This is a genomic window from Bradyrhizobium sp. GW821-FHT12B03 (assembly GCF_058807535.1).
Window position 1 is genome coordinate 1 of record NZ_JBXAQU010000006.1, and the last position, 110150, is coordinate 110150.

General features: G+C 64.9%; 111 protein-coding genes (1 of these 111 running past the window's edge). 46 read left to right on the forward strand and 65 right to left on the reverse strand.

Translation table 11 applies throughout. The annotated features are described in order from the left end of the window. Positions 1-348: 348 nt before the first annotated feature. Both AC1RUR_RS13390 and AC1RUR_RS13395 read left to right on the forward strand, forming a co-directional pair. Entirely contained in the window at positions 349-1353 is a 1005-nt protein-coding gene (locus AC1RUR_RS13390; RefSeq protein ID WP_492844649.1) for a hypothetical protein, read from the forward strand. Between the two features lie 254 nt (positions 1354-1607). Then, positions 1608-3149, forward strand: coding sequence for a serine hydrolase domain-containing protein (locus AC1RUR_RS13395; protein WP_492844652.1), 1542 nt, complete (start codon positions 1608-1610; stop codon positions 3147-3149). 172 nt (positions 3150-3321) lie between these two features. On the opposite strand, the gene AC1RUR_RS13400 is transcribed toward AC1RUR_RS13395, so the two are convergent. Next, positions 3322-4017 (reverse strand): tetratricopeptide repeat protein, encoded by a 696-nt coding sequence (locus AC1RUR_RS13400; protein WP_492844653.1) that lies wholly within the window; start codon positions 4015-4017, stop codon positions 3322-3324. 239 nt (positions 4018-4256) lie between these two features. Here AC1RUR_RS13400 and AC1RUR_RS13405 point away from each other — a divergent pair, with 239 nt between their 5' ends. Both AC1RUR_RS13405 and AC1RUR_RS13410 read left to right on the forward strand, forming a co-directional pair. After that, the gene (locus AC1RUR_RS13405; protein ID WP_492844655.1) at positions 4257-5192 is read left to right on the forward strand and encodes a DMT family transporter; all 936 of its coding nucleotides are present in this window, start codon (positions 4257-4259) and stop codon (positions 5190-5192) included. Positions 5193-5296: 104 nt separating this feature from the next. Then, entirely contained in the window at positions 5297-6274 is a 978-nt protein-coding gene (locus AC1RUR_RS13410; RefSeq protein ID WP_492844656.1) for a Bug family tripartite tricarboxylate transporter substrate binding protein, read from the forward strand. A 145-nt stretch (positions 6275-6419) separates the two neighbouring features. Here AC1RUR_RS13410 and AC1RUR_RS13415 read toward each other — a convergent pair whose 3' ends face one another. Beyond that, complete coding sequence (locus AC1RUR_RS13415; protein WP_492844658.1) at positions 6420-8105, reverse strand: methyl-accepting chemotaxis protein; 1686 nt, start codon at positions 8103-8105, stop codon at positions 6420-6422. A 253-nt stretch (positions 8106-8358) separates the two neighbouring features. On the opposite strand from AC1RUR_RS13415, the gene AC1RUR_RS13420 reads away from it, so the two are divergent. From AC1RUR_RS13420 to AC1RUR_RS13440, 5 genes are all read left to right on the forward strand, one after another. Beyond that, positions 8359-9402 carry a C-terminal binding protein gene (locus AC1RUR_RS13420; RefSeq protein WP_492844660.1) on the forward strand — a complete coding sequence of 348 codons (1044 nt, stop codon included), beginning with the start codon at positions 8359-8361 and terminating at the stop codon, positions 9400-9402. Between the two features lie 85 nt (positions 9403-9487). Continuing rightward, positions 9488-10834 carry an ABC transporter substrate-binding protein gene (locus AC1RUR_RS13425; protein ID WP_492844661.1) on the forward strand — a complete coding sequence of 449 codons (1347 nt, stop codon included), beginning with the start codon at positions 9488-9490 and terminating at the stop codon, positions 10832-10834. Positions 10835-10993: 159 nt separating this feature from the next. After that, positions 10994-11950, forward strand: coding sequence for a carbohydrate ABC transporter permease (locus tag AC1RUR_RS13430; RefSeq protein ID WP_492844664.1), 957 nt, complete (start codon positions 10994-10996; stop codon positions 11948-11950). Continuing rightward, positions 11943-12839, forward strand: a complete 897-nt coding sequence (locus tag AC1RUR_RS13435) for a carbohydrate ABC transporter permease (RefSeq protein ID WP_492844666.1) — start codon at positions 11943-11945, stop codon at positions 12837-12839. The genes AC1RUR_RS13430 and AC1RUR_RS13435 overlap by 8 nt, the downstream gene beginning before the upstream one ends. Before the next feature lie 85 nt (positions 12840-12924). After that, entirely contained in the window at positions 12925-14280 is a 1356-nt protein-coding gene (locus AC1RUR_RS13440; RefSeq protein ID WP_492844668.1) for an esterase-like activity of phytase family protein, read from the forward strand. A 129-nt stretch (positions 14281-14409) separates the two neighbouring features. Here the strand turns inward: AC1RUR_RS13440 and AC1RUR_RS13445 are convergent, their stop codons facing one another. From AC1RUR_RS13445 to AC1RUR_RS13475, 7 genes are all read right to left on the reverse strand, one after another. Continuing rightward, positions 14410-15243: a TonB family protein gene (locus AC1RUR_RS13445; protein WP_492844670.1), complete on the reverse strand. Its 834-nt coding sequence runs from the start codon at positions 15241-15243 to the stop codon at positions 14410-14412. After that, positions 15243-15689 (reverse strand): TonB system transport protein ExbD, encoded by a 447-nt coding sequence (gene exbD, locus AC1RUR_RS13450; RefSeq protein ID WP_492844672.1) that lies wholly within the window; start codon positions 15687-15689, stop codon positions 15243-15245. Before exbD ends, AC1RUR_RS13445 begins: the two co-directional genes overlap by 1 nt. Before the next feature lie 3 nt (positions 15690-15692). Further along, positions 15693-16469: a tonB-system energizer ExbB gene (gene exbB, locus AC1RUR_RS13455; protein ID WP_492844674.1), complete on the reverse strand. Its 777-nt coding sequence runs from the start codon at positions 16467-16469 to the stop codon at positions 15693-15695. A 27-nt stretch (positions 16470-16496) separates the two neighbouring features. Further along, positions 16497-17012, reverse strand: a complete 516-nt coding sequence (hutX, locus tag AC1RUR_RS13460; RefSeq protein WP_492844676.1) for a heme utilization cystosolic carrier protein HutX — start codon at positions 17010-17012, stop codon at positions 16497-16499. A gap of 31 nt (positions 17013-17043) precedes the next feature. After that, positions 17044-17379 carry a heme-degrading protein HmuQ gene (gene hmuQ, locus AC1RUR_RS13465; protein ID WP_492844679.1) on the reverse strand — a complete coding sequence of 112 codons (336 nt, stop codon included), beginning with the start codon at positions 17377-17379 and terminating at the stop codon, positions 17044-17046. A 96-nt stretch (positions 17380-17475) separates the two neighbouring features. Further along, entirely contained in the window at positions 17476-19827 is a 2352-nt protein-coding gene (locus AC1RUR_RS13470) for a TonB-dependent hemoglobin/transferrin/lactoferrin family receptor (protein ID WP_492844681.1), read from the reverse strand. Positions 19828-19846: 19 nt separating this feature from the next. Continuing rightward, positions 19847-20179 carry a hypothetical protein gene (locus AC1RUR_RS13475; RefSeq protein ID WP_492845296.1) on the reverse strand — a complete coding sequence of 111 codons (333 nt, stop codon included), beginning with the start codon at positions 20177-20179 and terminating at the stop codon, positions 19847-19849. On the opposite strand from AC1RUR_RS13475, the gene AC1RUR_RS13480 reads away from it, so the two are divergent. Genes AC1RUR_RS13480 through AC1RUR_RS13495 form a run of 4 tightly spaced genes read left to right on the forward strand, consistent with a single transcriptional unit; the run spans position 20097 to position 23214 of the window. Next, positions 20097-20303: a hemin uptake protein HemP gene (locus AC1RUR_RS13480; protein ID WP_492844683.1), complete on the forward strand. Its 207-nt coding sequence runs from the start codon at positions 20097-20099 to the stop codon at positions 20301-20303. The genes AC1RUR_RS13475 and AC1RUR_RS13480 overlap by 83 nt on opposite strands. A 6-nt stretch (positions 20304-20309) precedes the next feature. Then, positions 20310-21260 (forward strand): heme/hemin ABC transporter substrate-binding protein, encoded by a 951-nt coding sequence (locus AC1RUR_RS13485; protein WP_492844685.1) that lies wholly within the window; start codon positions 20310-20312, stop codon positions 21258-21260. Further along, positions 21257-22351, forward strand: a complete 1095-nt coding sequence (locus AC1RUR_RS13490) for a FecCD family ABC transporter permease (RefSeq protein WP_492844687.1) — start codon at positions 21257-21259, stop codon at positions 22349-22351. The genes AC1RUR_RS13485 and AC1RUR_RS13490 overlap by 4 nt, the downstream gene beginning before the upstream one ends. Beyond that, the gene (locus tag AC1RUR_RS13495; RefSeq protein WP_492844689.1) at positions 22348-23214 is read left to right on the forward strand and encodes a heme ABC transporter ATP-binding protein; all 867 of its coding nucleotides are present in this window, start codon (positions 22348-22350) and stop codon (positions 23212-23214) included. The genes AC1RUR_RS13490 and AC1RUR_RS13495 overlap by 4 nt, the downstream gene beginning before the upstream one ends. A gap of 73 nt (positions 23215-23287) precedes the next feature. Here the strand turns inward: AC1RUR_RS13495 and AC1RUR_RS13500 are convergent, their stop codons facing one another. Continuing rightward, entirely contained in the window at positions 23288-24964 is a 1677-nt protein-coding gene (locus AC1RUR_RS13500; protein ID WP_492844691.1) for a mucoidy inhibitor MuiA family protein, read from the reverse strand. 171 nt (positions 24965-25135) lie between these two features. Then, positions 25136-25756, reverse strand: coding sequence for a response regulator transcription factor (locus AC1RUR_RS13505; RefSeq protein ID WP_492844692.1), 621 nt, complete (start codon positions 25754-25756; stop codon positions 25136-25138). A 213-nt stretch (positions 25757-25969) separates the two neighbouring features. On the opposite strand from AC1RUR_RS13505, the gene AC1RUR_RS13510 reads away from it, so the two are divergent. Beyond that, entirely contained in the window at positions 25970-27007 is a 1038-nt protein-coding gene (locus AC1RUR_RS13510; RefSeq protein WP_492844693.1) for an AraC family transcriptional regulator, read from the forward strand. A 2-nt stretch (positions 27008-27009) separates the two neighbouring features. Here AC1RUR_RS13510 and AC1RUR_RS13515 read toward each other — a convergent pair whose 3' ends face one another. Further along, positions 27010-28221 (reverse strand): NnrS family protein, encoded by a 1212-nt coding sequence (locus AC1RUR_RS13515; protein WP_492844694.1) that lies wholly within the window; start codon positions 28219-28221, stop codon positions 27010-27012. A 131-nt stretch (positions 28222-28352) separates the two neighbouring features. On the opposite strand from AC1RUR_RS13515, the gene AC1RUR_RS13520 reads away from it, so the two are divergent. Further along, positions 28353-29063 carry a Crp/Fnr family transcriptional regulator gene (locus AC1RUR_RS13520; RefSeq protein WP_492844695.1) on the forward strand — a complete coding sequence of 237 codons (711 nt, stop codon included), beginning with the start codon at positions 28353-28355 and terminating at the stop codon, positions 29061-29063. A 120-nt stretch (positions 29064-29183) separates the two neighbouring features. On the opposite strand, the gene AC1RUR_RS13525 is transcribed toward AC1RUR_RS13520, so the two are convergent. Both AC1RUR_RS13525 and hemN read right to left on the reverse strand, forming a co-directional pair. Further along, positions 29184-29381, reverse strand: coding sequence for a DUF1858 domain-containing protein (locus tag AC1RUR_RS13525; protein WP_492844696.1), 198 nt, complete (start codon positions 29379-29381; stop codon positions 29184-29186). Positions 29382-29630: 249 nt separating this feature from the next. Beyond that, the gene (gene hemN / locus AC1RUR_RS13530; protein WP_492844697.1) at positions 29631-30983 is read right to left on the reverse strand and encodes an oxygen-independent coproporphyrinogen III oxidase; all 1353 of its coding nucleotides are present in this window, start codon (positions 30981-30983) and stop codon (positions 29631-29633) included. 204 nt (positions 30984-31187) lie between these two features. Here hemN and AC1RUR_RS13535 point away from each other — a divergent pair, with 204 nt between their 5' ends. From AC1RUR_RS13535 to AC1RUR_RS13550, 4 genes are all read left to right on the forward strand, one after another. Further along, the gene (locus AC1RUR_RS13535; RefSeq protein ID WP_492844698.1) at positions 31188-31388 is read left to right on the forward strand and encodes a hypothetical protein; all 201 of its coding nucleotides are present in this window, start codon (positions 31188-31190) and stop codon (positions 31386-31388) included. A gap of 25 nt (positions 31389-31413) precedes the next feature. After that, complete coding sequence (locus AC1RUR_RS13540) at positions 31414-32286, forward strand: copper chaperone PCu(A)C domain-containing protein (RefSeq protein ID WP_492844699.1); 873 nt, start codon at positions 31414-31416, stop codon at positions 32284-32286. A gap of 125 nt (positions 32287-32411) precedes the next feature. Next, the gene (gene nirK, locus AC1RUR_RS13545; RefSeq protein WP_492844700.1) at positions 32412-33506 is read left to right on the forward strand and encodes a copper-containing nitrite reductase; all 1095 of its coding nucleotides are present in this window, start codon (positions 32412-32414) and stop codon (positions 33504-33506) included. 52 nt (positions 33507-33558) lie between these two features. Next, positions 33559-34437, forward strand: a complete 879-nt coding sequence (locus tag AC1RUR_RS13550) for an SUMF1/EgtB/PvdO family nonheme iron enzyme (RefSeq protein ID WP_492844701.1) — start codon at positions 33559-33561, stop codon at positions 34435-34437. 283 nt (positions 34438-34720) lie between these two features. Here AC1RUR_RS13550 and AC1RUR_RS13555 read toward each other — a convergent pair whose 3' ends face one another. After that, positions 34721-35371, reverse strand: a complete 651-nt coding sequence (locus AC1RUR_RS13555) for a CoA transferase subunit B (RefSeq protein WP_128927797.1) — start codon at positions 35369-35371, stop codon at positions 34721-34723. Positions 35372-35389: 18 nt separating this feature from the next. Beyond that, positions 35390-36097 (reverse strand): CoA transferase subunit A, encoded by a 708-nt coding sequence (locus tag AC1RUR_RS13560; protein WP_492844702.1) that lies wholly within the window; start codon positions 36095-36097, stop codon positions 35390-35392. 304 nt (positions 36098-36401) lie between these two features. Between AC1RUR_RS13560 and AC1RUR_RS13565 the strand changes: the two genes are divergently transcribed. From AC1RUR_RS13565 to AC1RUR_RS13580, 4 genes are all read left to right on the forward strand, one after another. Then, positions 36402-38342, forward strand: a complete 1941-nt coding sequence (locus AC1RUR_RS13565; RefSeq protein ID WP_492845278.1) for an AsmA family protein — start codon at positions 36402-36404, stop codon at positions 38340-38342. A 219-nt stretch (positions 38343-38561) separates the two neighbouring features. Continuing rightward, complete coding sequence (locus tag AC1RUR_RS13570; RefSeq protein WP_492844703.1) at positions 38562-39947, forward strand: ABC transporter substrate-binding protein; 1386 nt, start codon at positions 38562-38564, stop codon at positions 39945-39947. 95 nt (positions 39948-40042) lie between these two features. Beyond that, positions 40043-40915: a carbohydrate ABC transporter permease gene (locus AC1RUR_RS13575; protein WP_492844704.1), complete on the forward strand. Its 873-nt coding sequence runs from the start codon at positions 40043-40045 to the stop codon at positions 40913-40915. Continuing rightward, positions 40912-41778 (forward strand): carbohydrate ABC transporter permease, encoded by an 867-nt coding sequence (locus AC1RUR_RS13580; protein ID WP_492844705.1) that lies wholly within the window; start codon positions 40912-40914, stop codon positions 41776-41778. The genes AC1RUR_RS13575 and AC1RUR_RS13580 overlap by 4 nt, the downstream gene beginning before the upstream one ends. 49 nt (positions 41779-41827) lie before the next feature. Here the strand turns inward: AC1RUR_RS13580 and AC1RUR_RS13585 are convergent, their stop codons facing one another. From AC1RUR_RS13585 to AC1RUR_RS13595, 3 genes are read right to left on the reverse strand one after another with little or no spacing between them, the layout of a single operon-like run. Then, a complete protein-coding gene (locus AC1RUR_RS13585; RefSeq protein ID WP_492844706.1) occupies positions 41828-42640 on the reverse strand; it encodes an ABC transporter permease in 813 nt (270 codons plus the stop codon). 4 nt (positions 42641-42644) lie between these two features. Beyond that, complete coding sequence (locus AC1RUR_RS13590; protein WP_492844707.1) at positions 42645-43559, reverse strand: ABC transporter permease; 915 nt, start codon at positions 43557-43559, stop codon at positions 42645-42647. Further along, positions 43556-44728: an ABC transporter ATP-binding protein gene (locus AC1RUR_RS13595; RefSeq protein ID WP_492844708.1), complete on the reverse strand. Its 1173-nt coding sequence runs from the start codon at positions 44726-44728 to the stop codon at positions 43556-43558. Before AC1RUR_RS13595 ends, AC1RUR_RS13590 begins: the two co-directional genes overlap by 4 nt. 123 nt (positions 44729-44851) lie before the next feature. On the opposite strand from AC1RUR_RS13595, the gene AC1RUR_RS13600 reads away from it, so the two are divergent. Further along, positions 44852-45079 (forward strand): hypothetical protein, encoded by a 228-nt coding sequence (locus AC1RUR_RS13600; RefSeq protein ID WP_492844709.1) that lies wholly within the window; start codon positions 44852-44854, stop codon positions 45077-45079. A gap of 87 nt (positions 45080-45166) precedes the next feature. Here the strand turns inward: AC1RUR_RS13600 and AC1RUR_RS13605 are convergent, their stop codons facing one another. Further along, positions 45167-46618, reverse strand: a complete 1452-nt coding sequence (locus AC1RUR_RS13605; protein WP_492844710.1) for a glycerol-3-phosphate dehydrogenase — start codon at positions 46616-46618, stop codon at positions 45167-45169. Positions 46619-46652: 34 nt separating this feature from the next. Further along, positions 46653-49340 (reverse strand): sensor domain-containing protein, encoded by a 2688-nt coding sequence (locus tag AC1RUR_RS13610; RefSeq protein ID WP_492844711.1) that lies wholly within the window; start codon positions 49338-49340, stop codon positions 46653-46655. 202 nt (positions 49341-49542) lie between these two features. On the opposite strand from AC1RUR_RS13610, the gene AC1RUR_RS13615 reads away from it, so the two are divergent. Next, on the forward strand, positions 49543-50646 hold the full coding sequence (locus tag AC1RUR_RS13615; RefSeq protein ID WP_492844712.1) for an NAD(P)/FAD-dependent oxidoreductase: 1104 nt from the start codon (positions 49543-49545) through the stop codon (positions 50644-50646). Between the two features lie 112 nt (positions 50647-50758). Here the strand turns inward: AC1RUR_RS13615 and AC1RUR_RS13620 are convergent, their stop codons facing one another. Then, positions 50759-50941 (reverse strand): YdcH family protein, encoded by a 183-nt coding sequence (locus tag AC1RUR_RS13620; RefSeq protein ID WP_008131172.1) that lies wholly within the window; start codon positions 50939-50941, stop codon positions 50759-50761. A gap of 329 nt (positions 50942-51270) precedes the next feature. Between AC1RUR_RS13620 and AC1RUR_RS13625 the strand changes: the two genes are divergently transcribed. The 3 genes from AC1RUR_RS13625 to AC1RUR_RS13635 all read left to right on the forward strand — a co-directional run bounded on the left by AC1RUR_RS13625 (position 51271) and on the right by AC1RUR_RS13635 (position 52107). Beyond that, positions 51271-51477 (forward strand): YdcH family protein, encoded by a 207-nt coding sequence (locus AC1RUR_RS13625; protein WP_027545541.1) that lies wholly within the window; start codon positions 51271-51273, stop codon positions 51475-51477. A 143-nt stretch (positions 51478-51620) separates the two neighbouring features. Continuing rightward, positions 51621-51833 (forward strand): hypothetical protein, encoded by a 213-nt coding sequence (locus AC1RUR_RS13630; RefSeq protein WP_027545542.1) that lies wholly within the window; start codon positions 51621-51623, stop codon positions 51831-51833. A 22-nt stretch (positions 51834-51855) separates the two neighbouring features. Further along, positions 51856-52107: a hypothetical protein gene (locus AC1RUR_RS13635; RefSeq protein ID WP_492844713.1), complete on the forward strand. Its 252-nt coding sequence runs from the start codon at positions 51856-51858 to the stop codon at positions 52105-52107. Between the two features lie 19 nt (positions 52108-52126). Here AC1RUR_RS13635 and AC1RUR_RS13640 read toward each other — a convergent pair whose 3' ends face one another. Continuing rightward, positions 52127-52849, reverse strand: coding sequence for a GGDEF domain-containing protein (locus tag AC1RUR_RS13640; protein WP_492844715.1), 723 nt, complete (start codon positions 52847-52849; stop codon positions 52127-52129). 142 nt (positions 52850-52991) lie between these two features. Between AC1RUR_RS13640 and purE the strand changes: the two genes are divergently transcribed. Then, positions 52992-53480, forward strand: a complete 489-nt coding sequence (gene purE / locus AC1RUR_RS13645) for a 5-(carboxyamino)imidazole ribonucleotide mutase (RefSeq protein ID WP_492844717.1) — start codon at positions 52992-52994, stop codon at positions 53478-53480. Further along, positions 53477-54583, forward strand: a complete 1107-nt coding sequence (locus AC1RUR_RS13650) for a 5-(carboxyamino)imidazole ribonucleotide synthase (protein ID WP_492844719.1) — start codon at positions 53477-53479, stop codon at positions 54581-54583. Before purE ends, AC1RUR_RS13650 begins: the two co-directional genes overlap by 4 nt. A gap of 36 nt (positions 54584-54619) precedes the next feature. Here the strand turns inward: AC1RUR_RS13650 and aqpZ are convergent, their stop codons facing one another. Continuing rightward, on the reverse strand, positions 54620-55342 hold the full coding sequence (aqpZ, locus tag AC1RUR_RS13655; protein ID WP_492844721.1) for an aquaporin Z: 723 nt from the start codon (positions 55340-55342) through the stop codon (positions 54620-54622). A 261-nt stretch (positions 55343-55603) separates the two neighbouring features. Here aqpZ and rpsU point away from each other — a divergent pair, with 261 nt between their 5' ends. Then, a complete protein-coding gene (gene rpsU / locus AC1RUR_RS13660) occupies positions 55604-55900 on the forward strand; it encodes a 30S ribosomal protein S21 (RefSeq protein ID WP_092291984.1) in 297 nt (98 codons plus the stop codon). A gap of 138 nt (positions 55901-56038) precedes the next feature. Continuing rightward, positions 56039-56686, forward strand: a complete 648-nt coding sequence (locus tag AC1RUR_RS13665) for a tetratricopeptide repeat protein (RefSeq protein WP_492844723.1) — start codon at positions 56039-56041, stop codon at positions 56684-56686. Positions 56687-56707: 21 nt separating this feature from the next. On the opposite strand, the gene AC1RUR_RS13670 is transcribed toward AC1RUR_RS13665, so the two are convergent. From AC1RUR_RS13670 to AC1RUR_RS13730, 13 genes are all read right to left on the reverse strand, one after another. Then, positions 56708-57622 (reverse strand): hypothetical protein, encoded by a 915-nt coding sequence (locus AC1RUR_RS13670; RefSeq protein WP_492844725.1) that lies wholly within the window; start codon positions 57620-57622, stop codon positions 56708-56710. Positions 57623-57716: 94 nt separating this feature from the next. After that, complete coding sequence (locus AC1RUR_RS13675) at positions 57717-58001, reverse strand: cupin domain-containing protein (RefSeq protein WP_271552407.1); 285 nt, start codon at positions 57999-58001, stop codon at positions 57717-57719. A 12-nt stretch (positions 58002-58013) separates the two neighbouring features. Further along, positions 58014-59111: a calcium:cation antiporter gene (locus AC1RUR_RS13680; protein WP_492844727.1), complete on the reverse strand. Its 1098-nt coding sequence runs from the start codon at positions 59109-59111 to the stop codon at positions 58014-58016. Positions 59112-59160: 49 nt separating this feature from the next. Continuing rightward, a complete protein-coding gene (locus AC1RUR_RS13685) occupies positions 59161-60582 on the reverse strand; it encodes a sodium:proton antiporter (RefSeq protein WP_492844729.1) in 1422 nt (473 codons plus the stop codon). 10 nt (positions 60583-60592) lie between these two features. Continuing rightward, on the reverse strand, positions 60593-61390 hold the full coding sequence (locus AC1RUR_RS13690) for an alpha/beta hydrolase (protein WP_492844731.1): 798 nt from the start codon (positions 61388-61390) through the stop codon (positions 60593-60595). Positions 61391-61412: 22 nt separating this feature from the next. Continuing rightward, positions 61413-61583: a hypothetical protein gene (locus AC1RUR_RS13695; protein ID WP_492844733.1), complete on the reverse strand. Its 171-nt coding sequence runs from the start codon at positions 61581-61583 to the stop codon at positions 61413-61415. A gap of 19 nt (positions 61584-61602) precedes the next feature. After that, a complete protein-coding gene (locus AC1RUR_RS13700; protein ID WP_492844735.1) occupies positions 61603-63000 on the reverse strand; it encodes an NAD(P)(+) transhydrogenase (Re/Si-specific) subunit beta in 1398 nt (465 codons plus the stop codon). Positions 63001-63039: 39 nt separating this feature from the next. Beyond that, positions 63040-63357 (reverse strand): proton-translocating transhydrogenase family protein, encoded by a 318-nt coding sequence (locus AC1RUR_RS13705; RefSeq protein ID WP_129275219.1) that lies wholly within the window; start codon positions 63355-63357, stop codon positions 63040-63042. Positions 63358-63369: 12 nt separating this feature from the next. After that, positions 63370-64497: a Re/Si-specific NAD(P)(+) transhydrogenase subunit alpha gene (locus AC1RUR_RS13710; protein ID WP_492844737.1), complete on the reverse strand. Its 1128-nt coding sequence runs from the start codon at positions 64495-64497 to the stop codon at positions 63370-63372. Positions 64498-64634: 137 nt separating this feature from the next. Next, the gene (locus AC1RUR_RS13715) at positions 64635-64787 is read right to left on the reverse strand and encodes an aa3-type cytochrome c oxidase subunit IV (protein ID WP_492844739.1); all 153 of its coding nucleotides are present in this window, start codon (positions 64785-64787) and stop codon (positions 64635-64637) included. Positions 64788-64884: 97 nt separating this feature from the next. Then, complete coding sequence (locus AC1RUR_RS13720) at positions 64885-65271, reverse strand: type II toxin-antitoxin system death-on-curing family toxin (RefSeq protein WP_492844741.1); 387 nt, start codon at positions 65269-65271, stop codon at positions 64885-64887. Further along, a complete protein-coding gene (locus AC1RUR_RS13725) occupies positions 65268-65534 on the reverse strand; it encodes an AbrB/MazE/SpoVT family DNA-binding domain-containing protein (RefSeq protein WP_492844743.1) in 267 nt (88 codons plus the stop codon). The genes AC1RUR_RS13720 and AC1RUR_RS13725 overlap by 4 nt, the downstream gene beginning before the upstream one ends. A gap of 69 nt (positions 65535-65603) precedes the next feature. Then, a complete protein-coding gene (locus AC1RUR_RS13730; RefSeq protein WP_492844745.1) occupies positions 65604-67496 on the reverse strand; it encodes a M3 family oligoendopeptidase in 1893 nt (630 codons plus the stop codon). Positions 67497-67623: 127 nt separating this feature from the next. Here AC1RUR_RS13730 and AC1RUR_RS13735 point away from each other — a divergent pair, with 127 nt between their 5' ends. From AC1RUR_RS13735 to AC1RUR_RS13745, 3 genes are all read left to right on the forward strand, one after another. Continuing rightward, on the forward strand, positions 67624-69123 hold the full coding sequence (locus AC1RUR_RS13735; protein ID WP_492844747.1) for a sigma-54-dependent transcriptional regulator: 1500 nt from the start codon (positions 67624-67626) through the stop codon (positions 69121-69123). A 346-nt stretch (positions 69124-69469) separates the two neighbouring features. Continuing rightward, positions 69470-71671, forward strand: coding sequence for a L,D-transpeptidase family protein (locus AC1RUR_RS13740; RefSeq protein ID WP_492844749.1), 2202 nt, complete (start codon positions 69470-69472; stop codon positions 71669-71671). A 274-nt stretch (positions 71672-71945) separates the two neighbouring features. After that, positions 71946-73550 carry a peptidoglycan L,D-endopeptidase MepK gene (locus tag AC1RUR_RS13745; protein WP_492844751.1) on the forward strand — a complete coding sequence of 535 codons (1605 nt, stop codon included), beginning with the start codon at positions 71946-71948 and terminating at the stop codon, positions 73548-73550. A gap of 97 nt (positions 73551-73647) precedes the next feature. On the opposite strand, the gene AC1RUR_RS13750 is transcribed toward AC1RUR_RS13745, so the two are convergent. The 3 genes from AC1RUR_RS13750 to AC1RUR_RS13760 all read right to left on the reverse strand — a co-directional run bounded on the left by AC1RUR_RS13750 (position 73648) and on the right by AC1RUR_RS13760 (position 74993). Next, the gene (locus tag AC1RUR_RS13750; protein WP_492844753.1) at positions 73648-74094 is read right to left on the reverse strand and encodes a DUF1801 domain-containing protein; all 447 of its coding nucleotides are present in this window, start codon (positions 74092-74094) and stop codon (positions 73648-73650) included. A 123-nt stretch (positions 74095-74217) separates the two neighbouring features. Then, positions 74218-74490 carry a DUF2312 domain-containing protein gene (locus tag AC1RUR_RS13755; protein ID WP_142250883.1) on the reverse strand — a complete coding sequence of 91 codons (273 nt, stop codon included), beginning with the start codon at positions 74488-74490 and terminating at the stop codon, positions 74218-74220. Positions 74491-74687: 197 nt separating this feature from the next. Then, a complete protein-coding gene (locus AC1RUR_RS13760; protein WP_492844755.1) occupies positions 74688-74993 on the reverse strand; it encodes a DUF1244 domain-containing protein in 306 nt (101 codons plus the stop codon). Between the two features lie 180 nt (positions 74994-75173). On the opposite strand from AC1RUR_RS13760, the gene AC1RUR_RS13765 reads away from it, so the two are divergent. Together AC1RUR_RS13765 and pyk are read left to right on the forward strand one after the other, a co-directional pair. Then, positions 75174-75758, forward strand: a complete 585-nt coding sequence (locus AC1RUR_RS13765) for a DUF1036 domain-containing protein (RefSeq protein WP_492844757.1) — start codon at positions 75174-75176, stop codon at positions 75756-75758. Then, the gene (pyk, locus tag AC1RUR_RS13770) at positions 75755-77191 is read left to right on the forward strand and encodes a pyruvate kinase (protein ID WP_492844759.1); all 1437 of its coding nucleotides are present in this window, start codon (positions 75755-75757) and stop codon (positions 77189-77191) included. Before AC1RUR_RS13765 ends, pyk begins: the two co-directional genes overlap by 4 nt. A 153-nt stretch (positions 77192-77344) precedes the next feature. On the opposite strand, the gene AC1RUR_RS13775 is transcribed toward pyk, so the two are convergent. Then, positions 77345-78025, reverse strand: coding sequence for a TetR/AcrR family transcriptional regulator (locus AC1RUR_RS13775; protein ID WP_026311776.1), 681 nt, complete (start codon positions 78023-78025; stop codon positions 77345-77347). 722 nt (positions 78026-78747) lie between these two features. Here AC1RUR_RS13775 and AC1RUR_RS13780 point away from each other — a divergent pair. Beyond that, entirely contained in the window at positions 78748-79731 is a 984-nt protein-coding gene (locus AC1RUR_RS13780; protein WP_492844761.1) for a phosphatase PAP2 family protein, read from the forward strand. 519 nt (positions 79732-80250) lie between these two features. On the opposite strand, the gene AC1RUR_RS13785 is transcribed toward AC1RUR_RS13780, so the two are convergent. After that, on the reverse strand, positions 80251-80415 hold the full coding sequence (locus tag AC1RUR_RS13785) for a Flp family type IVb pilin (protein ID WP_130363127.1): 165 nt from the start codon (positions 80413-80415) through the stop codon (positions 80251-80253). Positions 80416-80826: 411 nt separating this feature from the next. Here AC1RUR_RS13785 and AC1RUR_RS13790 point away from each other — a divergent pair, with 411 nt between their 5' ends. Then, positions 80827-82314: a hypothetical protein gene (locus tag AC1RUR_RS13790; protein ID WP_492844763.1), complete on the forward strand. Its 1488-nt coding sequence runs from the start codon at positions 80827-80829 to the stop codon at positions 82312-82314. Positions 82315-82466: 152 nt separating this feature from the next. On the opposite strand, the gene AC1RUR_RS13795 is transcribed toward AC1RUR_RS13790, so the two are convergent. The 18 genes from AC1RUR_RS13795 to AC1RUR_RS13880 form a co-directional block, all read right to left on the reverse strand. Continuing rightward, positions 82467-82883, reverse strand: coding sequence for a DUF3052 domain-containing protein (locus AC1RUR_RS13795; RefSeq protein ID WP_492844765.1), 417 nt, complete (start codon positions 82881-82883; stop codon positions 82467-82469). 12 nt (positions 82884-82895) lie between these two features. Next, positions 82896-84818, reverse strand: a complete 1923-nt coding sequence (gene ftsH / locus AC1RUR_RS13800) for an ATP-dependent zinc metalloprotease FtsH (RefSeq protein ID WP_492844767.1) — start codon at positions 84816-84818, stop codon at positions 82896-82898. Between the two features lie 254 nt (positions 84819-85072). After that, positions 85073-86185, reverse strand: a complete 1113-nt coding sequence (gene tilS / locus AC1RUR_RS13805; protein ID WP_492844769.1) for a tRNA lysidine(34) synthetase TilS — start codon at positions 86183-86185, stop codon at positions 85073-85075. Positions 86186-86267: 82 nt separating this feature from the next. Further along, positions 86268-87317: a tol-pal system protein YbgF gene (gene ybgF, locus AC1RUR_RS13810; protein WP_492844771.1), complete on the reverse strand. Its 1050-nt coding sequence runs from the start codon at positions 87315-87317 to the stop codon at positions 86268-86270. A gap of 190 nt (positions 87318-87507) precedes the next feature. Then, entirely contained in the window at positions 87508-87996 is a 489-nt protein-coding gene (pal, locus tag AC1RUR_RS13815; RefSeq protein WP_008136891.1) for a peptidoglycan-associated lipoprotein Pal, read from the reverse strand. Between the two features lie 270 nt (positions 87997-88266). Beyond that, the gene (locus AC1RUR_RS13820; RefSeq protein WP_492844773.1) at positions 88267-88992 is read right to left on the reverse strand and encodes an N-acyl amino acid synthase FeeM domain-containing protein; all 726 of its coding nucleotides are present in this window, start codon (positions 88990-88992) and stop codon (positions 88267-88269) included. A 180-nt stretch (positions 88993-89172) separates the two neighbouring features. Then, positions 89173-91503, reverse strand: a complete 2331-nt coding sequence (locus AC1RUR_RS13825; protein ID WP_492844775.1) for a putative bifunctional diguanylate cyclase/phosphodiesterase — start codon at positions 91501-91503, stop codon at positions 89173-89175. A 253-nt stretch (positions 91504-91756) separates the two neighbouring features. Then, complete coding sequence (gene tolB, locus AC1RUR_RS13830; RefSeq protein WP_492844777.1) at positions 91757-93118, reverse strand: Tol-Pal system beta propeller repeat protein TolB; 1362 nt, start codon at positions 93116-93118, stop codon at positions 91757-91759. A gap of 23 nt (positions 93119-93141) precedes the next feature. Further along, complete coding sequence (locus AC1RUR_RS13835; RefSeq protein WP_492844779.1) at positions 93142-94101, reverse strand: protein TolA; 960 nt, start codon at positions 94099-94101, stop codon at positions 93142-93144. Positions 94102-94105: 4 nt separating this feature from the next. Further along, positions 94106-94558: a protein TolR gene (tolR, locus tag AC1RUR_RS13840; protein ID WP_492844781.1), complete on the reverse strand. Its 453-nt coding sequence runs from the start codon at positions 94556-94558 to the stop codon at positions 94106-94108. A gap of 43 nt (positions 94559-94601) precedes the next feature. After that, a complete protein-coding gene (gene tolQ, locus AC1RUR_RS13845) occupies positions 94602-95318 on the reverse strand; it encodes a protein TolQ (protein WP_106948155.1) in 717 nt (238 codons plus the stop codon). 505 nt (positions 95319-95823) lie between these two features. Next, entirely contained in the window at positions 95824-96591 is a 768-nt protein-coding gene (locus AC1RUR_RS13850) for a serine acetyltransferase domain-containing protein (protein WP_492844783.1), read from the reverse strand. Positions 96592-96752: 161 nt separating this feature from the next. Further along, the gene (locus tag AC1RUR_RS13855) at positions 96753-96920 is read right to left on the reverse strand and encodes a hypothetical protein (protein ID WP_492844784.1); all 168 of its coding nucleotides are present in this window, start codon (positions 96918-96920) and stop codon (positions 96753-96755) included. A 393-nt stretch (positions 96921-97313) separates the two neighbouring features. Next, positions 97314-97799, reverse strand: a complete 486-nt coding sequence (locus AC1RUR_RS13860) for a DUF2852 domain-containing protein (protein WP_492844785.1) — start codon at positions 97797-97799, stop codon at positions 97314-97316. Positions 97800-97919: 120 nt separating this feature from the next. Further along, positions 97920-98660, reverse strand: coding sequence for a TetR/AcrR family transcriptional regulator (locus tag AC1RUR_RS13865; RefSeq protein ID WP_492844787.1), 741 nt, complete (start codon positions 98658-98660; stop codon positions 97920-97922). 127 nt (positions 98661-98787) lie between these two features. After that, positions 98788-99153, reverse strand: a complete 366-nt coding sequence (locus AC1RUR_RS13870; RefSeq protein WP_492844789.1) for a YciI family protein — start codon at positions 99151-99153, stop codon at positions 98788-98790. A gap of 59 nt (positions 99154-99212) precedes the next feature. After that, the gene (locus AC1RUR_RS13875) at positions 99213-99617 is read right to left on the reverse strand and encodes a YciI family protein (protein ID WP_492844791.1); all 405 of its coding nucleotides are present in this window, start codon (positions 99615-99617) and stop codon (positions 99213-99215) included. 161 nt (positions 99618-99778) lie between these two features. Continuing rightward, positions 99779-100144, reverse strand: coding sequence for a nuclear transport factor 2 family protein (locus tag AC1RUR_RS13880; RefSeq protein WP_492844792.1), 366 nt, complete (start codon positions 100142-100144; stop codon positions 99779-99781). 324 nt (positions 100145-100468) lie between these two features. On the opposite strand from AC1RUR_RS13880, the gene AC1RUR_RS13885 reads away from it, so the two are divergent. From AC1RUR_RS13885 to AC1RUR_RS13910, 6 genes are all read left to right on the forward strand, one after another. Next, a complete protein-coding gene (locus AC1RUR_RS13885) occupies positions 100469-102136 on the forward strand; it encodes a methyl-accepting chemotaxis protein (protein ID WP_492844795.1) in 1668 nt (555 codons plus the stop codon). Between the two features lie 236 nt (positions 102137-102372). Then, the gene (locus AC1RUR_RS13890; protein WP_492844796.1) at positions 102373-102810 is read left to right on the forward strand and encodes a DUF2846 domain-containing protein; all 438 of its coding nucleotides are present in this window, start codon (positions 102373-102375) and stop codon (positions 102808-102810) included. Positions 102811-102868: 58 nt separating this feature from the next. Beyond that, a complete protein-coding gene (locus tag AC1RUR_RS13895; RefSeq protein WP_492844798.1) occupies positions 102869-103657 on the forward strand; it encodes an SDR family NAD(P)-dependent oxidoreductase in 789 nt (262 codons plus the stop codon). 121 nt (positions 103658-103778) lie between these two features. Continuing rightward, entirely contained in the window at positions 103779-104216 is a 438-nt protein-coding gene (locus AC1RUR_RS13900; protein WP_492844800.1) for a hypothetical protein, read from the forward strand. A gap of 216 nt (positions 104217-104432) precedes the next feature. After that, positions 104433-104774 (forward strand): hypothetical protein, encoded by a 342-nt coding sequence (locus AC1RUR_RS13905; protein WP_492844802.1) that lies wholly within the window; start codon positions 104433-104435, stop codon positions 104772-104774. A gap of 115 nt (positions 104775-104889) precedes the next feature. After that, positions 104890-105069, forward strand: coding sequence for a hypothetical protein (locus AC1RUR_RS13910; protein ID WP_492844804.1), 180 nt, complete (start codon positions 104890-104892; stop codon positions 105067-105069). Positions 105070-105509: 440 nt separating this feature from the next. Here the strand turns inward: AC1RUR_RS13910 and AC1RUR_RS13915 are convergent, their stop codons facing one another. From AC1RUR_RS13915 to AC1RUR_RS13930, 4 genes are all read right to left on the reverse strand, one after another. Further along, positions 105510-105923 (reverse strand): VOC family protein, encoded by a 414-nt coding sequence (locus tag AC1RUR_RS13915; protein ID WP_492844806.1) that lies wholly within the window; start codon positions 105921-105923, stop codon positions 105510-105512. A gap of 47 nt (positions 105924-105970) precedes the next feature. Then, a complete protein-coding gene (locus AC1RUR_RS13920) occupies positions 105971-106510 on the reverse strand; it encodes an SRPBCC family protein (protein ID WP_492844808.1) in 540 nt (179 codons plus the stop codon). Between the two features lie 193 nt (positions 106511-106703). Continuing rightward, positions 106704-108005, reverse strand: coding sequence for an RNA polymerase sigma factor (locus tag AC1RUR_RS13925; RefSeq protein WP_492844810.1), 1302 nt, complete (start codon positions 108003-108005; stop codon positions 106704-106706). Then, positions 108002-108370, reverse strand: a complete 369-nt coding sequence (locus AC1RUR_RS13930) for a YciI family protein (protein WP_011089906.1) — start codon at positions 108368-108370, stop codon at positions 108002-108004. The genes AC1RUR_RS13925 and AC1RUR_RS13930 overlap by 4 nt, the downstream gene beginning before the upstream one ends. Before the next feature lie 144 nt (positions 108371-108514). Here AC1RUR_RS13930 and AC1RUR_RS13935 point away from each other — a divergent pair, with 144 nt between their 5' ends. Next, entirely contained in the window at positions 108515-109480 is a 966-nt protein-coding gene (locus AC1RUR_RS13935) for a 2-hydroxyacid dehydrogenase (protein ID WP_492844812.1), read from the forward strand. On the opposite strand, the gene AC1RUR_RS13940 is transcribed toward AC1RUR_RS13935, so the two are convergent. After that, a protein-coding gene (locus tag AC1RUR_RS13940) for a methyl-accepting chemotaxis protein (protein WP_492844814.1) crosses the window boundary here: on the reverse strand, positions 109477-110150 show its 3' end. It continues 985 nt past the right edge of the window; 674 of the gene's 1659 nt are visible here — the last part of the coding sequence; its start codon lies beyond the right edge, outside the window; the stop codon is at positions 109477-109479. The two genes, AC1RUR_RS13935 and AC1RUR_RS13940, sit on opposite strands and share 4 nt — an antisense overlap.

The following is a 110150-nucleotide window of genomic DNA, read 5'->3' on the forward strand; positions in this document are numbered from 1 at the left end:
TTCAGTCCTGCCAATTAGACAGACTGAATCACTGATCCCTCTGCGTCGCAACCGCCGCCTTTTTCAACAGAATCGGCCACTTCCAGACATCGCCGATGGGTATAAGATCAGGGCCCACCCGGAGAACGGCGAGTGGCCCGAATAACATCCTTGGTATGCATCCTGACGACTTTCATAATCGTTGTGGTCGCCACTCCACGACGGGCTCTGGCAACACCAGAAGCGTCTGCATGCGGGTACCTCGCTGGTCTAATCGATAAGGCACCGCCAGGGCCGTTGTTCTTGCCCAGCTATCCGACCGTGGACTCGGGGCCTCTCCATGGCGCCGCATACCTTTATGACAATGCGGTGGCCGCCATCGCATTGGTCGGTTGCGGTGAGCAAGACAAAGCACGTCGCATCGGCGCGGCGATTCTCTGGGCCATCGACAATGACCGGACCTGGCATGACGGGCGGCTCCGGAACGCTTACGCCGGGGGTGTGGTGGCGAATGGCCCTGTCAAACTTCCGGGGTGGTGGGACAACACGCAGAACAAGTGGTTAGAGGATCGATATCAGGTGGGCAGCGATAACGGTAACATCGCATGGGCCATGTTGGCGTTGCTGTCGATTGATGATGTGAACACCGGCTCTCGATACCGCGATGGTGCGGCACGGCTTGGCACCTGGGTCGCGCAATGGGCCGACAGGCGCGGGACTGGCGGTTTCACGGGCGGTACGTTTGGGCACGAGCCGACGCCCGAGTTGCGGACATGGAAATCGACTGAACACAATACTGACCTCGCCGCCGCGTTTGGCCTTCTTGCAACCCGCACCGGCGATTCGCGCTGGCGCGACATGGCAACAGCTGCTGAGCGCTTCGTGGATACGATGTGGGATCCGGCATGCGGCTGTTTCGCCGCAGGCACCGCCGAAGACGGCGTCACGCGCAATCCGATTTTGGCCCTTGATGCTCAAGTCTGGCCGTTAACGGCGCTGCCCGGAGCGGCCAGGAAATTTGCATCGGCCATTACGACCGCCGAACGGCGAATGAGAGTCGACGAGGGCTTTTCTTACGGTGAAGACCGAGATGGTGTGTGGACCGAAGGGACAAGCCAAATGGCTCTCTTGCTGAAATTGCTCGGCAGGACTGCGGAGGCAAAATTGTTGGTCGCTGTCATCGAATCCCAGAGGTCGCCAGATGGCGGGTTCTATGCCACAAGTGTCCGAGCGCTACCGACCGGGTTCATGCTGGATACCGATCCGGCCAAGCCACGACTCTATTTCCGATTGCCACATCTTGGCGCTGCTTCGTGGGCTGCTCTTGCAGAGCGGGGGTTCAATCCCTTTACGGCGACAAAAGGACTTCCGTAGTTGAACCGCAGTGGCGCCCGTCCGGGTCCGAATTGGGTCAAAATGCGAAGAACTCAAGCTGAGCAAATCTCGTCCGCTCTGCCCCAACGAGCGGACCTCCGTCAGCCGGCGCGCAACTTCGCTGATGGGCCCACAAGCAGACATCCGAATATCCCAGTCTTGATCCTTGCGGGCTATATTTCTGTGCTTATCCCGTCGATCCTTGTCGGAATTCAATCTAAGATAGCCCCAGCCAAGGCGACCTGGAGAGCTGGATGCGGGTCAAAATACTGATACTTGCGATGCTGGCCGCAAGCCTCGGCGAGTGCATTTCGTTCGCTGCTCTGGCTGACGATCAAAACGTTCAGGACGTGCCATGGCCCACGAAATCCTGGCAGACTTCGAGCCCTGAACAACAGGGGATGGATTCGGCCAGCCTAGCTCGGCTGATAGAGGTTGTCGGCTCCTACAAACAAGACAGCCTGACGATCATTCGTCACGGAAGGATCGTGGCAGACGCCTACTACGCTCCCTACGTTCCCGATGTCAGCCATGATCTGAGGTCCGTCACGAAGAGCGTGGTAAGCACGTTAACGGCCATTCTGCTGAAGAATGGTAGTCTTGATAGCGTCGATCATCCAGTGGTCGATCTGTTTTCGGACAGGCAGATTCAGGATATTGACGCTAAGAAAAAGGCGATGACCGTCCAAAATCTTCTCGACATGAATTCAGGCATCGAATGGGTGGAGAAACTTTACACCCCGGAAGAGACGATCATGAAGATGTACGGGAGCACCAATCGTACAGCTTTCGTGCTGAACCAGCCCATGTCGGATGCTCCTGGCTCTCGCTTCTACTACAATAGCGGGAATCCCTATCTGCTCTCGGCGCTCATCACCAAAATGACCGGACAGAGCGCCTTTGACTATGCAAAGAAGGAATTGTTCGGGCCGCTCGGAATCAAGAGCGCCAAATGGGGAAACGTGGACGCGCAAGGCGTAACGGACGGCGAAGCTGGGCTCTCTTTGTCACCTCATGATATGGCAAGGATCGGCTATCTTTACCTTCACAACGGGCAATGGGAAGGGCGGCAAATCATCCCGTCGTCATGGGTGGAAAGGGCGAAATCTGGACCTGTAGAAGCGACGTTTGGATTCCACTATGGAAATCTGTGGTGGTCGTATCCCGAAAAGGGCGCCTATATGGCACGCGGCCGTCATTCGCAGCTTATCCTCGTCATCCCGAAATTCGATATCGTGGTTGCGATGACCGGCTTTTTGAATGACAACGAATTCTATTCAGCTTCTGGATTGGTCGACGACATTTCTAGCGCAGTCAAATCCGACCGGCCGCTACCCGAAAATCCCTTCGCGCAGGCCTTGTTGGTCAAGGCCATACAGCGAGCCGCGGAGCAAAAGCCTTACGTAGTCACCCAAGCGCCCGAGTTAGCCAAAGCTATTTCCGGCAGGACCTACAGTTTCCTCGACAACAAGCTGCGGGTGAAGAGCTTCACGCTCAACTTTTACGACTCGGACTCCTCATGGGTCATTACGACCTATGCTGACAAGGGGCCCACCTGGTTTACAGGGTTGGTGGGGCTAGATGGCCTTTATCGCAAGAGTTCTCCGGCTCCCTATGGCATCAATGCGGCAAGGGGACGCTGGACCAGCGAGCATACGTTTGTGATGGAGCGCCGGATTTTGGGCCACAGCGAGACCCAGACCTGGGCGCTCACCTTCGACGGTGACAAGGTAACCGTGAACTTCGAAAACACCGACGGCTTCAAGGCAGAGTTACGAGGCGAGCGAAACGAGTGACTTCAGCTCAGTGCTTCGGGTCAATTCCAGACATTGCGGTTCCGAGCGCAAGGTCGGCTAAGGATCAAAGCCGGTATACTCTGATCGATCTGAATATTTCCGCTTAGCCCTCAAGGTCGGACATCTGCGAGTTAACGAGTACACGCCCTAGTTCGACGCGTCCGCGCGAGCGCTACTTGCCGGCGGTTTTCACGAGCTCTTCTGCTGCACTGATACCGCTCTTTGCCTTGAGCGTCAGCGCGGTTGGCTGCGGCCGCCATTCGGAAACCAGCTTTTCCGCTTTCTCGAGTTCCGGCTTGGACAGCATGGACGCCATCTCATTCACGTTCTTCTTGGGTGCCACTGTGGAGAGCTTGAAATACGCATACGACATCGACATGTCTCGCGGCGTTCCTTTTCCTCCAGAATACGCCATGGACAAACTAAAGAGGGCCCTGGGATATCCCTGATCGCCGGCCATCTTCCACCACTTCAGGGCCTCATCCATATTTCCCTGTTTTTCATACAGGTTGGCGACATCCTGCTGGGCCAGCGCATAGCCGGCTTTGGCGGCTACAAGCTTGTATTTCAGGGCTTCATTCGAGTCAGACGCCACAATGCCCGCACCTTGCCCATCATAGTAACAACCGAGCTTATAGGCGCCCAGCGGGTCATTGGATGCAGCAGCCTTTTGAAACCATTCGAATGCCTGCCTCGGATCCTGCTGGGTGCCGATGCCGTTATTATGCATCATGCCGACATGGTATTGCGCCTCGGCATTTCCCTTGTTGGCCAAGGCCACCATCGCATGGAAGGTGTCCGCATCATTCGCGTTGGCGGGCATCGAAAGAAGCAAAAGACATGAGAAGGCAAAGGCAAGGAATTTCATATCAACCCTCAATTGGCACCTTTCGAACCGGCCGTCCGCTTGCCGGTAAACGTCCCGTGCGGAACGATTGCCGTAGCGAGAAAGCGCGCGGGGTTCGCACCCGATCGAGGTGCGCCAGCCCTTAGTCCAACATATTAGCCGCCCAACCCGGCTCTTAGGTTCATGCGCGCATTGTAGCATTGCGGCGGCGAGACTTGTGTCACGGCAGCGATCCGGCGCAAGGTTGTATCCGACCCCAAATGACGATCGCTTCGCCCAAGCCGCCAGCCTCGAATCCGGCCAGTTGGCTCAACAACCAGCCCTATCTGCTGCTCAGCCTGAGCTCGCTGTTCTGGGCCGCAAACATCGTGCTCGCCCGCCATGTCGGCGCGCATGTGCCGCCGCTGACGGTGACCACGATCCGCTGGTTCGGCGTGTTCCTGATCCTGCTGCCGTTCGCCTGGCCGCATCTGAAGCGCGACTGGCCGGCGCTACGCAACAGCCTGCCGCTGATGCTGTTCCTGTCGCTGGTGGGCTTCGCCTTCAACAACGCGGTCTCCTATTGGGCGCTGCAATACACGGAGGCCCTGAACGCGCTGCTGATCCAGTCGGCCGGTCCGCTGTTCGTGGCGCTGTGGTCGCTGGTGCTGTTCGGCGTACGGCTGACGGCGGCACAGCTGGCCGGCATCGCGATCTCGCTGCTCGGCGTGCTGGTCATCATCCTGCGCGGCGATCTCGCGGCGCTGGCCAGCATCAGCTTCAACAGGGGCGACATCATGTTCGCCTCCTCGCTGGTGGCATTCGGACTCTACTCCGCCTTCATCCCGCGCCGGCCGAAGGTCCATCAGCTCTCCTTCCTGTCCTTCACCACCTGCTGTGGCGCGATCATGCTGCTGCCCACCGCCGTCTGGGAGGCCTGGAGTGGCAATGTCATGCAATTCGACGGGGTGACGCTGGCGACGCTCGGCTACATCCTGATCTTCCCCTCGACGCTCGCCTATCTCTTCTTCAACCGCGGCGTGGCACTGATCGGGCCGAACCGGGCCGCGCCGTTCTTCCATCTGGTGCCGGTGTTCGGCTCGGCGATGGCGATCCTGCTGCTCGGCGAAAAGCTCCAGCCGTTCCACCTGATCGGCTACGCCCTGGTGCTCGCCGGCGTGGTGATCGCCTCGCGGCAGGGCGCGGCGGCGAAGTAATTCCGCCAAGTAATTCCGCAGCGCGGACGACAAACTCCCGTCTTCCGATTCCTGCGCAGAGAAGCTAGGTTCCCCGCCAACGAAAAAAGAGGGAACGACCACGCATGCTGTCATCACTGATCCGAGCCCTACGCACCGCCGGCGCGGCCGCACTGTGTCTCGCCGCCGCCTCCACCGCGCAGGCCGACAACTGGCCCAGTCGCAACATCACGCTGGTGCTGCCGTTCGCGGCCGGCAGCGGCACCGACACCACGACGCGGCTGATCTCGCAGCACTTGTCGCAGGCGCTCGGCGTCGGCATCGTGATCGAGAACAAGGCGGGCGCCAACGGCATGATCGCGGCGACCTATGTCGCCCGCGCCGCACCCGACGGCTACACGCTGCTGGTGACGACCAACACCACGCATTCGGCCAATCCCTACCTGCTCAAGAGCCTCACTTACGATCCGGTCAAGGATTTCACCCCGATCGCGCGCACCGGCGACCTGCCATTCATGCTGGTGGTTCACCCCGACGTGCCGGCCAAGACGGTCGGCGAGCTGATCGCCTATGGCAAGGCCAATCCGGGCAAGCTGAGCTACGCCTCCGGCTCGTCCTCGGCGATCGTGTCGGGCGCGACCTTCGCGCACAATGCCGGGCTCGACCTGCTGCACGTGCCCTACAAGAGCTCGCCGCCGGCCCTCAACGACGTCATGGGCGGCCGCGTCTCGATGATGTTCGTCGACATCCTGACCGGCCTGCCGCACGTCAACGGCAACGCGCTGCGCGCGCTCGCCGTCACCACCAAGGACCGCTCGCCGCTGGTGCCGAACCTGCCCTCGATGCAGGAGGCCGGCGTGCCTGATTTCGACATCTCCTCGTGGCAGGGCTATTTCGGGCCGGCCGGCATGCCCAAGGAGATCGTGACGCGGCTCAACGCCGAGATCAGGAAGATCGTCGAGAAGCCGGAGATCAAGGCGCAACTCGCCACCCTCGGCATGGATGCCTTCTCGGGCACGCCGGAACAGCTCGGCACGTTCGTGGGCGAGCAGCTTGTGCTGTGGGAGAAGCTGATCACCAACGCGAAGATCGAGAAGCAGTAGGAGCGGAGCTTCCGCATTCTCCGTCATGGCCGGGCTTGTCCCGGCCATCCACGCATATCCGCACGTGCGGTGCCTAAGAACGTGGATGCCCGGGACAAGCCCGGGCATGACGACGTCGTGGATAGAAGCATGCTCGTGCGACGGCTTACGCCGCGCGCACCTTGGCGAGGAAGCCGTCGACGGCGCTGCGCAGCGCGCCGGACTGGCTGTCCAGCTGGCGGGCGTTGGTCAGCACGTCGGCGGCCGCCGTGCCGGTCGCTTCCGCGGCCGAGGTGACGCTGCCGATATTGGCGTTGATCTCGCTCGAGCCGGCGGCGACCGACTGGATGTTGCGGGCGATCTCGCGGGTCGCCTCGCCCTGCTGCTCGATCGAGGCGGAAATGCCCGCCGTGATCTCGCTCATCTCGGCAATCGTCTGGGTGATGCCGCCGATCGCCGCGACCGCATCGCTGGTCGAGGTCTGCATCGCCGCGACCTGGGCGGAGATTTCCTCGGTGGCCTTGGCGGTCTGGTTGGCGAGCGCCTTGACCTCGGAGGCGACGACGGCGAAGCCGCGGCCGGACTCGCCGGCACGCGCCGCCTCGATGGTGGCGTTGAGCGCGAGCAAATTGGTCTGCGCCGCGATCGAATGAATGAGCTTGACCACCTCGCCGATCTTCTCGGCGCCGGTGGAGAGTTCCTGCACCGTGGCGTTGGTGCGCTCGGCATCGCTGACGGCGCGGCTCGCGACTTCGGTCGAGCGCGTCACCTGGCGGGAGATTTCCGCAACCGAGCTCGACAGCTCTTCGGCGGCCGCGGCAACCGTGCCGACATTGCCGGAGGCCTTCTGCGAGGCCGCGCCGACGGTCGCCGCGCGCGACGAGGCGTCGCTGGCGGTCGCCGTCATCGACTGCGCCGTGGTCTGCATGCCGGCTGCGGCCGAGGAGACCGAGCGGACGATGCCGTTGACGCTGCGTTCGAAATCGTTGGCGATCTCTTCCATCGCGCTGCGACGATCCGCCGCGGCCCGCTCCTTGGCGTCCGCCTCGGTCTTCTCGAGGTCACGAATCCGGACCGCATTGTCCTTGAAGATCTGGACGGTCGAGGCCATCGCACCGACCTCGTCGCCGCGGCCGACGCCGGGAATGTCACCTTCGAGCTTGCCGTCGGCGAGATCCTTCATGCGGGCACCGAGCAGCGCCAGCGGCCGGCTGATGCTGCGGCCGATCAGCCAGGCGACGCTGCCGGCGATGATGACGATGCCGAGCATGGCAAGGCCGAGCAGCCAGTAGACCGGCCCCATCTTCTCGTCGATGTCCTCGAGATAAGCGCCCGTGCCGAGATACATGTCGAAACCGGGGACGGCGACCGCGTAGCCCAGCTTGCGAATCGGCTTCGGCTGGCCGGGCTTCACATACTCGTAGAAGAGCAGGATATCGCCGCTGGCCTTGACGCCGTCCATGATCTCGCGGGAGAGTTTTCGTCCGTTGGTCTCGACGTCCATGCGATTGGTACCGACCTGCTTCGGATCCGGCGCAAGCTGCGTGATGCCGTCATAGGTGGTGCCGAACAGATAGCCGGAGCCCTTGTCGTAGGTCATCGCGTTGCCGTAGCGGCGGAGTTCCGCGAGCGCGGCTTCCTTGGTCATTTCACCGGCATTGACCCGCTTCATCAGGGTGGCGGCGTAGTTGCGGGCCAGCTCCACGATCGCCTTGGTCTGATCGATGCGGGCGCTCACCATCTCCTGCTTCATCAGGTAGCCAGCGAGCAATCCGGCCGCGCAGAGTCCGATCAGGGTGACGCCGACAAGGATGCCCAGCTTGGGGGCGATCTTCAGATTGCTCAACTTCACGATGGGCTCCTTGGTGGCGCGGACTTCGGCGCAGACCTTTTTGATTTGAATCAAGTTTTAGTGTGTGACCCCTTAGCAAGTTACTTACATGCCTCCGTAGAAGCCCGGACGACGCCCGGGAAAACCTGCAATAAATGTCAGACCGGCAACCGGCGATTGTACGCGCACGCCTCGATTTCGCGTAAAAGACGCAAAGGCCCGTCCAGAAGGCCGGGCTGCAACAAGAACCGACAAGCCAAATCGGGAGCAGGACATGCCGAAATACAGGGTGGTGACGCCGAAGGGCGCGAGCTTCACGGTCGCGGGGAGCGATTATTCCTACGAGCGCGAGGCGCTCGATCCGATCGATGCCGAGATCATCGAAGCCCCCGCCAACGAGGCCGAGTTCATCGCCGCGGCGAAAAACGCCGATGCCATCTATGCCAAGGGCATCCCGATCACCAAGTCAATCATCGACGCACTCGAGAGCTGCAAGGTCATCACGCTCGGCTCGGTCGGCGTCGACAGCGTCGACGTGAAGGCCGCCACCGCCCGCGGCATTCCCGTCACCAACATCCCCGACACCTTCATCGAGGAAGTCGCCGACCACGCCATGATGCTGCTGCTCGCCGGGTTCCGCCGCGTGGTCGAGCAGGACAAGATGGTGCGCGACGGCCGCTGGGCCGAGGGCCGGCCGGCACTGCTCAAGATCCCCAGGCTGATGGGCCAGACGCTCGGCTTCATCTCGTTCGGCCGCGTCGCACGCGCAGTTGCCAAGCGCGCCGCGCCGTTCGGCCTGCGCATGATGGCCTACGATCCCTTCATCCAGGAAACGCTGATGTACGACCACGGCGTCATCCCGGCGACGCTGAACGAGGTGCTGGCGCAATCCGACTTCGTCTCGATGCACGCGCCCGCGCGGCCCGAGGTGCATCACATGCTGACCGAGAAGCACTTCCGGCAGATGAAGAAGGGTTCGATCTTCATCAACACCGGGCGCGGCGCCACGGTGGACGAGGAGAGCCTGATCAAGGCGCTGCAGGAGGGCTGGATCGCGCATGCCGCCCTCGACGTGCTGGAGAAGGAACCACCGTCGCACAACAATCCCATCCTCAGCATGGAGAACGTCACCCTGACCGCTCATGTCGCCTCGGCCTCGGCACGGTTCGACGAGGCGCGCAAGCGCCGCGTGGGCTACGAATTGTCACTGGTGCTTCAGGGGATGTGGCCGGTAAGCTGCGTCAATCCGTCGGTGCTGCAAGACACCGCGCTCCGCCGCTGGCAGCCCGTCAGCATGGATCGCGGGCCAAACAGCTAGGCGGTCGGCGCAAAAGGCGCCGGAGACTGCGACGGCCCTTCACCGGCGATCAACGCCGGGAAGGGAGACATCATGGGAGGAACTGATGAGGAACGACATCACACGTCGTGATGCCTTGGCGCTGGGCCTGTCCGCTGCAACGCTCGCGGCCACCGGTGCTGCGGCGCAAACAACATCATCGACGATCAAGGCCGCCGACGTGGCGGCACCCAAGCTCGCGATCGAGAAGGGCGCGAGCCTGCGCATGCTGCGCCCGGTGCGCTTCGTCCAGGCCGACGAGGACGTGTTCCGCGCCAATGCGGCAAAGTTCACCAAGGAGACCGGGGTCGAGGTCAAGGTCGACTTCGTCGGCTGGGAGGACATCAACCAGCAGACCGCGGTGACCTCGAATTCCGGCGCCGGTCCCGACATCATCATCGGCTTCTCGGACGCTCCGCACATCTATGTCGACAAGCTGGTGGAGCTGACCGATGTCGCCGACTATCTCGGCAAGCGCTACGGCGGCTGGCTGCCGCTGGCGCAGAAATACGGCAAGAAGAGCAAGAGCGAGTCCTGGATCGGACTGCCGTTCGGCGCCACCGCAGGTCCCCTGATCTACCGCAAGTCGATCCTGCAATCAGTCGGCTTCGACAAGGTTCCGGAAGATCATGCCGGCGTGCTCGACTTGTGCCGCAAGCTGCACAAGGCCGGCAAGCCGGCCGGCTTCGCGCTCGGCAACGCCAAGGGCGATGGCAACGGTTTCGCCAACTGGGCGCTGTGGTCGCACAACGCTGCCCTGCTCGACGAGGAGGGCAACGTCATCATCAACAGCAAGGAGACGATCGCCGCGCTGAACTGGGTCAAGGAGCTGTACCCGACCTTCATCGCCGGCACGCCGTCATGGAACGACGTCAGCAACAACCGCGCCTATTCCTCGCAGGAGATTTTCCTGACCGCCAACGGCGTCTCGCTGTACTTCTCGCTCAAGAACGACCCGGCGACCAAGGCGATCGCCGAGGATAGCGAGCATCAACTGCTGCCCAAGGGCCTGGCCAAGGTCTCTCCGATGGCGGGCCTGACGCTGAACGCGATGGTGTTCAAGCACAGCCAGTACCCCAACGCCGCAAAGGCCTTCCTGCAATACATGCTTGAAAAGGACCAGTACGAGCCGTGGCTCAATGCCAACTCCGGCTACTGGTCGCAGCCGCTGGCTGCCTATGCCGAGGCCGCCGTATGGTCGCAGGATCCCAAGGTGAAGCTGTTCAAGGACACGATGAACAGCACCTACTATGACGGCTACAAGGGCCCGATTTCGACCGCGACCGGCGCCGTCAGCGCCGATTACGTACTGATTCAGATGTGCGCATCGGTCGCGACCGGCGCGGCCACCCCGGAGGCCGCGGCCGCAGAAGCCGAGCAGCGCTGCAAGCGTTACTTCCGGCGGCAGAAGTAGCGGCCGACGACAACACGGCCGTCATTGCCAGCGAAGCGAAGCAATCCAGTCCGTCTCCGCGACGACAGCCTGGCTTGCTTCGTCGCGACAGCGCGAAATTGCTACGCCGAAATTGCGACGTGACGGCGTGGTGATTTTCACACACAGGACGACGAACCGATGTCCGTGACCACCCTCTCTTCTCCCGCGCTGGCGCACCGGCAGCAATCGTGGCTGGTGCGGCTGTTCGACTACAAGCCGTTCCTGATCGTGATGTGCCTTGCGCCTGCGATCGGGCTGCTCGCCGTCTTCCTCACCTACCCGCTCGGCCTCGGCATCTGGCTCGCCTTCACCGACACCACGATCGGCCGGCGCGGCATCTTCGTCGGCCTCGAGAATTTCCAGTATCTGCTCACCGATCCCTTGTGGTGGAACGCGGTGTTCTACAGCGTGTTCTACACGGCGGTCGCGACCTTCGGGAAGTTCGCGCTCGGCTTCTGGCTGGCGCTGCTGCTCAACAACCATTTCCCGTTCAAGAGCCTTTTGCGCGCGATCGTGCTGCTGCCCTGGATCGTGCCGACGGTGCTCTCGGCGCTGGCGTTCTGGTGGATCTACGATCCGCAATTCTCGATCATCTCCTACCTGCTGGTCGACGTGCTGCATTGGCGCTCGAGCAATGTCGACTTCCTCGGCTCGCCCTGGCCGGCGCGCTTCTCGCTGATCGCCGCCAACATCTGGCGCGGCATTCCCTTCGTCGCGATCTCGCTGCTGGCGGGCCTGCAGACCATCTCACCCTCGCTCTACGAGGCCGCGATGCTCGACGGCGCCAGCGCCTGGCAGCGCTTCCGCTACATCACCTTCCCGATGATGATGCCGATCCTCGCCATCGTCATGACCTTCTCGATCATCTTCACCTTCACCGATTTCCAGCTCGTCTACGCCATCACCCGCGGCGGCCCGGTGAACTCGACCCATTTGCTGGCAACGCTGGCCTTCCAGCGCGGCATCGCCGGCGGCGAGCTCGGCGAAGGCGCCGCGATCGCGGTGTCGATGATCCCGTTCCTGGTGTTCGCGACGCTGTTCTCCTATTTCGGCCTGGCGCGCCGCAAATGGCAGCAGGGAGAGGCCAATGACTGATACCGCCGCGCAACCGACGGCCGTCGCGAAAGCGGCGCCCGACACCATGGCCTGGGATTCCGGGCTGCGACGGCTGATGATGATCTATCTGCCGCTCGGCTGCTTCGTGCTGATCCTCTTGTTTCCGTTCTACTGGATGGCGATCACCTCGTTCAAGCCGAACGCGGAACTGATGAACTACAAGAGCCACAATCCGTTCTGGATCTCCTCGCCGACGCTCGCCCACATCAAGCATCTGCTGTTCGACACCGCCTATCCGCGCTGGCTGAAGACCACCATGCTGGTCGCGATCGGCTCGACCACGCTGTCGCTGATCGCGAGCACGCTGGCCGCCTATGCGATCGAGCGCCTGCGCTTCCGCGGCAGTCCCTATGTCGGCCTCGGCATCTATCTGGCTTATCTGGTGCCGCCGTCGATCCTGTTCATTCCGCTCGCCACCGTCGTGGTGCAGTTCGGCCTGTTCGACTCGCCGCTTGCCCTGATCCTGGTCTATCCCACCTTCCTGGTGCCGTTCTGCACCTGGCTCCTGATCGGCTATTTCAAGTCGATCCCCTACGAGCTCGAGGAATGCGCGCTGGTCGACGGCGCCACGCGGCTCCAGATCCTGCGCCGGATCACGCTGCCGCTCGCGGTGCCCGGCCTGATCTCGGCCGGCATCTTCTCCTTCACGCTGTCCTGGAACGAGTTCATCTACGCGCTCGCCTTCATCCAGAGCGGCGCCAACAAGACCGTGCCGGTCGCGATCCTGACCGAGCTCGTCACCGGCGACGTCTACCAGTGGGGCGCGCTGATGGCCGGCTCGCTGCTCGGCTCGCTGCCGGTTGCGATCTTCTACTCGCTGTTCGTGGATTACTACGTGTCCTCGCTCACCGGCGCGGTAAAGGAGTAGATCGCGACTGCGGCGTTTGGCCCGGTTTCACAAAACTGCAACATGCCATCCGCATAACCCGTGCGTCCGCCAACAGGAGACGCACATGCGCGCGACTTTTCTTTGCACCGTCGCAACGATCATTCTCACCGCGAGCACCGCGCTCGCGCAGAGCGAAGGCGAATTCCCCGCCAGGCTCGCCGGCCACGTGGTGATGCCGGCCGCCACCTTCATCGACGCGCCGGCGGACGCGCCTGCCGATCTCAAGACGTCCGGAAAGTACACCACCGGCAAGCGCGTCGATGCGCTCGGCACCGTGATGGGCAAGTCCTACGAGCGGCCGACCGGCGTGTCGCTGCCGTTCAAGGGCCAGCCGCTGCAGGGCCATTCCGGCATCAAGACCATGCCCGACGGCAGCTTCTGGGTGATCACCGACAACGGCATGGGCGCACGCGCCAACTCGCCGGATTCGATGCTGTATCTCAACCGCTACAAGATGGATTGGGCCAGCGGCAAGATCGAACGGCAGGAGACCATCTTCCTGCACGATCCCGACAAAAAGGTGCCGTTCCGCATCGTCCACGAGGACACGCAGAAGCGCTACCTCACCGGCTCCGATTTCGACACCGAGGGTTTCCAGATCATTGGCGACACCTTCTGGATCGGCGACGAGTTCGGCCCCTACATCCTGAAGGCCGACAAGACCGGAAAGATCCTCGGCGTGTTCGAGACGGTTGCCGACGGCAAGCCGGTGCGCTCCCCCGACAATTGGGCCGTGGCGACGCCGGGCGCCCCGGGCGCGACCTACACCAACGTCAACCTCCGCCGCTCCAAGGGCTATGAGGGCTTTGCCTCGTCGAAGGACGGAAAATTCCTCTACGGCCTGCTCGAGGGACCGCTGTGGGACGCCGACAAGAAGGACTGGGAAAAGGTCGACGGCAAGGAAGCCTCCCGCATCCTCGAATTCGACGTGACCGCCGAGAAGTTCACCGGCCGCTACTGGCAGTATGTGTTCGAGCAGAACGGCAACGCCATCGGCGATTTCAACATGATCGATCAGGCCAGCGGCCTGATCATCGAGCGCGACAACGGCGAAGGCACCGGCGACAAGGCCTGCCCGCAAGGCCAGCGCGGCGAGAACTGTTTCCCCGATCTCGCCAGGTTCAAGCGCGTCTACAAGATCGAGCTCTCGGACGCCAATGTCGGCAAGCCCGTGCGCAAGATCGGCTATATCGACCTGATGAAGATCAGGGATCCCGACAAGAAGGCGCGCAAAGCCCTCAACGACGGCGTCTACACCTTCCCGTTCTTCACCATCGAGAACGTCGACCGGGTCGACGACACCCACATCATCGTCGGCAACGACAACAATCTGCCGTTCTCGTCCAGCCGCGATCCCAACAAGGCCGACGACGACGAGTTCATGCTGCTGGAGGTCGCGGATTTTCTGAAGGCGAAGTAGGGCCCGGCTCTCTCGACACGGTCATCGCCCGGCTTGACCGGGCGATCCAGTACGCCGAGACACCTGTAATTGAACAGCGGCCTCGGCGTACTGGATGCCCCGGTCAAGCCGGGGCATGACAACGGAGGGTTATCTAACAGTAAACTCCACCGGGATCGAAAAGCCCATCGCGCCGTTCTTGATCTCGTCGGGAATCGGTGGAAACGGCGAGGCCTGGCGGATCATCGACATGGCCTGGGCATCGAAGGCGGCCACGCCGGAGGAGCCGCTGATGCGGCTGGACGTGACCTGCCCGCTACGGCTGAGGGTGAAGCTCAGCCTTGCGACGCCACGCTGGCCGCCACCGCCGGATGGATAAGAGTGAAAGCGCATCAGGTGCGCGCGAACGCGTTGATTGTAGGACGCAATCGCGGAGGCCACGGCGCCCGCACTCATGGCAGAGGCCATCGGCGCCTCGCGCTCGGCCCGCGGCGGCGCGCTGGTGCGTGGTGCGGGCGTTGCGTCGGACGGTCTTTTCGCCTCGCGGCGAACCACTTTCGGCTTTTCCTGCACAGGCTTCTCGACCGGTACGATCTTCGCAGGTTCGGGCTTGGCAGGTGTCGGCTCCAGCTTCTGCTCCGGCGGCGCCACCACGTCCGGCTTCTCCTGCGGCGGTGTCGGCGCGATGGTCTCCTCGACGGCTTGCTGCTTGACGGGTTCCGGCGGTGAGGCGTCGGCCTCCTGCATCAGCGGCCCCGGCGCAATGTCGTCCGGCGTCGGCTGCGGCGCCGAGGTCACCGGGGACATGTCGATCATGATCGCGGGCAGGCTGACGCCCTGCTCCGGCTGCGACCTGAGCCAGCTCATCGCCAGCAGCGCGGCGGCGATGTGCAGCGCCACGATCACCGCAGCCGATACGCCCCAGCGCGCGGTCTCGCGCTCGCCAAGCGGCTCGTGCAGGGCAAAGGCGTTCGCGGCGGCCATCAACTGCGTCCGTCGAGGCCGACGAGGGCAACCTTGAGGTAGCCGGCATTGCGCAGCGTGTTCATCACCTCCATCAGGTCGCCATAGGAGACGGCCTTGTCGGCACGCAGATAGATGCGCTCGTCCTTGCGGCCCTTGGTGGCCGCATCGAGCGCAGCAACGAGACCGTCGCGCGCCATCGTGTCCTCGCCGACGGCAATCGTGAGATCCGGCTTCACGGTGACGAAGGTCGGCTTGTCCGGCCGCGGCGCCGGCTCGGCCGCGGTTGCCGGCAGCTCGACGCCGATATCGACGGTGGCAAGCGGGGCGGCCACCATGAAGATGATCAGCAGCACCAGCATCACGTCGATGAACGGCGTGACGTTGATCTCATGGGTAACGTCGAGATCGTCAGGGACACCGCGTCTCAGCGACGATCCCCCGCGTGCGCCGAGCTTCGCAGCCATGGCCTACTCCGCCGCCCGCGCCATGCGGAAGTCCCTGTGGTCGCGCTGGCGGCTCACCAGCAGCATCAGCTGCGCCGAGGCATCCCCCAAAAGAGCGCGATAGTTGGCGATGCCGCGGACGAGTTGATTGTAGATCACCACCGCCGGGATCGCTGCGACGAGGCCGAGCGCGGTCGCAAGCAACGCCTCCGCGATTCCCGGCGCGACCACCGCAAGGCTGGTGGTGTGGCTCTCGGAGATGCCTATGAAGGAATTCATGATGCCCCAGACCGTGCCGAACAGGCCGACGAACGGCGCGGTGGCACCGATGGTCGCGAGCACACCGGTGCCGCGCGCGATCTGCCTGGACATCGCGGCCTCGACCCGCTCGAGCCGCAGCGCGACGCGCTCCTGGAGGCCATCGTCGAGCACGCCGCCGGACAGCTCCGCCTCCCTGGCGCAGGACTGGATCAGCTGAGCGACGGCATCGTGGGCGTCGCCGGCGCGCTGCGCCGCCTCAGCCAGCTTGATGTTGCCCTCGAGCGCGCGCGTCCGCCGCAAGGCAAGCGCGCCCTTGCGGCGCAGCTCGACGGACTTGGCAAGCCACACCGTCCACGTCACCAGCGAGGCGATGGCGAGCCCCACCATCACCGTCTTCACGACGATGTCCGCACCGAGGAACATGCCCCAGGGCGACAGATTGCGCGGCAGCAGTGCCTCGTCGATCGCGAAGGCCGGCGCCGGCGCGAGCGCCAGCGCGATTGTTAGGATCATGTGCCGAAGCCTGGACCTGCCTTGCATCCTGATCTCCCGACAGACAGAAGGAAGCTATGCCGCGCCCTGCGCGGCGATCCGGTCCGCAAGCTGACGGAACCGCACGAGCTGATCCGCCCGCAGCGCCCGGGTCTCGTCGCGGCCAACGAAGACCTTGAACATGATGCCACCGTCGGCATTGACGAAGGCGACGAACGCCGAACTCTTGCCCATGAAGGGACGCTCGACGAAGGCGACACCCGCGCAGCGCGCGTGGCGAAGATGGCCGTGCAATCCCTTCGGCTGCATCAGGTTAAAATAGCCGCGGCCGATCTCGCCCGCGGGAACGCTGCCCGTGAATTCGAAGATCGCGTCATCGGTGTGGACGATCAGCGTGACCTCGCCCCACTCCGCGATGTCCTGCATGGCGGCGGCGAAATGCTCGCCGCCCCCCATGCGCACCATCGATGACGGCAGCGCCTCGATCACCGCGCGTGGGCTGACCTTGCGCTCGCGCGCAACGTCCTCGATCACCGCGCCGGGATTGTCGGCCATGTAGGCCTTGAGATCGGCGAGATCGGTGCTCAGCATGTCCGGCTCCCTTTCGTGATCGGCCGCGATCTCAAGCAGCCGCGTTGGTCTTGCGCTCGGTCAGGATGACCTCGAAGCCTTCGAACTTGGGATGGCCGAGATAAAGGCTCTCGCCGGTCTTGTTGTCGGCGCGCGCATGGGCGCGCCGGAATTCGTCCGATCGCGTCCACGCCTCGAAGGCCGCCTTGTCGACCCACACGGTGTGCGAGGAATACAGCGTGTGGTCCTCGGCGACCGGCCCCTTGAGCAGGTGGAATTCGACGAAGCCGGCCATGCTGCCGAGATAGGATTCGCGGGTGCGCCAGACGGTCTCGAAAGCCGCTTCCGAGCCGAGCTTCACCTGGAAACGATTCATGGCGATGAACATAAGAGTCTCTCCTTCTGATCAAGACGAAAACACGCCGAAGCCGCGCTGGAGCATCAGCGCGGCCCGGCGGGATTGATGGTGTTGCGAACCTGCCGGCTACGCACCTCCAAAGTGAATCTTCAGGCCGGCCTTGTAGACCCTGCCCGGTCCAGGGCTCGACCACAGCACGTCGTTCTGCGTGGTGCCGTCGGTCGAGCTGCCGGGAATGGCGTAAGGCCGGTAGTACTGGTTCAAGAGGTTGTCGATCGAGGCCGAGAACACGATGTCCCTGGTCGCGTTGTAGGTCAGGTACAGGTTGACGAGCTCGTACCCGGTCGCGGGCAGATAGCCGGCCGGCACATCGTTGTTGGGACCGAACGAGGCCCACTGCGCCGTCAGGATCAGGGTGCGATCGAGCAGGCGGACACCGCCGGTCGTGACCACCTTGCGCGGGGTGATGGTCGCGAGCCCGATATTGGTCGCAGCGTTCTTGCCCTGGATGTAGTGACCGGCAACACCGACGAACCAGTTGCCGGCATCGTACATCGTCTCGGCCTCGAAGCCCTGGATGCGGGCCTGCGCGATGTTCTGATACTGGTAGTACTGGCTCGCCATGACGCCGAACGGGGTCATCACCGGCGTCGAGGCAACGAGGTCGATGTAGTCGGAGACGTCGTTGCGGAACAGATTGATCTTGCCGCGGAAGGAGTCGTTGGCGCTGAAGATGTTGTCATATTTCAGGTTGAAGCCGACTTCTTTGTTCTTGCCGACCTCGGGACGCAGGTTCGGGTTGGGCAGGAAGCAGAACAGGCCGCTCGTTCCATCGGGGCAAGGGAAGAAAACCGGTCCGCCGCCAGTTGCATGCGCGCCGGAAATGACGGTCTCCGTGATCGAGGGCGCACGATAGCCTTCGGCGTAGCTGACATAGGGCTGGAAGCCGGCAACCGGCGTCACGCCGAGGGTGATCTTCGGCGAGAAGCGATCGCCGCTGCCGTTGGTCTTGCCCGATTCCAGATCATAGCGGTCGTAGCGGATCGCGCTCACCGCCTCGAACCAGGTGCTGTAATTCTGCTTCAACTGAAGGAAGCCGCCCGACACGGTGCGGATGCCGCTCGGCGTGGTGATGTTGGAGTTGCCGCGGCTGTCGGTCGTGATCACGTCATCCTGGAACGCATCGAAGCCTACGGTCAATGCATTGCGCCAGTCGCCGACGTTGAACCGCGTGGTGTTGTTGGCGTCGATACCGTACGTATTGAGGACATAGCCGCGCTTGTCGCCGACGCAGCCCGAGATGTTGTTGCCGAAATTGCCGGTACCGCACAAGGCCGCGCCCGATGTCGAATAGTGATAGGTCTTGGTCTGGTCTTGGTCGGTGCGGTTGCCGTAGACTGATACGTGCGAGTCGAACAGATTGTCGCTCGGCAAAGAGTAGTTCCAGGTGACAGTGCCGGTGTAGTTCTTGACGTCGGAGGAATAGACCGACGAGCCCTGGTAGAGCGCGCGTTGGGCCGCGGTCGCCACCGGACCGGTGTTCATCTGGCCGATCGTGTATTGATAATCCTGGAAGGTGGCGCCGAACTTGACCTCGTGACCGAGGGCGGGACGCACCGTCAACTTCAACAGCCCGGCCTCGACTTGGTTGTTGGTGTTGCCGATCTCGGTGCCGTTGCCGTCCTTGTAGTTGCTCTGGGTGCGGTAGACCGCGCCGCCGAAGATATCGACATCGGGCGTGGCGCGCACACCGCCGAATACCGAGCCGAGGCCGCGATTGTTGTTGGAGCCGTAGGTGCCGGAGAGATCGACGCCCCAGCGCTCGCCGGGACGCAGCACGTCATTGATGTCCTTGGTGCGGAACGAGACCAGGCCGCCGATCGCGCCGGAGCCGTAGATGTTGGCGGTCGGGCCGCGAACGACGTCAACGCCCCCGATCAGCTCGGGGTCGAGGAAGAAGGAGCCATTGGCGTTGTGGCCGGTGCGCTGGAAGTTCTGCCGTGCGCCGTCGACGACGACCGCGACGCGGCCGAAATCCTGCAAGCCGCGGATGTTGATGACGGTCGCGGGATCGTCGCCGCGCTCCTGGAACGACACGCCGGGCACCGCGTAGAAGATGCCCGACAACCGGTTTGGCTGAAGCCCCTGGATCTGGTCGAGCGAAATGGAGCTGACCGGCGCGAGCGCGTCGATCGCGCGCTCCTTGGTCTTGGTTGCGGCGACGGTGATGGTATCGAGCGCCTGTACAGGCGCCGTGCCGCCGGCCTGGGCACGGGCGTTCATGACATCTGACGTTGCCTGCTGTGCGACCTGCGGCCTGGCCTGCTTGGGTTTGGCCTGCTTTGGCCGTTCCGACGACGCACGCCCAGCCTCCGGCGATGCGGTCTGCGCGAGACTGCTCTCCGTCACCAATGCCGCAATTGAAACCACCGACGCGCCCAAAATCAGGGCGCGCGAATACCTAGCCCCGTCAGCCATATCAGCCCCAGCCTGCACTTCACTTCAGTTTTGTTAGTTTGGTGTCTTTGGCTGGCGTGCGCCGCACGACGCGACGACTGGCTGGCTGATCTTCTCGAGACGCGGGCCTGTTGCCCGCTCTCATGATTGGTAACGTGGCAACACTCTGACGGTCAATGTCACAAGGTTGCAGTTTATATCGATTGTAAATTGCCGCCGTTGGAATGCGCCAGATGCCGCTTATACAAACAAGCAGCATCCGAGATTTTTGAAAGCGCATCACACCAAAAATGTCAGCAACCTCAGGAGACAGCGGCAGCGGCGCGGCAGGGCCGGCGGAAAGTCCTTCGGCAACAATGAGAACCCTCACCATGCGAGGGAGCCGGATCGACAGCCGCGAGCTGTTTGCACATGAGCGCGAGATCATCATCGCACATGGCGAGGATGCCTATCGCCTCCGCCTCACCTCACAGAACAAGCTGATCCTGACGAAGTAACCTGCAATGACATTTTGTCGCACCCTCGCACATCTCCTGATCGCCGGCACGACCGCGCTTGCGTCGACCGCGCACGCGGCCGGTATCACCGTGCACGACGCACGCAATCGCGACGTCACTGTTGCCGACTTTGCCCGCACGGTCTCGATCGGCGGCGCCATCACCGAGATCCTCTATGCGCTGGGACTGGAGAGCCGGTTGGTCGGCGTGGACACCACCAGCCTCTATCCGGCGGCGGCGCTGCACGACAAACCCAATGTCGGCTACATGCGCCAGATCTCGGCCGAGGGCGTGCTCGGCCTCAATCCCACGCTGATCCTGGCGATCCAGGGATCGGGTCCGCGCGAGACCATGGATATCCTGGAGACGGCGAAGGTGCCGCTGGTGCTGGTGCCCGAGACCTTCTCCGAGGACGGCTTGATCGAGAAGATCAGGCTGGTCGGCCATGCCATGGGCGTCGATGCGCGCGCCGAGTGCCTCAGCACCGCCGTCGGCGCCGATCTCGCGCAGCTCCGCGCACTGCGCGCCCAGGTGAAGAAGCCGGTGCGCGTGATGTTCGTGATGTCGCTCCAGAACGGCCGCGCCATGGTCGCGGGCCACAAGACCGCGGCCGACGAGATCATCCAGCTCGCCGGCGCCGCCAACGCGGTCGACGACTACGACGGCTACAAGATCATCGGCGACGAAGCGATCGTGGCGGCCAGGCCCGACGTCGTGCTGTCGATCGAGCGCGGCAAGGACTCGCTCCAGGCCGATGCGGTCTTTGCCCACCCCGGTTTCGCGCTGACGCCGGTCGCGGCCAACAAGAGCTTCATCACCATGGACGGCCTCTATCTGCTCGGCTTCGGGCCGCGCACGGCCGCGGCCGCGCGCGATCTCTCCGTCAAGCTCTATCCGGCACTGGCCGATGGCGGCGCATTCAATTCGGCGCTGTCGGCGGCGAACTGCCGGCAATGAGCGTGGCGGTCGGGATCGACGCGCGGAGCCCGCGACGAGTGGGCGCGGCACGGCGATTTACGTCGATTGCCATTCCGCTGCTCCTCGCTCTGCTCGCAGTCACCGCGATCATCGCGCTGACGGTCGGCGCGGCCGGTATTCCTCTCTCTCGCTTGCCCGCCGCACTCGGCCTTGCGGGCGACACCGCCGCCGACGCGATGACGGCGCGCGACCAGCTCGTGCTGTGGTCGATCCGGATTCCCCGGATCGCGGCGACAGCGATGGTCGGCGGCCTTCTCGCAGCGGCCGGCGCGATCATGCAGGGCCTGTTCCGCAATCCGCTCGCCGATCCCGCGCTGGTGGGCGTCTCCAGCGGTGGCGCGCTGGCGGCCGCAAGCGCGATCGTCTTCACCGATTCGCGCTTCGGCGAGACGCTGCGCTTCCTCCAGACCGAGTTGCTGCCGCTTGCGGCCTTCGCAGGCTCGCTGGCAACGACCGCGATCCTCTATGGCATCTCCAGCCGCGCCGGGCGGACCTCGATCGCGATCTTCCTGCTCGCCGGCGTCGCCATCACTGCCATCACCAATGCCGGCATCGGGCTTCTGGTGTTCATCGCCGACGACCGCCAGCTCCGCGACATCACGTTCTGGATGCTGGGCTCGATGAGCGGCGCGACCTGGACCAAGGCCGCCGTGCTCGCGCCGATCCTCGTCATCGGGCTTGCTGCCTGCGCGTATATCGCGCGCGGCCTCGACCTGCTGGTGCTCGGCGAGGCCGACGCGTTTCACGGCGGCGTCGACGTCGAGCGCCTCAAGCGGATCTCGATCGTCATGGTCTCCGCCATGACCGGCGTCGCGGTGTCGATCAGCGGCGTCATCGGCTTCGTCGGCATCGTCGTGCCGCATCTCCTCCGCCTCGTCATCGGGCCGGCTCATCGTTTGCTGCTGCCGGCTTCCGTGCTGCTCGGCGCCATCCTGATGGTCGGCGCCGACACGCTGGCGCGTACCATCGTGGCACCTGCGGAGATGCCGATCGGCATTCTGACGGCGGCGGTCGGCGCGCCGGTCTTCCTGGGGATCCTGCTGCGGCAGCGCGGGCTCGCCTCGCTATGAGCGCCGTGATCGAAGCACGCGCCTTGAGCAAGCGCGCCGGCCGCGCGACGCTGCTCGCTGGCGTCGGTCTGACCGTTGAAGCCGGCGAGATGGTCGCCATCATCGGCCCGAACGGCGCCGGCAAGTCGACCCTGCTGCGTCTGCTCTCCGGCGATCTCCGCCCGAGCGAAGGCGAGGTACGGCTGAAGCAGCGCGATATAAGGAGCTATACCCCACGCGAGCTTGCCGCGCGCCGCGCGATGCTGTCCCAGCACATCAACGTCACCTTCCCCTTCACGGTCGAGGAGATCGTGCTGATGGGCGCGGGCGAGCGCAGCGCGCACGAGGCGGGCGGGCTCGTGGAGGCCGCGCTGGACGAGGTCGGCCTCGCGCATTTTCGCGACCGGCAATTGCCGACATTGTCCGGCGGCGAGCAGCAGCGCGCCCATTTCGCCCGCGTGCTGGTGCAGCTCGCCTGCGGCGAGGCCGAACATGGACCGGGGCTCCTGCTGCTGGACGAGCCGACCTCGAGCCTCGATCTGCGCCACCAGATCGACCTGGTCGAAGCCGCCCGGCGTCGCGCTGGCGGCGGCACCGCCGTGATCGCGATCCTGCACGACCTCAATCTCGCGATCCGCTTCGCCGACCGGCTGATCGTGCTGAACGGCGGCAGGCTCGTCGCCGACGGCCCGCGCGCGGACATCGTCACGCGCGAGACCATCCGCGACATCTTTGAGATCGACGCCGTGGTCCATCAGGCCGACGGCGTGCCGTATGTGCTGCCGCAATCGATGCGGGCGGTGTCCCTCACCTCTCCCCAGCGGGGAGAGGTCGGATTGCGCAGCAATCCGGGTGAGGGACCGCAGCATTCGGCGAGAGCGTAACCCCTCGCCCGGATCGCATCTTCCGATGCGACCCGACCTCTCCCTACGGGAGAGGTGAGGGCACACCGTGCCTTTACCCCGCCGGCACGATCACCATGCTCTTGTCCTTCGGCCAGCGGATGCGCCAGGCGAAGTTGATGTCCTTGACTTCGCCGGGCTTGGCGTCGAACGACCATTCCAGCACGCCGCGTCTGTCGCGGATGTTGTTCGCGGTCGGCTGAGTGCTCGACGGCAGCATCTCGACCACGATGTCCTCGTTTTCGCTGACCGGCAGCTGGTCCTCGATCGCGATCTTGATCGGGAAGTCGTGACCGTTGCGAACCGTTGTCTTGAACGATCGCTCGTCGGTCTTCGACGTCGTGACGAGAAGGCCGGCCGAACCTTCGTTGCGCTTGAGCACAGAGCGCTCGATCCTGACCTTGTCGTCGGCGCCGAAGCCGAGCCGCACGATGTCGTCCTTGGCCGAGGCCGAAATCTTGCCGCGGCCGACGAAGACGCCGTCGCGATAGATCGCGACCTTGCCCGGCAGCAATGTCGTGTCGTCGGTCTGCTTGAAGCTGGCTTCGAGGAAGGCAGTCGGGTCCATGACCGGCGCGGCGCGGACGGCGAGATCGGCGGGCACGGTCATCGAGGCGATGCGCAAGGCCTTGGCGCCGTCGGCGGCGCCAAGGCTGACGCGGCCGGGAATTTTGAAGGTGGCCTGGAAGTCGCCGATCTCGGCAACCGCCTGCTGTTCGTCGGCACGCTCGCGTGGCTCAGCCGCTTCGGCCATTTTCGAAAGATGGGGTTGCATCTGACGTGCCACCGGGGCGGGCCGTGCCAGATCCGAAGCCGTGCCGAGCGCGAGCGGCTTCGGCACTTGCGGATACTGCGCCACCAGCGAATTGAGCTCCGGCGCGCTGCCACCACGGCCGATGCGAACCGTGGAGACGCCGAGCGTCACGTTCGACCAGTCCTCGCCGGTCGATTGCGTGACCTCGGCGCGGCGGACCAGCTCCAGCTGCGGCTTGCGGTCCTTGGCGCCGGTGTCGAGCCGGGCGTCGTAGAGCGGCAGCCAGCGCGCATTGCGAACAGCGTAAGTCACCCGCAGCGTCGCCTTGGTCGCGGCTGCCGAGGCAACGTCGATCCGTACCTCGAGCTTGCTCGGCGGCTTGGCGGAGCGCTCGGCTTCCAGCTGCGCGATCTGGCGATCGAGCTCGCGCTGCTTCCGCGTGGCGTCGCGGATCGCGGTGTCGGCGGTCGCAATCTCCTCGCCGACCGCGGCAAAGGCTGCGCGCCATTCGGTGATCGGCCGTGCCTCGCCCTTGTCGCCCAGGCCGGCGGGAGAGGCCTCGGCAAAGTGCTGCGCGAATTTGCGCCGGGCTACGGCGGAATCGATCATGCCTTGCAGATCGGCACGCTGATCCTTCAATGCCTCGATGCGCTTGTCGAGCTCAGGCAGGTTGACCGGCGGCGCCGCGCGCGGCGGTCGTGCGTCAATCGTACCGATGGTGAGCTTGGCGCCCGCCTCGCCCTCGACGCGGAGCGAGGACGGATCGAGCGAGAGCGGAAAGTCCCTGGCGACCAGCGTTGAGTCGCCGGAGGCGAGGTCCAGCGCGATGACACGGGTGACCGTCGCGCCGTCGGGATAGACGGTGACGGTGTCGATGGCGGATGTGGCGTCCACGTCGGCCGCCCATGACGGCAGTGCGAATGCCGTGGTCACCAGAACCAGGCTCGTCGTTGCCAAACATCTTGCGGTGATGCGCATCAAAGTCCCTCCTGCCGATATCGCCGCGCCGCCAGCCGGACGCGCGATCAAATGCCTCGCCAACATGGTTGGACGCGGCAGGCAAGGAACTGGTTCGATTGGGGTTTCCGTGGGGCGTCGCTGCGGCGGCACCATGGCCGCGGAACGTGCGATCGTCCCGCGGCGGAGCCTTTAGACCTGAGCGGGCGAACCCTGCCCGAAGATGCGGCGAAGCAGGTCTGTCACGTTCTTGGCGCCGGCCTTCTTCAGGATGCCGGCACGGTAGCCCTCGACCGTGCGCGCGCTCAGATGCATGCGCCGGGCGATCTCCTTGTTGGTGAGGCCGGCCGCAAGATGCTCGAGCACGTCGCCTTCGCGCCCCGTCAGGGCCTCGCAGCCGGGCAACCAGCGCTGCCGGCTCGCGCCGGGCTGCGCAAACTCATCGATGGCGGCATCGATCCGGCCGACGATGTCGTGGGTGCGGAACGGTTTTTCGATGAAGTCGGCCGCGCCGCTCCTGATCGCGTCAACCGCCATGGCGATGCTGCCGTTCGCCGAGGTCACCAGGACCGGCGCCATGCAATTCTCCTCGCGTAGCCGCCTGAGCACGTCGAGGGCGGAGCGATCCGGCGGCATCTCCAGCAGCACGCAGGCCGGCATCCGCGCCCGGGCTTCCGACAACAGCGAGGCGCCGTCGGCGAAGCAGATCACGTCATAGGCGCTCTGTTGGAGCGCGTTGGACAATTGTTCGCGGGAGGCGGCGTCAGCGTCAATGACGAATATCTCACCCTTGGAAAGCATGTTTCCCGGCATAATCCCGTTCCAATAATGTCTTGGTCAAATGGTCCGAGACGGCCGGGGCCCCATCGCGCCCCGCCGTCGTGCGCACGGCATTCGCGCCAGTGCTTCGGTTTCACTTATGTATGTTCCACCCCGTTCCCGGATTTGACGGATCGGGACAGAAACTTTACATTTCGGGACATCTGCGGGAATGGCTGGCAGGAACAGTTAGCGGGAACGGTTGGCATGACCGACCTCATTCGCAGCGCAGGCTTGAGCTATTACCCGGAGGTCGCCCGGTCGGTCGGGCTCGACCCCAAACAGATGATGCGCAAGGTCAAGCTGCCACTGGCCTGCCTCGACAAGCCGGATACGCCCATTGCCGTCACCGGCCTGCGCCGCCTGCTCGAACTCTCGGCACAGACGTCCGGCGCCGAAGATTTCGGCTTGCGGCTCGCCGAGCGCGGCGGCCTGACCAATTTCGGCGCGGTCGGCCTGATCGTGCGCGAACAGGCGACCGTCGGCGAAGCGATCGACGCGTTCTCGCGTTTCATTCATATCCATCATGACGGCATGCGGCTCGACGTTGCACGCGGCAAGCAGACCGTGACCATCACGCTGCATCTGCGCGGCCGGCAACCGACCGCGCCCCGGCAGTCGATCGACATGGCGCTCGGCAGCGTCCACCGCATCATCCAGTCGCTGTTCGGCAGCGATTGGCGGCCGCTGGAGGTGCATCTGCATTATCCGCCGCCGCACGACCGCAAGCGCTACCGCGACTTCTACGGCTGCCGCGTCACGTTCAACGCGGAGGACGATGCGATCCTGCTGTCGGCGCATGACATGGAGCGCCGGATCCCGAGCGCGCATCCGCTGATCGCGAGCTATCTGCGCAAGCGGATCGAGGCGATCGAGACCCGGCCGGCAAGCTGGGAGGGAAAGGTCGACGAGCTCGTGCGGGCCCTGCTCGCCGGCGGCGACTGCACGGTCGAGCGCGTGGCCGAGCATCTCGCCTGCACCCGCCGCACCATCCACCGACATCTGTCCGAAGCGGGAACCAGCTTCTCGGCGATCCTCGACGCGCAACGCGCCGATCTCGTCGTCGAGTTGATCGACGACCCCGGCCGGCCGCTGGCCGATATCGCCGTGCAGCTCGGCTTCTCCGCGCAGAGCGCGATGGCGCGCTGGTTCCGCGGCCGCTTCGGCTGCACCATCACCGCATGGCGCAAGGGCGTGCGGCCGCAGGCCAAGCCGGCCGACGTGCCTTCGGCGACGGCGGCTTAGGCTCAGCGTGCCGGCACCGGCACGCCCATGACGGCCAGCGCGCGCCGATTGCTGCCTGCGAGCAGCGGGCCGAACGCAATCGCAAAACCGAGGAAGGCGACGACCCAGCCGCAAGCGGCAATGTGCAGCAGCGCATCGCCATATGCAGGCCAAGCCACGGCGGCGACACGTGCCAGCGCCGCGGTGACGATCGCGACGTAGATGGCTTGCGTCGCCGGCGAGGCCGTCAGCGCCTGCCCGGTGTGACCGAGGCTCGCGCGCGTCATCACCGCGAGCGTCATGGTCCCGGCCGCGCCCGCCATCCAGGCATGAATCCCCGCGCTCGGCGGCAACGCGCCGAACACGGCCAGGGCATGCAGGAGGAAGCCTGATGGCACGAAGACATAGCCGACATGCAGGATCAGCAGCAGCCGTTCGCGCAAGGTGCGGTCGCCGGCCCAGCGCGCAAGCCGCACCAGATGCAGCACGCCGACGAGCGCCATCGCGGCGCCAGTGAGCACGTTCAGCGGTGCCACGATCCACGCAATCAGCGCGAGCGCACTCAATCCGACCACCATGCCGTCGAAGCGCCCGAACGGCACCGGCAGGCGGCCGGGATTGAACTTGACCAGCCAGTTGCGGGTGAAGCTCGGAATGATGCGGCCGCCGATCAGCGCGATCAGCAGCACGACCGCGCCGATGCCGACGCGGATGCCGACATCGGCCGCGCCCATGTAATGCGCTTCAAGGTGAAAGCCGACATTGCCGGCGAACAGCACGAGCACGAGGGCCACCACGGGCAGATTGCGCCAATTGCCGCCCGCGACGATCTCGCGCGTCGCAGCGGCGACGACCAGCGCCAGAAATGCGGCATCGGCGACGAGCGCGAACGCCCAGCCGAGGTCGGCGGACAACGTCACCGCGGCGCGGCCGGCGAGCCACACCCCCAGCAGCGCACCCAGCGACGTCCCCTGGATCGGCAGCCGCCCGGTCCAGTTCGGGATCGCCGTGAACAGGAACCCGGTGATCACGGCCGGCAGGAATCCATAGAGCATCTCGTGGACATGCCAGTCGCGCGGCGCGAAGGCCGACGTCACCGACAATTCGCCATGGAACATCGGCAGCCAGGCCAGGATCGAGAGCCCTGCCTGGACGGCGGCGAGCAGGAAAAAGGGCCGAAAGCTGTTCGCGAACAGCGGCCAGCCCACAAAATTGCGGGATCGGGCGCCAGCCATGAGGGGCAACTCCTGTCAATTCAGACTGTTGCCTGGAAAAATACTGCCGCCCCGTCCGGCCGGTTTTGCGCTATCGCAAACATCAGGACGATTGCAGGTGCCATCACACTCCCTGATGCCAAGGAGGCAGAATGGCCAAGGTCGACACATCGCTGGTGGCGCATTTGCCGCTGTTTGCCGGGATCACGCCGGAAGCCCTGGACGAAATCCTGCGCGAGGCCCGTTCGGCGCGCTATCCCAAGAACAGCGCCATCTTCGAGCAGGGCGCGGATGCGCAATCCTTCTTCCTGCTGCTGCACGGCCATGTCCGCGCCGCCAAGACCACGCCGGCCGGCGAGCAGATCGTGGTGCGCTATGTCGCGCCCGGCGAGACGTTCGGGCTCGCGATGGCGATCGGAGCCGCGCGCTACCCCGCGACTGCGATGGCTGTCGACGACAGCGTGGTGCTGATCTGGCCGACCTCGGCCTGGCCGCGGCTGGTCGAGCGGTTTCCCTCGCTCGCCGCCAACACGCTCCAGACCGTCGGCACGCGGCTCCAGGAGAGCCACACCCGCATCCTGGAAATGTCGACCCAGCAGGTCGAGCAACGCATCGCGCATGTGCTGCTGCGCCTCGCCAAGCAATCCGGCAAGAAGCTCGACCACGGCATCGAGATCGACTTCCCGATCAGCCGCCAGGACATCGCGCAGATGACCGGCACCACGCTGCACACCGTCAGCCGCATCCTGAGCGGCTGGGAGAGCCGGGGCCTCGTCGAGAGCGGCCGCCAGCGCATCATCCTGCGCGATCCGCATGGGATCGTCGTGCTGGCGGAGCGCAGCCCCGACAGCGGCGCGGCGTGAGGGCAGCGCCGGCAGGTTTACTCTGCTCCCGAAGCTTGGGGTGAGAGCCGCTTTCGCTTACGGCGAAAGCGCTCCCTCACCCGGGAATCCGCACGCGGCCCGCGCGAATTCCAGACCTTCTCACGCCGGCACGCAGTCGCACAGCGCGGCGAGGAATTTTTCGCGGTCGATGCCGTGCTCGCGACAGGCGTCATCCACCGTGTGAAAGGTTGCGATCGGACAGCCGACACAGGCCAGCCTGAAGGCGAGAAACACGCGGATCGTATGCGGCGCCGTACGCATGATGTCATCGACCAGATCGTCGGATCGAAAGGGCATGGACAACTCCGTTCCGAAACGACGATAGCGGAACGGGCAGCGGTTTCTTTGTTGGAGCGCAAGCTGGCGATTGCTTCTCTGGCGGCGAGGCCTGAGCAAGCGCCTCGTCCTTCGAGACGACCGCTCCGCGGTCTCCTCAGGATGAGGCTGACCGGCTACTGTGCCCGTCGCAATTGCGGCTACGCACTCCGTCCTCATCCTGAGGGCCCGCCGAAGGCGGGCGTCTCGAAGGATGCGCCACGGGGTGAACTACACCGCCCGGCTGTGCAGCTGCTTGCCCGGGTCCAGATGCGCGTCGAACGCGGCGGCGACGCTGCGGACCAGGAAGCGCGAATCGTTCGCGACCGCGAGCCGGTCGCCCTCCAGCCTCACGACGCCGTCCGAGATCAGCGGCTTCAGACGCGATGCCGATTGGAGCATCGCTTCGGCCTCCGCGCCATGGCGCGCGCAGATGTCGCCGAGATCGGCGCTGAACTCGCACATGATGCGCTCGATGATGTCGGCCCGCAGCCGGTCGTCGTCGGTGAGCCCATAGCCCTTCGCGGTGGCGAGGCGGCCGGCACTGACGCTCTGCGCATAGGCGCCGATCTGCACCTCGTTCTGGACGTAGCCCTGCGGCAGATGTCCGATGGCGCTCGCGCCGAAACCGAGCAGGACTTCGCCCTTGTCGGTGGTATAGCCCTGGAAATTACGCCGCAGCGTCCGCTCCTTGAAGGCCACGGCCATGGAATCGTCGGGGCGCGCGAAATGATCGAGCCCGATCTGCACGTAACCGGCCTCCTTCAGCGCATTCGCGATCGCGCAGGCCTGGTCGTGACGCGCCAGGCCGTCGGGCAGAGCGCCCTGGCTGATCATGCGCTGGTGCTTCTTGAAATCAGGCACATGAGCGTAGCCGAACACCGAGAAGCGATCGGGCGCCAGCGAGAGGCTGCGCCGCACCGTATCCAGGCACGAAGCCACGGTCTGATGCGGCAGCCCGTAGATCAGGTCGAAATTGATCCCCCTGATGCCCGCGGACCGGAGCATGTCGACGACATCGGCCGTCTGCTCGAAGCTCTGCACGCGGTTGATCGCACGCTGCACGACGGGGTCGAAACTCTGCACCCCCAGGCTGGCGCGATTGACGCCGGAAAGCCGCATGGCCTCGACCATGTCTGACGTCAGCGTGCGGGGATCGATCTCGACCGCGATCTCGGCCGAAGGCAGCACGAAGAACGCCTGGCGCATCGCCGCCATCAACTCGGCAAAGGCCTCCGGCGCCATGATGGTCGGCGTGCCTCCGCCGAAATGGATGTGCTCGACCCTGATGCGGCGTCCGATCGTCTCGGCGACCTGAGCGATCTCGCTGCGCAGCGTCCGCTGGTAGGCCGCGATCAACTCGTCGCGCCGGACGATCTGGGTATGGCAGCCGCAATACCAGCACATCTCGCGGCAGAACGGCACGTGCAGATAGAGCGACGCGCTGGCCTCGGCGGGAAGCTCGGACAGCCACCGGGCGTAGGCGTCGGCGCCGATGACGGGCGAGAAGTGCGGTGCGGTCGGATAGCTCGTGTAGCGCGGCAATCTCTCTTCGCCGTAGCTCGCTGCAAGATCAGCTCTCATAATCTTACCCATTCGTAAATTTCAGCCGCAGACATCACGGCAAATCACGGAATGCATTCAGCTAACCCGGATTTGCGGGGGCGACCTTGCGCTCGCGCAAATTCGGACCGGGGGCGCCGCAAACATTTGCGCTCGCGCAAAGCGCGGCGGCCCGTTCCGAGCCATGATCCCGTGCAATTCGCACGGCCATCCGGAGCGTCTGCCATGAGGCTTTTCGCACTCGAACTGATTCTCTCCCTGCTCGATGTCCGCGGCCATATCCCGCGCTTTGACGACTTCCGGCCCGCCCCGGCGGCACCGGGCCCGGTCGGCGTCGCGCATGTCCTGGTCGCCGCAATCGCTGTCCTCGCCGTGTTGTCGCTGGCGATCTGGGCCGCGGTCTGGGTTGCCATTCGTCTCCTCTAGCCGCGTCCCCGCGAAGGCTTCGACCATGATCTCATCCAGGCGCGCATTTGCCGGCGCGGTCGCTCTGACATGCCTTGTCTGCCCGCCCGCCTTCGCCGCCGACACGGCCAGCGGCGATCTCGTCATCACCAGGGCCTGGAGCCGGGCGACGCCCGGCGGCGCCAAGGTCGCCGGCGGCTATCTGACGATCGAGAACAGGGGCCCTGCGCCGGAGCGGTTGAAGACCGCATCGGCCGCCCATGCGCTTCGCACCGAGATCCACGAGATGACCGTCAACGACGGCGTCATGACCATGCGCCCGCTCGTCGACGGGCTCGTCATCGCGCCGGGACAATCCCTCACGCTCGCGCCGGGCGGCGGACACCTGATGTTCATCGGCCTCGATGCGCCGCTCCATGTCGGCGACCAGGTACCGGTGACGCTGTCGTTCGAGCATGCCGGCGAGGTGAAAGTGACGCTCGACGTGCAGGCCATCGGCGCGCAGGCGCCGGAGAAGGCAGAGCATATGGTGATTGCACAGCCCGCACACCGCCCGGAGCCGGCGGCCGCCCCGGCCGCGGTGACGTCCGAAGCGGACGAGAGCTTCTTCACGCATCTCCATGCCGAAAAGGCCATGGCGAACGTCACGGTCTCGCCCGGGCGCGCCGGTCCGGTCGAGATCGCAATCCAGCTCGAAGATGCGAACGAATTGCCGCTTAGCGCCGATGCCGTTGCGGTCACGCTCGGCAACCCCGAGCACGGTGTGGCGCCGGTAACCGCAAATGCCGAACGCGTCGGCAACGATCAGTGGCGCGTCAGGATGTCCGCACCGCTGTCCGGCCGCTGGTCGCTCGGCCTCGACATCCGCATCACGCCCTCGGACGCAGTTAACGTGGTGTCACCGATCCTGCTCCGTTGAAGAGCACCCAAGTACTGTTGCGGAGGCGAATCCGGCAAAAGCTTGTCGCAGAGCAAACACCGTTGCCGAGATCGGCGCACACTGCATCCCGTCATCAAAACCATTTCAGATGAAGGATGCTTCCGATGTTCACCCGCAGAGCCGCATTGATCAGCGCCGCCGCGACCGCCCTGATGCTGGCGACCCCCGCCCTGGCTGCCGAAGATCTCAAACTGCCGCGTCAAAAGGTCGAGCTGGTCGCTCCGCCGTTCGTGCATGCGCACGAGCAGGCGACCAAGCAGGGCCCCAAGATCGTGGAATTCAAGCTCACGATAGAGGAGAAGAAGGTCGTCATCGACGAGAAGGGCACCACCTTCCAGGCGATGACCTTCAACGGCTCGATGCCGGGCCCGCTGATGGTCGTGCATGAGGGCGACTACGTCGAAACGACGCTGGTCAATCCCGCGACCAACACCATGCCGCACAACATCGACTTCCACTCCGCGACCGGCGCGCTCGGCGGCGGTGCGCTCACTCTGATCAATCCCGGCGAGCAGGTCGTGCTGCGCTGGAAGGCGACCAAGACCGGCGTGTTCGTTTATCACTGCGCGCCGGGCGGTCCGATGATCCCCTGGCACGTCGTCTCCGGCATGAACGGCGCCGTGATGGTGCTGCCGCGCGAGGGACTGAACGACGGCAAGGGCCACGCGCTGAAATACGACAAGGTCTACTACATCGGCGAGCAGGACATGTACGTGCCGCGCGACGAGAAGGGTAACTTCAAGTCCTACGACTCGCCGGGCGAAGCCTTCACCGACACCGAAGAGGTGATGAAGAAGCTCACGCCGACCCATGTCGTGTTCAACGGCAAGGTCGGTGCACTCACCGGCAAGAACGCGCTGACCGCCAATGTCGGCGAGAACGTGCTGATCGTGCACTCGCAAGCCAATCGCGACAGCCGCCCGCATCTGATCGGCGGCCATGGCGACTATGTCTGGGAGACCGGCAAGTTCGGCAATGCACCCGAGGTCGGGCTCGAGACCTGGTTCATCCGCGGCGGCTCGGCCGGAGCGGCACTGTACAAGTTCCTGCAACCGGGCATCTACGCCTATGTCACGCATAATCTGATCGAGGCCGCCGACCTCGGCGCCACCGCGCACTTCAAGGTCGAAGGCAAGTGGAACGACGATCTGATGACCCAGGTGAAGGCGCCAGCGGACATCCCGGCCACCACCAACTAGACGCGAGAAGGGGCCGGCGATCACCGGCCCCTTCTTCCTTCGGGAGACGACCATGCTGGTCGCATTCAAGCTCAAATTGCTGCTCGCCTGCGCCGCCGGCCTCGCGGCACCGATGGCCGTGGCGCCGCTGGTCTCGGACATGACGACGCATGGCACTCCGGCGGAGCCTGCGATCGTCAGACTGGCGCCGGGCGACCTGTCCTATCGCGAGGCCGGCGATTTCACGCGTGGCGGGCGGCAGGCCGAAGCGCCGCTGCGCACGATGCGGTTCGACCGGTCGCTGCACGTCATGCGGCATCAGGTTTCGTCGTCCGACTATCAGCTTTGCGTGCAGGATGGCGCCTGCCGCGCGCTCGATCGCGACGTGGCGATCGCCGCCGATCGCCCTGCAGTGCAGGTGAGCTGGCACGATGCGCAGGCCTATGCGACCTGGCTCTCGCACAAGACCGGCAAGACGTGGCGCCTGCCGAGCGACGCGGAATGGGCGTTTGCGGCGGGCTCGCGATTCAAGGACGATGGCGCGCCGGTGGACGCTGACGATCCTTCGAAGCGCTGGATCAGCCGCTATGAGCGCGAATCCGAACGCGACCTCTCCGACTCGACGGCCTATCCGTTCGGCAGGTTCGGCGCGAACGAGCACGGCATCGAAGATCTCGCCGGCAACGTCTGGGAGTGGACCTCGACCTGCTTCGTGCGCTCGCGGACCGACGAGGCCGGCAACGCCGGCAAACCGACTGTGAACTGCGGCGTCCGTGTCGCCGAAGGCGCGCACCGCGCCTATGTCACCGATTTCATCCGCGATGCCCGCGCCGGCGGCTGCGCGCAAGGCATGCCGCCCGCCAATCTCGGCTTCCGCCTGGTGCGCGAGGAGCCGTCGTGGATTGCGAGCGTGTCGGCGCGGTGGGGCAAGGTGTGGGCGGCGAGGTCGTAGCCGACCGTCATGGCGGCGCGCTCCTGTCTCCCCAACGTCGTCCTGGCGAAAGCCAGGACCCATACCCACCGAACAAAGTTTGGCGAAGACCGGCCGTTCGGGACGATCACCGACCGCGATCGATAGACCTCGCGGTATGGGTCCTGGCCTTCGCCAGGACGACAGCGGGGACTGTGGCGGCGCCCCCGTTCTCCGAGCGCCATCATCTTGGCCCATCCCGCACACTCAAACGAAAATGGCCGGGGCAAACCCCGGCCATTCACGCTCATTCGTTTTCGCTATCTCAGGTATTCTTCAGCGCGACGCGGAATTCGGCTTCGGTCTTGGCCTTGACCTCGTCGAGCGAGACGCCGTCGGCGAGCTCGATCAGCGCCATGCCGCCGTCGCCGTGCTTGTCGATGGTGAAGACGGCAAGATCGGTGACGACCATGTCGACCACGCGCTCGCCGGTCAGCGGGAGATTGCACTTCTTCAGCAGCTTCGAGCCGTCCTTGGCGGAATGCTCCATCACCACGACGACGCGCTTGACGCCGGCGACGAGATCCATCGCGCCGCCCATGCCCTTGACCATCTTGCCGGGGATCATCCAGTTGGCGAGATCGCCGTTCTGGGCCACCTGCATGGCGCCGAGGATCGACAGGTCCATGTGGCCGCCGCGGATCATGCCGAAGGAATCCGCGCTCGAGAAATAGGAGGTCGAGGGCAGCTCGCTCACGGTCTGCTTGCCGGCATTGATCAGATCGGCGTCTTCCTCGCCCTCATAGGGGAACGGGCCCATGCCGAGCATGCCGTTCTCGCTCTGCAGGCTGACGTCGACGCCGTCGGGGATGTAGTTCGAGACCAGCGTCGGGATGCCGATGCCGAGGTTGACGTAATAGCCGTCACGCAGTTCCTTCGCGGCGCGCGCAGCCATCTGTTCACGGGTCCAGGCCATGTGAGTCTCCTGTTGCGCTTAGGCGGCGCTGCGCGGGCGGGTGTTGCGGAATTCGATGCGCTTCTTGGCCGATCCGACCTCGACGATGCGCTTCACGAAAATGCCGGGCGTGTGGATATGGTCGGGATTGAGCTCACCGGCGGGAACCAGATGCTCGACCTCGGCCACCGTGATCTTGGCGGCGGTCGCCATCATCGGGTTAAAATTGCGTGCGGTCTTGCGGTAGATGAGGTTGCCGGCGGTGTCGCCCTTCCAGGCGTGGACGATGGCGAGGTCGGCGAACAGGCCGCGCTCCATCAGGTACTTCTCGCCGTCGAATTCCTTCACTTCCTTGCCTTCGGCGATCAGCGTGCCGACGCCGGTCTTGGTGTAGAAGGCCGGGATGCCGGCGCCGCCGGCGCGGATGCGCTCGGCCAGCGTGCCCTGCGGATTGAATTCGAGTTCCAGCTCGCCGGCGAGGAATTGCTGGGCGAACAGCTTGTTCTCGCCGACATAGGACGAGATCATCTTCTTGATCTGACGGGTTTCCAGGAGGCGGCTGAGCCCGATGCCGTCGACGCCGGCATTGTTGGAGACGACCGTCAACCCCTTGACGCCGGACTCGCGGATCGCGTCCGACAGCTCTTCGGCGATGCCGCAGAGGCCGAAGCCGCCCGACATGATCATCATGTCGTCCTTCAGAATGCCGTCGAGCGCCGACTTGGCGTCGGGATAGACCTTGTTCATGCAAAAAACCTCGACTGAACCTTCGGCTTGCGGGCGTCGCGCCTTATTGGCGGCGATTATTAGGCGAAATCGTCCGAAGCCGTCAATGATACGGGGTTCTCCGCTCCACGGGGTGGTGGTAGAAGCTGCCCACGCCGTGGGCAGGACCGCCCGCGGCCTTGAAAGCGACAAGAAAACCCATCAAGTTGCGGCACTTAACATAACACGACTTGTAACGTAACAAGGCTTGGACGAGGGGCGCGCGGGTTTCCCGGCCCGCCCTTCCGGCTCCAACGACCAACCCGATCAGGACATGCCATTGACCATGGCCCAAGGAATGAAGCGCCTCGGGACGCCGATCGCGGCGCTGCTCGGTGTCGCGCTGATCGCCCTGATCGCGACCTCCTGGCTCATCAACCGCGACGCGCTGCGCAAGGCCGTGGAAGCGCAGATCCGCGACGTCACCGGGCTCGAGCTCAATGTCGCAGGCAACATCGACATTTCGGTGCTGCCGGCGAGCTACATCTCCTTCCATGACGTCGGTCTGAAGGGCGGCGGCACCAGCGATCCCGCACTCCATGTCGACGTGCTCACCGCCAATCTGCGGCTGCTGCCGCTGCTGCTGCAACGCTTCGAGATCGCCGACCTGACGCTGCTGCGGCCGCGCATCCAGGTCAGCCTGAAGCCGGACGGCGAGAGCAACTGGACGCCCTTCATCCAGACCATCGCGCGCACCATGAAGCCCGGCGCCGAGAACCAAGTATCGTTCTCCGAGATCCGGATCCAGGACGGCGTGCTCAATTACGAGGACGCCGCCACGCACGCCACCGAGCAGTTCGACGACATCGATCTGTCGCTGGCCTGGCCCTCGATCTCGCGCTCCTTCGCCGCGACCGGCCAGTTCGACTGGCGCGGCGAACGCGTCGACGGCTCGATCAGCTTCGCCGATTTCGTCGCCGCCCTCTCCGGCGACCGTTCCGGCCTGAAGGCGCGGATCGCCAGCGCGCCGCTCAAGCTCGCCTTCGACGGCAGCGTCGCCAACCGCACCAGCCCGATGATGGAAGGCACGCTCACGATCGACAGCCCGTCCTTGCGCAATGCGCTGCGCTGGACCGGCCAGCCGCAGCCTGCCAGCGGCGGCTTCGGCCGCTTCGCGCTGAAGGCGCGCGCCAATGTCGTCGGCCCCTCGATTGCGCTCACCAACGTCAATGTCGAGCTCGACGGCAACACCGCCGAGGGCGTGATGACCTACGCCAATAACGGCCGGCAGACGCTGCAGGCGACGCTCGCCGCCGACGCGCTCGACTTCACGCCTTATATCTCGACCTTCCGTCTGCTCGCGAGCGGCGCGCGCGACTGGAACAGGCAGCTGTTCGATCTCAACGGATTGTCGACCACCGACCTCGACATGCGCCTGTCGGCGGCCAAGCTGACGGTCGGCCCGACCAAGCTCGGCCGCACCGCGATCGGCGCCAATTTGCGCAACGGCACGCTGGCGCTTTCGGTCGGCGAGGCCCAGGTCTATGGCGGCATCGCCAAGGGCTCGTTCGGCATCGCGCGCTCCGACACCGTCGCCGACATCAAGGCGCAATTCCAGTTCACCGACGTCGACCTCCAGGCCTGCGCCTCCGAATTGTTCGGCCTCAACAAGCTGTCCGGCCGCGGCAACATCAACGTCTCGCTGTTCGCCTCCGGCTCGAGCCCGTTCGGCCTCGTGCAGTCGCTCGACGGCAGCGCCACCATCACCGGGCACGACGGCGCGATCTCGGGCTTCAACGCCGAGCAGCTCCTGAAGCGGCTGGAGCGGCGGCCACTGTCGGGCGGCGGCAATTTCCGCAACGGCTCGACCCCTTACGACCACCTCACCATCGCCGTGAAATTCTCCGACGGGGTCGCCACCGCCGAGGACATCCGCGTCGAAGGACCGGCGGCGAAGATCACGATGACAGGCACCGCCTCGGTGCCGACGCGCGAATACGACATGAAGGGCGTGGCCAGCCTCAACAGCGCCTCGGGCTTCGAATTGCCCTTCGTGGTGCAGGGCCCCTGGGACGATCCGCTGATCTTCCCCGATCCGGAAAGCCTGATCCGCCGCTCGCCCGCCTCCGCGCCCCTGCTCGACATGCTGAAGGACCGCAAGGCCGGAGATGCCGTGCGCTCCGCGATCGAGCGCATCACCGGCACCGGAAAGCGTCCCGCACCGGCAGACTCGCCGACGGCGGAGAACGCCAAGGAAAACGTCAAGGAAAACGCCAAGTCGAATTAGCGCCAAGTCCAATTAAGGACTGGTCGACCGACACCGGCCGGTCGACGCGAATTGATCAGGGCGAATTGATGCGGCGATTGGATCGATGCGCGCATTAAGCATCACCTTCGGCCCGACACCCCACGACCCAGGTCCGACAAGATGCGTTGATTGCGCTACCACCATGCGCTAGTGTTTTTTCCGACCGGTTCAAACACCGGCGGCTTGAGGGAGAAAAACGTGAAATCCAAGGTTATTGGCGCAGTCACACTGGCGGTCGCTGCGGCGGGGCTGTTCGCAGCCGCTGCACCCGCATTTGCGCAACAGAAGACGATTACGGTCTGGTGGGGCAAGGGCTTCTACCGCTCCGAAGACGACGCGCTGATCGAGACGATCAAGAAGTTCGAAGCCAAGACCGGCATCAAGGTCGAATTGTCGCAGTACGCGATCCAGGACATGATTCCGAAGACGGTCGCAGCCCTCGATGCCGGCACCGTGCCCGACGTCGCCTATTCCGACAGCTATGACGTGCAGGCGCAGGGCAAGTGGGCCTATGAGGGCAAGCTCGAGGATCTCACCGACGTCATGGAGCCGATCAAGGGTCGGTTCGTGCAGAACACGCTGGATGCGTCGATCCTCTACAACGACGTCACCAAGAAGAAGGCCTATTACGGCTTCCCGCTGAAGCAGCAGAGCATGCACGTCCAGATCTGGAACGACATGCTGGAGAAGGCCGGCTTCAAGCTCGCCGACATCCCGACCGATTGGGAAGGTTACTGGACGTTCTGGTGCGACAAGGTGCAGCCGGCGATCCGCAAGGCCACCGGCCAGCGCATCTACGCCGTCGGCCAGCCGATGGGCGTGGAATCCACCGACGCCTTCCAGTCGTTCTACACCTTCATGGACGCCTATCACGTCAAGCTGGTCGACGACGACGGCAAGCTGCTGGTCGACGATCCCAAGGTTCGCGAGAACCTGATCAAGGCGATGAAGGACTACACCGACACCTATATCAAGGGCTGCACCCCGCCCTCGTCCACGACCTGGAAGGATCCGGACAACAACGTCGCCTTCCACAACAAGACCATCGTGATGACCCACAACTTCACGATCTCGATCGCGGCGAAGTGGTACGAGGACTCGCAGAACCAGGCGTTGACGCCCGAGCAGCGCGAGGCCGGCAAGAAGGCCTATGAGCAGGACATCGTCACGGCGTCCTTCCCGAAGGCGCCTGATGGGTCGACGATCCGCTACCGCTCCGACGTCAAGACCGGGCTGGTGTTCACCGCGGCCAAGAACAAGGCCGAGGCCAAGCAGTTCATCAGCTTCCTGCTCCAGGAAGAGAACGTCCGCCCCTATATCGAGGGCGCGCTGGGCCGCTGGTTCCCGGTGACCAAGGAAAGCCAGGCGAGCCCGTTCTGGCAGGCCGACAAGCACCGCAAGGCGGTCTACGCCCAGTTCACCGGCGGCACCGCTGCGTTCGACTTCACCAAGAACTGGAAGTTCACGATCCTGAACAACGAGAACGTCTGGGCCAAGGCGATGAACCGGGTCGTCAGCGAGAAGGTCCCGGTCGACAAGGCCGTCGACGAACTGATCGCCCGCATCAAGCAGGTCGCGGGTTAAATCATTCCTCCCCTCTCCCTGCTTTGCAGGGAGAGGTATAAGAACAACACCGGCCGCGTTTAGCGGCCGGCATCTCTTTGAAGAGTCCGAAAAGAATGGCGATCACGCTCTCTGGCGATCAGGCAATCCCCGCGCCGCCCTTGTCGTCGCGGCTGACCCCGGCGCAGGTCTGGGGCATCGCGCTGCTCGCGCCCTATCTGCTGGTCTTCCTCGCCTTCGTCGTCTATCCCGTCTGCTACGGGCTGTGGCTGGCGCGGGCACCGGCGAACTATGTCGCGCTCTACAACGATCCGATCTTCGCGCGCGCCGCGGTCAACACGCTGATCTTCCTGGTCATCGGCATCAACATCAAGATGCTGATCGCGTTGTTCCTGTCCGGCTTCTTCGCCCAGCAGCGCACCTGGATCAAATGGCTCTCGGTGATCTTCATCCTGCCCTGGGCGGTGCCGTCGATCCCGACCATCCTGTCGGTGCGTTTCATGCTCAATCCCGAATGGGGCGTGATCAACCACCTCATCTTCTCCTTCACCGGCGATGACGGCCCGAACTGGCTGAACGACCCGACCGTGGCGCTGACCATGGCGATCGCCGTGCACATCTGGAAGTCGCTGCCGTTCTGGACGCTGATCCTGATCACCGGACGCCTCGCGATCCCGCACGATCTGTTCGAGGCCGCCGAGGTGGACGGCGCGAGCTGGTGGCAGAAATTCCGCTTCATCACCTGGCCGTCGATGCAGACGCTCTACATCACCTGCACGCTGCTCTCGATGATCTGGACGCTCGGCGATTTCAACAGCGTCTACCTCCTCACCGGCGGCGGCCCGGCCGACCTCACGCACGTGCTGGCGACGCTCGGCATCCGCTATCTCCGGCTCGACCAGCTCTCGCTGGCGATGGCATCGATCGTCTGCGCAATGCCGTTCGTCCTGCCGCTCGTGTACTTCATGATGAAACGGTTGTCGCGATGAAGCTCCCCGGGTTGAGCGAATTTTCCTGGCGCGACGTCGCAGCCGAAGCGCGGTTGCTGCTGATCGGCATTCCCGTCTTCATCTGGACGATGGTCCCGATCTATCACATGTTCCTGTTCGCGATCTCTCCGAAGGAGGACGCGTTCTCGGGCAAGCTGTGGCCGGACCATCCGACGCTGCACAACTTCGAGATCGTGTTCAAGCAGCAGCACTACTTCCTGCGCGACTTCTACGTGCAGTTCTGGAATTCGCTGGTGATCGCGGCGGCCGTCGGCGCGTTGACGCTGTTCATCGCCACCGCGGCAGCGTTCTCGATCTCGCGGCTGCGCGTGCCCGGCGGGCGCATCGTGATGAATCTGGCGCTCTTCACCTATTTCATTCCGGCGGCGTTCCTCGCCGTGCCGATGTACCGGACCATGGGCAATTACGGCCTGCTCAACAATCACTGGGCGCTGATCCTGGCCATGGTCACGATCGCCAGCCCTTACGCGATCTGGGTGCTGAAGCAGGCTTCCGACAAGCTGCCGGTCGAGCTGGACGAAGCCGCCGTGATGGACGGCGCGACCACGCTCCAGATCTTCCGGCTGGTCTATCTGCCGCTGATGATGCCCTCGCTGGTCGCGATCGGCACCTACGCGGTGCTGCTCGCCTGGAACGAATATCTCTACGCGTTCCTGCTGCTTTCCAACGACCGCGAGCTCACGCTGCCCGTCGCGCTCGGCAACTTCCTCGCCGCCGACGATTCGCCGTGGGAGCTGCTGATGACCACCGGCTTCATCTACGCGCTGCCGCCGGCGGCGATCTACTACGCCTTCCGCCGCTACATGGTGGGCGGGCTCACCGCGGGTGCGGTGAAGTCCTAGGCAATGGTCATTCCGGGCCGCGCGCGGCGCGAACCCGGAACGACGCCTGTCATAACGGCGCCGCGCTCTCGCCCTGCGAGCTCGACAGCTTCGAGGCGAGCGAGGCAATCACGATGACGATCGCGATCAGGCCGATCACCAGCGTGCAGATCGCGTTGATCTCGGGCTTCACGCCGAGCCGCACCTCCGAATAGATCCGGATCGGCAAGGTCGCCGAGCCGGGACCGGTGGTGAAGCTCGCGATCACGAGATCATCGAGCGACAGGGTGAAGGCGAGCATCCAGCCGGCGACGATCGCGGGCGCGATCAGCGGCAGCGTGACGGCCACGAACGCGCGCAACGGGTTGCAGCCGAGGTCCATCGCTGCCTCTTCCAGCGAACGGTCGAGCGAGCCGAGACGGGACTGCACGACCACCGCGACGAAGCACATCGTCAGCGTGGTATGGGCGATCGTCACCGTCCAGAAGCCGCGCTCGGCGTTCAGCGCCACGAACAGCAGCAGCAACGACAATCCGGTGATCACCTCCGGCATCACCAGCGGCGCATAGAGCATGCCGGAGAACAGCGTGCGGCCGCGGAACCGCGCACCGCGCGACAGCGCCACGGCGGCGAGCGTGCCGAGCAGCGTCGCAATGGTCGCGGAGGAGACCGCCACCCGCAAGCTCATCCAGGCTGCCTCGATCATCGCGCGATCATTGAAGAACTCGTGATACCAGCGCAGCGACCAGCCGCCCCACACCGTCACCAGCCGCGAGGCGTTGAAGGAATAGATGACGAGGATCAGGATCGGCAGGTAGAGGAAGGCCAGCCCAAGCGCGAGCGAGGCGATGTTGAAGCGGGACAGGCGGGAGAGCTTGCGCATCGCCTCACCGCCCCTGTTCCAGTTGCCGCTTCTGCAGCCGTTCGTACAGCAACAGCGGCACCAGCAACACCACCAGCAGCACGATCGCGGCGGCGGACGCGACCGGCCAGTCCTTGTTGGTGAAGAATTCGAGCCACAGGGTCTGGCCGATCATCAGCGAGTTGGAGCCGGCCAGCAGATCCGGGATGACGAACTCGCCGACGATGGGGATGAAGCACAACAGCACGCCGGCCCCGACGCCGGGCAGCGACAGTGGAAAGGTGACGAGCCAGAACACCTGCCACGGCGGCGCGCCGAGATCGGAGGCCGCCTCCTCCAGCACCGGCTCCATCTTGGCGAGCGTCGCGTAGAGCGGCAGGATCATGAACGGAAGATAGGAATAGACGATGCCGATATACATCGCGGTGTCGGTGGAGAGCCACACCACCGGCTGGCTGACCAGATGCAGCGTCAGCAGGATCTGGTTGAGCAGGCCGTCGTGCTGAAGGATGTTGATCCAGGCATAGATGCGGATCAGGAACGAGGTCCAGAACGGCACGATCACCAGCACCATCGCCACCGCCTGCCAGCGCTTCGGCAGCCGCGCCATGCCATAGGCGATGGGGTAACCGATCAGGAGCAGCAGCGCAGTCGCGGTCACCGCGACCGTGAGGCTGCGCACATAGGCGAACACATAGATGTCGTCGGAGCCAAGCAGCCTGAAATTGTCGACCGACAGCGCGGCAAAGGCCGCCTTGAGCGCCTCCCATCCCGCCGTCAGGTCGAACACCGGCTCGTAAGGCGGCTGCGCAATCGCGGTCTGCGACAGGCTGATCTTGAGCACGAAGGCGAACGGCACCAGGAAGAACAGCACCATCCAGAGATAGGGCGCGATCGCGGCAAAACGCGCCGGCCGTGCGAAGATGCTGCGGGAGCTCATGACGGCAGCACCACGCAGTCGTCGGGCGTGAACCAGGCGACGACGTGCTGGTTCAGGCTGTAGGCGTCGACGTCAAGGCGCGCGCTGTTGGCCACGGAAGCCTGCACCATCCCGCCGGAATCGAGCTTCACCTTGTAGGTGGTGGTGCCGCCGAGATAGCAGATGTCGGCGACCACGCCGTCCAGCCGGTTGATCGCGGTTTCATGACCGGCTTCGCTCACGGGGCCGCGGCGCGACAGCTTGACCTTTTCAGGGCGGATCGCGACCGCAAATTTTCCGGCGCCGACCGGTTCGCGCGGCTCGGCCACCACCAGCGTGCCCGCATCGCGCGTGCCGATGACCAGGCGATGACCGTCGCGCAGTCTGGACTCACCGTCGAACAGATTGATGTCGCCGACGAACTCCGCGATCCAGCGCGAGCGCGGCGCCTCATAGAGCTCGCGGGGGGGCGCGACCTGGGCGAGCTTGCCGGCCTTCATCACACCGATCCGGCTCGCCATCGTCATCGCCTCCTCCTGGTCGTGCGTGACGATGATGAAGGTCATGCCGAGCCGGCGCTGGAGCTCCATCAGCTCGCCTTGCGTGCTTTCGCGCAGCTTCTTGTCCAGCGCTGCGAGCGGCTCGTCGAGCAGCAGAAGCTGCGGGCGGCGCGCCAGTGCGCGCGCCAGCGCGACGCGCTGACGCTGGCCACCGGAAAGCTGGTCGGGCTTGCGCTTCTCCAGCCCTTCGAGCTTCACCAGCGCGACCATCTCGGCCACGCGCGTGGCGATGTCGGCGCGCACCATGCCGGCGCGCTTCAGGCCGAAGGCGATGTTGTCGCGCACCGACAGGTGCGGAAACAACGCGTAGTTCTGGAACATCATGTTGATCGGACGCTCGTGCGGCAGCGCCCGCGCGATGTCCTTGCCCCCGAGCAGGATGCGCCCTTCGTCCGGCGCCTCGAAGCCGGCGAGCATGCGCAGCAGCGTGGTCTTGCCGCAGCCGCTGGGCCCGAGCAGCGCGAAAAACTCGCCCGCCTTGATCTCGAGCGAGACACCGTCCACGGCCCGGAACGTTCCGAACGTCTTGGCGACGCCCTCGATGCGCAGCAACGGCTGCGCCGCCGCCGGATACGCATCCGCGCCGAGCGCATCGGCTATGGCGTCTGTTCTGGGCAACTCGTCAGTCATGGTCCCTGCCACCCCCGATTCCGCCGCACGCTAGCGGCCGATCGTCCCTAGCTCAACCGGTTCGGGGCGGATGGTCCCAAATTGGCCTTCGTGCCGGACCTCAAGGGACGTATGATCGCAAACATGACCAAGTTGCTGGAGGAAACCATCGGGATCGCACGCCGACTACCCGCGGAGGCGCAGGACGACATTGCCCGGATCGTGCTGCAGCTTGCCGGCGTGGAAGTGAACGCTCACATCATCCTCTCGGACGATGAGAGAGTGGCAATTGCGAGATCCAAGGAGGCGGCTGCGCAGGGCAGATTCGCGACCGAAGCTCAAGTCCGGGCGACTTGGCGCAGATATCTCTAGCCCCGTAGCCCGGATGGAGCGCCAGCGTAATCCGGGACGGTCCGTCGGCGGTGAAACTTTCCCGGATTGCGCTTCGCTCCATCCGGGCTACGCCATGAACGCGGCCAGCGCGTCACGGTCCGCAACGGGCATGGTCAGGCCGAGCTTGGAGCGACGCCACAGGATATCCTCCGGGAAACGCGCCCATTCGCAGGCCATGAGATAGCGCACCTCGGCGCCGGTCAGCTCGGGGCCGAAGGCTGGGCCGAGCTCGTCGCGGCTCTTCGCCTCGCCGAGCACCGCCGGCAATCGCGAGCCATAGGCCCCAACCAGCCGCTGGGCCTCTGGCTCCGACAGAAAGCGCCAGCGGTCGCGGGCGAGGTCGACCTCGGTGTCGAAACGGTCCCAGGCGAAATCGCCGCCGGGCAGCGCCGCACCGCCAGTCCAGGGCGGCGACATCGGATAGAACGGGGTCAGCCGTGTCACCGCCCGCTCCGCGCGCCGGCGCGACGTCGTGACATCGCCGCCGAACATCGTGATCAGCGGCGCCTTGCGCCGGCGCGCATGGAACAGCGTTGTGCCGTCACGTCCTCGCGCGGACGCCAGCGTCAGGTTGACGCCGGACACCGTGCGGACCACGTCGGTCGGGCCGATGCGCTCGCGGAAATAGCGGCTGGCGGCGTCGCAGAGATAGCTGACGTCGGCCCCGGGCATCGCCACGATGGCGGGATCGCCGGTGAAGGCATGCGTGACCGTGCCGATCAGCGTGAAGTCGCGCTCGAAGGGCCGGGCGAAGATCAGCCGTCCATCATGGTTCTGGAAGACATAGACGTTGTCGGACTCGAACAGCCTGGGCACGACGATCTGGCTCATCTGCGTGGCCGCCATCGCGGGCTGCGGCTGCCGCAGCACGGTGTCCGCCACCATCGACGTCCAGCCGCCGGTGGCGTTGGCGAGCGCACGCGCCGTGATCGTGCGGCGGTGGCCGCGATCGACCACCGCGAGCCGCCAGATGTCGGTTCGGTCGGCGCGGACGCAGCGCGCTCCGGTCCGGATCATTGCACCGCGTTCGGCGGCATCGAGTGCCGTGAGCACCACAAGGCGGGAATCGTCGACGACGCAGTCCGAATATTCGAAGGCGATGCCGAACGGACGCTTCAGCGCATTGCCGACGGGATGGTGCGTGATGTCGAGCGTCGCTGATGGCGGCAGACCGCCCCGGTTCGCAAGACCATCATAAACATACAGACCGGCCCGCAGCAGCCAGGGCGGACGCTCGTCGGAATGGGCAGGGATCACGAAACGCATCGGCCGGACCAGATGCGGCGCGATCCGAAGCCAGGTCGGGCGCTCGGCAAGTGCCCGGCGCACCCGCCAGAACCCGCGGCGCTCCAGCACCGACAGATCGCCATGGATCAGCCGCGGCGTCGCCGACGAGGCGGCGCCGCCGAGATCGCCCTGCTCGAACAGAATGACCCGCAGGCCGCGGCCGGCTGCATCGCGCGCAAGGCTGACACCGTTCAGGCCGCCGCCGATGATCGCAAGATCGTAATCCGCCATGAAGCCGTCGAGAGGGAGCGAAGTCGCCTCCTCACTAACCGGTTTTGAGCGCAAGCTCCATGGTCTCGGCGCGGCCGACGAGATCGGCATATTTCCCGATCGGCAGCGGCTTGCCGAGCAGATAGCCCTGCACGCCGTCGCAGCCCTCCTTGGCGAGGAAGGCGAGCTGGTCGAGCGTCTCGACGCCCTCGGCAATGATGGACATTTCGAGGCCGTGGCCAAGATCGATCACGGCGCGCACGATCGCCGCCGATTGCGGGTTGCGGCCGAGATTGATGATGAAGGCGCGGTCGATCTTGATCTTGTCGAACGGGAACGCCTGGAGATAGCTCAGCGAGGAATAGCCGCTGCCGAAATCGTCCATGGAGATGCGCACGCCCAGCGCCTTCAACCGGCGCAGCAGTGCAAGACCCCTGTCGAAATCCTCGATCAGCACGCCCTCGGTGATTTCCAGCTCGAGCCGGCCGGGCGCGAGCCCGGTTTCGATCAGGATGGAATGGACCAGCCCGACGACGTCGCCGTGCATGAACTGCGCCGGCGACAGATTGACCGCGACCTGGAGCGGCTTCGGCCAGGACGCCGCCTCACGGCAGGCCTCGCGCAGGATCCACTCGCCCATCTCGACGATCAGGCCGCTCTCCTCGGCGATCGGAATGAATTCGGCCGGCGAGACCTGGCCGCGCACCGGATGCTGCCAGCGCGCCAACGCCTCGAAGCCGATGATCTCGCTCTCGGCGACGCTGTGGCCCGCGGCGCCCTGCGGCTGGAAGGCGAGCGAGAGCTCGCCGTTCTTGATCGCCATCGAGAGGTCCTGATGCAGCACGCGGCGATCGCGGATCTGCTGGTCCATCTCGGGCTGGTAGAGGCTGATCGTGCCGCGCGATTTCTGCTTGGCGCGGAACAGCGCCGCGCCGGCATTGGCGAGCAGCGAGGCGGCATCAGCGCCATTGTGCGGGAAGACCGACATGCCGGTGGTGACGCCGGCACGGACCGGCCGGCCGTCGATCTGGAATTCCCGGGCCACGGCCTCGCCGATCTGCTGCGCCAGCGCAAGACCCGCCTCCGGCTGCTTGCCGTCGATGATCAGGCCGAACTCGTCGCCGGACAGGCGCGCCACCACGCCGCCGCGCGCGGAATCCTGGAGCCGCTGGGCGACCTCGATCAGGAGCTTGTCGCCGAGTGCATGGCCGAAGACGTCGTTGACCTCCTTGAGGCCGTCGAGGTCGACGCAGAGCACGGCGAACTCCTCGCCGGTGCCTTCGCAGGCCTCGATCATCTGGGTCAGCGCCTGCAGGAAGGCGGCGCGGTTCGGCAGATCGGTCAGGCCATCATGATAGGCCATGTGCGCCATGCGCGACTCGGTCTGCCGGCGGTCGGTGACGTCTTCGTGGGTCTTGATCAGATATTGCGGCTCGCCGGCATCACTGAGCACGGTGGCGCGGCGGGTCAGGAACAGCCGCAGGCCGTCCTTGGTGGAGATCGGATGCTCCTCGGTGATCATCCCGCGTTTCTTGATCGCGGCCTCGTCGCGCGCGATGATCAGCTTGGCTTCCTTGGGATTGAAGATGTCGGACGCGGTCAGGCCCGTGGCTTCCTCGCGCCTGCGGTTGAGGATCGTCTCGGCGCTGCGATTGGCGAGCAGATAGCGGCCGTCCTTGACCTGCTCCACGATCAACGCCACCGGGATGTTGTCGACCACGAGCTCGAGGAACTTCTTGGTGCTCTCCAGCTCCTGCGACAGCGAGCGGCGGTCGGTGATGTCCTCGAACACGATCAGCAGGAATTCGGGCTTGTTGTTCTCGTTGCGGACCACGATCCGGATCGAGGCCACCATGCGCCGCGCGCCGCTGCGGTCGACCTCGAACTCGTTGCGGAACTGGCCGTCCGGCGAATTGAGCGCCGCCCGGTCGGTCGCCTCGATGCTGGCCGCCGAGACGGGCGCAAACAGCTCGCACGCGTTCTTGCCGACGACCTGGTCCCGCGAGAAACCCCAGAAGCGCTCATAGGCGCTGTTGGCGAAGATGTAGCAGCCGTCCTCGATGTTCTTGGCGGCCACGCAGGCCGGGACGTTGTCCAGCACCGTTTCCAGGAACTGCTTGGTGGAGGCGAGCTGTCGCGACAACCTGCGCTGCTCGCTGACGTCCAGATGTGTCGCCACCGAGCCGCCGTTCGGCAGCACGAAATATTTCACCAGGATGGACCGGCCGTCCGGAAGTTCGGTGATCAAGCCGTTGGTGCTCGCCGCCTTGTCGTAGAACTCTTCGTCGGAGGCGCCGCCGAGGACCCCGCGCTTGCGTCGCAGCTCGAGAAGTTCGTAGCCGTCCATGTCGGCCCACAGATCCGACCGCGACAGGCCGTAGATCTCGAGATAGCGGTCGTTGCAGAAGATGATGCGCCGCTGCGCATCGGTCATCACCACGCCCTGATTGAGATTGTTCATGGCGGAGGAGACGAAGGCGTTGCGCCGCAGTTGCAACCGCCTGGTCCGCCGCAGAGCGGAATGGATCCACAACGCGATGGCCACCAGGAACGCGCAGACGACGATGCCCCCGATCAGGGCTTCCCAGATCAGGTTGGGATCGAGCTTGCCGAGCGAGCTCGGCGCCTCGAAGCCGTCCGACAGCGCAAAGGCACGCGCAGGCACGACCGTGCCGGCCAGGCACACGACGGCCTGTACAGCAATCGGCATCATGCTGTCCGCGTGCCAGTTCTTCTCAGCCATCAGCCACCCGCGATTTCAACGTCGGATTGTCTGGCTTCACGGGTTTGGATCGGGTAAACGCCTGTACGCGCAACAGAAAAATGTGACGTGAAATACGGCAATTGCCCTGACATGATAAATGCTTCCTTAACGGAAAATGCCCCCTCGCCCTCGTTCTCAGGCTTGATGCCACCGACGCTTCCAGCGGACCTCCTGCACAACCATGGATAGGGTCGACTGCATCGTCATCGGAGCCGGCGTGGTCGGGCTCGCGGTGGCTCGAAAGCTCGCCCAGGCCGGGCGCGAGGTCATCGTGCTCGAGGAAGCCGAGGCCATCGGCACCATCACCTCCTCGCGCAACAGCGAGGTGATCCATGCCGGGATCTACTACCGCGCCGGGAGCTGGATGGCGCGCATGTGCGTCGACGGCAAGCATGCGCTCTACCGCTACTGCGGCGAGCGCGGCATCCCGCACAGGAATTGCGGCAAGCTGATCGTCGCGACCAATGCGAAGGAAACCGAGAAGCTGCAATCGATCAAGGCGCACGCCGAAGCCAACGGCGTGCTCGACATGCAGCTGCTCACAGGCGAGGCCGCACGCGCGCTGGAGCCGGCGCTCGCCTGCGACGCCGCGCTGCTCTCGCCCTCGACCGGCATCATCGACAGCCACGCCTACATGCTCTCGCTCCGCGGTGAGGCCGAGGAAGCCGGCGCAGCCTTCGCGTTCCACACCCCGCTGATCCGCGCCAAGGTGGTCGCCGGCGTGATCGAGGTCGAGGCCGGCGGCGAGGCGCCGATGACGCTGCAATGCAGCCTCCTCGTCAACGCTGCGGGCCTCGCGGCGACGACGGTGGCGCGCACCATCGACGGCATGCCGCTGGACCGGATTCCGCCGGCCTATCTCGCCAAGGGAAACTACTTCAGCTGCAACGCCAGGGCACCGTTCTCGCGCCTGATCTATCCGGTGCCCGAGCCCGGCGGCCTCGGCGTGCATTTGACGCTGGATATGGCGGGGCAGGCGCGCTTCGGCCCTGACGTCGAGTGGATCGAGACGATCAACTACGAGGTCGATCCGTCACGCGCCGAGCGCTTCTATCCGGCGATCCGAAAGTACTGGCCGACGCTGCCCGACGGCGCATTGATGCCGAGCTATTCGGGCATCCGCCCGAAGATCGTGCCGCCGGCGGTGGCCACGCAGGACTTCCTGATGCAGGGCCCGCGCGATCACGGCATCGCAGGCCTGATCAACCTGTTCGGCATCGAATCGCCGGGACTGACGTCCTCGCTCGCGATCGCAGATCACGTCGCCGAGCTCGCAGACATTTAAACGCCGCGCAAAGATCTTTGCACGGTCAAGCACCTTCCAGCAGGGATGAGCGCAACGGCACTCACCCCTGCCTGAAAGGGTGCGATCAAACTCTACGCTGATACGGGGGTTACTAGTGAAGCGTGTCGCCGGTGTGCTTCAGACGCTCGATCTGGTCCTTGACCATCAACTTCCGGCGCTTCAACTCAACAATTTGCAGGTCGTCTGTTGAAAGGTGCACGAGAGCTTCGTGCAATTCGTTTTCGAGAGTTTTGTGCTTCCGTTCCAATTCAACCAGATGTGCCTGAATTGTCATTCGAAACCTCCTCGGTAGGGGTGAACCTTGGATTCGATCCGGACGAGGAAGTGTACATCACCGATTCGTTCTGTCGATGGGTATCCGTCGTCGTAGCGTCATTTTTGAAAATTCATATGTAACGAAGCGTGAGTAAGGGAACCACGTTGGAAAAATCCATGATATCAATGCGCTTGCGCAGCGCCGCAACGAACCATCGAAATATCTTGCGAGAGATCGGTGAGCGACGGCCCGAGATCGCTTGCGGTCACGGCGCGCAAGGACGATAATTTCCACAGGGCATCCACAGCCTTAATCTCACGCCTATCGGTTTTTCGGCCACCGCAGACATGACCCATGAAGACGAGCGCGAACTCGAAGCCGAGCTCGCCCGGTTGCAGCAGGAACACCGAGATCTCGACGCGGCGATCGATGCCCTGCATCAATCGCCTGCCCCCGACCTATTGCGGCTACAGCGGCTGAAGAAGCGCAAGCTGTTGTTACGCGACAGGATCGCGTTCATCGAAGACCAGATCACGCCCGACATCATCGCCTGATCCGTATCGCCTGATCCGTGAGCGGCCTTTTCGCGGCGGCCCGCCGCATCTGAATCCACTTGACTCCAAAAGAACAAAATAGGAACATTTGGACGTTCAACGCCCCAGGAACCGCCCAAGGACAACCCGCAAGGACACCGCAGATGTCGGCAACCGCCCTTCTCGACAACAGCCATTATGAACAGGCCTGCGATCAGGCGATCGCGATGTGCGACGGCAATCTGCGCAGCACCATCAAGGCGCTGATCATGGCCAACGAATATCTGGAGGCAGAGCTGGAGGAATTGCAGGCGGCGATCTCCGCCGGCTGCATTCCGGAGACCTCTCGCAGCAAGGCGCGGAGCAGCGCCGCCTAATGTTGATGACCGGAGCAACGCCATGTCGGACGTCACCTACTACGTTGCAATGCCCTTCCTGATCGATGAGGACGGATCGCCGGTCGCGGGCGCGGCCGAGGAATGTCAGTCCTCAACGGCAGCGCTGCGGCGCGCCGAGATTCTGGCACGCGGTGCCGGCCATATCGGCGCGGTCGCATTTTGCCGCAGCGGCGATCCCATGACCGGCGAATTCGGCGACGCCACGCTGCTGCGCAAATTCGGCAACGTGCCGGAAGATCTCGCCACGCTCTGAAGGTCAGTTGCCGAGAAGGTCAGTTGCTGACGAGCCTGATCCGCGGCTCGTGCCGCCGGCGCGCCTTGCGGACATACATGGCGGCATCGGCCTCTTCCAGGGCGCGGCCTGCATCGGAGTGCGCCCCCAGCAGCGCGACGCCGGCGGAAGCGCCCGCGGTCACATGCTGGCCGCGAAAGACGAAGGATAATTCGTCGATCGCCTGCTCGAAGGCCGCGGCCTTGGCCTTGGCATCGGTCTCGTTGAGATTCCACAGCAGCAGCGCGAACTCGTCGCCGCCGAGCCGGCCGACGACATCAGAGGCGCGAACCTGCCGCGTCAGCGCGCCGACGATCGCCTTGAGCACTTCGTCGCCGGCAGCGTGGCCGAAGGAATCGTTGATCGGCTTCAGCCGATCGACGTCGAGCACGATCAGCGCGCCGGTGGCGCGATAGCGCTTCATGTAGGCAATGGCGCGCGCAAGCTCGCGCTCGAAGCCGCGCCGGTTCGGAATCTCGAGCAGGAAATCGGTGTCGGCGGCCGCCTCGAGTTCCGAGATCCGCCGCATGGCCGCCTTGAGCTTGCTCCGCAGGCCGCGGATGGTCTTGGCGTCCTGCCTGGCGCCGTCGTCGGCCGACGCGCCGCGCCGCGCGGCCTTGGCCGGGCGGCTGGCCGGCCCCTTGGGGGCTGCTTTGGATCGGCTGGCGCTGGTCTTCCGGCCCTTTTTGGCCTTCGCAGCGTTCGCCCTTTTTGGTTTCTTCATGGGCATCCTGCTCAATGAAGGCTTGCGGGGATTCACCAAGACAGGATAGTGCATTCCCTTCTCCTTGCCACCGCCTTGCGATCCGCCGGCCGGAACCGTTAGTCTGGCCTATGTTTCTGTTTTCCCGAGAACAATTGACGTCATGACCGCGCCGATCGCCATTATCATGGGAAGCCAGTCGGACTGGGACACGATGCGGCATGCCGCCGACACGCTCGAGGCGCTCGGCGTTGCCGCCGAGACCCGCATCGTTTCGGCACACCGCACGCCCGACCGGCTGGTCGCTTTCGCCAAGGGCGCCAAGGCGGCGGGTTACAAGATCATCATCGCCGGCGCGGGCGGCGCAGCACATCTGCCGGGCATGGCGGCGGCGCTGACGGAACTCCCGGTCTTCGGCGTTCCCGTCGAATCGAAGACGCTCAAGGGCATCGATTCGCTCTATTCGATCGTCCAGATGCCCGCGGGCATCCCGGTCGGCACCCTCGCCATCGGCAAGGCAGGCGCGATCAACGCGGCGCTGCTTGCTGCCGCCGTGCTGGCACTGTCCGACCCCGCCTTGTCCGACCGCCTCGCTGCCTGGCGCAAGGCGCAGACCGAGGCGGTTGCCGATCGCCCGGAGGACAAGGCGTGACCGACGCAAAGCAGGTGAAGCTGAAGCCCGGCGACACCATCGGAATCCTCGGCGGCGGACAATTGGGGCGGATGCTGGCGATGGCCGCGGCGCGGCTCGGCCTGCGCTGCCAGGTGTTCTCGCCCGATCCGGACTCGCCGGCCTTCGACGTCGTGCTGAACGCAACCTGCGCCGAATATGCCGATGTCGAGGCGCTTGAGCTGTTCGCCAACGACGTCGACGTCATCACCTACGAATTCGAGAACGTGCCGGCGGCCGCCGCGATGGTGCTGGACGCACGGCGCCCGGTGCTGCCCAACCGCAAGATCCTCGAGACCACCCAGGACCGGCTCGCCGAGAAGGATTTCGTCACCCGGCTCGGCATCGGCACCGCTGCTTACGCCGACGTCACCTCGGTCTCCGCGCTGCGCGAGGCGATCGTCAGGATCGGCCTCCCGGCCGTGCTGAAAACCCGCCGCTTCGGCTATGACGGCAAGGGCCAGGCCATCATCCGCGAAGGCGACGACATCGCCAAGGTGTGGACCAGCCTCGCCACCAAATCGGCGATCCTGGAAGCCTTCATCCCGTACGAGCGTGAGATCTCCGTGATCGCCGCGCGCTCGGCATCGGGCCAGGTCGAGTGCTTCGACGTCACCGAGAACGAGCATCGCGACCACATTCTGAAGATATCGCGCGCGCCAGCGCAGATTCCGGATGCGCTCGCAGAGGAAGCGCGCAGCATCGCCGGCAAGATCGCGAGCGCGCTCGATTATGTCGGCGTGCTGGCGGTGGAGATGTTCGTGCTCGCCAATGGCACCGGACCGAAGGTGCTGGTCAACGAGATCGCGCCGCGCGTGCACAATTCCGGACACTGGACGCTCGACGGCGCCTCCGTCTCGCAGTTCGAGCAGCACATCCGCGCCATCGCCGGCTGGCCGCTCGGCAAGCCGGTGCGTCATGGCGAGATCGTCACCATGACCAATCTGATCGGCGACGAGATCAACGATTACGAGACGTGGCTGAGCGTGCCGGGCGCAACCGTGCACATCTACGGCAAGGGCGCGCCGCGCCCCGGCCGCAAGATGGGCCATGTCACCGAAGTCCGGCCGGCCAAGAACACGTGACGGGACCGCAGCGAATGCTGCGATCCCGCTTCGCAATCACGCCGTCTTGACGCCTGCGACCACGCCGGCCGGCTCTTCGCTGAGCCAGCGATAGATCACCCCGCCCAGCGCGCCGCCGATCAGCGGTGCGACCCAGAACAGCCAGAGCTGCGCCATCGCCCAGCCACCAACGAACAGTGCGGGGCCCGTGCTGCGCGCCGGGTTCACCGAGGTGTTGGTGACGGGAATGCTGACGAGATGGATCATCACCAGTGCGAGCCCGATCGCGAGCGGCGCGAAGCCCGCGGGCGCACGGCCGTGGGTGGCGCCCATGATGACGAACAGGAACATCATGGTCATCACCACCTCGGTGAGGAAGCAGACGACCATGCTGTACTGACCGGGCGAATGCGCATCATACCCGTTCGACGCGAAGCCCTTGGTGACGTCGAAGCCGGGGGCACCGCTGGCGATGATATAGAGCAGTTCGGCGGCAACGATCGCACCGCAGACCTGCGCGATCACGTAGGGCAGGATCTGGCCAGCCGGAAAGCGCCCGCCGGCGGCGAGGCCGACCGTGACGGCCGGATTGAGATGACAGCCCGAGATGTGGCCGATCGCGTAGGCCATGGTGACCACGCTCAAGCCGAAAGCCAGGGACACGCCGACCAGACCGATCCCGACCTGCGGGAAGCCGGCCGCGATCACCGCGCTGCCGCAGCCTGCGAATGTGAGCCAGAAGGTGCCGATGGCCTCGGCGGCATATTTCTTCATATCCATGTGTCGTCCCCTGATTTCAAAGTTTCCGGAACAAAGCTCCGGTCGCGGCCCCGCCAAAGACGCTAAATCTCCCAAATCGGGGCCACACAGAGGTCTTTTCGCCTCATTTAATGGCTGAACTTGGCCCGAAAACCCGCTTGGCCGGTGGACATCCCAGGTTTTGTCTGATACATCCGCGCGCTCAAGGCTAAGGGCTTGCGCGTTTTGCCATCCCCTTTGACTTACCAGAATTCAAATCCGATCCACTGAAGAGGATGCCGCGTGCAGGTTCTCGTTCGCGATAACAACGTCGATCAAGCCCTCAAGGCGCTGAAGAAGAAGATGCAGCGCGAGGGCATTTTCCGCGAGATGAAGCTCCGCGGTCACTACGAAAAGCCCTCCGAGAAGAAGGCCCGTGAAAAGGCCGAAGCCGTGCGCCGTGCGCGCAAGCTGGCCCGCAAGAAGCTCCAGCGCGAAGGCCTGCTGCCGATGAAGCCGAAGCCGGTGTTCGGCGCTGGCCCCGGTGGCGAGCGCGGCGGTCGTAGCGGCCCGGGTGCCGGTCCGCGCGGTCCGCGCTGATTTGCCGAACCTGTAAGACCAGTTTTCCAAGACTTCAGTTTTCGATGACGCGGGCCGCTGGCCCGCGTTATTGTTTGTGAGCGGTGCCTTTCTGGGACGGGGCACTACCGATGCGGCACCAGCGCGAGCGAACCGTAGATGGCCTCCCCTTTCCCCGAGCACGGCTTGGCGCGGCTACGCCAGATCTGGCGGCAGCCGCTCGCGCTGGCTTTGATGGGGATTGCACTGTGCGGCTGCTCCTTCGATCTGGGATCGTTGATGCCGGAGAAGGAAAAGCCGCAGGCGCCCAAGGCGGCTGCCGTCACGGAGAGTGCGGTCAGCGCCGGTAGTGTCGCCGAAGCCCAGGTCCACACCGCAAAGGCCCAAGCCCTGGCGAAGTCGGGCGAGACAGCGGCGGCGCTGGAAGAGTTCAACCGCGCCGTCGCGCTCGATCCCTACAATGCCCAGGCACTCTATGGTCGCGCGCTGATCTACCAGGGCAATAACGAGCACGATTTGGCCATCGCCGATTTCACCGCCGCAAGCGGGCTCAACCCGCAAAAGGCCGAGCCGCTGCTCGGCCGCGCCATCAGCCATCTCGCCCTCGGCAAGATCAAGGAGGCTACGGCCGATCTCGACGAGGCTTCCGAGGCCGATCCGCACAATGCCCAGGTCTGGACCGCACGCGGACAGGCCTATGAGCGACTGGGCGACAAGGCCAAGGCGGCAGCGTCCTACAACAAGGCGGTCGCGCTTCGTCCACGCGACGATGCCGCCCGCAGCGGCCTCGCCCGCGTCGGCGGCTGACAGCGCAGCGCAAGGGCCGTCTTAGTCGGGGGTGGCGCTCTTCGGCAGAACGGCGTGGAACATCGACTTGACGTTGGACAGCATCTCGTCGGCGACATTGGTCTTCTTCGGCCGCGGCATGGGCGCACCGGCATCGGCGCGCAGATCGAGCGGCGGCGCGATCACCGGAACGGGAATGTCAGCCGGCGGCGTCAGCCGATTCGGATCATCGTTGCCGACCGAGGACGTGTAGGACGGGGTCGCCTGCGACGACGGGTTGGTGGCGTAGGTCTCGGCCGACGGCGTCGACACCGTGATCGGCGGCGGCAACGGGCGCAAAACCGACGGCGGCGCGGTCACGACACGCGGGGCTTCCTGCGGCACAGGCTCAGGCGATTTCTCGGACGGCCTGGTCTCGGCAGACTTCGCCTCGGCAGACTTGCCCTCGGCAGACTTGCCCTCGGGCGACTTGCGCAGGCGCTCGATTGCGGCCCGCACGAGATCGTTGGCGTCGGGGGTTGCAGCCGGAGCGGCCGGCGCCGAATTGGCCTCGACCACCGGGGCGGCGGAAGCCGGAGAAGCGGCGGCCGGAGTGGACTTGGCAGCGGCCTTCTCGCGTGCGGTCGGCCGGCCGCGCGGGCTGGCGGGGGCGGTCTCGGCCGGAGCCACGTCCGCAGCCTTGGTCTCGCCAGCCGGCTGATCGGCAGCCTTCTCGGCCGCCGGCTTGTCCGACACGCTCTTCTCCGAGATGCCCTTGGCCTTGACGCCGGGTGCCGGCAGGTTGGCGAGGTCGGCGGGCTTGCCGTTCTTGCCGGCCTCGGCAGGTGCCACCACGGCCGCAGGGGCCTCAGCCGCCGGCTTGGCGTTGATGTAGTGGTTAACGATGTACGCCCCGATGATCGTCGCGAGCACCGAGGGGAAAATATCCGTCGAGATTTTAGCGAGGTATTTCAGCATTTCTCGGCCACTCCCCGCGCGATCTGATGCGGGAACTTTGGGGCATTGTAAGGGATCAACTGCGACGGATCGATGGCAAACGGTAACGCCGGACTTACGGCTTCAGCTCGATCTCAAGGAACACGATCTCAGTTGAGGTTTCGTTAAGTACGTCGTGTTGGACGCCGGCCTTGCGAAAGTAGGATTTTCCCGCCGCAAGCTGCGCCTTGGAACGCTCGCCGCCGGGCGCCACGATGGTCATTTCGCCGGCGACGACGGGAACAATCACATAGTCCATCCCGTGGGTGTGGTGCCCGGTCGCGCTGCCCGGGGCGAGCCGCCATTCGGTCACCCGGACCTCTTCATTGTCGATCTGAACTTCGGACTTGGCGGCAAGCATGGGGAACCTCTCCTAGGGTACGAAAACCATGAACACGTAGACAGCAAATACCACCATATGGACCAAGCCGAACAGGACATTGGTCCTGCCCGTGCCGAAGGTCAGCATGCTCAAGAAGAAGGTCAGGAGCAAAAGGACGCTGCCCTGGGCGCTGAGGCCGAGCTCGAGCTCCTTGTCGAAGGCGTAGGTGGCGATGCCGACGGCCGGGATGGTCAGGCCGATGGTCGCGAGCGAGGAGCCCAGCGCCAGGTTGATGCTCTTCTGGAGATCGTTCTTGCGGGCCGCCGCAATGGCCGAGACACCTTCCGGCATCAGGATCAGGAGGGCGACCAGAAGGCCGGCAAAGGCCGGCGGCGCGCCGATCCTGGCGGCCACGGCATCGACCACGAGCGAGAATTTCTTGGCCAGCAGCACGACCGCCAGGAGAGAAACCAGGAGCAGCCCCACGGTGAGTGCAAGCGCCCCGGCCGACAGGTGTGCCTCCCCGCCCTCGCCCTCCGCCCGTTCATGAACGAAGTAGTCCTTGTGCAGGACGGTCTGGGTGTAGAGGAACACCGCATAGAGCGCGAGCGTCACCACATCGACGAAGCCGAGCTGAACCGCCGAATAGACCGGTCCCGGCGTGGTGGTCGTGTAGTTCGGCATGATCAGCGTGATGGTCGCGAGCGCGAACAGGACGCTGAGATAGACGTTGGCTCCGGAGAGCTGAAAACCCTGCTCGCGATAGCGCAGGCCGCCGATGAAGATGCAGAGCCCGACGAGGCCATTGCAGACGATCATGACCACGGCGAACACGGTGTCGCGCGCCAGTTCGGGAGCCGGCTTGTCGCCCAGCATGATCGTGGTGATCAGCGCCACCTCGATGATGGTCACCGAGAGCGTCAGCACCAGCGTGCCATAGGGCTCGCCGACCCGTTCGGCGATCACTTCGGCATGATGAACCGCGGCGAACACCGTGCCGAACAGGATGACCAGAAGGACGATGGCGAAGACGAGTCCGCCCAGAGAGAGCGTGAAGACGTAGCCCGTCGCACTGACGGCTGCGAACAACAGCACGGCCAGCGCCGGAAAGATCCAGGCCGACCGGGGCATCGGATTATGCGCGCTCATCCATCGGCTCCAATTATCCAGCCGAGCAGTAGCAAATCGGCCGGCAGATTCAATGCCAGTGCAGCAAGGGTGCGACCGGCAGCACGGTCAGCAGCAGGAACAGCGGGATCAGCACGGCACCTGCGCGCAGGAGATAGCCGAAGAAGCTCGGCATCTCGATGCCGTTCTCGCTGGCGATGCTGCTCACCATGAAGTTCGGCGCATTGCCGACATAGGTGAGTGCGCCCATGTAGACCGCGCCCATGGAGATGGAGGCGAGCGTGCCCGAAAGTGCATGCATCAGCACTTGCGGGTCGCCACCGGCGAGCTCGAAGAACAGCAGATAGGTCGGCGCATTGTCGAGAAACGCCGACATCAGTCCAGTGAACCAGAAATAGGCGGCCTCGCGCGGCGTGCCGTCCGGCGCCGTGACGGCGGACAAGAGCCAGGCAAAGGCGCCGTGATGGCCGGCACCGAGCATGGCAATGACCGGGATGATGGCGACGAAGATGCCCGCGAAAAGCTTTGCGACTTCGCGGATCGGCTCCCAGGTGAAGCCGTTGGCCTGCCTGTGCTCGTCCGGCGTCAGCCACACCGACAGCGCGGCAATGGCGAGCAACGCCACGTTGCGGACGATGTCCTCGAGCGCCAGCCTGGTGCCGAGAATGTCGAAGGCGATGCCGGGCTTCCACATCGCCGAGGCGAGCAGGCTCGCGACGATGGCTGCGATCAGCACCAGGTTGACGAGACCGCGGATCCGCACCGGCTCTGCGGAACCTGCGTCTCCCTGCGCCGGCTCGCTGCGGAAGCGCCAGACGTCGATGACGACGAAGATCGCCAGCAACAATCCGGCGACGATCGCCGTCTGCAGCCAGATGGTCCGGGTGGTCCAGAAGAAGTCGACGCCGTGCAGGAAGCCGACGAACAGCGGGGGATCGCCGAGCGGGCTCAGCGCGCCGCCGACATTGGCGACCAGGATGATGAAAAAGACGACGACGTGAGCGTTGTGGCGCCGCGGCCGGTTGGCGCGGATCAGCGGACGGATCAGGATCATCGCGGCACCCGTGGTGCCGACGATGCTCGCCCCCAACGTGCCGAGCGCGAGGATGCCGGCATTGGTCGCCGGCGTGGCCTTGATGTCGCCGCTGATGAGAATGCCGCCGGCCACGACATAGAGCGAGAACAGCAGCATGATGAAGCCGAGATATTCGGCCAGCATGGCATGGACGAACGCGGCCAGCATCGCCATGCCCCCTGCGAGCCAGACCAGCGAGCCGAGCGCCAGCAGCGACCAGGCGGCGGCGATCTTGCCGTAATGGTGGTGCCAGAATTTTGCAAACAACAGCGGCCCGAGCGCGATCGACAGCAGCAGGCCGGCAAAGGGCAGCGCATAGGGCCAGCGCATCGCCGCGCCGTCGAGCCCGGCCGCCGCCCATGCGGGCTGCGGCAACAGCGCCAGGATCGCGGCGACGGGCAGGCCGCCGCGCAGCATCAAGAGCCATCTAGGAAGCAATGAAGCGCCTTGCTGTTTCGATCGCACCGAAAGCATCGAGATTGTCGTGTCCACCGCCCGCAAAGCGAACGAACTGCTTCGGTTCATGCGCGAGCGCGAACAGACGCTCACCGAACCCAATCGAAATGGCAAGGTCATTGGTGCCATGCATCACCAATAACGGCACCGTGACGCGCGCAATCCGCTCGTCGGAACGAAACTGATCCCGCATCAGGAGGCGGACCGGAACGAAGCGGAACGCCGAGGCGGCGACATCCACCGTCGACGTGTATGGCGCTTCCAGGACCAGCTTGCGGACCGGATGTTCGGAGGCGACGGCAACTGCAACACCCGTTCCGAGCGAGAAGCCCCAGGCGACGATTCGTTCCGCCGCATAGCGCGCCGTCGTGAAGGCGTAGGCGGCAGCGGCATCGCGCAGCAGGCCCTCCTCGCTCGGCGCGCCGGAGGAGCCGGCATAGCCGCGATAGGACAGCGCGACGAGGCCGGTCCCGTCGGCCGTCATGGCCTTGAAGCGGCTGACGCGACCGGCGAGGAAATCGCCATTGCCCGGAAAATAGAGGATCACGGGATGGCCGGGCTTGGCCGGCACGTGCCAGACGATGACCTTCTCGCCATCCGACGTGGCCAGGACGTGCTCTTCCGCCTCAGGCAGGCCTGCAGCGTCCGGCGCGGTGCGACCGACGGGCGGGATCGGAAACAGCATCTCGCGCTGCCGGACATACAGCACGACGAGACCGGCGCAATAGACGGCCGCGAGCAGGATGGCGATCCACTTGATGATGGTCATGATGACGCGGCCGGTCTCCGGCTCAGGGCTTGCGCCGGCTCCGCAGCAATTTCATGACATCGAGCCGGATGCTCGCGGGAACGTCGCGGCAGCCGCACGCCGCCGCATGCGCGGCGTGCCATGTGACGCGCTGCTCGCGCGTCGCTTTGGGCGGCATGCGATGGGACCGGTGCCATTCCTTGTTGATGGCCACGGTCCGCTTCCGTCGCGCGCTACATCGCCTTGACGATGTTCTCGGTGACCTTCTTGGCGTCGCCGAGCAGCATCATGGTGTTGTCGCGATAGAACAAGGGATTGTCGATGCCGGCATAGCCCGAGGCGAGCGAGCGCTTGATGAACATCACGGTGCCGGCCTTCCAGACCTGCAGCACCGGCATGCCGTAGATCGGCGAGGTCTTGTCCTCTTCGGCCGCCGGATTGGTGACGTCGTTGGCACCGATCACGAAGGCGATGTCAGCCTGCGCGAATTCGGAGTTGATGTCCTCGAGCTCGAACACCTCGTCGTAGGGCACGTTGGCTTCGGCCAGCAGCACATTCATGTGGCCGGGCATGCGGCCCGCGACCGGGTGAATGGCGTACTTCACCTCGACGCCCTCCTTCTTCAGGATGTCGCCCATCTCGCGCAGCGCGTGCTGGGCCTGCGCCACGGCCATGCCGTAGCCGGGCACGATGATGACCTTCTGCGCATTCTTCATGATGAAGGCTGCGTCGTCGGCCGAGCCGAGCTTGGCGGGCTTCTGCTCACCGCCGCCACCGCCGGCAGCCGCGGTCTCGCCGCCGAAGCCGCCGAGGATGACCGAGATGAAGGACCGGTTCATCGCGTGGCACATGATGTAGGACAGGATCGCGCCGGACGAACCGACCAGCGCGCCGGTGATGATCAGCGCGGAGTTGCCGAGGGTGAAGCCGATGCCGGCCGCGGCCCAGCCGGAGTAGGAGTTCAGCATCGAGATCACGACCGGCATGTCGGCGCCGCCGATCGGGATGATCATGAGCACGCCGAGCGCCAGCGCCAGGATGACGATCAGCCAGAAGTCGAGCGCGCTGCCGGTCAGCACGAGACCGACGATGAAGAACACCAGCGCCACGGCGAACGCGATGTTGATGACGTGGCGGAACGGCAGGATGATCGGCGCGCCGCTCATCCGCGCGGACAGCTTCAGGAACGCGATCACCGAGCCGGTGAAGGTCAGCGCGCCGATGGCGACGCCGAGCGACATCTCGACCAGGCTCTGCGCGTGGATGTTGCCGGGCGTACCGATGTCGAAGGCCTCGGGCGCATAGAACGCGCCAGCGGCGACCAGCACCGCGGCCATGCCGACCAGCGAATGGAACGCTGCGACCAGTTCCGGCATCGAGGTCATCGGCACGCGGCGTGCGATGACGGCGCCGACCGCGCCGCCGATGGCGATACCGAGGATCACGAGGATCCAGGCGACGCCGTCCGCCGGCGGATGGCTTGCCAGCGTCGTGGCGACGGCGATCGCCATGCCGACCATGCCGAACAGATTGCCCTGGCGCGACGTCGCCGGGCTCGACAGCCCGCGCAGCGACAGGATGAACAGCACCCCCGCCACGAGATACAAGAATGCAGAGAGATTGGCGTTCATCTCAGGTCCCCATCTGTCCCTTCAGCCCGAGGTGGCCGCTCACTTCGACTTCTTCTTGTACATCGCCAGCATGCGCTGGGTGACAAGGAAGCCGCCGAAGATGTTCACGCAGGCGAAGATCAGCGCAATGAAGCCGAAGCCCCGCGCCCAGCCCGAGCCGCTCGAAATCATGCCGACGCCGACCGCGAGCAGCGCGCCGACCACGATCACCGAGGAGATCGCGTTGGTCACGCTCATCAGCGGCGTATGCAGCGCCGGCGTCACCGACCACACCACGAAATAGCCGACGAAGACGGCGAGAACGAAAATCGACAGCCGGAAGACGAAGGGGTCGACGACCTGTGCAACATGCTCCATGGCGGGCTCTCCTTACGTCTTCGGCTGGAAGTTCGGGTGGATGACGGCGCCGTCCTTGGTCAGCGCGGTGGCCTTGACCAGCTCGTCATCCCAGTTCACGGCGAGCTTCTTCTCCTTCTTGTCGACCATGGTCTCGATGAAGGAGAACAGATTGCGCGCATAGAGGCTGGAGGCCGAGGCCGCGACGCGACCGGCGACATTGGTGTAGCCGACGATCTTGATGCCATCGAGATCGACGACCTCGCCGGCCTTGGCGCCTTCGACATTGCCGCCGCGCTCGACGGCGAGATCGACCAGCACCGAGCCGGGCTTCATCGACTTGACCATCTCGCCCGAGACGAGCTTGGGCGCCGGCCGGCCCGGAATCAGCGCCGTGGTGATCACGATGTCCTGCTTCTTGATGTGCTCGGCGGTGAGCGCGGCCTGCTTGGCCTGATACTCCTTGGACATCTCCTTGGCGTAGCCGCCGGCGGTCTGTGCGTTCTTGAACTCCTCGTCCTCGACGGCGAGGAATTTCGCGCCGAGCGATTCCACCTGCTCCTTGGTCGCGGGCCGCACGTCGGTCGCGGTGACGATGGCGCCGAGGCGGCGCGCGGTGGCGATCGCCTGGAGGCCGGCGACGCCGACGCCCATCACGAACACTTTTGCGGCGGGCACGGTACCGGCCGCCGTCATCATCATCGGGAAGGCGCGGCCGAAGGCCTCGGCACCCTCGATCACGGCGCGGTAGCCGGCGAGGTTGGCCTGCGAGGACAGCACGTCCATCACCTGCGCGCGGGTGATGCGCGGCATCAGTTCCATCGCGAAGGCGGAAACGCCGGCATCGGCGATCGTCTTCAGCGCGGCCTCGTTGCCATAGGGGTCCATGATGGCGATGACGAGCGCGCCGCGCTTGTACTGCGAAAGCTCGGACGCCTCGGGACGCTTCACCTTGATGATGATGTCGGCATCCTTCAACGCATCGGCGCTGACGGTGGCGCCGGCCGCGGTGAACTCGGAATCCGGCAGGCCCGACTTGATGCCGGCGCCCGGCTCGACGGCGATCTCGGCGCCGAGCGCTTTGAACTTCTTCACCGTATCAGGCGAAGCTGCGACGCGCGGCTCCGACGGATCGATTTCCTTGGCAACGGCGATCTTCATAGGCCCTCCGGCGACGCGGGAAAAAGCGCGCACGCGAACTTAGCGTTACTCCCGCAACGTTGGATACCGGTTTTAGAACCGGCTTGAATGCAAATTTTATGGGCACCGACGGCGCTGTCGGTGCGGCAGGCGATGGATCAGGTGAGGAAGATCGCCATCAGGATCACGAGGAGTGCGACCGAGGCCGTGCCGTATTTCACCAGCTTGATGAAGCCCTCATAGGTCTGCTCGTGGGCAACGTAGTCGTTGCCGTCGGCAGTGGTGTACGCCACTTCGCTATGGTCAGCCATGGATTGTCCCCAGTCGAAAGTCGAATTCTTGGGCTGGGATACCCGAAACCTTCGAGCAGGGCAACGGCAGGCAGGCGCGGTTTTCCCGCAAATCGGCTCATTTGGAATCCCAATTGTCGCGAATCCAGCGCGTCAGGCTCTGCTCGCTGACTTCGCCGGCAGCGAGGGAGAGGATGATGGCGGCGGCTTCCGCCTCGGGCACAACGTAGTCGACGCCGTTGATGCCGAGAAACGTGTATAGCGCCAGCAGAGACGTGCGCTTGTTGCCGTCGACGAAAGGATGGTTGCGCGCGATACCGAACGCATACGCTGCAGCTAACTCAGGGAGATCGGCGTTTTCGTACGCCCATTTGTTTCTCGGCCGATCAAGCGCGGAGTCGAGCATGCCTTCGTCCCGCAAGCCGCTGGCCCCACCGTGGATCGCAAGCTGTTCGTCGTGGATCGCAATGATGATTCGACGCGTCAGCCAGAACGGCTCGCTCATTTAGCAAGCTCAGCGAGAGCGTTGTGATAACGCTTCATGCCTCGCCGCGCGACTTCCATCGCTCTTTCGAAATCGGGATCTCGGGGCGTCAGCAACACTCCACCGTCCGATTGCTCAACCGGAAACAGCTTGTCGCCCTCTTTGAGGTTCAGACGGGCAGCAAGCTCCTTCGGCAGGATAACGCCGATGGAATTGCCGATCTTGCGCACCTGAAGCACAGTGGAGTCGCTCGCCAGGTCCTTGGGGTTTCCATTCTCGTTCATGGCCGCACCTCGTTATACACTTGTATAACACGAGACAATTGGCCGTTCAACAAATGTTTTACGCCCCCTTCAGCCCATCGCCTCCAGCTCGTCGATCATGCCGGCGATGACCGAGAGGCCGCCGTCCCAGAATTTGGGATCCTTGGCGTCGAGCCCGAACGGCCGCAGCAGCTCGGAATAATGCTTGGTGCCGCCGGCGGCGAGCATGTCGAGATAACGCTCGGCAAAGCCCTCGGCCGCGTTCTCGTAGACGGCATAGAGCGAGTTCACGAGGCAATCGCCGAAGGCGTAAGCGTAGACGTAGAACGGCGAATGGATGAAATGCGGGATGTACATCCAGTAGTTCTCGTAGCCCGCCTTGATCTCGATCGCCGGGCCAAGGCTCTCGCCCTGCACCGAGAGCCAGATCTCGCCGAGCCGCGCCGCGGTGAGCTCGCCGTTCTTGCGCTCGGTGTGGACCGCGCGCTCGAACGAATAGAACGCGATCTGCCGCACCACGGTGTTGATCATGTCCTCGACCTTGCCGGCGAGCAGCGCCTGGCGCTGCTTCGCGCTCTTGGTCTGCGCCAGCAGCCGCCGGAAGGTCAGCATCTCGCCGAACACGCTCGCGGTCTCCGCCAGCGTCAGCGGCGTCGGCGCCATCAGCGCGCCGTTCTTCGCCGCCAGCACCTGGTGCACGCCATGGCCGAGCTCGTGGGCAAGTGTCATCACGTCGCGCGGCTTGCCCTGGTAGTTCATGAGCACGTAAGGATGCGCCGACGGCGTGGTCGGATGCGAGAAGGCGCCCGGCGCCTTGCCCGGACGCACCGGCGCGTCGATCCAGCGGTCGGTGAAGAAGCGCTCGGCGATGTCGGCCATTTTGGGCGAGAAACCGCGATAGGCCGTCAGCACCATGTTGCGCGCATCGGGCCAGCCGATCACGTCGGTCGCCGCAAACGGCAGCGGCGCGTTGCGGTCCCAATAGGCCAGCCGCTTCTTGCCGAACCACTTCGCCTTCAGCGCGTAATAGCGATGCGACAGCTTTGGATAGGCCGCGCGCACGGAAGCGACCAGCGCATCCACCACTTCGCGCTCGACACGGTTGTTGAGGTGCCGGGAATCCGCGACGTCCTTGAAGCCGCGCCAGCGGTCGGAGATGTCCTTGTCCTTGGCGAGCGTGTTGGTGATCAGCGCGAAGGTGCGCTCATTGGCCTTGAACGTCTTTGCCAGTGCTTCCGCCGCACTCTTGCGCTTGGCACCGTCGCGGTCGGCCAGCAAATTGAGCGTCGGCTCGATCGCGAGCTCCTTGGACCCGACCTTGAAGCGCAGGCCGGAGATGGTCTGGTCGAACAGCCGGTTGAAGGCGGAATAGCCGGTCTGCGACTTCTCCAGGAAAAGCTGCTCGAGCTTGTCGTCGAGCTGGTACGGCTTCTCCTTGCGCAGATCCTCGATCCAGGGACGGTAATACGCCAGCTCCGGCGCCTGCATCGCGCGGGTCAACAAATCGTCATCGACGCGGTTGAGCTCGAGCGCGAAGAACAGAAGATGGGTGGACGCCGCCGTCAGCCGCTCGGAGACATCGCCGTAAAACTTTGAAATCTTGGGATCAACGCTGTCGCCGGCATGGACGAGACCGGCATAGGATCCGAGCCGGCCGGCCAGATCGTCGATCGCCTCATAGCGTCGCACCGCCTCGGCGAGCCATTTTCCGCCATCTTCGTTTGCTGTCCCTGTCGCGAGCTTGCCCTTGTAGTCGGTCTCGAACGCGACGCAATCGGCATCCATCCTTTCGAGATCGCGCGCCACGTCCGGCGCATCGATCCCGGAATAGAGATCGGCGAGGTTCCACTCCGGAAGCTTGCCGGTCTTGCTCGCAGCTTTGGAGGGTTTTGCCTTGGCGGCCGATTTCTTGGCGACGGATGTCTTGGTAGCTGACTTGCGGAGAGCGGGCTTCTTGAGAGCAGACTTGGAGCGCGAATTCATTGTGTGGGAAACCTGTGTTCAACAATCGCGGCGGCGGGCGGGGGCAGCAAGGTTTAAGAGTGCGTTAATCGGCTTCGGCCAGAGTGCCCCGATTCGAGACAGATAGTAGTAGCGTGCGGGGAACACCATGGCTGCCAGTATTTTGATCGCCGACGACGACGCTGTAGCCCGCCGGCTGGTCGAAAACATGGTGCAGAAATGCGGCTATGAGACGGTCGTCGTGGACTCCGGCGACGCGGCGATCGCCGCCCTCACCGCCCCCGATGCGCCTGTCATCGACGCCGTGATCCTCGATCTCGTGATGCCCGGCCTCGACGGCATGGGCGTGCTGGCGAAGATCCGTGAAGCCGGCCTCGGCGTGCCCGTCATCGTGCAGACCGCGCATGGCGGCATCGACAATGTCATCTCGGCGATGCGCGCAGGCGCGGCCGATTTCGTGGTCAAGCCGGTCGGCGTGGAGCGACTCCAGGTCTCGCTTCGCAACGCGCTCAACGCTTCTGCGCTGAAGGGCGAATTGCAGCGCATCCGTCACAGCCGCGAGGGCCGGCTGACCTTTTCCGACATCATCACCCGCGCCGAGGCGATGACGGGCGTGATGCGCACCGCGCAGAAGGCGGCGAACTCCTCGATTCCCGTCCTGATCGAAGGCGAATCCGGCGTCGGCAAGGAGATGTTCGCCCGCGCCATCCATGGCAGCGGCGAGCGCAAGGCCAAGCCGTTCGTCGCGGTCAATTGCGGCGCGATCCCCGACAACCTCGTCGAGTCCATCCTGTTCGGCCACGAGAAGGGTGCCTTCACCGGCGCCACCGAACGCCACACCGGCAAGTTCGTCGAAGCCCATGGCGGCACGCTGTTTCTGGACGAGGTCAGCGAGCTGCCGCTGGCCGCGCAGGTCAAGCTGCTCCGCGCGCTCCAGGAAGGCGCAGTCGAGGCGGTCGGCGGCCGCAAGCCGGTGAAGGTCGACGTCCGCATCATTTCGGCAACCAACCGCAGGCTGCTGGAACGGGTGAAGCAGGGACATTTCCGCGAGGACCTGTTCTATCGCCTGCACGTGCTGCCGCTGACGGTCCCCTCGCTGCGCGCCCGGCGCGAGGACATTCCGCATCTCCTGCGCCATTTCCTGGCGCGCTTTGCCGCCGAGGAGAACCGCCCGATCAGCGGTATCAGCGGCGAGGCCGTGGCGCATCTCACCCAGCTCGACTGGCCCGGCAACATCCGCCAGCTCGAAAATGCGATCTACCGCGCCGTGGTGATGAGCGACAGCGACCAGCTCGGCCTCGGCGATTTCCCCCTGCTGGCCTCGCAGCCGCACCCCGCGACCGAGATTCCGACCGCGCCCTTGATGCTCGAGCCGATCGCGGCGCCTTCCGTCGTGTCGTCGGGTAGTGAAATACCGATCGCGCCGTTCCCCTCGGCCGGAACTCTTCCCATGCTGACCGCGACCGGCGACATCCGCCCGCTGGAGGAGATGGAGAACGAGATCATCCGTTTCGCGATCTCGCATTATCGCGGACAGATGTCCGAGGTCGCCCGCCGCCTCAAAATCGGCCGGTCCACCCTCTATCGAAAACTCGACGAAGCCGGGGTTCCCGGACATGGCGGGAAAAGCGGCGAGGAGACGCACTGAGCCTCATGCGAACGGAGGTTCGCGCGACGGCGCGAGACGGCTGTAAGTCGTTCGCATGACGACGGGATTCGACCGCGATTTGAACCGTGACTTGGAAGTGACAGACAGAGGGAAAAGCGCGTGGCAGAGGCGCACAATCCGTTGCCAAGAGGCTCCCTTGAAGTCAGTTTGTCGTGAGTTGTCCCGGGTAGTGCTGGCTGCAAAATCGGGGCCTGTATATCGTCTGCGTATGAATCGTTGCGTGCAGGCGTGCAACTTTCGAGAGGCCGGCGCGATTTAGCCGAAGCTCATTAGGCGATAACGAAGCTGTTCCACGAGGGACAGTTCACCCGAGGGGTGCGACACAATGCGTGACTGTTTGAACCACCGTGCAGGCTTTGACCGTGTCTTGATGACGGTCGCGGCAACCTTCCTCACGGTGTCGGCCAGCTCAGCCCTGGCGCAGGATCAGGCGCGCAGCAGCGCCGCCGAGCTCGCGATCGAAGCCGCGATCCCGCGCCCCGAGCCCGCCAACGTCCCGCCCCCGACGGCCTCCGACATCAAGCTCGACACCACCGCCACGGTGCAGGACTCCGCGAAGGAAGCTGCGAAGGCCGAAGCCGCGCCGGCCCCTGACAAGGTCGAGACCAAGCCTTCCGACGTCGCCACCACGCCCGCCGGCGAGGCGCCGAAGAGCGAGACGGCCAAGTCTGAACCTGCCAAGTCTGAACCTACGAAGACTGAACCTGCGAAGACCGAGCCTGCCAAGGCCGACGCCGCGACCACAACGCCGGCCGCGCCCGCCACCGCAGCGACACCGGCCGCCGAGCCGGTCAAGGCTGCAAGCAATGTTCCCGCCGCCGACCAGCCGGTCGCCGACAAGCTCAAGGACATCATCGGCGCCAAGACCTCGCGCCATTTCGACCGCAAGAACGAGCGTGCGGCGATCGAGAAGTTTTACGGTGCACGCGACTTCGCACCGGTCTGGACGCAAGCCGGCAGCCTGACCGCTGCGGCCAAGGGCGTGATCGCGCGGCTGAAGGATGCAGCCTCCGACGGCCTCAATCCGGCCGACTATCCGGTGCCGGATTTCGCCGCCGCCACGACGCCCGATGCGCTCGCCGACGCCGAGCTCAAGCTCACCGCCAGCATGTTCGACTACGCGCGCCAGGCGCAGAGCGGCCGCATGCACTGGTCGCAGGTCAGCGGCGACATCCTCTATCCCGAGCATCCGACCGATCCGAGTGAGGTGCTCGCCAAGGTCACGACCGCAGCTGACGCCTCCGTTGCGCTCGACAGCTACAACCCGCCGCAGAAGCTCTACAAGGAGCTGAAGGCCAAGCTCGCGGAGCTCCGCGGCCAGGGCAACGGCCCGGTGATCGAGATCGCCGACGGTCCGGCGCTGAAATACACCCCGGCCGGCAAGAAGCAGGCTGAACTCGTCGTGGAAGATCCGCGCGTGCCGCAGCTGCGCACCAAGCTTGGCATCACCGAGAACGCCAGTGACACCCGCTATGACGCCACGGTCGCCGAAGCCGTCCGCAAGTTCCAGAACAGCGCCGAGTTGAAGGCGACCGGCGTCCTCGACGACAAGACCGTCAAGGCGATCAACACCCCGAAGCGCGACAAGCAGATCGACGTCGTGCTGGTGAACATGGAACGCTGGCGCTGGCTGCCGCGCGACCTCGGCGCCCCCTCGCTGGGCGATGCCTACGTCATCCTCAACATTCCCGACTACACGCTGAAGGTGATGCAGCGCGGCCAGCAGGTCTGGACCACCCGCGTCGTCACCGGCAAGCCGGGCACGCACGCGACCCCGCTGCTCACCGAGACGATGAAGTACATCACGGTCAATCCGACCTGGAACGTGCCGCCATCGATCGTCTACAACGAGTATCTGCCGGCGCTTCAGCAGGACCCGACCGTGCTTCAGCGCATGGGCCTCAAGCTCGAGCAGAACCGCGACGGCTCGGTGCACATCTCGCAGCCGCCGGGTGAAGCCAACGCGCTCGGCCGCATCCGCTTCAACTTCCCGAACAAGTTCCTGGTCTATCAGCACGACACGCCGGACAAGAACCTGTTCGCCCGGGAAGATCGCGCCTTCAGCCATGGCTGCATGCGCGTGCAGAACCCGGATCAGTACGCCTCCGTGCTGCTCAACATCGCGATGCCGAACGAGAAGTACACGCCGGAGCGCGTGCGCAGCATGTACGGCAAGAGCGAGATCGACCTGAAATTCCCGACGCCGATCCCGGTCAACATCACCTACCAGACCGCGTTCGTGGACGATGCCGGCAAGCTACAATTCCGCAAGGACGTCTATGGCCGCGACGCGACCATGATCAACATCCTGAAGAACAGCCGCGGCAAGGACCTCGAGATGGTCGTCGCACATTCCCAGCCGAGCTATTCGCGCCCGGCAACGACGCTGCCCTCGGGCGTGGCGGTGGCCAACAATGGCGGCGGCTTCGGCTCGTCCGGCCCGAACTTCTTCGAGCGGCTGTTCGGGGCCCCGACCCCGCCGCCGGCTCCGGTCGGCCGCCGGCCGCAGCGGGTGTTCACCCGCTAAGCCGCCTCCGCCTTCTGAAATTGTGCAATAAAATCAACGACCCCCTCCTCTGGAGGGGGTCGTTTAACGTTAACCATTCTCGACCCGACCTCGGGCAGCGGGCGTTTTTTCGCCACACTCAACCGGTTAGGTTTGTATTCTGACTTGGTTTGGGGGCGGGAAGGTCAACCTCGAATTAACCTTCTCGCTTTAATAAAGCGTTCATCCTCTTTCGCGCGCTAACGGGGTTGGCGGGAGAGTCCATTGAACGCTCGTCGACTGGGTGGGCTCATACGTGCTGATCGGTCTCGCACGCAAATTTGCAGTGCTGTCGTTGTCCCATGCGGGAGTGAAGGCCGGATCCAGGATCGGCCTCGCTGCCGCAGTGCTGCTTGCTGCCGCAGGCTCGGTCCATGACGCCGCTGCACTGAACGAGACCAAGACCCTCTCGTTCCATCACACCCATTCCGGCGAGGACCTCACCGTCACCTTCAAGCGCGACGGACGCTACGACGAAGCGGCGCTGAAGCAGCTCAACCATTTCCTGCGCGACTGGCGCACCCAGGACGAGACGGTCATGGACCGTCGCCTTTTCGACATCCTCTGGGAAGTCTATCGCGACGTCGACGGCAAGCAGCCGATCCAGATCATCTCCTCCTATCGCTCCCCCGCCACCAACGCCATGCTTCGCCGCCGTTCCTCCGGCGTAGCGCGCTTCAGCCAGCACATGCTGGGGCACGCGATGGACTTCTACATTCCGGGCGTGGCGTTGGAGCAGATCCGCTTCGCCGGCCTGCGCCTCCAGCGCGGCGGCGTCGGCTTCTATCCGACCTCCGGCTCGCCCTTCGTGCACCTCGACACCGGCAGCATCCGGCACTGGCCGCGCATGACGCATGACCAGCTCGCCCGCGTCTTCCCGGACGGAAAGACGGTGCATCTGCCGACCGACGGCACGCCGCTGAAGGGCTATGAGCTCGCCAAGGCCGAGATCGAGCGGCGCGGCAGCGGCGACGATTCCGGCAGCAAGTCCAACTTCTTCGCCGCCCTGTTCAAGAGCAAGTCGGCAGCTCCGGCCAGCAGCAGCGACGAGGATGACGAGGGCGCGCCCGCCCCGGCCGCCAAGCCGGCGGCCCCGACCGTGGTCGCCGCAGCCAAGCCCGCCGATCCGGTGCCGACGCCGCGCGCCAAGCCGCAAATGGCCGCCACGATCCAGCTCGCTTCGGCCGATGCGCAGCTCGTTGCCCCGCCCAAGCCGAAGCCCGCGCCCGTGGCTGACAAACCCGCCGCCGGCAAGCCGGAGACTCCGGCCGACATCATCAATGCCCGTGGATTCTGGGATGATGTCCCGGCCGCGCCGCAGCAGGCGACGCCGGCACAGGTCGCCGCACTGAGGGCCCGTCAGGCGCTCGCCGCCGCGACCGATCCGCAGCCGACCGCAAGCGTCTCCAGCGCGGCCTTCCAGGCGCTGGCCTACGCGCCGGCCGCCTCCCCGGTCGACCGCGCCAATGTCGTCGCCGCCTCCGCGCCGATCCCGCGCTCTGCCCGTCCCGCCTCTGCGTCCCGCAGCGTCGCCCAGGCGACCGAGATCAACACGGTGGTCGGCAAGAGCATCGACGGCATGGTCGCCACCGCAACCCGGCTCTCCGCGGCCAAGGGCGAGAGCATCTGGCTCAAGATCGTGATGCTGTCGCCGAGCGCCAGCCGCGCGATGTCGGTGACGCTGATGGGCGAGCTCGATACGGCTGCGCTGCGCCGCTATTTCGTCAAGCCGCAGGCCGTGGTCGCGATGGGCTTCAGCGACGATCCGATGCAGGGCCTGTCCTGCGACAGCTTCTCGGGCACCGCGACCGCGAAGCTCGAGACGACGTCCTTCGTCATGCGCACGGCGGCGCTTCGCTGATAGCCGCGACTATTTCCACGCACTTGGTTTCGTAGCCCGGTGAGCGCAGCGATATCCGGGGATGTGCCGCGCATTGCGTTCCCGGATGTCGCTGCGCTCATCCGGGCCATAAGTCCGCCTGCTTCGCCGTCTTGCCCCGCCGGTCCAGATGATATTTCAGCGCCAGCGACAGGCAGACCGACAATGGCCGCTTCGGCAGCGCGCCCGATACCGGCAACAGCAACGCCCTCGTCTGCCGATACTCGAACTGATCGGGAAAACGCTCGCGGAAGGTGTCGACCAGGGTCGTCTTGCAGTTGAAGAGAATGGCCGGCTGCTCGGAGTCCTTCACGCGCCCGAGCCGGATCGTGGAGCCGCTGCCGGTCTCATCGGTCAGGTAAGCCGGCTCGCCCCATTTCAGCGTCTCGGTGAGCCGGCCGACGTCGTCATGCGCCGCAGCGGTCGCGAAAATCAGCGCACGCACCTGAAGCAGCCGCTTGCCGATCGGCGCCGGTAGAGCGTCGAAGGCACGGCTCACCTCACGCGGCAGCGGCGGCGCAGTCACGGCGGTCTCCGTTCACAGACGAAGTGCAACACGCCCGATTTTGTAGCCCGGACGGAGCGCAGCGCAATCCGGGAAGGTAACGCGCGCCGACAGATCCCGGATTTGTGTCCGAGGCGAGAGGCCTCAGATCATCCCGAGCGCCTGCATGTAGGTCTCGAGAATGGTCTCGGCCTCGGCGCGCTCGTTGGGGTCCTGCTTGCGCAGGCGCACGATGGTGCGCAGCGCCTTGACGTCGTAGCCGTTGCCCTTGCTCTCGGCGTAGACGTCGCGGATGTCGTCGGAGATCGCCTTTTTCTCTTCCTCCAGCCGCTCGATGCGCTCGATGATGGATTTGAGCTGGTCCTTGGCAAATTTCGTCGCGGGCTCGTCGTCGCGGACGGCGGCGGTGGTGGCCATCTTGGTACTCCAAATGGAACTGGCAAAACGAGGTGACGCCGGCATCCTCACCGCGCGTGCTGGGTAGACCCTTAGGGTTGGCGCTCCCTGCGTTCAAGCAAGCATCGCGCTCGTCCACAGCGCGCCCACACCTTCCTGCAGGGAGGCGAAGAAAGCTGTTGTGTGATGCGACTCAGCGCGCGCCGCAGACAGCCCGCTCAGTGCCCGTGGGGATGGACCTTCTTCATCGCCTCGACCTGCTCGGGCGTAGCCGTGCCCTGGTATTTCGACTTCCAGGTCTCGTAGGGCATGCCGTAGACGGCCTCCCGGCTCTCGTCCTTGCTCAACGCGACACCTTGCGCGTCGGCAGCGTCCTTGAGCCAGTTGGACAGGCAGTTGCGGCAGAAGCCGGCGAGATTCATCAGGTCGATGTTCTGGACGTCCGTCCGCGTCTTCAAATGATCGACCAGGCGCCGGAAAGCGGCGGCCTCGAGCTCCGTTCTGGTTTTGTCGTCGATTGCCATAGCTGAATTCCTTAAGCTCCGACCTGGCTCTGACCCTGATGGTGGTCACCCTTACGGGATCAGGTGGGGTCGTGTCACAGATTTTGCCATATCGCGGCGCAAACGGGCCCAAGCCCGGCTTTGGGGCAGTTCCCCGCCACTACGCCAAATCGTCAATGATCTGATATAGCTTCCGCGACAATGATCGCCGAATCTCCCCGCGTCCCCCTTCGCCTGCTCGCCCGGTTGGTCCCGGTGCTGGTGGTTGCCCTGCTGTGCCTCTGGACCAGCCCGGCCTCCGCCGACTTCCGCCTCTGCAACAACACCTCGAGCCGCGTCGGCATTGCGCTCGGCTACAAGGACGCCGAGGGCTGGACCACCGAAGGCTGGTGGAACATCTCCTCACGCTCCTGCGAGACCCTGCTGCGGGGAACGCTGGTCGCCCGCTACTATTACATCTACGCCATCGACTATGACCGCGGCGGCGAATGGTCGGGCCAGGCCTTCATGTGCTCACGCGACAAGGAATTCACCATCCGCGGCACCGAGGATTGTCTCGCGCGCGGCTACGACCGGACCGGCTATTTCGAGGTCGATACCGGCGAGCAGCGCGCCTGGACAGTGCAGCTCACCGATGCCAACGAGCAGCCGGCACAGCCGCGCCTGCCCGGCATGCCCGGCCCGGTTGGCCCGGGTGGCGGCGTTCCGGGTTTGCCCAATGGCCCGCCCGGTGCTACGCCCCCGGGCTCGCCCGGCCTGCCACCCCCGCCTGGAAATAAGCCATGAGGCGTCTTCGCCGTATCAAGATTCTCGCGACCCTGGGACCTGCCTCTTCGGACCTCGCGATGATCCGCCGCCTGTTCGAGGCCGGCGCCGACCTGTTCCGCATCAACATGAGCCACACCCCGCACGACAAGATGCGGGAGCTGGTGGCGACGATCCGCAATGTCGAGTCGAGCTACGGCCGGCCGATCGGCATCCTGGTCGACCTGCAGGGACCGAAGCTCAGGCTCGGCGCCTTCGCGGAAGGCGCGGTGCAGCTCCAGAACGGCCAGACCTTTACCCTCGATTCCGACAAGACGCCGGGCGATGCCAGCCGCGTCAATCTCCCGCATCCGGAGATCCTGGCTGCGCTGCGGCCCGGCCATTCGCTGCTGCTCGACGACGGCAAGGTGCGCCTGATCGCGGAGGAGACCACAAAGGAGCACGCGGTGACGCGTGTCGTGGTCGGCGGCAAGATGAGCGACCGCAAGGGCGTCAGCCTGCCCGACACCGACCTGCCGGTCTCGGCGATGACGCCGAAGGACCGCGCCGACCTCGAGGCGGCGCTGGTCACCGGCGTCGACTGGATCGCGCTGTCCTTTGTGCAGCGCGCCGACGACGTGATCGAGGCCAAGAAGATGATCCGCGGCCGCGCCGCCGTCATGGCCAAGATCGAGAAGCCGCAGGCGATCGACCGCCTCGCCGACATCCTCGAAGCGTCCGATGCACTGATGGTGGCGCGCGGCGACCTCGGCGTCGAGCTGCCGCTGGAGCGCGTGCCGAGCCTGCAGAAGCAGATGACGCGCATGGCGCGCCGCGCCGGCAAGCCTGTGGTGATCGCGACCCAGATGCTGGAATCGATGATCCAGTCGCCGGTGCCGACCCGCGCCGAGGTCTCCGACGTCGCCACCGCCGTCTATGAAGGCGCCGACGCCATCATGCTGTCGGCGGAATCGGCGGCCGGCAAATTCCCGGTCGAGGCGGTCTCGACCATGAACCGCATCGGCGAGGAGGTCGAGCGCGACCCGATCTATCGCTCGGTGCTCACAGCGCAGCGCCCCGCGCCGGAATCCACCGCCGGTGATGCGATTGCGGATGCCGCACGGCAGATCGCAGAGACATTGGACCTGCCCGCTTTGATCTGCTGGACCAGCTCGGGCTCGACCGCGGTGCGCGTGGCGCGCGAACGGCCGAAGCCGCCGATCGTGGCGATCACGCCGAACATCAATGCCGGCCGCCGGCTCGCCGTGGTCTGGGGCGTGCATTGCGTGGTGGCGGAAGATGCGCGCGACCAGGACGACATGGTGAGCCGCGCCGGCCAGATCGCGTTCCGGGACGGCTTCGTCCGCGCCGGCCAGCGCGTGATCATCGTCGCCGGCGTGCCGCTCGGCATCCCCGGCACCACCAACATGGTGCGTATCGCCTCGGTCGGCCCCGAAGGCGGCGCGGATATCTAGGCCCCGCCAGAGCCGCCAAACAAAAAATGTCGAAAACAACCCCATGCACAGTAGCCGGCTCGTCCGGCTATTTTGCTGCGGTTTTGCGAAAAGACATGTGCAGGCAATGACCTGAGCGCGATCAGGTCCCGCGCTTGGTCGCGTCCTGCTTTCTTAAGCCCCGACCAGCGCCTTCGTCGTCGGCAGCAGCGTCTGCTGCACCACGAGGCCACGGGCGCGGGCGTCCATGACGCCGACGGCGCGCAGCGCCAGCAGGGTCACGGTCTGCACCGCATCGCGCATCTTGACGGGATCTTCGAGATTGTCGGGCGCGAGCGGCCCGACCAGGGCCTCGTGCAGCGCGCCGAGCAGCGCGGTGGCGGCCAGCGCGGTGTCCTGCGCCGGCAAATGACCGGCGCGCACGGCGGCGTCGATGCGGGCGGCAATCTCGCCGGCGATCTCGCGCCGGCTGGCGAGCCGGGAGGCGCTGACATCGACATCGACAGGCTCGGCCAGGATGCCCCAGGCCAGCCGGCGCTGCGACAGGGTATGGACCGCCACGGTGGTGACGGCCGCCGCCAGCGCCGAGGACGGGCCCGGTGCAGCATCCGCCGCCCGGCGGATCGCCGCGAGCTCGTCCCGCGAAACCTCGGCGATCAATTCGGAGATCAGCTCGGCCTTGGAGGGGAAGTAGCGATAGACGGTGCCGGCCGCGACATTGGCCCGGACCGCGACCGGCGCAATCTGCACCGCCGCCATCCCGCCTTCCGCCGCCGCCTCCCGCGCCGCCGCCAAGATCGCACTGCGCCGGGCCGCAAGGCGCTTAACCACTTGATGCGTCCGCCGATAAACCATGGCGCGCTTCCTGTCCCACACGCTTGCCGCACGCCCTGCGGCCGAACGCTTCGTCACTGCAAGAGATGCAAATCGCCCCGCAAGGACTGAACAACTATTCAGGAGGGATGACAAGATGCATTTGCGTGAAGCTTCGCAGCGAACGGGCTGGAGCGCCGAAGCCCTGGCCGCAAAGGCGGCATGGGCTCGGCTCGCTCCCACCTTGGCAACGATCTTGCCGGCCGGAGCTACTACGGGGACTGGCGAGTTAGCCGGGGATCGGAAGACGAGATGCTATTGCGCGATTTCCACCTGGAAAGACCGCCGCTCGATCTCGGCACCTCTTCGGCTCAGAATAAAAGTCGCCGTGTAAGTGCCAGGCGGCCAGGCGGAGCCCGCCCGCTTCCGCCCAGCCGAGATGAAATATTGGGCCTGGTCTCGCGGCAGCTTCGGTGCGCGATACTCCGCGATGACTTGCCCCTGAGGTGACTTCAGCTCGATGGCTTGCTCGTCTTCCGACTGAAGTCCGATTGTCCGGACATACGCAACGATGGCCGCAGAGTGAGATACTACACCGTAAAACCGCCAGAGCCTTCGGCAATCTATGAGGCCAAGGCGGCTCAACGCGCCGATCATTAAAATTGCAGCGATTACATTGGCAAAAGGTTGATCCTGGTGGTTACCGCCATTTTAAGGTGAGTCCATGACTGTACCGAGGTACTGCGATCTCCCCTTGGTGCAGCATGGTCGACACGGACACCCGGACCGCCTGGCAGCTCTTCCAGTTGAACTGGCTTCCCATCGTTGGCATGGGCAGCCTGCTGGCGTTCGGCCTGCCCGCAACCGGGCTGAGCCTCGAACCCGTCGCCTACGGCGTCACGCTCACGATCGCAGCCGTGCTCGTCGCAGTCGCCTATCGCCACCGATTCTCCAGGGGTGAGCTCGCCGACCCGAAGCTGGTGTTCTCGCTCGGCACGATCGGACAGATCATTCTCACCTGCGCCATCGTCGGACCGCTGAGCTATGTCGCGGGCAAAATGAACTGGCCGCTCCAGGACGACGCACTGCTGGCGATCGACCGCGCGCTCGGCCTCGATCCCGAACCGATCGCGCGCTTCGTCAACGACCATCCCTGGCTCGCAGACATCCTGGCGCGCGGCTACGGACTGATCAAATGGCCGCTGCTCGGCATCCCCGTCGTGCTGACGCTGACGGCGCGCCATGTGCGGCTGCAAGTGTTCATGCTCGCGATGAGCCTCGCGCTCGCAGTCACCATTGTGATCTCCGCCGTCGTGCCGGCGATCGGCACCTATTACGGGCTGCAATTGCCGGCCGCGCATTTCCCCGAGATCAACACCGTGATCTATGCCGGGCAGTTGCGCGACATCCTGGCACTGCGCGACGGCAGCCTGCACGAGCTCCGGCTGTTCTTCCTCTCCGGCATCGTCTCGTTTCCGAGCTTTCACGCCGCATCCGCCGTGCTCTACATGTGGGCGCTATGGCCGGTGCGCGGCATCGGCGGCATCGCGGCCGCGCTCAACATGCTGATGATCGCGGCGACGCCGGCGATCGGCGCGCATTACCTCATCGACGTCGCCGGCGGCATCGCGGTCGCCGCAGCGTCGATCTGGGTGACGACATTCTATGTCCAGCGGCTCGGCGGCGCGTCGCCCGTGTCCGCCGCACATGCACCGGCCGCGGTCTGGCAGACCAGCCTCGCGGAATGACGGCGATAGTCGCTGTCGGTGAGAAGCTGCCGTAGGGTGGGCAAAGGCGCGTAGCGCCGTGCCCACCATCTCTCCGCAAAGACGATGAAAGTGATGCGAACGCCGACGCTTCCGCGTCATTGCGAGCGCAGCGAAGCAATCCAGGAATCACTCCGCGGAGACAGTCTGGATTGCTTCGCTGCGCTCGCAATGACGATGTGGGTACACTGAGCCCACCATCTACGGCATGCCTGTGCGATGGTGGGCCCGCTTCCGCCTTCGCTCTACGAGCTACGGCGGACAAGTCGCTTTGCCCACCCTGCGATTTCTGCGATTCCGTCATCCTGAGGTGCTCGCGTAGCGAGCCTGGAAGGATGCACGGCCCCGATGCAGCCGGGCCGTCGCCCTTCGAGGCTCGCCGAAGAGGCGAGCACCTCAGGGTGACGGTGATGGATTGGGGGCTTGGAAATATGCCGTGCCTCCAAAAGAAAAGAGCCCCGTCGAAGACGGGGCTCTCAAATTTCTCAGATCGTCCAGCTCTTACTTGAGGCTGGTCGAGATCGAGCCGAACTTGGTGTTCAGCGTGCTGCCGAGGTTGTTGACGACGGTGATGATGGCCAGCGCGATGCCGGCGGCGATCAGGCCGTATTCAATGGCGGTGGCGCCGGACTCATCCTTCACGAAACGCGCAACGAGGTTCTTCATAGAGTGCTCCCAAAAAGTACACGAGGCTACAACTGGTCTGGTCTCTTCGGCTTCCCAGCGCCGCCCGACCATGGAACCGAACGTAGAGGCAAAGAATTGCGCCGCAGTTAATTCGACTGCGTAAACAAGGCGCGGTTTGCGTGTATTGGCCGATGGTAAACCGAAATCTAAAACAATCCGTTAAATTATCCGGACATCAAGCCGGCGCCGGACTCCTCCCTTCCGCTCCGATGGAAGCGGCATCGAAGTTGAGTCTGAATTCCCCGTCTTGACGCGTTTGCGCGACGCGAACCGGTATCCACTTCGCTCGAAAACGCGTTCGTCCGCGGATTTACCCGAAGTTATGACCGCCGTGGTCCAATGCAGCCCGCTCGGCCAAACCGACAAGAACAAGCAGAACGACGAGGCGGCATGTCCCTTTCCTTCGCCAACAGCATCGCAGGTCAGAGCCGCGCGCGAGCGCTGGTGCCACTGTGCGTCGGTGCAGGCGCCTATCTGTTCTTCCTCTGCGTCGGCGACACGCTGCTTCAGGATTCCGACTCGTTCTGGCAGATCAGGATCGGGCAATGGATCCTCGATCATCGCGCTTTGCCCTATACGGACTTCTATTCCTTCACCCGGCCCGGCGCGCCCTGGGTTTCGACCTCGTGGCTATCGCAGGTGCTGTACGCCCTCTCCTATGCGCAATGGGACTGGGCCGGGCCGGTGATCCTCACCGCGCTCGCCGTCGCATTGTCGGCGGCGATCCTGGTCGACCTGCTCGACGCCCATCTGGAAATGCCGCGTTCAGTGCTGTTCGCGATGCTGGCGGTCGTGCTGTCGCTGCATCACATCCTGGCGCGGCCGCACATGCTGGCGCTGCCGGTGATGATCGCATGGGTCGGCATGCTGATGGCGGCGGCCGATCGCAGGGGCACGCCGTCATGGTATTGGCTGCCGCTGATGTCGCTGTGGTCGAACCTGCACGGCGGCTTCGTGCTGGGCCTGGCACTGATCGGCCCGATGTCGTTCGTGGCGCTCTGGGGCCTGGACTCCGGCAAGCAGGTCCGGCTGCTGCTGCGCTGGTTCCTGTTCGGCGTCGCGGCGCTGGCCGCGAGCTGCGTCACGCCCTATGGCTGGCGCACATTGCTGGGCGCGACCAATATCCTCAATCTCGGCGAGCTGCTGACCGTCATCTCCGAATGGTCGCCGGCGAACTTCGCGTCCTTCACCGCGTTCGAAGGCGCGCTGCTCGGCCTGATCGCGATCGGGCTGTATCGGGGCCTGACGCTGTCGCCGCCGCGCATCCTGCTGATCGTGCTGCTGACCTGGATGGCGCTCAGCCATGTCAGGAGCATCGAGGCCTTCGCCTTCCTGGTGCCGCTGGTGCTGGCCAAGCCGCTCGGCGAAAAATCACAGCTGCTGCAAGCCGACGCGCAAGGCGGCGAGAGCTGGCCCGCCCGCTACGTGACCATAACGGGTGCATTGATGATCGTGGCAGCAAGCTGGACCTCGACCTCGATCTTCATGTCGCATCACCGCTTCGCCTTCACGATGGACCAGACGCCGGTTGCCGCCGTCGACCTGCTCGAGAAACGCGGGGCCAAGCGCATCTTCAACGCCTACAAGTTCGGCGGCTATCTGATCGCGCGCGACATTCCGGTCTTCGTCGACGGCCGCGCCGAGCTCTATGGCGAGAAATTCGTGATGGATTTCTTCAAGGCGACGGAGGGCCGAAAGCCCGAGATCCTTCCCCGCCTGCTGGATGAGCACAAGATCGATGCGACGCTCCTGGTCGCCGATACTCCGGGCCCGCAGATCCTCGACCACCTCAAGGGATGGAAGCGGATCTATGCGGACGATATCGCGGTGATCCATGTGCGGGACGACGCGGAAGGGGCTACCGCGGCGGCGAAGTGAGCGCAGAGCCGTAACGGGCTCCGCCATTGCGAAAGATTCTGGATTGCTTCGCTGCGCTCGCAATGACGGAGGTTGCGGCACGGCGTGCGTCCCTCTCGTGTCCCGGACGCGCTGTGGAATGGTGGGCACGGCGCTTCGCGCCTTTGCCCACCCTACTTTTGCTTTTGGCGGTCCTTCACGGGGATCACGAGCTTCAGGCCGGACCAGACGTCGTCGACGGCGCAGACCTTGATGTCGACGAGGCCGTTGGCGAGCGCGGTCTCGCGCACCAGCGTTTCCGTCACGTCGGTAACGACGCCCGAGGCCTTCTTCGGCCATGACGCCCAGATCATGCCGTCGGGCACGATCGCCTTGCGATAGCTGCGCAGCCTGGCGGCAAAGCCTTTCGCCTCGGTCGCGAAGACATGCACCATGTCGAGCGGCGCCTTGGGCGTCTTTGCGATCCTGACGTCGTCAGGCAATTCACCGACGAGGTCGGTATAGGCAACAGACAGGCCGTCCACGAAAATACAAAAGCCCGGCTTGATGCCGAGCTTTTGCACTAACGGTTTGCCGGAATAGCCGGCCATAGCCCGCAGGATTTACGCCTGCGGCTGCGGCTCCAGGCCGGGATCCGTATCGGGCCGCGGGCGCGACTTGCCGGCCGGGGGCACGGCGGAGGCGCGCGGCGTGGTCGGTTCGAGCACGGACTCGCGGTTCGGCTTCTTGCCCTTGAGCAGATCGACGATCTCGTCGCCGGAGAGCGTCTCGAACTCGAGCAGGCCCTTGGCGAGCGCTTCGAGGTCGGCGCGCTTCTCGGTGAGGATGCGCGTCGCTTCGTTGTAGCCCTCTTCGACGAAACGCCGGATCTCGGTGTCGATCTTCTGGACCGTGGCTTCCGACGCGTTCTGGGTGCGCGACACCGACATGCCGAGGAAAACCTCGTCCTGGTTCTCGCCATAGGAGACGGTGCCGAGCGCCTCGGACAGGCCCCAGCGCGTCACCATCATGCGGGCCAGGCGCGTGGCCTGCTCGATGTCGGAGGACGCACCCGAGGTCACCTTTTCACGGCCAAAGATCAGCTCTTCGGCGACACGGCCACCCATCATGATGGCCAAGCGCGAGGTCATCTGCTCCAGCGACATCGACAGCTTGTCGCGCTCGGGCAGCTGCATCACCATACCCAGCGCACGACCGCGCGGAATGATGGTCGCCTTGTGGATCGGGTCGGTCGCGACGACGTTGAGGCCGACGATGGCGTGACCGCCCTCGTGATAGGCCGTCAGCAGCTTCTCTTCCTCGGTCATGACGAGCGATTTGCGCTCGGCGCCCATCATCACCTTGTCCTTGGCCTCCTCGAACTCGGCCTGCGTCACCATCCGCTTGTTGCGGCGGGCGGCGGTCAAGGCGGCCTCGTTGACGAGGTTCATCAGGTCGGCGCCGGAGAAGCCCGGGGTGCCGCGCGCGATGGTCTTGAGGTTGATATCGGGGGCCAGCGGCACCTTGCGGACGTGCACCTTGAGGATCTGCTCGCGGCCGACGACGTCGGGATTGGGCACCACGACCTGGCGGTCGAAGCGGCCCGGACGCAGCAGCGCGGGATCGAGCACGTCGGGGCGGTTGGTCGCGGCGATCAGGATCACGCCCTCGTTGGCCTCGAAGCCGTCCATCTCGACCAGCAACTGGTTCAGCGTCTGCTCGCGCTCGTCATTGCCGCCGCCGAGGCCCGCGCCGCGGTGACGACCGACCGCGTCGATTTCGTCGATGAAGATGATGCAGGGCGCGTTCTTCTTGGCCTGCTCGAACATGTCGCGCACACGAGAGGCGCCGACACCGACGAACATCTCGACGAAGTCCGAACCGGAGATGGTGAAGAACGGCACGTTGGCTTCGCCCGCGACCGCACGCGCGATCAGGGTCTTACCGGTGCCGGGAGGACCGACCAGCAGCACGCCGCGCGGAATACGGCCGCCGAGGCGCTGGAATTTGCCGGGGTCGCGCAGGAATTCGACGATCTCCTGGAGATCCTGCTTGGCCTCGTCGACGCCGGCGACGTCCTCGAAGGTGACGCGGCCATGCGCCTCGGTCAGCATCTTCGCTCGCGACTTGCCGAAGCCCATCGCCTTGCCGGCGCCGCCCTGCATCTGCCGCGACAGGAAGATCCAGACGCCGATCAGCGCGATGAAGGGCAGCCAGGAGACCAGCAGCGAGACGAACCAGGGGACGTTGTCGCCCGGCGGCTTCGCGGTGATCTGGACCTTGCTGTCATAGAGGCGCTTGACCAGCGTCGGATCGTTCGGCGCATAGGTCTGGAAGCTCGAGCCGTTGGTGAAGGTGCCGTGGATGTCTGGCCCCTGGATCACGACGTCGCGCACATTGCCGCGGTCAACCTCGCTCAGCAGCTGGGAGAAGGCGATGTCCTGCGAGGAGGCGCGCTGGCCTGGATTCTGGAAGAGCGTGAACAACGCCAACAGCAGCAAGACAATGATGACCCAGAGGGCGAAATTGCGCAGATTGGCGTTCATCGATCTTCCTTCGTGGTCGCGCGGATCGCGGCCTGATCCTTGGGTAGTGACTTGGGGCAGTACGAGGAAATTCCCAAGGAATCCTCTTGGTTAGACGCATACAATTTAGGTGCCGCCCCGGTCGCTGCCAAGGGAACGAGATGGGACTATTTATCCCATCTTAGAGCGATTCCCGCTGAAATAATGGCGTCCTGCCCGGGGTTTTTCCTGCCTGGTTAAGGTGACCCGACGGCGCGGCCTCGAAACAGCCGGTGTCATGATCCGCCCCTATCCGCCCTTGATCCTCCCTTGCGCCGCCGGGCCGGCGCCGGCGCAATGTGGATACGCCCGCCGACAAGGCTGATCAAGGCTCCCGCAAGGGTTTGCTTCAGGACCGGGCGGCCATTTGCGGCTGCGCGGGGCGTGGCGGCCATGTCCCGATCAAGGATGTCCTGATCAAGGATGGCCTGATCCAGCGCGCCCAGCAGGGTTTCGACCTTGCCGAGTTCCGCCGGCCCCTCATGGCCGAGCGCGTTAATGGCCCGCAGCAAGAGCCGCAGCCGAACCTCCTCCGGCAGGCCGGCAAACGCCGCGGCCGCGAAGCTTCGCTCCCCCACCTGCGGCGCATCGCCGCGATCCTGCAAACGGAGGAAGCGCTCGGCGCCGTCGGCCAGCACCTCCACCGCCGCATTGGCGCGCGCCAGCCTGCCGGCGAGCCGCGCCAGACTGCGGGCATCGCCGCCCTCGGCCGCAAGCTGCGGCAGCAGAGCGCGCAGCCGCGGCCGGGTGAAGGCGGTGTCGCGGTTGGTGGGATCATCGGCAAAGCCGATCTTCGCGCGCTTCAGGGTCGCGATCAGCTGCGCCTTCGGGACCTCGAGCAGCGGGCGCGCCAGCACGATACCGTCGCGCTCCGTGAGGCGCGCCATCCCCGACAGCCCGGCGAGCCCGCTGCCGCGGAGCATCCGCATCAACAGGGTCTCGGCCTGGTCGTCGCGGGTATGGGCGGTCAGCACATGACTCGCGCCGGCACGACGCGCGGCCTCTGCGAGCAGGCGGTAGCGGACCTCGCGCGCGGCCGCGGGCAGTCCCGTCTTCGGCTTGGCGCCGCGCCAGCGCAGGGTCCGGTGCGGCAGGCCGAGCTCGGCGGCGAGCCGCTTCACCGCGCGCGCCTCGCGCGCGGCTTCCGGGCGCAGGCCATGATCGACGGTGACGACGGTCAGAAGCGGGCCGCGCGCCAGGCCGCGCTGCCAGCGCGCGGCGAGCCACATCAGCGCGACCGAGTCAGGCCCGCCGGAGACCGCGAGCACCAGCGCGGGTGCGCCTTTGAGCTCGGCGAAGAGCCGCCTCGCCTCGCGCGCGGAGATCGGAGAATTGTCGTCGTCTGACATGACGCTGCCCAGCAATCGCCAGCGGATGGCGCGCACGATTTTAGCGCAGCGCCATTCGTCTTGTCAGCTCAATGGCGGGGTGTCAGCACTTCACCCGCTTCTGCTCGCGATCGACGGCGGCTTTGACGCCGGCGGAGGCGCGCGGATATTTGCGGCCGACCTCGCCGAAGGCGGCGCAGGCGGCCTCCTTCTCCTTCAGCGCGGCCAGCGACTGACCGAGCCGCAGCAGCGCATCCGGCGCCTTGCCCGACTTTTCGTATTTGGTGGTGACGGCGAGGAAGGCTTCCGCGGAGTCGCGATATTGCTGGCGCTGGAAGTAGCTCTCGCCGAGCCAGTACTGCGCGTCGCCGAGCAGCGGGTCGCTCGGGTATTTCTGCGCGAAATTCTTCATGGTCTGCTCGGCGAGCGCATAGTCCTTGCGCTGCATGTAGCCGATGCCGAGGTCGAACTCGTCGCGCGGCGTCGCCGAGGGCGGCAGCGTCGTCAGACCCGTGCCACCGCCGGGCGCCGGATAGCCCTGCTGCTGCGCGGGCGGGTAGCCAGGCTGCGCTGCCGGCGGCACGCCTTGCTGATAGCGCGGGCTGGTGTTGGCGAGGTCGAGCGGCTCGCCGGCGTTGCGCCCGCCGGGGGCGCCTGCCGGCATCGGCTGCTGCCCGCCGCCGAGAACGCGCGGCGCGCCGGGCGCGCTCGGATTCTGGCTCGGGTCGAACGCGTCGCCGCGGCGGCGCGTGCCGGGGGCGCCGGGCGCCGGCTGCTCCTGAACGATCGGTGCCGGAGACGCGATCTGCGGCTGCTCGTAATTCGGCTGGACGGGCTGCTGCTGGCGATAGGGCGGCGCGGCCTGCGCGGGCGGCACGGCGGCGACATTGGGCTGGACCGGCGCCTGTCCGGGCCCGGCTTGCGCACCGCCTTCGAGCGCCCGCAGGCGCTCTTCGAGCTGGCGGTTGCGGTATTGCAGCTCTTCGTTCTGGCCGGTGAGCTGGCGCAGCTGGTTCTCCAGCCGCTCGATCCGCATCTCGGGGTCATCATCCGTCTGCGCCAGAACAGGCGAGCTCAACAAGACGGGCGAGCACAAGGAGAGCAGCGCGGCGGTCGCCACGGTGCCGGTAATGACCTTAAATCTGGATGACATCTTGCCCTGACGACGAAAGCGAAATGGCCTGCGACGGAACATTCGACGCGCCACACATTGAAGGGGAGTACGCCAAAAATGTGACTGGCACCACGGTGTTTCCGTCACAGATCGCTGAAACGAAACCGGCGCCCGAGAGGGCGCCGGCATAATCGGTTTCTGAAGATGAACGGCGCCTGACCAGATTGCGTCAGGAGCTCGCGTTCAGCACGGTGACGGCGCGACGGTTCTGCGACCAGCAGGAGATGTCGTTACAGACGGCGACCGGCCGCTCCTTGCCGTAGGAGATCGTGCGCATGCGGTTCGGATCGATGCCGCGCGAGGCGAGGAACGAACGCACCGACTGGGCACGGCGGGCGCCGAGCGCGATGTTGTATTCGCGGGTGCCGCGCTCGTCGGCATGACCTTCGATGGTGAAGGAATAGCGCGGATAGCTCTGCAGCCACTGCGCCTGCTTCTCCAGGGTCACGATCGCCTGCGGGGTCAGATCGGTCTGGTCGCTTTCGAAGAACACACGGTCGCCGACGTTAACGACGAAGTCTTGCTGGCTGCCCGGCGTCGCCGCGTTGGCCATCGCATCCGCAGCAGAGTTCTTGTTGGCGCAGGCTCCCATCGACAACGCGACGGCAAGCACCGCGGCCAGCTTCAATCCCTGGAGGATACGCATAGGATGTTTCATTCCGGAGCCTCCACGCTCACGTTAGTCCACTGCTGTCCGGTCTACAGGGGGTTGGTTAAGCGAACGTTCCGTCAACCTTGATGGGATGTTGCCAGAGCCGGTCAAATGCCCCCCACCGGCGAAAAGCACCCGTCATGGTTAATGGGTTGTAAATGTGGCGCGAGGGTGAAGGCAAGCCGCGTTAACCGGCAAATTCGCTGGCTTTGCTTGAATTTTGAGCCTGCGCCCGGGAAATCCCGGAGCGCCTTCGGTCAGCCGGGGCCGCCGGAATCAGGCGTGAGCGGCGTCCGGCACCAGCGCCGGCTGCTGCGGGACCTGGCGCTGCCCGCTGCGCCCGAACAGCATCCGCCGCTCGAAGGCGGTGGACCGCATGATCGGATAGCGCTCGAACACCTTCTTGCGGAAGGTCGGGAAGTCAGCCGCCATCAGGCCGAAGGCCTTGGTGAGGCCGGGGACGATCCGGGGCTCGGCGATCGGCGCGTGCAGGAACACCCGGCGATAGAACGCCTGATGTTCGGGACGCACGATCGCCAGACCGAGATCGGCATTGAAATGCTCGCATGCCATGTAAGCGAGGCGCAGCGTCAGATAGGGCAATTCCGGAATGCGCTTCACCTGGTCGGGATCGGCGACAAACCGCGTGGGGTCGATCATGACCTCGCCGCGATCGAGCCGCGGCAGCACCACGTCGGAGAAGACGTCGGCCGAGGTCGACGAGCGCCATTCCGACGTCAGCACGCTGATGCGCACGGAGCTGCAGAGCTCGCCCTGGAGATAGACGCCGAAGGTCCACGCGTTCGGCAATTCGTCATACTGATCGGTGACGCGCGCGTCGGGAGATTCCTGGACGGCGCCTTCACGCAGATAGGCGCGATAGCGGAGATTGTAGATCTTCTCCTTCTCCGCCTCGGTTTCCGCAAGATGATAATCGACGTCGGTCAGGAGCTCCGCACCCCGTCCAACAGCCGAAATGATCGTTCTGGCTGAGGACTGCATTCCAACTCCTTACCCACAACCGCTCACCGCAAGCGCGCGGAGACAACCTCCACGCGCGTGATAATTTATTAACAGCTTCTTAACAACGACGCAAAGCAATCGAGGGGTTAGGGTTAACCCCCCGTAGGACTACGGTGTTCAGCAACAGACTGAAACGACAGGAAATTCGCGGAAGCGGCGTCAGGCGAAGGAGCGCGAGCCGGCGACCTGGAGCGGGCTCTCGCCGCGCCGTCCATGCGAGGCGTTGAGGAGCTGGCGCATCCGCACGGCGGGCACCGGGCGGCTGAACAGATAGCCCTGCGCTTCGGAGACGGTGCCGTCGGCGCTGATCAGCTCGAGCTGTTCGTTGGTCTCGATGCCCTCGACCACGACCGCCATGCCGAGATCGGCGGACAGCCGCGCGACGCCGCGCAGCAGCGTCAGCGGCCGGTCGGTGTCGATGCCTTCGAGGAAGGAGCGGTCGATCTTCACCTTCTGCATCGGGAAATTATGCAGATAGCTGAGGCTCGAATAGCCGGTGCCGAAATCGTCGAGCGAGATGCGCACGCCGAGCGCGTGCAGCTGCGACAGGATATCGTGGGTCAGCTGGGTGTTGCGCAGCAGCGAGGATTCGGTGATCTCGATGTCCAGCCGATGCGCCGGCAGCCCCGAGACCTCCAGCGCGTAGCGGATCTCGCTCAGCACGTCGCGCTGGTGGAATTGCTGCGGCGAGAAGTTGACTGCGACGCTGACGCCCTCCGGCCACTTCATGCATTCCATGCAGGCGCGGCGCAGGATCCAGCGGCCGAGATCGACGATCAGGCCCATGTCCTCGGCGACCGGAATGATGTCGACCGGGGAGACCGTGCCGCGAACCGGATGATTCCAGCGCAGCAGCGCCTCGCAGGTGGTGATCTTGCCGGACTTGAGATTGACCAGCGGCTGGTAGAACAGCTCGAACTCCTCATTGGCGAGCGCCTTGCGCAGGTCGAGCTCGAGGATGCGGCGGGCCTCGACGGTCGCCGCCATCTCGTCGCGGAAGAAGCAGAAGGTGCCGCGGCCGTCGGCCTTGGCGCGGTACAGCGCCATGTCGGCGTTCTTGAGCAGCGTGTCTGCGCTGATGCCCTGCGGCGAGGTCAGCGCGATGCCGACGCTGGCGCCGATCTCGACCAGATGATTGTCGATGCGGTAGCGCTCGCTCAGCCGTTCGACGATGCGGCGGGCGAGGCTCGCGGCATCCTCGGGCGCGCTGATGTCCTGCTGGAACACGACGAACTCGTCGCCGCCGAAGCGGGCGACGAAATCCTCCGGCCGCAGCATCTCGCGCAGGCGGTTGGCGACCGCGCACAGCAGCTGGTCGCCGCAGGGGTGACCGAGCGTGTCGTTGACCTGCTTGAACTGGTCGAGGTCGATGAAGAGCAGCGCGGAGAGCCGCTCGGCATGGTGCGAAATCGCCAGCAGCCGCTCGATCTCGTCGCGGAAGGAGACCCGGTTGGGCAGCGCGGTGAGCTCGTCATAGCGGGCGAGATGGCTGATCCGGGCCTCCGCGTTGGTGCGTTCGGTGATGTCTTCCAGCAGCAGCACGGTGCCGCCGCCGGTCATCGGCTGGAACGTCCAGGACAGCGAGCGGCCACGCGCGGGATTCGGATCCGCTGTGACGATCTCGCAGATCCGCGCGTGCTCGATCTCGGCCAGGACCTGGTTGCCGCTCTCCGCCGAGATGGAGCCTGAGGCGACGCAGGCCGACACGATGTCGGTGGCGGTGGCGCCGCGCTTGACCAGGTCCTCGGGCAAGTTCATCAGCTCGCCGAAACGATGGTTCATCACCGCAAGGCGCCCGTCGGCGCGAAACATGCACAGGCCGTGCGGCATGTTGTTGAGCGCGGTATCGAACTGGCTCGCCAGCGCGGATTCGCGAAAGCTCGAGGTCAGCGCCTTGACGAAGATCGCATGCAGGCTGAGGTTGATGTTCTTCAGGGCAATGAAGAACAGCACGAGCAGGATCGCGAGCCCGATATAGTAGAATCCGCCATGCAGCAGCAAAGCGAGCGACATCGGGCCGCAGGCGAGCGCGACGTGCCACTGGATCACCCTCGGCTGGCCGTAATTGCGGGCGGCGCCGCCGGCGGTGTAGCCGACCGTGACGGAAACGCAGAGCATGTTGGCGACCGCATCGTCGTTGTTGAAGATGACGACGAAGCACCACAGGCCGATGACCGCGGCATAGATCAGCGCGCCAAGCCAATAGCGCGGCTCGAGATGCTGCGCCTCTTCGAATGTCAGGGCCGGCATCCGGTTTTCGTAGCGCCGCATCTGAAATGCGCGCGCAGTGCCGATGGCAATGATCAGAAACGCGATCGGCCAAAGCAGGACGTCGCCGGTCTTCAGCGCGGTCATGACCGCGGCCACGGCCGTGCTGGCCGATCCGAGGAAGATCGCCCAGAAATTCTGCACCATAGAGTTGATGAGAGCGGCGTAGAGTATCGGCTCCAGCTCGTCTCGATCACTCTGCTTCTGGTCGGCCAGCTGCATTGCCTGTTACGCGTCCTGTTTGGCGCGTACTTTTACCCAGCCCAGGTGAAGTCTTTCTGAGGGAACATCGTTAAAGGCGAGTTGTTTTTCGGCAATAGCGAACCTGTTTCTGCTGAAATATCAAGCAACTAGGCAAGCCTTGCCGGGCTCAAGGTGAAGGAAAGCTTGCTTCGCGTAGAGAAACCGAAAAAATCGGCGTGATTTTTCGAAAACATCGCGCGTCCGAACGCGCGATGTTTTAGCCGCTCTGTTGTCAGCCTGACGTCGAGGACAAGAGCGGCGACCATGCCGGATCGGAGGCGAAGCCCGGCGTCGGCACCTTCAGCTCGTTGCGGCCGGAGATGTCGACGGAGTACAGCGACGGTCCGCCGTTGCCGCCGGGATCGCGGAAGAACATCAGCACGCGGCCGTTCGGCGAGAAGGTCGGGCCCTCATTGTGGAAGCCTGAGGTGAGCAGCCGCTCGCCGCTGCCGTCAGGCTTCATGACGCCGATCGAGAACTGGCCGCCGCCTTGCCTCGTGAAGGCGATGTAGTCGCCCTTTGGCGACCACACCGGCGTCGAATAGCTGGCGTTGGTGTCGTCCTTGGAGAAGGAGATGCGCTGCGCAGCTCCCCCGCCCGCGCTCATCACATAAATCTGCGACCTGCCGCCACGATCGGACTCGAAGCAGATGCGGGTGCCATCCGGAGAATAGGACGGAGACGTGTCGATCGCCGGCGTGTCGGTGAGGCGCGTGGTCGAGCGCGAACGCAGATCCATCACGAACAGGTTGGAATTGCCGCCCTGCTGCAGGCTCATGATGACGCGCTGGCCGTCGGGCGAGAAGCGCGGCGCAAAGGTCATGCCGGGGAAGTTGCCGACGATCTCGCGCTGCCCGGTCTCGATGTTGAAGAGATAGACCTTCGGATCGCCCTGGCCGAACTCCATGTAGGTGATCTCTTGCGAGTTCGGCGAGAAGCGCGGCGTCAGCACGAGGTCTGCGCCGCGGGTCAGATAGCGCACATTGGCGCCGTCCTGGTCCATCATCGCGAGCCGCTTGACGCGGCGCTCCTTCGGCCCGGACTCGTCGACGAACACGACGCGGCTGTCGAAATAGCCCTTCTCGCCGGTCATGCGCTCGTAGATCTGGTCGGAGATGATGTGGGCGATGCGGCGCCAGTATTCCGGCGAGGTGAAATATTGCTGGCCGGCGAGCTGCTGGCCAGAGACCACGTCCCACAGGCGGAATTCGGCCTTGAGCCGTCCGTCCGGCTGCCGCGTCATGCGGCCGGTGACGAGGGCCTGCGCGTTGATGGTCTTCCAGTTCTGGAATTGCGGCGCGACGTCGATGTTGCTGATGCGCTCGATGAAAGCGGCCTGGTCGATCGGCGCGAACAGGCCCGAACGCTTCAGATTGTTGGTGATGACCTGCGTGACGCCGTTGCCGACGTCGCCGTCGGACGGCGAACCCGGCACGAAGCCGCTGATCGCGATCGGAATCGGCTGGAATTCGGTGGGATCGATGCGAATGCGCGGCTGACCCTGGGCGAAGGCGTGCCCGCCCCCGAGCATGGCAAGCGCCGATCCGGTGACGGTCATGAAGCGGCGGCGGGTGATCGATCGGGCGTCATTCATTGCAAAATTCTTTTGTTCGGATGTCACAACATATCTTTCAGACCGAAAGTCATCGGAATGAGCTTCCAGCTCTCGTACTGCTGCTTCGGCATGAATGAATAGACCTGGCACTGCACGATGGCGCGCTTGGCGCTCTCGGCCACCGCCTGGGCGATCGACCGTGACGGCCCCCTCACCGCGACGACAATCGGCTCGGACGCGAGCGATCCGTCGATCTTCATGGGAATGTCGATGTCGGCTTCGTATTGATCGGCGTCCTGCCCGTTATAGGTGGGCGTGAAACAGCGCTTGACCGCGCCCTGGAACGCACCTCGCCAGGTCGCGACGTTGTTGGCGGCCGTCCCGGTCGTCGATCCCAGCGCAGCGGACGCATTCAGCGCCGAGCCGGTGAGCTCGTGTCGGGTCGCGGCGCGCTTGTCGAGGTCGCGCTGGATCTGCGCGGGATCGAAGCTGCGCTCCTTGGGCTTCGGCTGCTGCTGCGGCTGCACCGCCGCGACCTTCTGCTCCACGGGTTTGGGCGGCGGCTTCTTGGTGTCCAGCTTCTTCTGGAGCTCGGCGATCGGATCTTCCTTGGCCGGATCAGGCTTCTTTTCCGGCGGCTTCGGTTCTTCCTTCGGCTTCGCCTCGGCGACGGGCTTCGGCGGCTCGGGCTTCTTCTCGACCGGCTTCTCGACGGGTTTGGGCGGCGGCTCTGGCTGCGAGTTGGTCTTGATCAGCTCTTTCTTCTCGGTGACCTTGCCGACGGCGTCTTCCTCGGGCTTGGCTTCGGCGATCTTCTCGACCTTGGGCTTCGGCTCTTCCTTCTTGCCGGTCTTCTGCCCCGACATCATCTTGGCGAGTTGATCGGAGGAGATGATGTCGACCGGGAGCGACTCTTCCGGCGCGACAAAGGCCCTGCTGCTAAAGGTGACCAGTCCCCATCCAAGCACGAGGACGTGGAGGGCAATCGACGCAACGAGTGTCTTGTCGACGTTCACCTTCACCGGTTTAGGACCCCTGATCCGCTTCGGTGACGAGCGCCAGCTTCTTGAATCCGGCCCCGGACAACAGGCCCATGACCCTGGCTACCGTGCCGTAATCCGCCTTCTTGTCGGCGCGCAGATAGATGCGCTCCTCGAGCCCGCCGCGCGCATCCGTGATCGCCTTCAGCTTCGGCACCAGATCGTTCAGCGCCACCTCGGAATCGTTGATGAAGACCTTGCCCTTGATGTCGACCGACATCTGAAGCGGCTTCTGGTCGTTGTTCTCGAGGCTCTTGGCCTGGGTCTTCGGCAGGTCGAGCGGCACACCGACCGTCAACATCGGCGCCGAGACCATGAAGATGATGAGCAGCACCAGCATCACGTCGACCATCGGCGTGACGTTGATCTCGGCCACGACGGGCTTGCGCCGACCACGGCGCCCGCCGCCTCCGGACGAACTGGCTACGTTCATCGCCATGATCGAATGCCCAAATTGCCCTTCACACTATACATGCCGTCCGTCAGCCACGCTCGTCGATCTGACGCGACAGGATGGCTGAAAATTCATCGGCGAAGCCTTCGAGCCGCTGGGCCTGCCGGTTCACCTCGGAGGTGAACTTATTGTAGAAGATAGTGGCAGGAATGGCGGCGATAAGGCCGACGGCGGTCGCAAACAGCGCCTCGGCGATACCGGGGGCGACCACCGCCAGAGAGGTATTTTTCGACGCCGCGATCGACTGGAAGCTCGACATGATGCCCCAGACCGTGCCGAACAGGCCGACGAAGGGGCCGGCGGAGCCGACGGTGGCCAGCACCAGCAGCCGGCGCTCGAGGCGCTCGACCTCGCGGGCGATCGAGACGTTCATGACCTTGTCGATGCGCATCTGAAGGCCCGCGACCGAGCGGGCCTGGTTCTCGAACGAACGCTTCCATTCGCGCATCGCCGCCACGAAGCAGGCTGCCATCGAATGCGTGGGCTTGGCCGAGAGAGTGCGATAAAGCTCCTCGATCGACTCGCCGGACCAGAACGCCTGTTCGAAACGGTCCATCGAGCGGCGGGTGCGGGCAAACAGGAAAATCTTGTCGATGGCGATCGCCCAGACCCAGACCGAGCAGGCCAGAAGTCCCAGCATCACCGCTTTCACGATCCAGTGAGCCTGCCAGAACAGCGCAATCAGCGACACGTCCGCGGAAGCGGCAACCGGAAGGGCTGACTGAGCCACGTCGGCCGGATTCATAAGCAGTATCCTCTCACGGCGATCGTTACCTGATGCTCCGGCCCACAAATGGCTGCCGGTTCCCCAACTGCCGCGCTAGAACCGGCGCGGCCGGCAAGCCCGCTCAAAGCCTTGTCTTTCTGGGGTGCAGGGGGCTCGTCCAAAGCCGGCCGCCTGCATTCCCTGCCAAGATGTCAAAACTATGGGCCTCGACGACGGCTATGGGCGCGATTGTCCGCGATTACCAGAGCCCGCCGATGGTTAATGCGAGGTTACCGCAGGCGAATTTGGCTGCGGGAAAGGTAGGCAGCGCAGGGGGATGGGTGGCGGCCCGCAGGCACTGGCCCCAAATGGCCCGTGCGGGTTCCCCCTAGGTCGTCCTGGCGAAGGCCAGGACCCAGACCGCGAAGCCGTGCACAGTCGAAGTCCCCAAGGAACGTCCAGTCTTCGCCCAACCACGCCCTGGGGTAATGGGTCCTGGCCTTCGCCAGGACGACACCGGGGAGCTACCGAAACGATGCGCGGCTCAGGCCGCCGAGGCCGGCTCGGGGCAATTGGTCAGTCGCGCGGGATTGCCGATCGCGGTGCAGCCAGCGGGCACGTCGCCAATCACAACGGCGCCGGCGCCGATCTTTGCGGAATCGCCGATCCTGATGTCGCCGAGAATGGTCGCGCCGCCGCCGATATAGACGCCGCGGCCGATGCGCGGCGAGCGCGTCGGCAGTTCACCGCAACGGCCGATGCTGACGTTCTGGAGGATGGTGACCTCGTCGCCGATCACGACATTCGCACCGATCACGATGCCGGTGGCGTGGTCGAGATAGACGGACGATCCGATGCTGGCCGCCGGATGAATGCTGACCTGCAGCAGGTTGGACGCCTCGTTCTGGAACAGCAGCGCCGCATCGCGATGGCCGCGGCGCCACAGCCAGTTCGAGACGCGCCAGGCTTGCAGCGCGACATAGCCCTTGTAATGCAGCAGCGGCGGCAGCAGCTCGGCGACGGCGGGATCGCGCAGTGCGATGGCCTGCAGGTCTCGGCCGGCGGTTTCGACCACGTCCGGCTCGCCTTGAAAGGCGTCGCGGGAATAGGACGTGAAGCGCGCGCGCTCGGTGGTGCCGCTGCCGAGCCGCTGCCCGATCAGATCGGCCAAGGCGGCGGCAAAATCATCGTGAGCGAGAACGGCCCTCGCAAGGGTCGTGCCGAACACGGGATCGGCTTCAACCGCGCGCTGCGCCTCGCTGCGGACCCGTTGCCAGAGGCCGTCGCTCGCCGTGATCGCAGCTTCCGCCATTGTCGCCTCCGGTCCGCCTGCTTTTGTGAAGGCGAATATAGGCGGTCCGCATCAAGGCGCCAGTCACGGCGCCGGGATGCGCTTGCCGTCGCCCTCGACGCCGGCCAAGCCCGCTTGCGCAGGCTGAGCGCATAGAGGCCGGGCCCGGCACGAATCGGGTTCTACGGGTCCTGCACATGCGCGTGATCAACGCCGCAGAGCGAGCGCCCGCCGGCGCACAGGCGGAAATGGCAGTCGGGATCGAACGCGCAGCTGCCATAGACGAGGCTGATATAGCCAAGCACCGCGAAGGCGGTCACGCCGATCAGGAAGCGGGTGTAGAGGTCCATGGTGCACCTCGTCCAGACAAGAGCAGCGCGGGCCGGTGAGGCAGCGCGCACGAGTCTTGGTGTCGGATGACTGAGTCCGGGTTCTGGCCGCGCGTAGCCAAGCAATGGCTCGATCTACTCCTTCTCCCCGTTCTTACGGGGCCGCGACGAGCTTCGCTCGCGCCGAGAAGGTTGGGGTGGGCGGCCTCGCTCCACACACGGGATGGTCGATAGACCTGTACCCCCACCCACCGCGCCCAGGAGCGCAAATGCGCTCCCGACCGCGTCGACCTCTTCCCGCAAGCGGGGCGAGGTGAAAAACCAAACCGCCCGCCTGCGGGTTGCGCAGACGGGCGGCTCGGGGCCATCAGGACTTTGGGGGCATGCGCCTGAAGGCTTTGAGAGGTGTCCGGATCAACCCTGCTGCTGGTCGGTCGGCGGCGGGGTCGGACGCGTCTTGTGCTGCGCCATGAACTGGTCGAACTCTTCCTTGTCCTTGGCGTGACGCAGACGGTCGAGGAAGTTCTTGAATTCGACCTGCTCCTCCTCGAGCCGCTGCAGCGTCTCGGTGCGGTATTCGTCGAAGGCGCGGTTGCCGCTCGAGGGCGGCCCGAAGCCGAAGCCGAAACCACGGCGCTCCATGCGGCCGCGCATGCGGTCCATCTTGTACTGCATCCGCTCCATCTTGTTCTGCCAGCGATCCTGGTGGCTCCAGCAACCCATTTTTCTGCTCCCGAGTGTGAAAAAGAGAAGGGCAAGTCCGATCGGCCACCAGATGATGAAGCCGAGGATGGTCACGGCGATCCAGCCGGGATGCCAGGGCGTGTCGAGCATATGGGGGCGCTCATAGCGTTCGTCTGGGGAACCGCGCCAACGATTGACATCAGCGGTGTAGGCCATTTCCATCTCCATCACGGCACCAGCGCCGTTGTGAATGTAAATAACATTTACATAGCTAGACCATCCCGCGATTTTGTCAAGCCGGCCGCCTGACAGGGTCGCCGAATTATTTGCGCAACTTTATTTCGGCTTGCCCCAGGGACCACCCGGCGGCACGCCAGAACCGGAGGACGCCTCCGGTGGCACCGGTGGCGGCTCCGCGCTCTTCGGCGGAGGGCGGCGGTCGGTCGGGAAGCCGAGCCCGCGCAGATAGATCAGCACCTCGGCCTCGAGCAGCTCGTCCGGCGACATCGGCAGTTTGCGTCGCGCGGCATCGCCACGCGAGAACAGCGAGGCGACGCCATGCGCCATCGACCAGATGTGCAGCGCCATCATCATCGCCGGCGGCCGCGGCGTGCCGGGCGGCGCGAGTGCCGCAAGCCGCTCGGCAGCGGCGCGAATGATGTTGAAAGCACGCTCGCTTGCAGCCTGCAGCGCGGGATTGGCATCGACCGGCAGGCCCGATTCGAACATCGCATTGTAGAACGCCGGCTCCTCGCGGGCGAAGGCGAGATAGGCCTTGCCGACGCGCTCGAACGCCGTGACCGTGTCGGGCCGCCCGTCGTCCCAGGCCGCGGTCAACCGCGCCTCGAACTGCTCGAAGCCGCGCTGGGCGATCGAGGACAACAGCTCGTCGCGGTCGCGGAAGTGCCGGTACGGCGCGGCGGCGCTGACACCGGCCATGCGCGCGGCATCGGCAAAGGTAAAGCCGGCCGCGCCCTTCTCGGCAATCAAGCCGAGGGCAGCCTGCAACAGGGCTTCCTTCAGATTGCCGTGGTGATAGCCGCGCTCGGCGCGGCGCTGCTCCTTGCGCCAGCTCATGTGAACGAGCTTTACATGAGCCGGGGGTGAAGGTCACTAGCGGGAATCGGGCGTGATTAACCTGTACCGCGACGGCCCTACCGGGCCGACGCGTCAGCATCGAGCCCGGAAACGACGTCTTCGGAGGTCAAAGCTGCGGAATCGCCAGCACAGGCATGACCTCGATCGCCTCGCCCGGGAAGATCGCAAAATGCGGATGGTTCTCGAACAGCCTGGCGGCTTCCTCCTGCGAGGCCGCCCGCACCACCGTGAAGCCGGTCAGCGCATTGCTGATCTCGGTGATGCCGCTTCCGTCGATCCTGCGGGTCTTGCCGAGCGGGCCCCCCATCTCGACGATGACGGCCTTGTGCTTCTCGACCCAGCCGTGCCAGGCGGCCATGCCCTCCCGCTCCCTCGCCTTGCGTTCGGCCTCGGGAAGCGCGTGCCAGGCCGCCATTTTCGGCCCGCTCATGCTGCCGAGATAGACGGCGAGGAATTTGTGTTCGGTGCTCATCGGTTCTCTCCCTTTTTGATCGATTGACGACAACCGCGAACTCGTCGCGGCTGCCGTGGTTATGTCTTGAGGTCGTCGAAGCCGGCAGCGGCGGCCTGCACCTCAGGCGGAAAGTCGGCCATCTCCTGCACCTGCCGGATCTCGATCACCTCGTTGGCCGAGGCCGGGCACCGCTTCGCCCAGGCGATCGCCTCGGCACGCGAGGCGACCTCAATCATCCAGTAACCGCCCAGAACCTCCTTGGCTTCCGCGAACGGGCCGTCGGTCACGACAGGCTCGCCGGTGGCAAACGACACGCGCGCGCCGGTCGAGGGCGGATGCAGGCCGTCGAGCGTGATCAGGACGCCGGCATCCTTCAGCGCCTCGTTGTAACGCATCATCGCGGCGACCCGCTCGGGATCGAGTTGCACGTCCGGCGGCGCAGTCTCGTAGCCGAGCGGGATCATCAGCATCATGAATCGCATGGAGCTTCCTTGCTTACCTGGTCATTCCGGGATGCGCCGGAATGACGGGGGAGATGAACGGGGCGGACCGGCCCCGCGCTCCCCTGCAAGACGAACGCCTTGCCGTGGAACCGACAGCGTGGCGAAAATTATTTCGGGGCCATGCTTCGGAGGTTCCTGGGTCAGCGCGGCTGTGGCACGAACCGGCCGTCCTGGAACGCAGCGCCGAAATAGACCTCGATCCGACGGACCTTGCCGGCCGCGAAGGTGAAGAACTCGATGTTGCGGAAGCTCCTGCCATCCGACGCCAGGCAGTGATAGGTGACGAAGGCCTCGTTGCCGACGACGAAGATGCGCTCGATATCGTGGCGCGCGATCCAGCCGGTGTCCCGCCAGCAGCGTTCGAAATAGGTCGCCTTGTCGAGGTCGTCGTCGAACGGGCTGGTGAAGCGGAAGTCGTCGGCGAGCGCCTCGCTCACCCGTTGCCGGTCATTGGCGAGATAGGCGGCGAAGAGGTCTCGGATCAGGCGCGCATGGTCGTCAGGCATCGGTCGGCCTCCTTCGCAGACGTCGTATGGAAGACGGTGCAGCGGCGGCCGCGCCGACATCGCGCGAAGCGCGGAGCAGAGAACGCAAGATATTTCCGGACCGGCTCCGTACAAATACGCTCCACCATATGAATTCTGTCGTGCAGATAGGGAACGAACGTTCGTGAATTGAACGACATATCCGGAACCCGTGAAACTACGGAACCCGACGCAGATCCCCGCGAGGGTTAACAGTTGCTCAAGACGCCTGTGCAAATTTTCGAGAGGGCGAGACGGCCTGGGGGACCCAGCCGCATCGCTTCGGGACCATTGCGCGGAGCTCACGTGTTCAATTTCAGCAGCAAGGCCAGGATCCAGCACGCGCTCGCTGAAGTCGCAGCGATCGACCGGTCGCAGGCGGTGATCGAGTTCAAGCTCGATGGCACCATCATCGATGCCAATGCGAACTTCCTGGAGGCGATGGGCTATGCGCTCGAGGAGATCCGGGGCAGGCACCACGGCATGTTCGTCGCGGCCGAAGAGCGCGAGAGCGCCGGCTATCGCGACTTCTGGGCACGGCTCAACCGCGGCGAATACCAGACAGCGCAATACAAGCGCTACGGCAAGCACGGCAAGTTGATCTGGATCCAGGCGTCCTACAACCCGCTGCGCGACCAGAACGGCAAGGTGGTTGGTGTCATCAAGTTCGCCACCGACATCACCGCGCAGAAGATCCGGAGCATGGAGGACGCCGGCAAGATCGCCGCCATCGGCCGCGCCCAGGCCGTGATCGAGTTCGACATGGACGGCACCATCGTCACCGCCAACGAGAACTTCCTGAAGGCGATGGGCTATGCGCTCGACGAGATCAAGGGCAAGCACCACAGCATGTTCGTGCCTCCGAAGGACCGCGCCAGCGCGGCCTATGCCGAACTCTGGGCGCGGCTCAACCGCGGCGAGTTCGATGCCGCCGAATACAAGCGGCTCGGCAAGGGGGCCAGGGAAATCTGGATTCTCGCCACCTACAATCCGATCCTCGACGAGGCCGGCAAGCCATTCAGAGTGGTGAAGTTCGCAACCGACGTCACCGCGCAGAAGATGAAGGCGGCCGACAATGACGGCCAGCTCGCCGCGATCCAGAAATCGCAGGCCGTGATCGAGTTCAACATGGACGGCACGATCCGCACCGCCAACCAGAACTTCCTGAACGCGATGGGCTATTCGCTGGCCGAGATCAAGGGCCAGCACCACTCCATGTTCGTCGAGCCGAGCGAGAAGAACTCGCCCGCCTACCGGCAGTTCTGGGAGACGCTCAATCGCGGCGAATACCAGGCCGCCGAATACAAGCGCATCGGCAAGGGCGGCCGCGAGATCTGGATCCAGGCGTCCTACAACCCGATCTTCGACCTCAACGGCGAGCCCTACAAGGTGGTGAAATACGCCACCGACATCACCGCGCAGGCGATCGGCCGCAAGAAGGCCGAGAATGCGCGCGGGCTGATCGAGGCGGTTGCCGCCGGCAGCGAGCAGATGAGCGCCTCGATCCGCGAGATCTCCGAGACCATGGCCAAGTCGCGCGAGAATTCCAAGGTCGCGGCAAACCGGGTGGATGCGGCGGACGGCCAGGCCCAGAAGCTGAACGCGGCGGCACAGGCCATGAGCGGCATCGTCGAGATGATCGCCGGCATCACCAGCCAGATCAATCTGCTCGCGCTCAACGCCACGATCGAATCGGCGCGCGCGGGCGAGGCCGGCCGCGGCTTTGCGGTGGTCGCCTCCGAGGTCAAGAATCTCGCCAATCAGGCCAAGCAGGCGACCGACACCATCACCTCCGAAATCGACGCGCTGAACACCATCTCCGGCGACGTCGTCAGCTCGCTGAGCGCGATCAAGGCCGCGATCGCCGGCGTCAACGAGTTCATCAGCTCCACCGCCGCCGCGGTCGAGGAGCAGAGCATCGTGACGGCGGACATGTCGGCCAACATGCAGCGTGCCTCGGCCGAGCTGTCGTAGGCAGCTTCCATCGCCGCCTCGCCTGCCCCTTCGGCCGCGCATCGAACACCGGCGCGGCCGGCGCGCGCATGGAATGACGTGCATCGCCCCCAATTCATCATTGCTGTGCCTGACGATCGAAAAATAGTTGCACAATCAATGCGTGTATGGCCTATTGCGCCACGGGGATGAGGAAACAGCGAGGCTATTGCTAGCCGTTCGCAGTTTTCCGTTGGTTTGGGGCTGAGACAGTTCTTATGAGATCGAAGATCGGGGCGCTGCCCCTTTTGCTTGTCGGATTTTTGTTGGCGAGTTGCGCGAGCCCACGCGGCCTCGATGAACCGCCCTTGCAGCTCCCGCCGTTGAAGCCCGGTCTTGGCCGTGTCTACTTCACCCGGCCGGGCGAATTTGCGGGGTCGGCAGTTCAGCCCGAGATTCGGATGAACAATGAAGTCGTCGGCAGGTCCACGCCCGGTGGGTTCTCTTATGTCGATCGCCCCCCTGGGAAATACACCGTGACGACCGCGACCGAGGTCGAAAACGCGGTGACGTTCCAGCTGGCCGCGGGCGAGACGAAGTACATCAAAACGGCGGTGTCAGCCGGCATCCTCGTTGGCCACGTCACGCCAACGCTCGAATTCCCCGAGCAGGGACAATCCGACATCAACCGCCTCAGATACGTCGGCAAGCCCTGATCCCTTGCGCAGGGGCAGCTAAACTGTCATGTCGCTGTCCTGAGCAAAGGACAGCGTCATGACCTCCTCCCTCGCCAAAGTCGCCCTCGTCACCGGAGCCGCGCGCGGCATCGGGCTTGCGACCGCGAGGAAATTCCTGGCCGAGGGCTGGCGCGTGGCGCTGCTCGACATCGAAGGCGAGTTGCTCGGCCGCGCGGTCGGCGAGATCGGCCAAGGCGAGGCAACGCTGGCGCTGACCTGCGACGTCTCGGACGCGGCCGCGGTCGGCGCCGCGATGACGGCGATCGAGCGGCGGTTCGGCCGGCTCGACGCGCTCGTCAACAATGCCGGGATCGCCGTGTTCGCGCCGCTGATGGAGACGTCGGATGCCGACTGGCGGCGCGTGCTCGAGGTCAACCTCACCGGCCCGTTCCTGTGCACCAAGGCCGCGGTGCCCTTGATGCGCGACAGCGATGGCGGGGCCATCGTCAACATCACCTCGATCTCCGCGGTGCGTGCCTCGACCTTGCGCTCGGCCTACGGCACCAGCAAGGCGGGCCTTGCGCATCTGACCAAGCAGCTCGCGGTCGAGCTCGCCTCGCTCAACATCCGCGTCAACGCGGTCGCGCCGGGGCCGGTCGACACCGCGATGGCCAAGCAGGTGCATACCAAGGAGATCCGCGCCGACTATCACGACGCCATCCCGCTCAACCGCTATGGCCTCGAAGAGGAGCTCGCCGAAGCGATCTTCTTCCTGTGCTCGGGAAGCGCAAGCTACATCACCGGCCAAATTTTGGCCGTCGATGGCGGCTTCGATGCAGCCGGCATCGGCCTGCCGACGCTGCGCGGGCAAAGGCGGAACGGGTAGAACCTTGGAGGGTGGGCAAAGGCGCAATGCGCCGTGCCCACCATCGTTCCGGACCCGCGGTGTCAATGGTGGGCACGCCACGCTTTGCCCACCCTACGGGATCGAGCTGGTGGAGTGCTTCATGCGACGCGTTGCCCTCGTCATCGCCCTAACGCTCACGACCGCCCTGCTCGCCGCTGCACCCACTGCCGCCGAGATCCGCATCATCCAATCGCCGGGCGGACAGGTCGGGCCGTTCCTCGACCTGTTCGAGAAGGTGCGCGAGAGCGGCGAGCGCGTGGTGATCGACGGTCCCTGTCTGTCGGCCTGCACGCTGGTGCTGAGCATCGTGCCGGGCGAGCGCATCTGCGTCACCAAACGCGCCGTGCTCGGCTTTCATGCGGCGCGCTCGGTCGACCGGCGCGGGCGCTCTTACGCCGAGCCCGAGGCGTCCGACGCGGTCCTCCAGGCCTATCCCGGTCCGGTGCGCGACTGGATCAGCCGCCGTGGTGGTCTCTCGTCGCGGCTGTTGTTGTTGAAGGGGCGCGATCTCGCCGCGATCTATCCGCGCTGCCGCTGACGCAGCGATTCGCGGGGCCGCAATCGGTCCACCGCATGCCCCGACCGGAATGGATGCGGCCCTTGTCCAAAGACTGGGCAAAATGCGGCTCGCAGCCGGCTCGTCCGCTCATCTGCTTCGCAATATCTGCCCAAATTACGCGATTTCGAACTCTTCCTGACGGTCTATGATGATCCTGCATTTTTGAGATCAATCATTTTCAAAACAGGGCATGCCATGCAGCCCATCGATTTTCGCTACCGCCTCTCGGACCAGGGATGCATCGTCCTCGGCCCGCTGAGCCGCGAAGAAACCCTCGAATTCGAGGTGCTGTCCCGACGTGACCGCGAGGGCCTGATCGACCTTTCGTCCGAGCTGCGGCTGCTCGAGCTCTATGTGAAGTACGCTGGTGCAGGCATCCAGGTTCCGCGCGCACCATCGGAACTCTTGCGCCAGCCACGCGAGACGCTGCGCTGGCAAGCGCCAACCCCACTTCCGTCGCAACAGCACAAATACGTTGTTCCCACGGTCATCGTGATGAGCGTGAGCTTCCTGCTGATTGCAACGTTGATGGGCTGACGAACGATCGCCGCGATGACAGAAAAACCGCGGCATATGTGAAGCGCGTCACACTAAAGCCAAGTTGGATTGGCATAGCTTGCGTCAAGCGACATCGATGTCCGTGGAGATCATCATGACCAGCATCAGCACCGACGGACACGCTGATTCGCAAGCTCAGTCGTCACTCCTGCGGCGAGGCGGCGAACAGGCCTTCACCTTGTCGTTCTTGATCGCGATCGCGGTCGCGACCCTCGGCTGGCTCTACATGCTCGGGCAAGGAACCGTGGCCGTCGCAGGCTGGCTGTTCTTCTAAGAGAAAAGAGCCTGCATCAACGGCGCGAGCTTGATGCTGGCGCAGATGAGCATTCCCCAAAGAGCAAAATTAATCTGTAGCGCCGCCGCCATCGGTCGCCCCCTCCAAGTCACGTCCGCCCTGATTTGTAGATTTTGTGAAACAACAATTAGCGATTCGGTGGCAGAGTTTACAGCCTAATATTTCGCCAGTTGTTGTGCGATGCGATCCGCTTGAATCAACAAAGCAGTTCGCGACTCCAGCGAAGCTGCGCCGCACGGGCTGTATACAGTCGTACCAGCGATACGGTTCCCTCAGGTTCCAATTGGCGTCCGAGTCCAAAAGTTCCCGGCGGATGCGCATCGGGCGACGTGATCACAGTTCGACGCGTCCCTCTCTCTTTCCACGAGAGAGAGGGCCTCGCGACTCAACGCCTGATCCAGGCCATCACACCCGTATGCTCACATCCCCTCCGCCGGGCAGTTCACCATCCAGGGAATGCCGAACTTGTCGACGCACATGCCAAAGCCCTTGGCCCAGAACGTCTTGCTGAAGGGCATGGTGACGGCGCCGCCGTCGGCGAGCGCGTTGAACTTGCGCTCGGCGTCCGCGACGTCGGTGATCGTCAGCGAGATCGAAAAGCCCTGCGGCTTCTGGACATGCTCGGACGGCGCGTCGGAGGCCATCAGCACGCTGCCGCCGGGCAGCGACATCCGCGCATGCATGATCGTCTTCTCGCGGCCGGGTGCGGCCGGCATGTCCGGCGGCGCGTCCGAGGCGCGCATCATCGCATCGATCTTGCCGCCGAGAACCTTGGCGTAATAGTTGAAGGCCGCTTCGCAGGTGTCCTGATAGAACAGATACGGATTGAGCATCGTTTTCTCTCCTTTTCCTTGCTTCTCTTTTCCTTGGGCAGTGAGGCTCATTGTTTCTCGGTGAGCTTCTTCAGGCTGGCGAGACCGGCCTCGAAGTCCTTGCCGATCATGTTGTCCATGTTGATGAACACCTGCATCAGCTTGGACATGAAGGGCGCCGGACCGTACATCGCCCATGTGACCAGCGTGGCATCGCCTTGCGGCACAAAGGTGAACTCGGCGGTGTTGTGGCCTTCGAAGGGCCGCTCGAAATCGAGCTTGATGCGGAGCTTGGAGGGCGTGTTCGCCTCGAGGATTTCCATGTGGCCGGCGCCGACGTTGTTGTTGCCGTCCCAGGCATAGGTCGCGCCCCTGCCCTGTGCAGTTCCTCCGAACATCCGCTTCATGGCGGGGTCGCGGCTCTCATAGGGTGACCATCCGGTCCAGCGGTGGAAATCGGCGACCAGCGGATAGATCGCATCGGCCGGCGCCTTCACCGCGAGGCTGCGTTCGACGCGGAATGTGTCGGATTTTGTCAGTGCGAAGACGAGGACACCCGCAATTCCGATCGCGAGCACGATGGCGATGATGGCAATGGCTTTCAGCATGAATGGCTCCCTGGATACGGGCTAAGGACGAAGGGGAACGGCGGGGGCCGACAATCGGGAAGCGAATTTTTTGGCGCACTACCCACCCCACGTCATGGCCGGGCTTGTCCCGGCCATCCACGTCTTGGACACAAGAAAGAACGTGGATGCCCGGGACAAGCCCGGGCATGACGGCGCGGGCTATAGGGGCGCCCTATTTCACCTTCACGCTCTGCCTGGCGCCGCCATTGGTTCCCTTCGGCTGGCTGTCCCGGATCAGGCGATCAATGTGCATGCGGATGTGGGCGGCTTCGGCCGAGGTGTTGGCGAGCGCGATGGCGCGGTCGAAGGCGATGCGGGCTTCGTCGTTGCGGCCGAGCTGCATCAGGAAGGCGCCGCGCACGCCGTAGAAATGGAAGTAGTTGGCAAGCTTCGGCGCCAGCGGCTCGATCAGGTCGAGCGCGGCCTGCGGGCCACGTACCTTGGACACCGCGACTGCGCGGTTGAGCGTCACCACCGGCGAAGGCTGCACCAGTTCCAGTGCGCCATAGAGCAGGTCGATCTGGGCCCAGTCGGTCTCCTCCGGCGTCGCGGCACGGGCATGCAGCGCGGCGATCGCGGCCTGGATCTGGTAGGGCCCGCTGCGGCGATGACGCATCGCCTTGTCGATCAGCGCAAGGCCCTCCGCGATCATGGTGCCGTTCCACAGCGAGCGGTCCTGGTCCTCCAGCAGGATCAGCGAACCGTCGTCCGCGAACCGCGCGGCGCTGCGCGCATGCTGCAACAGCAGCAGCGCGGCGAGCCCCATGATCTCCGGCTCGCTCTGGAACAGCCGCAACAGCAGCCGCGCCAGCCGGATCGCCTCCTCGCAGAGCGGCTTCCTGATCTCGGCGGTGTCGCCGCTCGCCGAATAGCCCTCGTTGAAGATCAGGTAGATCATCGCCGCGACGCCGGCGAGCCGCTCGGAGCGTTCGACGGCTCCGGGCGTTTCGAACGGCGTCCCGGCCTCCGCGACCTTCGCCTTGGCGCGGGTGATGCGCTGCTCCATCGCGGCCTCCGAGACCAGGAATGCGCGCGCGATCTGCTTCACCGTCAACCCGGACACGATGCGCAAGGCCAGTGCGATCTGCTGCGTCGCCGGCAGCTGCGGATGGCAGCAGATGAACATCAGGCGCAAGATGTCGTCGCGATAATGCGAGCCGTCGAGCCGCTCGGCGAGCGCGCCCTCGGCATCGTCGAGATCGGAAATCGCCTGGTCGTCCTCCGGCAGCGGCGCCTGCTTGCGGGTACGCCGCACCTCGTCGATCGCGACGTTGCGGCCGACCATGATCAGCCAGGCCGCGGGATCGCGCGGCGGCCCGTTCTGCGGCCAGGTCTTGAGCGCGCGCAGGCAGGCGTTCTGGAAGGCCTCCTCGGCGGTGTCGAGATCGCGGAAATAGCGCAGCAGCGCGCCGACCGCCTGGGGTCGCGCCGAAGTCAACGCGGTCTCGATCCAGGCGGTATCGGCTTGGCTCACGTCAGGTTTCCTCCGGGCCTGAACACGCCGACGGGACGCACCTCATAGGCGCCGCCGGGATTGGCCGCGCCGAGATCACGGGCAACGTCGAGTGCGTCATCGAGATTCTTGCAATCCACGATGTAGAAGCCGAGCAACTGCTCCTTGGTCTCGGCATAGGGGCCGTCGAGCACCAGCGGCGGGTCCTCTTTGCGCAACGTCGCCGCCGCCGTGGTCGGCAGCAGCCGCGCCACCGGGCCGAGCCGGCCCTGGCTCGTGAGCTTCTCCTGCACCACGGCGAGCTTCTTCATCACGGCCTCGTCCTGGTCCTTGCTCCAGGAGCCGACGAAGTCCTCGTCGTGATAGCAAAGGATCGCATAAAGCATGGGCAGCACCTTCCCCGACCTCTTGTTTTGAAGACGATCCAATATGCCCCGCCCCGACAGGGCTGCGGAAAAAATTTGCAAGAAAAATCCGGCAGATCGTGCCAAGGAGAGCCCTCAAAAGCGGAACCCGACGAGGCACTTCGAATGACCAAAGGCACACTGGCCGTCCTGATCAACAGCACGCAGCAGAACTGGCTGCCGGAGCGCTGGAAGGCCCGATTCGAGTCGGTCTGCGGCGGCCGCCCGGTGGTGCTGTTGCCCGCTTCCGGGCTCGATCCGGCCGAGGTGCACTATGCCGCGGTGTGGAAGCCGGTGCCGGGCGATCTCGGGTCCTTCCCCAATCTGCGCGCGATCTTCAATCTGGGCGCAGGCGTCGATGCCCTGATGGCGGACAAGAGCCTGCCCGACGTGCCGCTGGTCCGCGTCGCCGTGCCCGACCTGACCAACCGCATGACCGAATATGTCGTGCTGCACGTGCTGATGCACCACCGCCAGGAGCTGTACCTGCGGGACTCGCAGCGCGTGAAGCGCTGGGAGCCGAAATATCAGTGGCCGGCAAGCGCCGTCACCGTCGGCGTCATGGGACTGGGCACGCTCGGCGCCGATGCGGCCGACGTGCTGCGGCGGCTCGGCTTCCGCGTCACCGGCTGGAGCCGCAGCCCGCGCACGATCGAGGGCGTCGAATGCTTCCACGGCACCGCCGGAATGGACGCGTTCCTGCGCACGACCGACATCCTCGTCAGCCTGTTGCCGCTGACGCCCGACACCCACGGCATCCTCAACCGCGACGTCTTCACGAAGCTCAACCGCAAGGGCCCGTTCGGCGCGCCGGTCCTGATCAATGCCGGCCGCGGCGGCTTGCAGAACGAAGCCGATATTCTCGCCTGCCTCGACGACGGCACGCTGGGCGCCGCCTCGCTCGACGTCTTCGTGCAGGAGCCCCAGCCAAAAGACAGCCGCTTCTGGACCCATCCCAAGGTGCTGCTGACCCCGCACAACGCCGCCGACACCGACGCCGAAGCGATCTCGGCCTACGTCGCCGAGCAGATCGCAAGATTCGAGGCGGGCGGTACGCTCGAGAACGTCGTGGACCGGATCAGGGGGTATTAGGCCGAGCGAACCGTCTCCAGGAATTTGCCGACCTCCGTGCGTAGGCGCCTGCTGTCCTTGGCCAGCGACTGCGCGGCGGACAGGAGCTTGGACGAGGCCATACCGGTCTCGGTCGCGCCGCGCTTCACGCCGACGATGTTGGCCGAGACTTCCTGGGTGCCGTGAGCGGCATGCTGCACGTTGCGGGAGATTTCCAGGGTCGCCGCTCCCTGCTCCTCGACTGCGGATGCAATGGCCGACGAGACTTCGGCCAACCGCTCGATGGTGCCGCTGATCTGATTGATGGCACTGACCGAATCCTGCGTGGCCGCCTGGATGCCGGTTATCTGCTGCCCGATTTCACCGGTCGCCTTCGCAGTCTGCTCGGCGAGCGCCTTGACCTCGGAGGCAACCACCGCGAAGCCGCGTCCAGCCTCGCCGGCACGGGCCGCCTCGATCGTGGCATTGAGGGCCAACAGATTGGTTTGACCCGCGATGGCATTGATGAGCTCCACCACGTCGCCGATCCGGTTTGCCGCCTTCGACAATTCGCTGACCCGCTCGGTCGTCGATCTCGCTTGGTCGACGGCCTCGCCGGCCATGCGCGCCGAGTCCTGAACCTGCCGGCTGATCTCGTTGACGGAGGACGACAGCTCTTCCGTCGCCGAAGCCACCGACTGGACGTTGGTGG

Bases quoted from the DNA above. Each gene is read 5' to 3' on its own strand.
- AC1RUR_RS13490 (WP_492844687.1), top strand. From the start codon at position 21,257: ATGAGCGTGGCGGTCGGGATCGACGCGCGGAGCCCGCGACGAGTGGGC.
- AC1RUR_RS13575 (WP_492844704.1), top strand. From the start codon at position 40,043: ATGGCGATCACGCTCTCTGGCGATCAGGCAATCCCCGCGCCGCCCTTG.
- AC1RUR_RS13520 (WP_492844695.1), top strand. From the start codon at position 28,353: ATGGCCAAGGTCGACACATCGCTGGTGGCGCATTTGCCGCTGTTTGCC.
- AC1RUR_RS13540 (WP_492844699.1), top strand. From the start codon at position 31,414: ATGATCTCATCCAGGCGCGCATTTGCCGGCGCGGTCGCTCTGACATGC.
- AC1RUR_RS13735 (WP_492844747.1), top strand. From the start codon at position 67,624: ATGGCTGCCAGTATTTTGATCGCCGACGACGACGCTGTAGCCCGCCGG.
- AC1RUR_RS13615 (WP_492844712.1), top strand. From the start codon at position 49,543: ATGGATAGGGTCGACTGCATCGTCATCGGAGCCGGCGTGGTCGGGCTC.
- AC1RUR_RS13560 (WP_492844702.1), bottom strand. From the start codon at position 36,097: ATGAACAAGGTCTATCCCGACGCCAAGTCGGCGCTCGACGGCATTCTG.
- AC1RUR_RS13485 (WP_492844685.1), top strand. From the start codon at position 20,310: ATGACATTTTGTCGCACCCTCGCACATCTCCTGATCGCCGGCACGACC.
- AC1RUR_RS13820 (WP_492844773.1), bottom strand. From the start codon at position 88,992: ATGCAGTCCTCAGCCAGAACGATCATTTCGGCTGTTGGACGGGGTGCG.
- AC1RUR_RS13910 (WP_492844804.1), top strand. From the start codon at position 104,890: ATGACCAGCATCAGCACCGACGGACACGCTGATTCGCAAGCTCAGTCG.
- AC1RUR_RS13610 (WP_492844711.1), bottom strand. From the start codon at position 49,340: ATGGCTGAGAAGAACTGGCACGCGGACAGCATGATGCCGATTGCTGTA.
- AC1RUR_RS13505 (WP_492844692.1), bottom strand. From the start codon at position 25,756: ATGCCGGGAAACATGCTTTCCAAGGGTGAGATATTCGTCATTGACGCT.
- AC1RUR_RS13630 (WP_027545542.1), top strand. From the start codon at position 51,621: ATGTCGGCAACCGCCCTTCTCGACAACAGCCATTATGAACAGGCCTGC.
- AC1RUR_RS13895 (WP_492844798.1), top strand. From the start codon at position 102,869: ATGACCTCCTCCCTCGCCAAAGTCGCCCTCGTCACCGGAGCCGCGCGC.
- tolQ (WP_106948155.1), bottom strand. From the start codon at position 95,318: ATGAATCCGGCCGACGTGGCTCAGTCAGCCCTTCCGGTTGCCGCTTCC.
- AC1RUR_RS13930 (WP_011089906.1), bottom strand. From the start codon at position 108,370: ATGCTTTATGCGATCCTTTGCTATCACGACGAGGACTTCGTCGGCTCC.
- AC1RUR_RS13635 (WP_492844713.1), top strand. From the start codon at position 51,856: ATGTCGGACGTCACCTACTACGTTGCAATGCCCTTCCTGATCGATGAG.
- AC1RUR_RS13400 (WP_492844653.1), bottom strand. From the start codon at position 4,017: ATGAAATTCCTTGCCTTTGCCTTCTCATGTCTTTTGCTTCTTTCGATG.
- AC1RUR_RS13495 (WP_492844689.1), top strand. From the start codon at position 22,348: ATGAGCGCCGTGATCGAAGCACGCGCCTTGAGCAAGCGCGCCGGCCGC.
- AC1RUR_RS13565 (WP_492845278.1), top strand. From the start codon at position 36,402: ATGGCCCAAGGAATGAAGCGCCTCGGGACGCCGATCGCGGCGCTGCTC.
- AC1RUR_RS13470 (WP_492844681.1), bottom strand. From the start codon at position 19,827: ATGGCTGACGGGGCTAGGTATTCGCGCGCCCTGATTTTGGGCGCGTCG.
- AC1RUR_RS13920 (WP_492844808.1), bottom strand. From the start codon at position 106,510: ATGCTGAAAGCCATTGCCATCATCGCCATCGTGCTCGCGATCGGAATT.
- pal (WP_008136891.1), bottom strand. From the start codon at position 87,996: ATGAAACATCCTATGCGTATCCTCCAGGGATTGAAGCTGGCCGCGGTG.
- AC1RUR_RS13410 (WP_492844656.1), top strand. From the start codon at position 5,297: ATGCTGTCATCACTGATCCGAGCCCTACGCACCGCCGGCGCGGCCGCA.
- aqpZ (WP_492844721.1), bottom strand. From the start codon at position 55,342: ATGGATATGAAGAAATATGCCGCCGAGGCCATCGGCACCTTCTGGCTC.
- AC1RUR_RS13555 (WP_128927797.1), bottom strand. From the start codon at position 35,371: ATGGCCTGGACCCGTGAACAGATGGCTGCGCGCGCCGCGAAGGAACTG.
- ybgF (WP_492844771.1), bottom strand. From the start codon at position 87,317: ATGTCATCCAGATTTAAGGTCATTACCGGCACCGTGGCGACCGCCGCG.
- AC1RUR_RS13700 (WP_492844735.1), bottom strand. From the start codon at position 63,000: ATGAACGCCAATCTCTCTGCATTCTTGTATCTCGTGGCGGGGGTGCTG.
- AC1RUR_RS13900 (WP_492844800.1), top strand. From the start codon at position 103,779: ATGCGACGCGTTGCCCTCGTCATCGCCCTAACGCTCACGACCGCCCTG.
- AC1RUR_RS13730 (WP_492844745.1), bottom strand. From the start codon at position 67,496: ATGAATTCGCGCTCCAAGTCTGCTCTCAAGAAGCCCGCTCTCCGCAAG.
- AC1RUR_RS13605 (WP_492844710.1), bottom strand. From the start codon at position 46,618: ATGGCGGATTACGATCTTGCGATCATCGGCGGCGGCCTGAACGGTGTC.
- AC1RUR_RS13755 (WP_142250883.1), bottom strand. From the start codon at position 74,490: ATGGCCACCACCGCCGCCGTCCGCGACGACGAGCCCGCGACGAAATTT.
- AC1RUR_RS13790 (WP_492844763.1), top strand. From the start codon at position 80,827: ATGTCCCTTTCCTTCGCCAACAGCATCGCAGGTCAGAGCCGCGCGCGA.
- AC1RUR_RS13870 (WP_492844789.1), bottom strand. From the start codon at position 99,153: ATGAGCACCGAACACAAATTCCTCGCCGTCTATCTCGGCAGCATGAGC.
- AC1RUR_RS13775 (WP_026311776.1), bottom strand. From the start codon at position 78,025: ATGGTTTATCGGCGGACGCATCAAGTGGTTAAGCGCCTTGCGGCCCGG.
- AC1RUR_RS13515 (WP_492844694.1), bottom strand. From the start codon at position 28,221: ATGGCTGGCGCCCGATCCCGCAATTTTGTGGGCTGGCCGCTGTTCGCG.
- AC1RUR_RS13780 (WP_492844761.1), top strand. From the start codon at position 78,748: ATGGTCGACACGGACACCCGGACCGCCTGGCAGCTCTTCCAGTTGAAC.
- AC1RUR_RS13705 (WP_129275219.1), bottom strand. From the start codon at position 63,357: ATGGAGCATGTTGCACAGGTCGTCGACCCCTTCGTCTTCCGGCTGTCG.
- nirK (WP_492844700.1), top strand. From the start codon at position 32,412: ATGTTCACCCGCAGAGCCGCATTGATCAGCGCCGCCGCGACCGCCCTG.
- AC1RUR_RS13880 (WP_492844792.1), bottom strand. From the start codon at position 100,144: ATGCCTGACGACCATGCGCGCCTGATCCGAGACCTCTTCGCCGCCTAT.
- AC1RUR_RS13430 (WP_492844664.1), top strand. From the start codon at position 10,994: ATGTCCGTGACCACCCTCTCTTCTCCCGCGCTGGCGCACCGGCAGCAA.
- AC1RUR_RS13435 (WP_492844666.1), top strand. From the start codon at position 11,943: ATGACTGATACCGCCGCGCAACCGACGGCCGTCGCGAAAGCGGCGCCC.
- hutX (WP_492844676.1), bottom strand. From the start codon at position 17,012: ATGCTGAGCACCGATCTCGCCGATCTCAAGGCCTACATGGCCGACAAT.
- AC1RUR_RS13935 (WP_492844812.1), top strand. From the start codon at position 108,515: ATGACCAAAGGCACACTGGCCGTCCTGATCAACAGCACGCAGCAGAAC.
- AC1RUR_RS13760 (WP_492844755.1), bottom strand. From the start codon at position 74,993: ATGGCAATCGACGACAAAACCAGAACGGAGCTCGAGGCCGCCGCTTTC.
- AC1RUR_RS13580 (WP_492844705.1), top strand. From the start codon at position 40,912: ATGAAGCTCCCCGGGTTGAGCGAATTTTCCTGGCGCGACGTCGCAGCC.
- AC1RUR_RS13665 (WP_492844723.1), top strand. From the start codon at position 56,039: ATGGCCTCCCCTTTCCCCGAGCACGGCTTGGCGCGGCTACGCCAGATC.
- AC1RUR_RS13875 (WP_492844791.1), bottom strand. From the start codon at position 99,617: ATGCGATTCATGATGCTGATGATCCCGCTCGGCTACGAGACTGCGCCG.
- AC1RUR_RS13740 (WP_492844749.1), top strand. From the start codon at position 69,470: ATGCGTGACTGTTTGAACCACCGTGCAGGCTTTGACCGTGTCTTGATG.
- AC1RUR_RS13710 (WP_492844737.1), bottom strand. From the start codon at position 64,497: ATGAAGATCGCCGTTGCCAAGGAAATCGATCCGTCGGAGCCGCGCGTC.
- AC1RUR_RS13640 (WP_492844715.1), bottom strand. From the start codon at position 52,849: ATGAAGAAACCAAAAAGGGCGAACGCTGCGAAGGCCAAAAAGGGCCGG.
- AC1RUR_RS13475 (WP_492845296.1), bottom strand. From the start codon at position 20,179: ATGGTGAGGGTTCTCATTGTTGCCGAAGGACTTTCCGCCGGCCCTGCC.
- AC1RUR_RS13825 (WP_492844775.1), bottom strand. From the start codon at position 91,503: ATGCAGCTGGCCGACCAGAAGCAGAGTGATCGAGACGAGCTGGAGCCG.
- tolB (WP_492844777.1), bottom strand. From the start codon at position 93,118: ATGAATGACGCCCGATCGATCACCCGCCGCCGCTTCATGACCGTCACC.
- AC1RUR_RS13715 (WP_492844739.1), bottom strand. From the start codon at position 64,787: ATGGCTGACCATAGCGAAGTGGCGTACACCACTGCCGACGGCAACGAC.
- AC1RUR_RS13765 (WP_492844757.1), top strand. From the start codon at position 75,174: ATGATCGCCGAATCTCCCCGCGTCCCCCTTCGCCTGCTCGCCCGGTTG.
- purE (WP_492844717.1), top strand. From the start codon at position 52,992: ATGACCGCGCCGATCGCCATTATCATGGGAAGCCAGTCGGACTGGGAC.
- AC1RUR_RS13620 (WP_008131172.1), bottom strand. From the start codon at position 50,941: ATGACAATTCAGGCACATCTGGTTGAATTGGAACGGAAGCACAAAACT.
- AC1RUR_RS13860 (WP_492844785.1), bottom strand. From the start codon at position 97,799: ATGGCCTACACCGCTGATGTCAATCGTTGGCGCGGTTCCCCAGACGAA.
- exbD (WP_492844672.1), bottom strand. From the start codon at position 15,689: ATGGCTGCGAAGCTCGGCGCACGCGGGGGATCGTCGCTGAGACGCGGT.
- AC1RUR_RS13420 (WP_492844660.1), top strand. From the start codon at position 8,359: ATGCCGAAATACAGGGTGGTGACGCCGAAGGGCGCGAGCTTCACGGTC.
- AC1RUR_RS13395 (WP_492844652.1), top strand. From the start codon at position 1,608: ATGCGGGTCAAAATACTGATACTTGCGATGCTGGCCGCAAGCCTCGGC.
- tolR (WP_492844781.1), bottom strand. From the start codon at position 94,558: ATGGCGATGAACGTAGCCAGTTCGTCCGGAGGCGGCGGGCGCCGTGGT.
- AC1RUR_RS13500 (WP_492844691.1), bottom strand. From the start codon at position 24,964: ATGCGCATCACCGCAAGATGTTTGGCAACGACGAGCCTGGTTCTGGTG.
- hmuQ (WP_492844679.1), bottom strand. From the start codon at position 17,379: ATGTTCATCGCCATGAATCGTTTCCAGGTGAAGCTCGGCTCGGAAGCG.
- AC1RUR_RS13685 (WP_492844729.1), bottom strand. From the start codon at position 60,582: ATGCTGCGCGGCGGCCTGCCCGTCGCCGCGATCCTGGCGCTGTTGCCG.
- AC1RUR_RS13675 (WP_271552407.1), bottom strand. From the start codon at position 58,001: ATGCTTGCCGCCAAGTCCGAAGTTCAGATCGACAATGAAGAGGTCCGG.
- exbB (WP_492844674.1), bottom strand. From the start codon at position 16,469: ATGCAAGGCAGGTCCAGGCTTCGGCACATGATCCTAACAATCGCGCTG.
- AC1RUR_RS13535 (WP_492844698.1), top strand. From the start codon at position 31,188: ATGAGGCTTTTCGCACTCGAACTGATTCTCTCCCTGCTCGATGTCCGC.
- AC1RUR_RS13625 (WP_027545541.1), top strand. From the start codon at position 51,271: ATGACCCATGAAGACGAGCGCGAACTCGAAGCCGAGCTCGCCCGGTTG.
- AC1RUR_RS13890 (WP_492844796.1), top strand. From the start codon at position 102,373: ATGAGATCGAAGATCGGGGCGCTGCCCCTTTTGCTTGTCGGATTTTTG.
- AC1RUR_RS13725 (WP_492844743.1), bottom strand. From the start codon at position 65,534: ATGAACGAGAATGGAAACCCCAAGGACCTGGCGAGCGACTCCACTGTG.
- AC1RUR_RS13865 (WP_492844787.1), bottom strand. From the start codon at position 98,660: ATGAGCTGGCGCAAGGAGCAGCGCCGCGCCGAGCGCGGCTATCACCAC.
- AC1RUR_RS13590 (WP_492844707.1), bottom strand. From the start codon at position 43,559: ATGAGCTCCCGCAGCATCTTCGCACGGCCGGCGCGTTTTGCCGCGATC.
- AC1RUR_RS13405 (WP_492844655.1), top strand. From the start codon at position 4,257: ATGACGATCGCTTCGCCCAAGCCGCCAGCCTCGAATCCGGCCAGTTGG.
- tilS (WP_492844769.1), bottom strand. From the start codon at position 86,185: ATGTCAGACGACGACAATTCTCCGATCTCCGCGCGCGAGGCGAGGCGG.
- AC1RUR_RS13525 (WP_492844696.1), bottom strand. From the start codon at position 29,381: ATGCCCTTTCGATCCGACGATCTGGTCGATGACATCATGCGTACGGCG.
- AC1RUR_RS13680 (WP_492844727.1), bottom strand. From the start codon at position 59,111: ATGAGCGCGCATAATCCGATGCCCCGGTCGGCCTGGATCTTTCCGGCG.
- AC1RUR_RS13690 (WP_492844731.1), bottom strand. From the start codon at position 61,390: ATGACCATCATCAAGTGGATCGCCATCCTGCTCGCGGCCGTCTATTGC.
- AC1RUR_RS13425 (WP_492844661.1), top strand. From the start codon at position 9,488: ATGAGGAACGACATCACACGTCGTGATGCCTTGGCGCTGGGCCTGTCC.
- AC1RUR_RS13905 (WP_492844802.1), top strand. From the start codon at position 104,433: ATGCAGCCCATCGATTTTCGCTACCGCCTCTCGGACCAGGGATGCATC.
- AC1RUR_RS13785 (WP_130363127.1), bottom strand. From the start codon at position 80,415: ATGAAGAACCTCGTTGCGCGTTTCGTGAAGGATGAGTCCGGCGCCACC.
- AC1RUR_RS13595 (WP_492844708.1), bottom strand. From the start codon at position 44,728: ATGACTGACGAGTTGCCCAGAACAGACGCCATAGCCGATGCGCTCGGC.
- AC1RUR_RS13850 (WP_492844783.1), bottom strand. From the start codon at position 96,591: ATGGCGGAAGCTGCGATCACGGCGAGCGACGGCCTCTGGCAACGGGTC.
- AC1RUR_RS13440 (WP_492844668.1), top strand. From the start codon at position 12,925: ATGCGCGCGACTTTTCTTTGCACCGTCGCAACGATCATTCTCACCGCG.
- AC1RUR_RS13445 (WP_492844670.1), bottom strand. From the start codon at position 15,243: ATGGCCGCCGCGAACGCCTTTGCCCTGCACGAGCCGCTTGGCGAGCGC.
- AC1RUR_RS13915 (WP_492844806.1), bottom strand. From the start codon at position 105,923: ATGCTCAATCCGTATCTGTTCTATCAGGACACCTGCGAAGCGGCCTTC.
- AC1RUR_RS13550 (WP_492844701.1), top strand. From the start codon at position 33,559: ATGCTGGTCGCATTCAAGCTCAAATTGCTGCTCGCCTGCGCCGCCGGC.
- AC1RUR_RS13600 (WP_492844709.1), top strand. From the start codon at position 44,852: ATGACCAAGTTGCTGGAGGAAACCATCGGGATCGCACGCCGACTACCC.
- hemN (WP_492844697.1), bottom strand. From the start codon at position 30,983: ATGAGAGCTGATCTTGCAGCGAGCTACGGCGAAGAGAGATTGCCGCGC.
- AC1RUR_RS13585 (WP_492844706.1), bottom strand. From the start codon at position 42,640: ATGCGCAAGCTCTCCCGCCTGTCCCGCTTCAACATCGCCTCGCTCGCG.
- AC1RUR_RS13670 (WP_492844725.1), bottom strand. From the start codon at position 57,622: ATGCTGAAATACCTCGCTAAAATCTCGACGGATATTTTCCCCTCGGTG.
- AC1RUR_RS13855 (WP_492844784.1), bottom strand. From the start codon at position 96,920: ATGGACCTCTACACCCGCTTCCTGATCGGCGTGACCGCCTTCGCGGTG.
- pyk (WP_492844759.1), top strand. From the start codon at position 75,755: ATGAGGCGTCTTCGCCGTATCAAGATTCTCGCGACCCTGGGACCTGCC.
- AC1RUR_RS13480 (WP_492844683.1), top strand. From the start codon at position 20,097: ATGTCAGCAACCTCAGGAGACAGCGGCAGCGGCGCGGCAGGGCCGGCG.
- AC1RUR_RS13795 (WP_492844765.1), bottom strand. From the start codon at position 82,883: ATGGCCGGCTATTCCGGCAAACCGTTAGTGCAAAAGCTCGGCATCAAG.
- AC1RUR_RS13720 (WP_492844741.1), bottom strand. From the start codon at position 65,271: ATGAGCGAGCCGTTCTGGCTGACGCGTCGAATCATCATTGCGATCCAC.
- AC1RUR_RS13510 (WP_492844693.1), top strand. From the start codon at position 25,970: ATGACCGACCTCATTCGCAGCGCAGGCTTGAGCTATTACCCGGAGGTC.
- ftsH (WP_492844767.1), bottom strand. From the start codon at position 84,818: ATGAACGCCAATCTGCGCAATTTCGCCCTCTGGGTCATCATTGTCTTG.